Source organism: Pseudobacillus sp. 179-B 2D1 NHS, from assembly GCF_045370945.1.
In the GTDB taxonomy this organism is placed as follows: Bacteria; Bacillota; Bacilli; order Bacillales; family Domibacillaceae; genus Pseudobacillus.
Map to the genome: position 1 here is coordinate 57,672 of NZ_JBIQDP010000006.1, position 115,343 is coordinate 173,014.

The window sequence follows — 115,343 nt, forward strand, 5'->3', positions numbered from 1 at the left end:
ATAACATAATCGATTTCATCCGGATCACAGTTCGTATCAACGATACCAACGATTGGAATATTCAATTTACGAGCTTCCGCCACAGCAATACGCTCTTTACGAGGATCGATGATGAAAAGGGCATCAGGAAGGTCTTTCATATCTCTAATTCCACCAAGGAATTTCACTAAACGTTCATGCTCTTTTTTCAATTGTACAACTTCTTTTTTAGGAAGTACGTCAAATGTGCCGTCCTCTTCCATTTTCTCGATGTTTTTTAAGCGTTGTACACGTTTTTGGATAGTTGAGAAGTTTGTTAATGTACCACCTAACCAGCGTTGGTTTACATAGTACATTCCTGAACGTTCTGCTTCTTCTTTTACAGATTCTTGAGCTTGTTTTTTCGTTCCAACGAAAAGAACTTTTCCGCCGTTTTCAGCTAATTCTCTAACGAATTTATAAGCTTCTTCAACTTTTCTTACTGTTTTTTGAAGGTCGATAATATAGATTCCATTACGCTCCTGGAAAATATATTTTTTCATTTTTGGGTTCCAACGGCGTGTTTGGTGACCGAAGTGAACACCAGCTTCAAGCAATTGCTTCATTGAAATAACTGACATGTTTTAGTTCCTCCTAATGGTTTTAATTTTTCCTCCGCTCTCATCATTTTCGATCAGAAACTGTCCTAAAAGACAGCACCATCTGAGCAAATCAGGGAGCGTGTGTAATAACACCGTTAGTAACTATACCATAGCCAGGCAATGCAATCAACTATTTTTACCGGTCTTAGCAAATTTCAATGCTAATTCTACTTCCGTCTTTCCTTTATTTAATTTTTTAGCGATCTCTCCTATGCTAAGTCCCTGCTCATTCAATGAGAAAATATCCTCTGATGCCTTCTGCTCGTCCGGCAACGCGATATTTTCTTTTATTTGTTCTTTTCCATCTTCATTTGGTGTTTTATTTGTTACATTATATACCTGAGCAGCCCGCACCCGTTGCATAGAAGGAGCAGAGATAGTTAGCGAATCCGCCTGTATGTTGTCCGCAGAAGTCTGTTCGCTGGCAGCTTTTGGCGGAGAAGGTGTTCTTATTGAAAAAGTATCTTCCGCTGTAGGATGAGATGAAAACTCTTTAATAAACCTCTCATTCTCTTCTTTCATTTCCAGCAAGTAAGCAGCCATCATTTCTTCCATATCCGCCACTAGCTTCTCCTGTTGTCTCTTTACTTCATACAGACGATTTTGTCTTGTAAACAATAAAATAATTGCCAATAGAGCAACAGCATTAAGTATAAATGAAATAAAAATAAATAGAGTAGCCATTAGATCTCCTTAAAGATGAAACTTTTTCTTAATGTACCGATCCGTTGATTTTTACAAGCTGATTTTTCAGCTTAAACAATGCTTTTGAATGAATTTGGGAGATTCTTGAAGTCGAAAGATTCATTACCTCACCGATCTCAGTTAAAGTCAGCTCTTCATGATAGAATAAGCTGAGCACGAGCTGTTCTTTCTCAGACAGCTTAGAAACTTCCTCCGTCAACTCCTGAATCAGCTCACCCTTCACAAGAACATCTTCCGGCAGATCTGCCTTCTCGTCTTTTAATACAAATCTCTTTCCTTCCGAATCTTCATTATCATGTACTTGTTCGTCCATCGATAGGACATTGGAAAATAAATGCTCCGTCATCGTCTGATGAACTTCTTCTTCCGAAATGTCAAGTTGTTCTGCAACTTCCGCTGCGGTGATTTTTCGAAGGTATTTTTGTTCCAATTCCTCAATCTTTGCTTCAATCTTTTTTGCCCTTTCTCTCGTTCCTCTCGGGAGCCAGTCTTCCTTTCGAAGCCCATCCAAAATCGCTCCACGAATGCGAAAAGAAGCATACGTATCAAACTTTAAATCGCGGGTTGGATCAAATTTTTTCAACGCATCGTACAAACCCATCAATCCAAGACTTTTAATATCTTCTTTATTGACGCTTTTCGGCAAGCTTGCTGATATCCGTTGAGAATGAAAGGATACAAGTGGCATGTACTTTTCTACAAGCAGATTGCCTGCCTCTGGATCCTCTGACTCTTTCCAGGCAGCCCACAACTTTTGTTCATCATATCTGTTCTGTTTGGCCATATTTGACGTTTCTCCTCCTCGGATTGACCTCTCAGAGAAGTTTTTCTGAAAAAAACGGTCAGGCTAATTTATTCTTTATCTTCCACATTTTATTAGAAAATACCGCCAAAACGCAAATAAATTTTCAAAATACGACAAAGGGAAAATATGTATATTATTCCATCACTCTAACAATAACCCATTTACTTTCTCTATAATCTTCTATTTACACTTCTCTACTCTGTTCTCTTTAAGCGTTTTATCTTTTAAAAATTGTTTGATGCTTCAACGGTAAACTTCGTTACATAACGAAAGGGACACTTGTATGTCCCCTTTATATTATGTGATTGCCTTTATTAACTGTTCTTATATGAAGATCGCAAGTATGCGGATCAAATTCTATTGTACGGCCGCTGTTTCCACCTGTGTCTTCCGCTATGAGCGGTATATGATGGGCCTCTAGTACTTGCTTCACAGCTGCAACATTCCTAGGTCCAATTTTGAATGAGCTGTTTTGCGAACTAAATTGAAACATTTGAGCGCCACCAGCAATCTTTGCTTTCAATCTGTAGACTTGTGCGCCTTCAGCTTTTAATAGAGCGACCAATTCATTGATGCCTGTATCTGCATATTTAGCTTTATTCATATGGCCATTTTTGGCAAGCGATGAGTCTGGCAGCATAACATGTACCATCCCAGCGACAGATGTCCGGTCATCATAAATCACCACTCCAACGCAAGATCCTAGCCCCGATGTGCGAATGGCATTTGGTGGACGAACAATATTTAAATCAGCAATCCCTACTTTTACGATTTGTCCAATACTACTCATTTAACCCGACTCCAAGGGCCTCAAAAATTGGACCAAACGATAAAGGATCAGGAAGCAGAAAGAAATGCCCTTTCATTTCGTCTGTATATCCTGCCTGGACTTCCTTTAATATTGTTTCAATAACAATCGCATAATCCCCATATTGAGAAGACTCGACCAATCCATAGCTAATAATAGCGCCAAACATATCTATGGCCAGTTCTGGAACGGAAGGATAAATCTGTAAGCGAGTAAAGTCCCCAAGGGCTGATAAGTAAGAGCCTGATAAAATGTTTCCAAGTTCCTGCATGGCAGAGAGACCGATACTTTTCTCTCCCGCTTCCTTAAAAGAAAAAGCTCTGTCCCCGGTCATATTGCTAATAAAGCTTTCCGCTTGCCTTAAGGAAAGAACAAAGAACATATTCCCTGTAACTTCTCCTTCAATCCTAAGACTCACACTCACTACTTCCTCTTCTGCACCGCCCGCCATCTCCATCATATCGTTAAATGAAACGATACGGGCACTAGGCACTTTCATATCAATTTGTTTGTTCAGTAAAGTAGAAAGAGCAGTAGCTGCATGTCCGGCACCAATATTGCCGAATTCTTTTAAAATATCTAAATGGGTCGTATTAATCTTTTCGATATAATTCATGGCCATATGCCCCTATTATTTAAAAACTCTTTCTAAATTTAATAAGATAAGCAGTCTCTTTTCTAGTTTAGCCACGCCTGTAATATATTCCGCTTCTACGGCACCGACGATGTCTGGTTGAGGTTCAATGATGCTTTTTGGAATATCAAGAACATCATTGGCGCTATCTACAACTAAACCGACTTCAATATCATCAGACGCCGCAATAATAATTCTGGTCTGCTCATCGTACTCTTTTTCCGGCAGACTAAAGCGATTACGCAGATCAATAATTGGAGTAACCACTCCCCTTAGATTGATCACACCTTTAATAAAAGAAACCGTTCCCGGCACACGCGTTATGTGAATCAACTTTTCAATCCCCTGAACTTGGTGAACAGGAAATGCATATTCTTTATCCATTAATTGGAAAGCAATCACTTTAATCATTGACGGAGCTGTGATTTCACTCATAGGTTTTCCCTCCTTTTCCCCTCTGCCTATTATTTGATCAGGGCATTGCAGTCTACAATCAAAGCTACTTGACCATCTCCGAGAATGGTAGCACCTGAGATAGCAAACACATTTGATAAATAATTGCCAAGTGATTTTAACACAACTTCTTGCTGACCGATGAAGGAGTCTACGACTAATCCTGCCATTTTATCCCCTTTGCGCACGATTACAATGGAATAAAACTCATCTTCCTTGCTTTCTCTTGGCACTTCGAATATTTTTTCGAGGAAGACAAGCGGGACAATCTTCCCGCGGAAATCAATGACTTGTTGTGTATGAGCATTTAAGACATCTTCTTTTTTCACGATGGCTGTCTCAATAATAGATGATAAAGGAATAGCATATTTTTCTTTTTCCACTTCCACTAACATGACCGAAATAATTGATAGCGTTAATGGCAATTGAATAAGAAATACTGAGCCCGCTCCCTCGGTTGCCTCAATACTGATGGAACCTCCGAGAGATTCAATCGTTGTTTTTACTACATCCAAGCCGACCCCGCGGCCAGAAATATCAGATATCGTATCAGCAGTAGAAAATCCTGAAGCTAAGATCAGCTCATAAATTTGATTATCTGTCATAGAGGCTACTTGTTCTTCTGTTACTATGCCTTTTGACAGTGCCTTATTAAGTACTTTTTCCTTATTAATGCCTGCTCCATCATCTTCAATTTCGATAAACACGTGATTTCCGCTATGATAAGCTTTTAGCTTAACAGTTCCCTCTTCAGGTTTCCCCTTGGCTCTGCGTTCTTCAGGTGTTTCCACTCCATGGTCAAGTGCATTACGAATCAAATGAACGAGCGGGTCGCCGATCTCATCGATTACTGTCCGATCCAGCTCCGTTTCAGCACCGATGATCTCTAAGTTGATTTTTTTATTTAAGTCACGGGCTAACTGACGTACCATTCTTGGAAAGCGATTAAATACGGTCTCTACCGGCACCATCCGCATATTAAGAATAATAGTTTGCAGGTCCCCCGAGATTCTTGCCATTCTTTCAACGGTTTCATTCAGCTCAGGATTATTTAGTTCACCTGAGATTTGCTCTAGTCTTCCCCGGTCAATAACGAGCTCTTCAAAAAGATTCATTAAAATATCAAGCCGTTCAATATTGACGCGAATGGTTTTATTAGATACAGATTGTTGCTTATTACTAGATTTCGGCTCCTCTTTCTTTTCTGTTTTTTCCTGAGGAGGAGCTGGTGAATCTGGTACAACTGCAGCTGCTACTTCTTTTGTCGCTTCTTCAATTTCTGTTGATGGTACAATAAATTCCGAAACGGTTACGCGCTCAACCTCTGATACCTTTTTCACCTTACTTTCGATATCATCAGAAGACTCTTGAGTAATAAGAGTAACTACAAAGCGTTCATCAAACTGTTCTGCTTCCAGTTCTTCCGTAGAAGGAGTTGACTTAATCACTTCTCCGCACTTTTCTAATACTTCAAATACCATAAATACACGCGCTGCTTTCAATACGCAGTCGCTGCGTAATTCAATGGCTATCTCGAAGCAAGTAAAACCTTGCTCTTTTGACTGTTGAATGACCGTGTATTCAAATTCATCATACTTGATAGTTGAAGAAGGACTGACAGAAGGAGAAGCCTCTATTTGTACAGAAGAAGCTGTTTCACTCACCATTTCGCCATTTTCAATTTTCAACAGCTTATCAACAATATCGGATACATCCCGCTTCCCTGCACCGCCGGCCGCAATGTCTTGGACCATTGCTTCCAGATCATCAATCGAAGCGAAGACCACGTCCAAAATATCAGCTGTAACTTTCAGTTTATGATTGCGGATGGCATCAAGGACATTTTCCATTTTATGTGTTAAATTAGCCAGATCTTCATATCCCATCGTAGCAGACATTCCTTTTAATGTATGGGCAGACCGGAAAATCTCATTGACAATTGCAAGATCCTCGGGATTTTTTTCCAGCTCTAACAAGTTTTCATTGATTGCCTGCAAATGCTCTTTGCTTTCATCAATAAAAACTTCTAAATATTGATTCACTTCCATCAGCCGCTCACCCTTTCTATCCTATATACTCTAAAATTTTTTCAGCGATATGTTCTACAGAAACCGTGCAATCGATTAGACGAGTGGCAATAGCGGCTCGTGGCATTCCGAATACTACACACGACTCCTCAGACTCTGCAATGGCCTGTACATTCCCTGTTTCTTTTAATTTGATTAGTCCATTTGCCCCATCTGCTCCCATTCCAGTCATAATCACTGCTACTTTATCAAAGCCCGTTGCTTCACTGACAGATTCAAACATGACATCCACCGCCGGACGGTGTCCGTTAACTGGAGGCGATTGATCAAGATCTATGGCGAGCAGCGCCCCATTTTCTTTTATCTTTAAATGATAGCTTCCCGGGCAAATATAAGCGGTTCCCTTTTGAAGAGTTTCCCCATCCTCAGCTTCTTTGACATGGATGGCAGATAAAGAATCTAATCTTTGAGCCAGTGATTTTGTAAATCCTGGCGGCATATGCTGGACAATAAGTACTGGTGCCTTCAAATCTTTTGGTAGTTTCGTCAGCACTTTTTGAAGAGCTCTCGGCCCCCCTGTTGAAGTGCCAATAACAACAATGCTCTGGCTATTTTTCGGCTTTCTTGTATTCCTACTGCTAACCCTTACTTCTCTCTTCCCCGGTGGTTGTTCTACTCTTGCCGGTTTGGGAGGAGCCGCTTGAGCAGTGGGAATCATAGGCCGCAGATTAGCTTTACTGGCAGCGAGTACTTTTTCTATTAGTTCATCTTTAATTTTATGGAGGTCAAGTGAAATGGTTCCCGAAGGCTTTCTGACAAAATCAACTGCGCCTTTTTCCATTGCTTGAAATGTCGTTTCTGCGCCAGCCCCTGTTAAACTGGATAACATAACAATTGGAGTGGGCATATGTTCCATAATGTATCCGAGGGCATCAAGCCCATCCATTTCGGGCATTTCTACATCCATCGTAATAACGGCCGGCTTAAACTGTTTAATCTTCTCGATAGCGTCTTTGCCATTGCGGGCGGTCGCTACAACTTCTAGTTCCGGATGTGAAGACAAAAACTCGGTAACTAGTTTTCTCATAAATGCAGAGTCATCAACCACAACGACTTTTTTTTCTCTCATTACTAGTGCCTGCCTTTCACAAAGAAGTGACGAAGCTTGAATATAAAGCTGTCTGATTCTGAATGATCTGGTGAATACCCATATCCCTCTTTATACAGTCTTACGGCTTCTCGTAACGCCCGGGATATCTTTGCATTTGGATAAGCAATCAAAAATGGAGTCTGAGCGCTCACAGCTTTTTTCACAGCTGTGCTCTCCTGCAATACCCCAAGCTCAAAACTTGATTTACCTAAAAACTTGCGGACAGCTTGCTGGAGCCGCTTTATAGCTTCCTGTCCTTCTCTCTCTGAATCGGCCCGATTACACAAAAGATAAAAGGCGTTTTCTCCACCTTGAAAGTGAATATATTTCATCATGGAATACGCATCTGTTATAGAGGTTGGCTCGGGAGTGGTTACAACAATAATATCGTCTACTGACATGAGAATATTAAGTGTCTCCTTTGTCGCTCCCGCCCCCATATCAAACAATAAATAATCATATTGATGCTGAAGCTCCTCTATATCATCCAACCACCGGCTCAGATGGCTGCTGTTCCATTCTATTAATTGGTTCAGCCCCGAACCGCCTAGAATGTAGGAAACACCTTCCTTATCTCTATACACTAAGTCAGCGAGCGAGAGATTTTTCTCAAAAAAATCAGCAATAGAGTGCTCTGCCGTCTGCCCTGTTAACACATGAATGTTCCCCATACCGATATCCATATCAAATATTAGCACTTTTTTCCCATTTTGGGTTAGATTAATAGCAAAATTTAATGAAATATTTGATTTTCCAACCCCGCCTTTTCCACTCACTACAGCGAGAGTTTTTGCTTGTTTCCCCGCAAGGCGATTCAGCCTTTTCCGCAGTGACGCTGCTTGGTCATTATTTGTCATAGATGATCACCCAAAATAATATCAGCCATTTCCTTCGAATCAGGTTGAATTAGATCATCTGGTACATTTTGCCCATTCGCTAAAAAAGCCACTCCCTTATTATATTGGCACATCATATTTACAATCGTTCCTCGGCTCGTTGTTTCATCCATCTTTGTGAAAATAAACTGGTGAACCGGGACAGTTGAAAATTGATCAATTACCGCATGGATGTCCCGCTCTTTAGCAGTAAGGGACAGCACTAAATAATTTTTCATCTTTTCAAAAGGAACCATTGCTTTCAATTCATTCACAAACTGTTCCTCCAAGTAATTGCGCCCGGCTGTGTCGATATAAACGACATCGTAATCTTTAAATCGTTCAATTGCCCGCTTCATATCAGCCGGCTTATAGGCCACTTCTACCGGTACCTTCAGTAAATCTGCATATGTTTTCAACTGCTCAATTGCTGCAATTCTATACGTATCAGTAGTAATAAAAGCGGTCTTAAGATTTTTCTCCAATACACTTTCAGCAGCCATTTTTGCCAGGGTAGTTGTCTTGCCTACTCCAGTTGGTCCAATAACATTAATAAACTTTTTGGAGAGCAGTAGCTGGTCCGCTTGCAATGGTTCGATTTTCTCTATCAACCATCCTCTGCTCCATTGGTCAGCCATTTCCTCATTGACTTGTCCCTTTTCCTCTTTCCACTTCTCTAAGAGAAACTGCTTTAATTCTTTAATTAAATCATCTGCCACCTCTTGCTTCTTTAACTTTATAATAGGCAGCTTTAACTCCTCAGGGTAAGTGTCGAGCGATAGCTGATCCACCTTTGAAAATTGCTTGACTATCTCCTTTAATTCATTTAGTTCCTTTTTTAAAGACTCCTCACTGTTTTTCTCTACCGACAATGAAGGAGAGGGCCGACTTTGACGGGAATTAGAGAGGTCCAGTTCTTTTGGACGGACTGCTTCGTGCATCGGGTTTGGGTCAATGGCCGCTACCACTTCAATTAGCTTTTTTTTAAATAAACCTAAAAAACCCCCGGTATATACTGTTTTTGATTGCAAAATGACAGCTTGCTCTCCAAGCTCCGCACGAATCTTTTTCATTGCTTCCGGCATAGATGCAGCTGTATACTTTTTTACTTTCAATCTAGATTCACCACCCCTACACTTTGAACTTCGACGCTAGGCTCGAGTTCATTGTAAGATAAAATTGGCAGCTGTGGAAAATACCTCTCAGCAAGCTGCCTAATATACATCCGGATGGCAGGTGAGCATAGAATAATCGGCGCCTGCTGCATAAAAGAAACTTGTTCCACCTGAGCAGCCATCGCTTCCAAGATGCGCTGTGAATCCATCGGATCAAGTGACAAAAAGTTTCCATGCTCTGTCTGCTGCACGCTGTCCGCTACCCGTTTTTCAACTTGGCCTGACAGCGTAATAACTCGTAAAGGTTCTCCCGCCTCAGCGTATTGGCCGGTAATTTGTCTTGCTAATGACTGACGAACATACTCTGTCAGCAAATCCGTATCGGAGGTCATCTTGCCAAAGTCAGCTAGTGTTTCAAAAATAACCGGCAAATTTCTTATAGAAATATTTTCTTTCAATAACTTGGCCAACACTTTTTGAACTTCTCCCACTGTCAAAGGATTTGGAGTGACTTCCTCTACTAAAATTGGATAAGTCTCTTTCAAATGATCAATAAGCTGCTGTGTTTCCTGACGGCCAAGCAGCTCATGAGCGTTCGTTTTAATTACCTCTGTTAAATGAGTTGAAACAACACTCGGAGGATCAACAACCGTATACCCTAAAATTTCAGCCTGCTCTTTCATTTCCTCCGTAATCCATTTCGCTGGCAATCCAAAAGACGGTTCAATTGTGTCAATCCCCTCAATTGTATCGTCGTCTTCTCCCGGACTCATGGCAAGATAATGATCGAGCAGCAATTCGCCAGAAGCCATAACGCTTCCTTTTATTTTAATTCGGTATTCATTCGGCTGAAGCTGAATATTGTCTCGAATACGGACAACTGGAATGACAAGGCCAAGCTCAATAGCAAGCTGACGACGGATCATGACGACCCGATCTAGTAAATCTCCTCCCTGACTTGCGTCCGCCAGCGGAATCAGGCCATAGCCAAACTCAAATTCAATCGGATCAATATTTAATAAATTCACGACACTTTCCGGCTTTTTCAATTCCTCCGTCTCCATTTCTTCTTCTGCCTCGAACATGTCGATCTCTTCTTTTTCCGGTGTACGCCCAAGCATATAACCACCCAAAGCCAGCGCTCCAGCAATCGGTATGGTTAGTACATCGTTAATCGGGGTAGCAATACCGAGCAAAAAGATGGTCCCGCCTGCCACATAAAGCATCATCGGAAAAGCCAGAAGCTGAGACATGATATCTTCTCCCAGATTGCCTGTGGAAGCTGCACGGGTTACAACAATCCCCGTTGCAGTCGAAATCAAAAGAGCGGGAACCTGAGAGACAATTCCATCGCCGACTGTGAGCAAAGAATAACGAGCAGCTGCTTCAGCCGCTGGAAGGCCTTGCTGAACCACACCGACGATCATCCCAAAAATCAGATTGATGATAACGATAATAATACCGGCAATGGCATCTCCTTTGACAAACTTAGTCGCCCCGTCCATTGCTCCGTAAAAGTCTGATTCACGGCTTACCTTTTCCCGCCGCTCTCTCGCTTCCTGTTCAGAGATCATCCCGGCATTCAAATCGGCGTCAATACTCATTTGTTTTCCTGGCATCGCATCAAGCGTAAAACGAGCAGCTACTTCAGACACACGCTCCGACCCCTTGGTAATAACAATAAACTGAATAATAATTAAAATAAGGAAAACAACCATCCCGACAACGATATTCCCACCGACAACAAACGTTCCAAACGTCTCAACTACGCCGCCTGCCTCACCTTTACTTAAGATCGAACGCGTCGTCGAAACATTTAGCCCGAGCCGAAATAGCGTTAATAATAGGAGTAAGGATGGAAATACAGAGAACTCCAGTGCTTCTCTCATGTTCATTGAAATTAGCAGAACCAAAAGCGCGAGAGAAATATTTATAATAATTAACACACTCAGCAGCCACGACGGCAGCGGAATGATTAGCATAGCCACTATTAGAATTACACTTAACAATACGGAGACGTCTCTTGCTTTCATTTCTCTCTCTCCTAACAACAAACTTACAATTTATTTTTTATCCGGTATACATAAGCTAAAATTTCAGCTACCGCTTTAAAGAACTCTTCCGGAATTGGCTGGCCAACTTCTGCCTGATCATAAAGCGCTCTTGCCAGCGGCCGGTTTTCAACTAATTCAATTTCATTCTCACCAGCAATATATTTAATCTTCTGGGCAAGGTAATCCACTCCCTTTGCTACAACCACAGGAGCATCCGCCTGCTTTTCATCATATTTTAGAGCGATAGCATAATGGGTCGGGTTTGTAATGACCACATCGGCCTGCGGTACTTCTTGCATCATCCGGCTCATCGCCATTTCCCGCTGGCGCTGCTTAATTTTTGATTTGATGAGTGGATCGCCCTCTATATTTTTATATTCATCTTTGATATCTTGCTTCGACATGCGAATACTCTTTTCAAAATCATATTTCTGATATAAAAAATCGAGCAGGGCTAGAAAAAGAAGGGCGGCAGAAGCAGCTGCTCCCATTTGTAGCGTCAGCATTCCGATTGTCCTTAATGCATCGGCAATTGACTTAAAGGAAAGCTTCAATACCTCTTCAATATTGGACCAAAGAATAAAAAAGGTAACGGCTCCGACAAATGAAATTTTCAACATGGACTTTAGTAGTTCCACGAGCGCCCTAACAGCAAAAATTCGTTTAAACCCTTTGATCGGGTCCAATTTTTCTAACTTAGGCTTCAAAGGCTCTCCCGTCAGTAAAAAGCCCACTTGCAAATAATTCGCTGCCACTCCTGCCAGAAGAGCCACCAGCATAACCGGCCCAAGTATATAGATGAGCTGTTGCATAATCTCAAGAACAATTACTTTCAAGTTAGCTTCGGTGACCGGCATGATCAAATAATACTGCAGTGAATGTTGAAATAAATGAAGAATTTCTTTCCCTATAAAGGAAGCTCCTACAAACAGAAAACCAAACAATGATAACAGGCTGACGGCTGTAGTTACATCCTGGCTTTTCGCAACTTGGCCTTTTTTACGAGAGTCCTGCTTTTTTTTCGGCGTAGCTTTTTCGGTTTTTTCTCCGGCAAAAAATTGGAGGTCCAACTGCAAATGTTCCAATTTATGCCCCTCCTAATAATGTCATTACGTCACGCATTGTATAAATCATAAGTTCAAACAGCTTTTGGAGTACTGTAAACATCATTCCAATGACCACCGTCATAACGATAAATGCTGCACCGATTTTAATTGGAAAACCGACTACAAAGATATTAAGCTGCGGAACAGTCCTTGCTACGATCCCTAAAGCCACATCCACTAAGAATAAGGTAGCAACGACCGGCATAGCCATTTGAAAAGCAACCAAAAACATAGAACTAAAAGCCCGGCTCATATATCCAGCGAGGCTCCCATTGCCAAAATGCAGTGAAAGCTGGTCTAAAGGGACATACTGATAGCTGTAAAAGATACCATCCAATATTAGATGATGGCCATTCAGTGACAACAGTAATAGCAGCGCAAACATGTAAAGGTATTGTCCCATTAGCGGACTCTGCGCCCCAGTTTGCGGATCGATGACATTAGCGATAGCAAAACCCATCTGAAAGTCGATTAGCCCTCCGGCAATTTGTATAGCGGCTATCATCATATAAGCAGATAACCCCAAAAGGAGACCGACAAGCGCTTCTTTTAAAATTAATAAGAAGTAGCGGCCATCGATTTCAAGAGGACTCACATCTATCGTGTAGTACATTGTCCAGGAAAGCATAACGGCGAGCCCAATCCGATGCATCGCCGGTATGGACCTGTGGGAAAGTAACGGCACTGTTATAAAAAAAGTAGAAACGCGGACGATAATTAATAATAAGACAGAAAAATCAGGCACTATTTCTTCCATTCAATCAACCTACAAATCTTGTTAAATTCGCAAATATATCAATTGTATAAGAAAGCATTTTACTCAGCATCCACGGTCCAAAGAAAATCAACCCGACGAGGACAGCAACAATCTTCGGAATGAAGGCGAGTGTCTGCTCTTGAATTTGCGTCGTTGCCTGAAAAATACTGACTGCAAGACCAACGACAAGAGCGATCAAAAGAAGGGGACCACACACAATGATTGTCGTGTAAACACCCTTTTCAGCTAGAGAGATCACCATTTCAGAATTCATTTATTCCACCTACTTAAAAGCTTTTCAGCAAAGATTCAATGACTAAATACCAGCCATCTACAAGAACGAACAGCAAGATTTTAAAAGGAAGAGATATCATAACTGGCGGAAGCATCATCATCCCCATTGACATTAAAATACTGGCTACCACCATATCAATAACGAGAAAAGGAATAAAAATCATAAAGCCAATTTGAAACGCTGTTTTGATTTCACTTAAAGCGAACGCCGGAACGAGCGAAGTTAGCGGAATGTCTTCAACCGTTTTTGGACGCTCAGCCCCTGAGTAATTTAAAAACAGCTCTAAGTCTTTCTGCCTCGTATGTTCACTCATAAAATCTTTTAACGGGACGCTTGCCTTGTCATATGCCTGCTCAAGATTAATTTCTTCATTAAATAATGGCGTGAGGGCTTCATCATTTATTTGTTGAAATACAGGCGCCATAATAAAGAAAGTTAAGAATAAAGCAAGCCCGATTAAAACTTGTGTCGGCGGCATTTGCTGAGTCGCGAGTGCGGATCTTACGAAGGACAACACGATAATGATGCGTGTAAAACAAGTCATTAAAATCAAAATGCTCGGCGCGAGCGATAACACAGTGAGCAGCAGGAAAAGCTTTACTGAAGTAGATACATTATCAGGAGAACTATTGTTAAAAAACTCCATAAACTCATTCATCTTGACTCTTCTCCCTGTTGTTCATTTTGGAGATGACTTGCTTGCGCGATTGTTTCATCTCACTTAATTTACTCTCAAACATTTGTTTAAAAGGATCCTGCTTCTCGCTTTTTGATGGTTCTTTCCCCTTCCACTTACCGATCATTTTTGTCATGATATCCTGAGGCTGAAGCAGCTGGTCCATCTGATTATCATAATGATCAATAAAACGGGCGAGTTCCTCTTCATCATCGATTTCTTTAAGCAATTCAATATTTTCACCGACTCCAAGAATGAGAATCCGGTCGCCAACTTTCACCATCTGAACTGAGCGGTTTCCCCCGAGCGGAGTACCTCCTAAATGATGAATTAACTTGGTCTGCTGGTAAGAGCGGCTTTTTTGATTGATGAAGCGAAGCAAAAAATAAATAAGAGCCAAAACAAAAATAAGTGCTCCGATCATTTTTAGAAAGTCCCAAATCGTTACACCGACTGTTTTTTCTGCTTCTAGCTGTTGAGTTTGGCTGCCCTGCTTTTCCTCCTTCGTTTTTCCTGTTTCTTGCCCACATTTCTTAGGGCTTTCTAAACAGTCTTTCACATTATTGTCAAATGGCTCTGCTTGCGCAACAGAAACATTGCCTGCAAACAGAGCCATACTGAAGAGGATGAAAGCGAAAGGCTTAAAAAGTTGTTTAATCAACTGACGCACCTTCTTAAGCTTATGCTAATGTTTTGGAAATTGCCTCGATGACACGATCCGGCTGGAATGGCTTTACGATAAAGTCTTTTGCGCCTGCCTGAATCGCATCGATAACCATTGACTGCTGTCCCATCGCAGAACACATAATAATTCTGGCATTTGGATCATCAGCCTTAATTTCTTTTAATGCGGAAATGCCATCTTTCTCGGGCATGGTAATGTCCATTGTTACTAAATCAGGCTTCAGTTCTTTATATTTTTCAACAGCCTGTGCTCCATCGGATGCTTCTCCAACTACTTCAAAGCCATTTTTAGTTAGAATGTCTTTAATCATCATGCGCATAAATGCCGCATCATCTACAACTAAAATACGATTTCCCATTGTCACTAACCCCCAGAATAAATTAATTTAAATTTTTCAAACGGTCGCTCTGACTTAAAATATCTGTAATCCGAACGCCGAAATTTTCTTCAATTACGACTACTTCACCTTTAGCTATTAAGCGGCTGTTAACGAGAATATCGACAGGTTCCCCTGCCAATTTATCCAATTCAATAATAGAGCCGGCAGACAAATCCAGGATATCTTTTACCGATCGGTTTGTTCGACCCAACTCCACAGTAACTTGCAATGGGATATCTAACAGCATATTTAAATTACGTGCTTCATGCTCTTGAAGTGAAGCCGGTTCAAATGAAGTGAATGAAGCAGGTTGAACGTTGACAGGCGGCTGTTGAACAGTAGTATTCGGCGCTTGTCTATTTGATTGAACGGCTTGTTGTCTGTCTTGGGATGGAACAGGCGCACTGTAAGCCGTTGTCTGTTCAGCTTTTTCTGCTGTTTGAATGGGCTCAGGCTGAACAGGAGGTGCTTCAACAGTCGCAGTTGCCGCAGTTTCATCAGAAGGATTCATTAATTCATGAACAAGGTCTTTAGCAAACTCTAATGGAACAAGCTGCATGATATTAGAATCAATGAGATCACCAATAGTTAAGCGAAAAGAAATGCGCACAAGCAGCTCTTGCTGTTTCAACGCCTCTTCTCCTTTTCCCAAATTAAGATCCATTAAAGCAATAGCAGGTGGAGAAATATCTACACGCTTATTGAAAATGGTCGACATGGACGTGGCAGCCGATCCCATCATTTGGTTCATCGCTTCCTGCACCGCGCTCAATTGAATTTCGCCTAAGTTTTCGTCAGGGTTTCTTCCATCTCCTCCCAGCATTAGGTCAGCAATAATTGCCGCATCTGTCTGCTTAATGACAAGGAGGTTGGTCGCTCCTTTGAACCCTTCTGTGTATTCCACTTCAATCGCTACATAAGGATGCGGAAACTCATCTTTTAAGTTTTGACGATCAATTACGCTAACTGTTGGAGTCGTAATTTCCACCTTTTGATTTAATAAGCTAGAAAGCGCTGTAGCCGAACTTCCAAATGAGATGTTACCGATTTCGCCGAGGGTATCCTGCTCAAAAGAGTCTACATACACTTCTGTATCTGCCGCAGCCGGTTCTGTTATTTCTTCGCTTTCTTCATTTACATCTGCTGTGCCTTTTAACAAGGCGTCTATTTCCTCTTGAGAAAGCATGCCATCACCCATGATCCTCATCTCCCCTCTTGAAATCGTCAAGAATTTGAATTGCCATTTTTTTCTTTACTTTTCCAGCTTGTGCGGTGAATTTCGGAATGCCGCTAACTTTTACGAGCAAAGGCTCATCAATGCGCTTTTCCAACTCGATCACGTCTCCGACAGAAAGAGCCAAAAAGTCCTCTATCGTAATGCTTGTTCCGCCAAGCTCAGACACAACTGGAACCTCTGCTTTTTTAATTCGTTTTTGTAAGTTTTCAAACTCGCCTGGTTGTCTTTCCTTTTTATCTGGATTCTGCATCCAGTAATGAACAGAAAGTTTTGGGATAACCGGCTCCAGAACAACGTGAGGAATACAAATATTTATCATCCCTGTTGTTTCGCCAATTGTTGTATCTAATGATATCACAACTACTGTTTCATTCGGAGACACCATCTGCAAAAATTGAGGATTTACCTCAAAATTTGTCATAAGCGGATCGATGTCCGCCACATTTGACCAAGCCTCGCGGTAATTCTCAAATGCTCGTTCAAATACGCTAGACATAATTTTCGTTTCTATTTCTGTCAATCCCTCGACATTATTCACGCTTGCCCCGCGACCGCCGAGCAGCCTGTCCAAAACTGCATATGCAATATTAGGGTTTACCTCCATCAGCACGTGACCGTCGAGCGGCGGTACTTCAAATACATTTAACACCGTCATATTTGGGATCGAGCGAATAAATTCTTCATAAGGAATTTGATCCGTTGATGCGACTGAAATCTGTACGAATGTCCGCAGTTGAGCCGAAAAAAAAGTTGTTAAAATACGAGCAAAGTTATCGTGCATCCGTGTTAAACTACGAATCTGATCTTTTGAAAAACGAAGAGCCCTTTTAAAGTCATAAACTTTGACTCTCTTTTCCTGTTCTTCTTTCTTCAGTTCATCAGCGTCCATCTCTCCGGTAGAAAGAGCGGACAGCAGGGCATCAATTTCATTTTGCGATAAAACCTCTCCCGCCATGAAGTCACCTCCGTTAAATAAATTGTCGTGTATTACTGGATAATATAAGAGGTGATGTAAACGTCAAGCACTTTTCCATCCTGCATAATTTCATTAAACTGATCTTTCAGCCGATTTGTCAATTGTTCCTTGCCTTTTTTTCCTTTTAAATCCTGGGATTTCATTTCAGAAAGCTGCTCGATAATAATGTTCTTCGCTTGGAAATCGCGTTTAGTCATTTCCTCTTTCGCTTCCTTGCTATCTGTCTGGATTTTAAAAGAAATACGAATATAATCATCTGAGGCAAGATTCGTCGTCATCTCTGGAATATCTACAGTTGATTCAATAACTTCATCAATGCTTGGCGCTTCGGCCTTGCCTTCTTTAGAAGACTTTAAAATAATAACAATGGCTGCTGTGCCGATCAACAAAATAACCGTCAGCATTACAATCATGACTGTTAGCAGCTTATTATTGCCCTTTCCAGCCTTTGCTTCAGTCTCCATCTTTCATCTCTCCCTGTTCCATTTTCCCCAATATGTGCACCCGGCGATAAAACTCCTCCATCCGCTTCCTAACTTCGTCCTCCGACTCGCGTACAAGATACTTTTTCCCATTTGAAAGAGTAATAGTTGTATCTGGAAAACTCTCAATTGTTTCAATATAAAGGGCATTTAGCGAAAAAGACTTGCCATTTAATCTCGTTACACTGATCAATAGATTTTCAGGGCTGAAGCGGCAGCTCCAACCCTGACACCTCCTTCATTTACAAATGAGTTATTACCGCTTCAAGTTCACAAGTTCCTGAAGAATTTCATCCGACGTTGTAATAATACGAGTATTTGCCTGGAACCCGCGCTGAGCGACGATCATTTCTGTGAACTCTTCGGAAAGGTCGACGTTGGACATTTCTAATGTTCCGGGGACAATTGTGCCGGCTCCTCCCTGCCCTGCATAGTTATAAATTGGTTCTCCTGAATTAGCTGTTTCTACAAATGAATTAGAACCACTTTTTTGCAATCCGTCTGGATTTGTGAATTTAGCTAATGGTACCCATCCCTCTTTAAAAATATTTCCTGAAGAATCAACATAACTGATGAGGCCGTCACTTCCTATACCGAAACTTTTTGCAGTTGGTGGAATAGTTATAGGGATAAAAAGAATAGCTTTAAACGGATCATTAGGATCTGGAATAGCCTTTACTAAAAAGTCCCCTTCACTATTTACTACTTCCCCATTTTTATCAAGATAAAAATTACCGTTTCTAGTATATCTCTGGTTAACTATTTTTCCACTGCTGTCCTTGTTACCTGTCATAAAGAAACCATCACCTGAAATAGCAAGATCTAATACTCTTCCGGTTGTTTGCAAACTTCCTTGCGTATGAATGGTATCTATAGTTGATAATTGTGATCCTAAGCCTATTTGTTTTGGATTAGCACCACCTATAGAAGCTCCTGGCGCGCTGGCACCTGCTATTTGTTGATTTACCATATCTTTAAATGTTGTTCTTCCTTTTTTAAAACCAAATGTATTAACATTCGCTATATTATTCCCAATTACATCCAGCTTGGTTTGGAAGTTTTTCATCCCGCTAATTCCCGCATACATCGACCGAAGCATCGTCTTCCCCCTCTGTTAAACAAGTTGCCAACTATTATCGTTTTAAATTGACAAGCTCTTGCAAAATTTCATCAGAGGTAGTAATGATGCGTGTATTTGCCTGGAACCCGCGCTGAGCGACGATCATTTCTGTGAACTCTTCAGAGAGATCAACGTTGGACATCTCTAGCGTTCCCGATACAAGTTTACCTGCTCCTCCTGAACCTGGAGCAGAATTTGTTGCCGCTCCAGAGTTGTTAGAAACCCGGTACAAGTTACTTCCTACTTTTTCTAAACCATCAGGGTTTGGGAATTTTGCTAACTGTATGGCTCCGCCAGTTGCATTCCCCCCTACAACTGAAATACTTCCATCTGCCCCGATACTGAAGCTTTCAGCAGTAGAAGGTATATTTATATTGCCTCCCGCTCCTTGTAAATAGTATCCGTCACTGTTCACTACATTTCCTGTTGCATCGAGGTAAAAGTTTCCTGACCGAGTATATACTGTGTCATTTCCCTTTTTGAGAACAAAAAACCCATCTCCAGAAATACCAAGATCTAATGGTCTTGCAGTAGTTTGCAAGCTTCCTTGTGTATGAATCGTATCAATTGAGCTAATTTGAGAACCTAAACCCACCTGTTTAGGATTTGTTCCGCCTAGCCCACCAGCGGCTGCACTGGCCCCTGAAATCTGCTGACTTACCATATCCTTAAAGGTAACGCGGCCTTTTTTAAAGCCAAATGTATTAACGTTGGCAATATTGTTGCCAATAACGTCTAATTTATTTTGAAAACCTTTCATTCCGCTAATTCCTGAGTACATTGAACGTAACATGAATTATTTTCCCCTTTCGAAAGGATCTACTTAATAAGACCCCATTCGTTATTTACTATGGACTGACCATCCTTTTGCTTCCTCATTATTATCGGCTCATAGGTCCGTATGATTAGGTCTTTTTTGTGAAATTTATCAATTTTAAAGAAAAAGTTATTCCTTACTTTTCGATTTTTGTAAGAGCTGATGGGCTGACTTTCTCGCCGTTATCAAGCTGGAGCCAGATCGCCCCATCCTTCATCGATACAGACTGCACTGTCGCCGTTTGATCAACTCCGTCTTTATTCCAGGTGACTTTGTGCCCAATTAAATGGCTAGCATCAACGAGCGAATGGCTGCTGCCAGAGGCCCCTCCGCCTTTCACTTCTGAAATATTGGCAGGCTCAAGAATGGTTCCGTCTGCCATTAAAAATTGAACGCCATTGCCCTTATACTGGATTGAAACGATAGTTCCAGTTCCCGTTTTCACTTCCGGTTCAGCTTCTGGATCTGTACTTTCCACAAGTTTATGCCAAGTAACCTCTTTACCGACAAAGGAGTTATAGCTGATCATTTGTGAAGCCTGCTGCATTTGCAGAAACTGGTCAAAAGAAGTAGCCATATTTGTCATTTGCTCCAATGAAGAGAATGTCGCCATTTGTGCAATAAAATCCTTATCTTCCATTGGGCTAAGCGGGTCCTGGTTTTGCAGCTGCGTCATTAAGATCTTTAAAAATTCATCTTTTCCAAGAGAGCTGTTTCCTGTTTTCGGCTGCTGCCTATTATTTTCCAAATACAAACTTGGATCAATTTTAGCCATAGATATTTAAACCTCCATATTCAGTAATAAGTCTTGAAAGTTCTCCGTTGGCTCGTCATCCGTTTCCGCTGGCTCTCGGTCCTGTTGCTGCGGCTGGCGGGACTGCTGCTGTTGTTGTTGGCGGTCAAATTTCTGCGGTTCTGCCTGGCTGAATGTCAGCTCGATTTTATCGACATTGATATTTTGCTGATTAAACGCGTGCTTTAAGCTGCTTACATGCTGCTCAAATAAGTCCTTCACCGTAGACGTCGAGGAGAGAATTTTAGCTGTCATTACACCGTTTTGCTGCAGCAATTCAATTCGCAGACTGCCAAGCTGTTCTGGATATAACCTGATCAGCAGCTTTGTTCCATTCGGCATCTTTGCTAAATTTGAATTCCCAAGAATTTGTGAAAACTTCTCCATAAATTGTTCCATATTCATCGGCCGCGGATTGGTTTGAACACTCATAGAAAATGTTTCTGTTCGGCCAAGGGGATGGAAAAACGGCTGAATGTGGTTGACTCCTTCTTTTCCTGATAACAGAAGTGGCGCTTTTTGCGCTCCTTCTCCGTCCACTAACTCAGTTGCTGTTCCTTGCTGGAGAGCACTAGTTTGATTGGCGGAGATTAATTTTGTATTTGTCGATGGGGAATATAAAAAGTTTTGAAATGCTTTTTTCAAAATGGCGGTCCGATTGTCTGTCTGCGGCGACAGCAGTTTGTCTAACTTGCCGACGATCTCTTTCATAAAATCTCTCATTGCCTCCTGCGAAGACAGAGCTTTTAAATTGCCATCGGCTTGTTCGCTCATCAACTGCCAAAGCTTTCCTGTCTGTAGAACCGCTTGTACAGTCTTTTCGTCAAGTTTTATCCATTCCTTTGCAGGAACGGCTGCTAATAATTCAATCACTTGCAATAAAGCAGCTATCCCCTCGTCTCCAGTTAGTCGGTCTAATGTTTCTTCCTGCAACTGATTCTCATCCGGGTCCGTGAATGCTTCTATAAATTCACCTGTTTTTTCCGTGCCAGCCAAAGCAGTGAGCTGTTCAGTTAAATCTTTGATGCTTTTCTGCAGCTGCTCCGTGCTCATTCCCAAAAAGGCAGCAAGCTCTTCAAAGGAAGGCTGCTTTCCATCTCCCATCCATTCCTTAACGATCGCTTTAACAGCTTCCGGTATATTTAGCAGCTCTTCTACGCTGACTGCTCCGGCCAGTTGCTTTTCCTCAGCCAGTCTCGTTTGTGACGGATGAACAGCCGCTTCCTGAACAGCAGCACTGTCTTGCTGGCCGGTAAGGATTGATTTAAAATCCCCTGTTGAAGCGGCCTGCTCACTTGCAGATGCCTTCTGTATATTCTTTTGTGCTGAGAGCGCGTTTACCAATTGCATCATGATTCTAGCCATCCCCCTGCTTGTATAATCAATCACCGGCTATCCTTACTGAGAAGTACCGGAAAGTAGTTTCGTATATTTAGCAGCTGTTTCCGGAGGAAGTTTTTCCAAAATATCAGCTTGCTTTTCCGTGCTCATTTCTGCCAGAATTTTTACCGCTTCCCTATCTGACAAGTTCACTAAAATATTAGCAATGTTTTTTGGTGCCATTGTTTCATATGTGTTAATTAATTTATTATCTTGTTTGTCAGTAGTAACAGCTGACTCTTCTTCTTTCTTTAACTTCTCTAGTTCGATCTTCAGACGGTCCTTTTCTGTCAATAACTCTTCCACTTTCTTATCGGATGCTTTTAGCTTTTTCTCAAGCTGTTCGATCTTTGCTTCTTTGTTTTTTATCTCCGCTTGCAAAGAAACGACTTTCTCTTTATCTGTTTGGCCGCCTTTATCATCTGCTCCACCGTCTATCATGTTTGAAATGAGAGGAACGTGCTCCCCTACCTCTTTTACTTTTTCAAATACATTCACCCCGGCAACTGTCATAACGATGAGTGCGACAGTAATTGCGAATAGCAATGGAATCACAAGAACAAAAAGAATCCATTGAAATACGCCATATCCTTTTTCTTCTTCTATTTCCACGAATTCTTTTTTCTTTTTCTTTGCCAAGACTCTCACCTATTTTCCACGGTTCATGAATTGAATGGTTGAAATTTCATCCATTTGTTTATTTTCCTCTTCCAGCAAACTTTCTTTAAATTTCTCAAAATCTTTTTCTTTTATCTTTTCATACTTTTTAACTTCTATATTTTTTTCCTGCAACTGCTGCTCATGCCATTGCATTTTATTACGGGCATTAATAACTACTCGCTGCTGGTATTCAATCGTTTGCTCAAGGTTAGAAACGAATAGCTGGTAGTGCTGAATTTCATGAATGGAGAAACCGCTAACCATCTTTGCTTCTTGAAAATCAATTAAGCTCTCTTTCTTTTTTAATAAAGAATATAATTTTTCAGCTGCTGCCTCGAACTGCTTTAGCGATTCATTATAAAGAGTTTGTGTCTCTTCTTTTTCCCGTTCTCTTAACTGCAATATCTTTTGAAATTTATAGTTATATGCCATGCTTAATATTCTCCCTTCTCAGCTAACTGAATAAGAGACGCTACGCTTTCTTCCAAGGAAACTTTTTCATCTGTTCGCTGCTTTAAATAAGAGATAATTTTAGGGTAATATTCAATGGCACGATCAATTTCAACGGATGAGCCTTTTTTGTAAGCACCAATATTAATAAGATCTTCTGAATTTAAGTATGTGCTCATCATCTCTCTAATTTGAATGGCTGCCTGCTTGTGTTCCTCTGATGCGAGATGGCTCATCAAGCGGCTGACACTTTTTAAAACATTGATAGCAGGGTACTGTCCTTTATTAGCTAATGCACGATCAAGTACAATGTGGCCGTCCAGTATCCCTCTCACTGCATCAGCGATTGGTTCATTCATATCATCCCCGTCAACAAGCACTGTATAAAAAGCGGTGATACTCCCCAGTTCATTTGTTCCTGTGCGCTCTAGAAGCTTTGGCAAAATGGCAAATACAGAAGGAGTGTATCCCTTCGTTGCCGGTGGTTCTCCGACTGCCAAGCCGACTTCCCTCTGCGCCATGGCTACCCGCGTAACGGAATCCATCATCAGCATGACATTTAAACCTTTATCTCTGAAGTACTCAGCAATGGCCGTCGCTGTAAATGCTCCTTTAATTCTCATTAAAGCCGGCTGATCCGACGTGGCTGCTACGACAATCGATCGGGAGCGCCCTTCTGGACCGAGATCCCGTTCAATAAACTCTCTTACTTCTCTACCACGTTCACCAATTAAGGCAATAACATTTAGATCAGCTTTTGTATTGCGGGCGATCATTCCGAGGAGCGTACTTTTACCTACGCCGCTCCCCGCAAAAATTCCGATCCGTTGCCCTTTGCCAACTGTAAGCATGCTATCAATCGCTCGCACACCTACCTCTAGCCGGTCATTAATTGGCGGTCGGGTGAGTGGATTAGGTGGACTTTGTTCGGTACCGACAGAAGTGAGCGTTTTTGGAAGGGATGTTCCATCCATTGACTCTCCCATCGAATCAATTACTTTTCCAATAAGTGAAGGGCCGACCTTAATAGCCAGCGGATGACCTAAAGACTCGACAAGACTGCCAGGCGAAATGTCGCTTATGTCACTATAAGGCATAAGTACAACCATTTCATCTTTAAAACCAATCACTTCTGCTCGGATGGCCCGGCCACTCCCTGCTCCATCCGGGTAAATTACACATACATCGCCAATAGACGATTTGGGTCCTTGAGACTCGATCATTAAACCAACCACTCGTTTTATACGACCATATCGTTTATACGTATCAAGGCTGCTAATTTGCTGAGCAATCTGGGTTAATTTCACTTTTCCTCACCTTCAAGAAGTTCGAATAGCTGTTTTCTCAGCTGCTGGAGTTGACTGTCAAGGCCTACTTCAATTCGGCCCTGGCTCGTTTCAATATAACAGCCGTCTTCCTCCAATTTTTCGTTCGGATAGATGTAACAGAGCGTATCGATCGGAAACATGGCGTCTATTTCTTCTTTTTGACTAACAACTAATGAATAGTGCACCGGGTGAACATGTATCTGCAATTCCTTCTGTTCTGGCATATCCTTTAACGCTTGTTGAACCATTCCCAGAAAAGCTTGCTCATCCTCCTCGAGCTTTTGGCTAATAATTTTTTCAGCCGCTTTTACTGCAATATCTAACATGAGCTTTTCCGATCGCTGAACATTCATTTCATACTCTTTTTTTGAGCATTCAATCGTTTCCTTGGCTGTTTCAATCAGCTCCATGTAATCATCATAGCCTGCTTTGTGCCCTTGCTCCTGCCCTGCACGAAAGCCTTCTTCGTAAGCTTGCTCGGTTAGCGATTGTTTCTCTGTTTGCCACGATTGTTTTTCACTTTCAATTTCCTGCTGTACTTCCCGTCGGCGTTGTTCAGCCTGTTCAATAATCGTATAGGCGGCTTCTTCGGCTTCTCTTATTGCCCTTTCCTTCTCTTCTTTAAAATAAAGAGCTTGGTTAGGCAATTCTTCCTCATTATCCAAAGAATGCGACCGAGAATGAAACACTTTCACTTTAATTTCTTTATTGCCGTTACCTTCCGTTCGGTGAGATTTAATAATTCTAGACAATAATGTCATCTCCCCCACCGCGGGCGATAATAATTTCACCGGCTTCTTCCAATCTGCGAATTGTGCTTACAATCCGTGACTGCGCCTCTTCCACATCACGCAAACGCACAGGCCCCATAAACTCCATTTCTTCCTTGAAAGTTTCTACCATCCGTGTGGACATGTTTCGGAAAACCACTTCTTTTACTTCCTCGCTTGAAACTTTCAGTGACAATAGCAAGTCTTCATTTTCACAATCTCGAATGACCCGCTGAATCGAGCGGTTATCCAATGTAACGATATCTTCAAAGACGAACATCCGCTTCTTAATTTCTTCAGCGAGTTCGGGATCTTGAATTTCCAGAGAGTCAAGGATTGTCTTCTCTGTTGCCCGGTCTACCCCGTTCAATACTTCCACAACAGCTTCCACTCCGCCTGTTTGCGTGTAATCCTGGGTAACTGTAGCGCTTAATTTACGCTCGAGAATTGCCTCCACTTCATTAATAATCTCTGGAGAAGTGCTATCCATAATGGCAATTCTTCTTGCAATATCTGCCTGTACATCCTGAGGCAACTCGGAAAGAATCTGACCTGCCTGCTGTGGATCAAGATAAGAAAGAATTAAAGCGATCGTCTGCGGATGCTCATTTTGGATAAAATTTAGAATTTGACTGGCTTCTGCTCTGCGCGCAAAGTCAAAAGGTCTAACTTGTAAGGACGAAGTAAGCCTGTTAATAATATTTTGCGCTTGATCTTTGCCAAGCGCTTTTTCAAGCACCGTCTTGGCATAACCAATTCCGCCTTGGGCAATATAATCCTGGGCAAGAGCAATATTATGAAACTCCTCAAATACTTCCTCTTTTGCCTCTGTATCTACTTTTTTTACGCCTGATATTTCCAGTGTCAGTCGTTCGATCTCTTCTTCCGACAAATGCTTATATACAGAAGCTGATACATCCGGACCAAGGGAAATAAGAAGAATGGCCGCTTTTTGTTTCCCTGTTAACTTTTTCTCTCTAACAGCCATACTGAATTCCTCCTATTCAACACATTATCTTGTATATGCCATCGGTTTTTATTCTTCAGATAACCAAGACCGGAGGAGTTTGGCAAACTCTTCGGGTTTTTCTTTCGCCATTTTCTCCAATTGTTTTCTGCGGGCCGATCCTTCTGTTTCTATTTCGTTAATATCAGCAAGCGGCTCTTCTGGTTCTAACTCTTCTTCGAACTCTTCTTCCTCTTGACGGCGACCGCGCAAAATCAAGAATACTAGTACTCCGATAATGACAAGCAATACGGCTCCAACTACGTATACCCACCAAGGTATAGAGGATTGCTTTTCTTCAGTAAACGTCGCTTTTCCTTTAAATGGCTGAACAGAAACAGAAATCTTTCCTTCTAAATCCTGGTCAGTTAGCTCTTGATTATATCCTTTATCAATAGATGTCCGAACGATTGTACCAAGCATTTGTTGAATATCGTCCACTCGTTCTTGAGGCAAAGAATCTGGATTGTTAGCCTTTGGCGGCTCAACCATCACTTGAATCCCTAAATCTCGAATCTTATAAGGGCTTTCTTTAATTTTCTTGCGGATGCGATTTACTTCATTATTAATTGTTTCTTCGGAACGCTCATAGTCACCGGAACCGCCGGTCCCTCCCATATAGGTGGAACCTTGTGAATCGGCCGGATCTTCTCCTTGAGGAATACCACCAGCTGCCCCGTCGCCCGTAAAGGTTTCATTAATTCTTTGAGCGCTGATTTGGATACCAGCCATCTTTTCTTCATCTACAGGTGTAACGAGGTTTTCTTCTCTATTCTCCTGGGTAAAGTCAACATCGGCAGTAACGGATGCTACAACCTTGTCTTGACCCATCAGCGTGCCGAGCATACTTTGAACTTGTCGCTGAATATCCCGTTCAATTTTCTTTTTAATGTCCATCTGCTGAACCATCTCATTACCGTAGAGAGAGCCGCTATCCTGCTGGTCATAATACTCAAAATTCTGATTCATAATAACGATATTCTCTTCTGGCAAGTTGGGCACACTTTTCGAAACAAGATGGTAAAGTGATTTAATTTGCTTTTCATCAAATTGATAGCCAGACTCTGTTTTCAGCACAACAGACGCAGAGGCTTTTTCTTCATCGTCTTTCACAAATACCTCTTTTTGTGGAAGATTGATCATGACTTTAGCATCTTTTACACCTTCAATGCCTGTCATTAAATGAGCAAGCTCTGTTTGCATAGCATCCAGTTTTAAAATATTAAATTCATTGTCGGTCATACCGAAGCCAGCATTCTCACTAAAAAAGCCGTAATCAATGCTTCCCGATTTAGGCAGACCTTCTGCCGCTAAATCAACCTTCAATGAATCTACCGTTTCCTCAGGAACGAGTATACCGGTTCCTCCTTCAGTAATTTCATACTTGATTCCCCGGCCGTCCAAATTTTCTTTAATAGCTCCTATCTCCGTAGGAGCAAGCTCACTGTAAAGTGGTACCATCTTGTCTCTTGTCATAAATAAAACAAGAGCGCTAATGGCTATAACGAACAGCAGAAAAGCGCCTATGCCTATCCATCTTTGCCTTTTCGTACGGCTGTTCCAATATTCTCGTATTCTTGTTAATTGTTGGCGTATCGTTTCATTCATTACAATCCCCCGGTTAAGTTGCTTCTGATTCAAAGGGTGTTTCACTAGTTTGTCTTTTTACATTTACATTTGCATTCTCATAATTTCCTGATAAGCTTCTACAGCTTTGTTGCGCACTTCCATCGTTAATTGCATCGCTACGCTTGCTTTTTGTCCGGCAATCAACACTTGATGAAGATCTACATTCTCCCCGCGGATGAGCTTACTTGTCATATCATTAGATGTAGCATCCGCTTGACTCACTTGATTAAGCGACTCTTTTAAAAAGTCGGCAAAATTCTGTTGAGCTTTATAAGGGGTTACTTCAGGCTTCAATTCAGCTCTTTCAGCTTTTGAAAATGGTGTGACTGCTTGCACAGATTGAATAGCCATTTATTTATCTCCTTTATTTACCAATTTCTAAAGCTTTTGTCATCATAGACTTCGATGCGTTAAAGACTGTTACATTTGCCTCATAGGAGCGCGTGGCAGCCATTAAATCTACCATCTCCCGTAAAGGATCAACGTTAGGCATCTGCACATATCCTTCTTCATTCGCATCAGGATGCGTTGGATCATAAACCATTTTAAAAGGTGTCAAATCGTCTTCTACAATGTTGGTAACCTTGACTCCATCTCCCGCCCCACCGCTTTGACGGCCGATTGCTTGATTTAAATAGGAAGAAAAATCGCCTTGTCTAGGTTGAAGAACAACTGATTTACGGCGATACGGCTCCCATTTCCCGTCAACCTGACGGGCACGAGTAGAATCCATGTTAGCCATATTGGAAGAGATAACATCCATGCGCAAACGCTGGGCAGTCAAAGCTGATGAAGTCGTATTCATACTATGAAATATGGACACCTTTACCTTCCTCCTTTAATGACATTTGTTAAAGAATTAAACTTGCTGCTCATTCGATCGACAAGGGCATTATAATAAATCTGATTGGTCGCAAGGTCCGACATTTCCTTATCCGTGTCGACACTATTGCCATTTTGATTAAATGAGAGGTTGCGATTCGTCACAACCGCAGGGTGGCTTTGACTTGACTGAAAAGAAAAATGACGGGAATCTGTTCGGTAAGCATTCAATTCATTAGCTAGTGTTTCGTCAAATACTTTTTTAAAGCTGACATCTTTCGACTTATAGTTTGGTGTGTCTGCATTTGCAATATTATTAGCAATGACTTTTTGCTTCAGCGCAGAATAATCCAATCCTTTTTCAATGTTACTGAATGAATCTGAAAATATCTTCATTTATCACCACTCCGCTTGATGTGTTAGTAATATTTACTCGAATGAAAACGTTTTGAAACATTTTTTCCTATATTTGCTTTATTTTAAAAGGAAAGAACCTTTTGCCCTATTTGGATTTATTTTCAATCTCACGTTAGAAACTATAACATAATTCTTATTTAAATTTCACTTAAGTTTACAATTTCGCTAAAAAAATAATACATTTTTAACTAAATTGACAAACGTAGGCATTTTTACTTACTTAATAACACAACTAGAAATCACTACCACACATTTAATCACAATTTCCCAACCATAACAAATGACAAAATTCCTATTTTGGGAATAAACAACAAAAAAACCACCTGTCGAAAACAGGCGGTTTTTTACTTATAAAGAAATTAATTTGATTTTAATTTTTCTAATTCAATGAGGAATTTATCATTTAATACTTTAATGTATGTGCCTTTCATCCCTAAAGAACGAGACTCAATGACACCAGCACTCTCCAACTTTCGCAGCGCATTCACGATAACAGAGCGAGTAATGCCGACACGGTCAGCAATTTTTGAGGCGACAAGTAAGCCTTCTTTTCCGTCTAATTCTTCAAAGATATGTTCAATCGCTTCCAGCTCACTATAGGAAAGAGAGCTGATCGCCATTTGGACAACCGCTTTGCTTCTTGCTTCCTCTTCAATCTCTTCTGTCTTCTCACGTAAAATTTCCATGCCTACTACGGTTGCTCCGTACTCAGCTAAAATTAAATCTTCATCATGGAACTTCTCTTCTAAACGAGCCAACACTAGCGTACCAAGACGTTCACCTGCCCCTTTAATTGGAACAATCGTCGTATGACCATTTTTAAACAACTCTTTATTCTCAACCGGGAAAGCAGTATACTCGCTATCTACATCCAGGTTAGAAGAAGTCTCTTCTAAGTTAAACAAGTTTTTTGTGTACTCTTCAGGGAAACGTCGTTCAGCAAGCATTTGTTTCATCCGCTCGTTTTCGATTTGCTGATTCACCCCGAAGCCTAGTAACTTTCCTCGACGACTCACTACATATACATTCGCTTCAATTAATCCAGACAGGGACTCTGCCATTTCTTTGAAATTGACATGTTTGCCTGCTGCATCTTGCAACAACTTGTTAATCTTTCTTGTTTTCTCTAACAAATTCATAATAAAATCCTCCTACAATGACTAGTCTATCTGTTACCGGTCAATGCATTATTTTTTACTTTATTTTCTACTTCCCGTTCTACCCTTTTATCCATTGAGTTGAAACTCTATAGGATAAACTGACTCACATCTTTATCACGTGAAATAGCTTCCAACTTCTCATTTACATATTGCGGAGTAATCGTAATTTTCTCCATCGTGATATCAGGCGCTTCAAATGATAGGTCTTCCAATAGCTTTTCCAGGATGGTATGAAGGCGGCGAGCACCTATGTTATCAGTACTTTGATTGACTTCAAAGGCAATTTCTGCTATACGTTTTATAGCATCGTCAGAAAATTCAATTTCTATACCTTCCGTTTCTAATAAAGCTATATATTGTTTTATTAAAGCATTATCTGGTTCCACTAAAATGCGAACAAAATCTTCCACTGACAGTTTCCCAAGTTCTACGCGAATTGGAAAACGCCCTTGTAATTCCGGAATAAGATCGGATGGTTTCGACATATGAAAAGCGCCTGCTGCGATGAATAAAACATGATCGGTCTTTACCGAACCATATTTTGTTACAACCGTCGAACCTTCTACAATCGGTAAGATGTCACGTTGCACGCCTTCTCTCGACACGCTGGCCGATGAAGAAGCTGCACCTTTAGCTGCTATCTTATCAATTTCATCAATGAAGATAATACCTGTCTGCTCGGCCCGTCTGATCGCCTCTTGTGTAACATCATCCATATCAATTAGCTTTTGAGCTTCTTCATTGGTCAATACTTCTCGTGCTTCTTTAACCGATAACTTCCTTTTCTTCTTTTTCTTCGGCAAAAGCCCACCGAGTGCATCCTGCATGCTCATACCCATTTGTTCCATGCCCGACCCTTGAAACATATCAAACATGGAAGGCGGCTGCTCTTCCACTTCGATTGTAACGATCTCCTCTTCCATTTCGCCGCGCGCAAGCTGATCTGCAACCAACTTTCTTCGCTCTCGAATAGAAGACTCCTCATGAGAATCCTCCTGGCTCACCTGCTCTTGTCCACTGCCGCCAAATAACATTTCAAATGGATTCTTCATACTGGCTGCTTTCTTTCTTGTCGGAACAAGCAATTCTACGAGCCGCCGATTGGCTGCTTCTCTTGCCGGCTCTTGCACAGATTGGATTTTTTCTTCTTTGATGATTCTTACAGATGTTTCAGCTAAATCGCGCACCATAGATTCTACATCCCGGCCGACATAACCTACTTCTGTAAATTTCGTTGCCTCTACTTTAATAAAGGGTGCGCCCGAGAGTTTTGCGACACGACGGGCAATTTCCGTTTTCCCAACCCCTGTCGGACCGATCATCAATATATTTTTAGGAATGACTTCATCCCGAATTTGATCACTTAACAAACTGCGTCGGTAACGATTACGTAAAGCAACAGCTACTGCTTTTTTAGCATCTTTCTGACCGACAATATACTGGTCAAGCCGTTCTACAATTTGTCTCGGCGTCAACTGCAATGATTTCTTCTCCAAGCTCTTCACTCCTTTACTCAAGTTCTTCCAAAATAATCTGGTCATTCGTATAGACGCATATCTCTCCTGCGATTTCTAAAGCAGCTTTAGCAATTTCTCTCGCGGATAGATGATCGCCTGAATAAGTTTTTAAAGCGCGTCCTGCGGCTAAGGCGAAGTTGCCCCCCGATCCAATAGCTAAAATGCCATCATCCGGTTCAATGACTTCTCCTGTTCCGGAGATTAATAGAATATTCGAGCGGTCCATTACGATTAGCATGGCCTCTAAACGGCGCAGCACTTTATCAGAACGCCATTCTTTCGCAAGCTCGACTGCTGCACGCTGCAGATTTCCGTTATACTCTTCCAGCCTACTCTCAAACAACTCAAACAACGTGAAAGCATCAGCGACAGATCCAGCAAAGCCTGCAAGTACTTTTCCATTGAACAGCTTGCGCACTTTTCTGGCCGTGTGTTTCATGACAACAGCATTTCCAAATGTCACTTGCCCGTCTCCGGCCATTGCACACCCGCCTTTGTGCTGAACAGCAAAAATTGTAGTAGCATGAAACTGATCCATAAATTCTGATTCCTCCTTTACTTACGCACGGGGATGATGAGTTAAATACGTCTTTCTTAAATGTTCTTTTGTCACATGAGTGTATACTTGTGTAGAAGAAAGATGATCATGCCCAAGCAGTTCTTGAACCGTCCGCAAATCCGCCCCATTGTTCAGCAAGTGAGTAGCAAAGGTATGCCTCAGCATATGGGGATGAATTTTTCTTGTTAACGACGCTTTCTCAATCAGTGTGGTTAAAATGTGACGGACGCCTCTTGAAGTCAGCGGTTTGCCACGATGGTTAACAAACAAAAAAGAGTGGTTGTCTGTAGACTTCATTAAGAACTTTCTCGCTGTTGCTATGTATCGCTCGATTGCTTCATGGGCAAAAGTTCCGAAAGGCACATATCTCTCTTTATTCCCTTTTCCTTTAACAAGTAACACGGAAAAATCAAAATCAATATGCTTCATTTCAATTCCTGTACATTCACTCACACGGATACCCGTTGCATAGAGCAGCTCAAGTATTGCTTTATTACGGAGGTTCAAAGGCTCTTCCCCTTCGCACACAGCAAAAAGCTCTTCCATCTCTTCTTCATAAAAAAAGGAGGGGAGCTTATTTGCCCCTTTTGACTGCTGCACGAGCGCAAAAGGATTTTCCGTTATGACCTTTTCTCTGGATAAGAAGCGAAAAAAACTGCGCATGCTAGAAACTCTTCTAGCAATAGTAGAGCGGGACAGTTGTTTATCGTGCAGCGTTGTTAAATACAACCGTGCATCCAAGTATTCCACATCTTCTAAGTTCTTAATGCTTTGCTCAGTAATGAACTTAAAGAATTCTTCAATATCGTAGCGATAAAATTGTATCGTGTAATTTGAATAGTGTTTTTCGACTCGCAAGAACTCGATGAACGATTGTAAATACTTATTAAAAGGTTCAGACATTTAAACACCCCCATAGGGCTACTAAATAGTATCACAATCAAGCAGCCCTTGCAAGAAGTTTACAAACTTTTCACAAAAGTTTGAATTGTTTCTAATGCCCGCTGAGCATGGGCTTCGTATCTTTCCTTCTTGTTTCTTATTTTAACCGGAAGGTCAGGAAACAAACCAAAATTAGCATTCATTGGCTGAAAATTCTTTTCATTTGTTGAAGTAATATAATGAGCCATGCTACCAATCGCTGTTTCTGCCGGTACAGCCACAGGATCTTTTCCAAGGGCTAGACGCGCTGCATTGATCCCGGCAATCAAACCGCTTGCTGCGGATTCTACATATCCTTCCACACCCGTCATTTGGCCGGCAAAGAATAAATTACTCCGTTCCTTGAACTGATAAGTCGGCTGCAAAACTTTCGGCGAATTAATAAACGTATTACGGTGCATAACTCCATATCGGACAATCTCTGCCTTTTCCAGTCCAGGGATTAATTGCAGGACTTCTTTTTGAGGCCCCCATTTTAAATGCGTTTGAAAACCAACAATGTTATAGAGCGTCCCGGCGGCATCATCTTGACGCAGCTGCACAACCGCATGAGGTCTTTTTCCTGTGCGCGGATCTTCCAATCCGACTGGTTTCATCGGTCCAAACAGAAGCGTTTTCTTTCCGCGCTTTGCTAGAACTTCCACTGGCATGCAGCCTTCAAAGAAAATCTCTTTTTCAAATTCCTTAAGGGGAACGGTTTCCGCAGAGATCAGCGCTTCATAAAACCTGTCAAATTCTTCTTCTGTCATTGGACAGTTTAAATAAGCGGCTTCTCCTTTATCATAACGGGACTTTAAATAGGCTTTACTCATATCTATGCTGTCCTTCTCAATAATAGGAGCGGCAGCATCATAAAAGTATAAATAATCTTCTCCCGTTAGTTCCTTCAACTTTTGCGATAAGGCTTGGCTTGTTAACGGTCCGGTAGCAATGACAGTAATTCCCTCGGGGATGTCTGTCATCTCTTCATTAAAGACCGTAACGTTCGGATGATTTTTCACCCGTTCAGTCACTAGACCGGCAAATTCATGGCGGTCAACGGCAAGGGCTCCTCCTGCTGGAACAGAACAATGGTCTGCTGCAGAAATAATAACGGAATGCAAAGCTCTCATTTCTTCTTTCAACACGCCGACAGCATTGGTGAGTGCGTTAGCCCGCAATGAATTGCTGCAAACGAGCTCAGCGAATTTATCTGTATGATGAGCCGGTGTTTGTTTGACGGGCCGCATTTCATACAGATGTACTTTCACGCCCCGTTCAGCAATTTGAAAAGCTGCTTCGCTTCCGGCTAACCCTGCTCCGATCACATTCACGACTGGTTCCATTGTTTTTTTGCCTCCTGAATAAATAATGGTACGTACATCTATGTCCCTAAAGCATTGTACAACAGACGTTCCCATAAAAAAAGTATTATGTGCAAAAACAAGCAAAAAAGCGGGAAATTCCCGCTTTTATACCTGTGTTTCTTCCTTATAATCGCAGCCTGTACATTGAATTTGCACGCCTTTTTTCAGTTTCTTTTCAACAAGCATCTGTTCACATTTTGGACACTTTCGCTCAATTGGTTTATCCCATGATAAAAAGTCACATTCTGGAAAGCGATCGCACCCATAAAAAATACGGCGTTTTTTACTTTTTCTTTCTATTATATTTCCTTCCTTGCACTTCGGACATTTCACGCCGATTTCCTTTACAATCGCTTTTGTATTCCGGCAATCAGGAAAGTTGCTGCAAGCCATAAACTTTCCATAACGGCCCATTTTAAATACCATCGGATTGCCACAGTTTTCACAATCCTCGCCAGCAGGTTCATCCTTAATTTCAACTTTCTCCATTTCTTCTTCCGCTTTAACTAAGTGTTTTTCAAACCCCTGATAGAATTCATCGATTACCTCGACCCATTCTACTTGTCCGTCTTCTATATTATCTAAGTCTTTTTCCATCTTTGCTGTAAATTCAACATCAATAATATTTGAAAAGAATTCCATCATCAGCTCATGCACAATTTCGCCTAATTCTGTTGGTACAAAGCGCTTATTATCAAGAGCTACATAGCCGCGTTTTTGAATTGTGTCAAGCGTAGGAGCAAACGTGGACGGCCGACCAATCCCCAGCTCTTCCAGCGTTTTTACAAGCCGTGCTTCTGTATAGCGAGGCGGCGGTTGAGTAAAGTGCTGTTTCGGCTCTATGGTCTCGGAAATTACTTTGTTCCCTTTTTCCAAGTTAGGCAACTGTTTTTCTTTCTCTTCTTGCCCATCATCTGATCCTTCTATATACACTTTCATGAAACCTTGAAATTTCACTTTCGAACCGGTAGCCCGAAATGTCACCTCGCCGTTTACAAGGTCTGCGCTGACCGTATCTATCACCGCTGCTGACATTTGACTGGCAAGGAAACGTTCCCATATCAATTTGTATAGCCGTAACTGATCGCGCGACAAAAATTCTTTTAGCATCCCCGGTTCCTTGAATACACTTGTTGGACGTATAGCTTCATGCGCATCCTGGGCATTTGACGGTTTCTTTTCTTTCCTCGCTTTGGCTTCAGCTTCTTTTGTATATTCTTTGCCATGAATCGACTCGATAAATTCATGCGCCTCTTTTTGAGCAACCTCAGAGACTCTCGTTGAATCCGTTCTCATGTACGTAATTAACCCGACTGTTCCTTCTTTGCCCAAATCGATTCCTTCGTATAGCTGCTGAGCGAGCATCATCGTCTTCTTTGCTCGAAAGTTCAGCTTGCGGGCTGCTTCCTGCTGGAGAGAAGATGTTGTAAATGGCGGTGCAGGATTTCTTCTGCGTTCCTTTTTTGTCACACTGGCAATCTCGAAGCTGTTTCCTTTAATAGCTGAAAGAACCGCTTTTACTTCTTCTTCAGATTTCAAAGCCGTTTTCTTCCCGCCCTTTCCATAAAAGGAGGCTGAAAAAGAATCTGTTCCTTTTGAAAACTGGGCTTCAATTGTCCAATATTCTTCCGGTGTAAATTGAGTGATCTCTTTTTCACGATCGATAATCAGTCGCAAAGCGACTGATTGCACGCGCCCTGCGCTCAGCCCTTTTTTAACTTTCTTCCAAAGGAGCGGGCTAATATTGTAACCGACTAGACGGTCCAAAATACGGCGCGCTTGTTGGGCATCCACAAGATCCGTATTAATCGGCCTTGGATGCTTGAATGATTCCTTAATGGCATCTTTTGTAATTTCATTAAACACAACCCGGCAATCCGATGACGTATCAAGGTCAAGACTATGAGCCAAATGCCAGGCAATCGCTTCCCCTTCTCTGTCGGGGTCAGCCGCCAGATAGATTTTTTTCGCTTTTTTGGCGGCTGTCTTTAATTCTTTCAGCACGGGTCCCTTTCCACGGATGGTAATATATTTCGGTTCATAATTATTTTCTATATCAACACCCATTTGACTTTTAGGCAAATCGCGCACATGGCCCATAGATGCTTTTACTTTATATTTTTTCCCCAAGTAACGTTCAATTGTTTTCGCTTTTGCAGGGGACTCGACTATTACTAAGTACTCTGACATGCATAAACCTCCCCCTAGAGGTGAAAATAAATAGATGTAACACACATTATTAGCCGGTTTGATGACAATTGTCAATCAATTGCATTTTAATTATGTTTTTCTATTTGTTTTTCTCTATTCATTAAGTTATTTTTTTCATCATTAAAATCATTGATTCTTTTGCAAAATTTAATACAGTTTGCGAATAAAAGCAACCTTTTTTTATCAAAGACGGAAAAATTAATTGATTTTTCTTCCATATTTGTATCGATTTTTACATAATTTCCTCTAAAATATCTGCACTTGTCCGCACTATTTTGGCTCCCTCACTAATTAGCTCATTTGTTCCTTCAGACAACGGTTCATCAATCCTTCCCGGAACACAAAATACCTCTCTCCCCTGCTCTAAAGCACAGTAAGCGGTAATTAAAGAGCCGCTTTTCTTTCCCGCCTGTACTATAACAGAACCGAGAGATAAGCCACTAATGATTCGGTTTCTAGCAGGAAAATGCCACTTTCTAGGTGGGGTGTTTGGCGGGTATTCAGAAACAATCAGGCCGGATTTCATGATTTTTTGAGCTAAAGACAAATTCTCTCTCGGATATATATGATGAAATCCGCCAGCAATAACGGCGATCGTTCCCCCCTCTTCAGCCAAAGCTGCCTCGTGGGCAAAAGCGTCCACTCCTTTTGCCAGTCCGCTGACGATAATACAACCATATTCGACGAGTTCTGGCACCAACAGTTGTACAGCCTTCCGTCCATATTCATTGGCTGTTCGCGCGCCAACAATCGCTATTTTTCGCTCACACGTAAGCAAAGACACATCTCCTGCTGTATAGAGGATCCATGGAGGTTGCGGCAAGGTTTTTAGAAGGGGCGGATAGGAGGGACTATAAATGGGGATCGATTGAAACCCTTGAGCTTTGTACATTTTGAGTAGAGGGCGGTCCTTTTGATGCTTCAGCTGTTCGACAACAGCCGCAGAGCGGGAAGGTGAAATGGCAAGTATGCGGGAGAGATAGACAGGGGAATAGTTATATAAATTCTTCAGGTCATTTTCTTGCCTCAAAAGTGAATAAATGGCTTTCCAGCCGATGCCATGACAATGTTGCAAGTGGATGATTTTTTCCGTTAGCACGTCCAGTTTGACTGCCTCCTTTGTAAAGAAAAAGGCTGTCCGAAATGCCTTTTGCATTGCTTTCGGAGCAGCCTCTTCGTTGTTTATTTAACTAGATTAATGCGTTTTGCACTCTTCGTAAATGCCTTTTTCTTTGATCACTTCGATCAAAGTTTCACCCATAACGGATGGAGTTTCAGCTACTTTAATTCCGCATTCGTTCATTACGCGGATTTTTTCATCAGCTGTCCCTTTTCCGCCAGAAATGATGGCACCGGCATGGCCCATGCGTTTTCCTGGAGGTGCAGTACGGCCGCCGATGAAGCCGACAACAGGTTTTGTCATGTTTGCTTTTACCCATTGAGCTGCTTCTTCTTCAGCTGTTCCGCCGATTTCACCGATCATAATAACAGCTTTTGTTTCTGGATCTTCGTTAAACGCTTTTAATACGTCAATAAAGTCCGTACCGTTTACTGGGTCTCCACCAATACCAACAGCTGTTGATTGGCCGATGCCAGCTTGTGACAATTGGTGTACCGCTTCATAAGTTAATGTACCGGAGCGGGAAACAACACCGACATGGCCTTTAGTATGAATGTAACCAGGCATGATACCAATTTTACATTCATCAGGTGTAATAACACCCGGGCAGTTTGGCCCAACTAAGCGAGTTTTCTTGCCTTGCATATAGCGTTTTACTTTTACCATATCTAATACTGGGATATGTTCAGTAATACAGATAACAAGATCAAGCTCTGCATCTACTGCTTCTACGATTGCATCTGCAGCGAATGGAGCAGGAACATAAATAACAGAAGCGTTAGCACCTGTTGCTTTTACTGCATCACTAACAGTATTAAATACCGGTACGCCTTCTACCTCTGTTCCACCTTTACCCGGTGATGTACCACCAACGATTTTTGTACCGTATTCCAACATTTGTTTTGTATGGAAAAGAGCTGTTTTACCAGTGATACCTTGAACGATTACTTTTGTGTCTTTATTAACAAATACACTCATGCCTATACCTGCCTTTCTCTGGTCAACTCTGGGATTATTTGCTTACAAGCTCAACGATTTTTTGTGCGCCATCAGCCATAGACTCAGCCGCAACAATGTCAATATCAGACTCACTTAAGATTTTCTTACCTAAATCAACGTTTGTTCCTTCTAAACGAACAACAAGTGGCACAGATAAGCCGACTTGTTTCGCAGCTTCTACCACACCAGTTGCAATGATGTCACATTTCATAATTCCGCCGAAAATGTTAACGAAAATACCTTTAACATTTTTGTCGGAAAGAATAATTTTAAATGCTTCTGTAACTTTTTCAGCTGTCGCGCCGCCCCCAACATCAAGGAAGTTAGCCGGATCGCCGCCGTAATGCTTAATGATATCCATTGTTGCCATAGCGAGGCCTGCCCCATTAACCATACAGCCAATGTTGCCATCAAGAGAGATATAGCTTAAGTCATATTTAGAAGCTTCGATTTCTTTTGGATCTTCTTCTTCTAAATCGCGGTATTCCATAATATCTTTATGGCGGTACAATGCGTTAGAATCAAAGTTGATTTTCGCATCAAGCGCCATAACATTACCGTCACCTGTTACAACAAGCGGGTTAATCTCAGCAATAGAAGCGTCTTTCTCAATAAATACTGTATAAAGACCCATCATAAACTTCACTGCTTTGTTCACAAGTTCTGCCGGAATATTGATGTTGAAAGCGATACGGCGAGCTTGGTAAGGCATTAAGCCTGTTACTGGATCAATGTACTCCTTGAAAATCTTTTCTGGAGTAGCTGCCGCTACCTCTTCGATTTCTGTTCCGCCTTCTTCAGAAGCCATTAATACGACTTGAGACGTAGCGCGATCTAGAACAAGACCAACGTAATATTCTTTTTGAATATCGCAGCCTTCTTCAATCAATAAACGCTTGACTTCTTTTCCTTCTGGACCTGTTTGATGAGTGACAAGCGTTTTACCTAAAATTTCTTCAGCATATGTACGCACTTCATCAATATTTTTTGCAACTTTAACTCCGCCCGCTTTTCCGCGGCCGCCTGCGTGAATTTGCGCTTTTACGACACAAACGTCAGTGCCAAGTTGTTTTGCTGCTTCAACTGCTTCTTCAACGGAAAAAGCAACTTTACCGTTTGGAACGGCTACCCCGTAATTTCTGAGGATTTCTTTGCCTTGATACTCATGGATATTCATACTTCATCCTCCTATCAATCTCAAAAAAGTAGACTGCGTTTCCATTGTATATAAAGTCGGAATTTCTGTCTAGATATTGGACCTAATTTTGTTATTGTTCGGCTTTTTTATAGATTTTTGCGATTATTCCAACACTCGTAAGCGCTTTTTATGGAAAAAATGGATGTCCTTTCGCAGCCCCTTCTACACAATTACCCTACCCTCAAATGATAAACCTCATTCAAATTATTTTTTTAGCTGGTCAAGCCGGTAAATGAAGGCAAACACTTCCGCTACGGCTTGATAGAGTTCTTCGGGGATGGTTTCATTAATTTCTAACTTCCCCAACAGCTCGACCAGGCTTGGGTCTTCCTGGATAGGAATATTATGCTCTTTAGCTCTTTCAAGGATGTTTTCGGCCACTTTGCCCTTCCCTTTAGCAATTAACAGAGGGGACTGGTTCTTTTCAGCGCGGTAAGAGAGAGCGGCCGCCTGTTTTCTTTTTGTCTCTTTATTCATATGCGGATATCCACTCCCTCATAAGGCTGTGTTTCCATTACCTGAACAAGCGGAGGCAGCTCGCTTTTCCCGGACTGCTTGAACTGAATGCTCGATAACTGATACCCTTTTTCTTCTATCCCTGCCTTCAGTGAGGGAAGAAGAGCCGCTGCGGTTGACTTTAGACCAGGCGTTTCATTAAATATTTGCAATTGGATAATCCGATTTTGTACTTGCATATCTATTACCGTTTCTTTTATATGTTCGAGTTCTAAATAAAATAGTACTCGGCAATAATCGGAATCTAGTTGACCATCTTCCGTCTTTTTTCCTGACCATTGTAAAGTCAGCTCCGTATGAAAACCGAACAGATTAATCGGCACTTGCATAATCAGCTGCTGAATAGGCCCATTTTCAGCAGACAGCAGGGGCTGTACATTCATCCGTCCCAGCAATTGTTCTGCAGATTCTTTAATATGAACAGGCAGGTTTTCACTAAGAAGGCGCAACAGCTGGGGCTTTAGCATTTTCTCAAGCTCAGCCTCTTCAGGCAAACTTGTTCCGAGCATTCCTTCCAGGTCAATCCCTAACCATCGGAACGTATCCTTGATCAATGAATGGGCTTCCTTGGCAGATAAATGAAGCTGCATATCATTCTCTACCGCAAGTGCAATTTGTTGAAACAACAATTCCTTTCTGGATAGCGCTGCCAATGACGAAGAATGAATTTTTGCTGTTTCATTTTTTATAAGGCCAACAAACTCTTCTGCCTCTTTATTAAAGAGAGCAGCCAATTGGCGAATCGCTTCCGATGGCTCATTATGCTGGATACTTACTTTTGCAGCGGTTTTAAAAACAGCCGCTATTTGCTCATTGGTTAGGTCTGTAGTCTTTAGTCCCTCTATTAATGACTTAATTTCAGCTGTTAAAGGCCCTACAGCGCTCTTCCCCGCCGCTTTGGCATTGTTAATCAATGCTTGCTCTAATCGCTGCAGAGACTCCCTATCAGCTGGTTGCTGGATAAACTGGCTGACCGCCTGCTTTATGGAAGGCGGTTTATTTTCAAAGACCGCCTGGTTCGTTGCCCCAGGTGAGCTTGTTTCTCTTTTCCATTGGCGCATGATTTGAACGAGCGAATCATCGACGCTGTCTCCAGACTCTGAAATAACTCCCCATGATTTAACTAAATCAATAGCTGCTGACTTAGAGGCTGATAGCTTTTCAGGTGAAAACAGCTTTTCCATTATGGCGGCTGCAATTTTCTGGACAGTATGCTTCTCCAGAGGAGTCTGCCAGTCTTTTAACAATTTTATTAATGCATCGGCCGAGGTCGGTGGCTGATTCATCTGCTGAAGCTTTGCAGCCAGATCTTCTGTTAATTGACCAAGAGAAATTGAAGAGTAAGCTGTCATCAAAGGTTGGAAGATAGCTTTAGTTATTGGGAGAGAATGCTCGGTCATCATCTTGATTGCTTGCAACCCATCAGACAGCGGTCCCTTCGCCAGCCATTCTCCCGCCTTCATAATCAACTCTTTCGTCAGCGGCATCTTCTCTCTCATCACCATTTCGACAAATGCTTTATTCTCTTTTGTGATCGGTAAAGACAACTGCATGAGTAAATCCCTTGCCATTTTTGATAGACTTTCATTTTCTGACATTGGCGATGTAATCACTTGCAGGTGTATTCCTTCATTATTCGATGCTACTCGGAACCAATATCTTTCCCCTGATTGAAGCGGCACTTCCAGCTTTGCAACCATTGTAGTCGTTCCAGTCGATAGCTCAGCCATGCCATTCGGTAACATTTTTACTACTTTGGCGGGAAACATCTCCCCTTCTCGTAACTGAGCTGTTTTTTCCTTGCCGAGAAGACCTTGCGCGAGAGCAGCTTGCTGGATAATCATCTCTTTCCTTCCCCCCTTACTTTTTCTGCTGTTATTCTATTTCCTTTACTGGAGAAAAACTCCTTCGGTGAATCTCGCAGGGACCGCTTGAACTCAAACCTTCCAAATGCTCTGCTGTTCCATATCCCATATTTCTTTCAAAACCGTATTGTGGATAAACGAGAGCATAGTCACACATTAACCTGTCTCTGGTCACTTTTGCTACGATCGACGCTGCTGCAATCGATACACTTGTTGCATCCCCCTTAATAATAGATGTCTGAGGAATGGGAAGGCTTAGTGTCATTGCATCGATCAACAGATGCTCTGGGACCCGTGAAAGGCCTGCTACCGCTACTTTCATCGCTTTTTTTGTGGCTTCGTATATATTTATTTCATCAATTTCAGAAGCCTCAACAATCCCGATACCTACGTCTGCTTTTTCTATAAGTTCTTCATAGAAATAGTCTCTTTTCATTCTGCTGATTTTTTTAGAATCATTAATTCCTACTAGCTCAAGATCTTCTGGTAGCACAACTGCTGCTGCGACAACCGGCCCTGCGAGTGGTCCTCGTCCCACTTCATCGATTCCCGCAATATATGTTACTCCTTTCTCTATGAGTTGCTTTTCAAAAGTGAGCATTCTCTCATAGTTTAATCGTTCTTGCTCCCGTTGATTTTGTCGGCGGTACCATTGGGCAATTGCCTGCTGGACTCCTTTTCGAGAATCTTTCAGCCACTCCTGAAATTGCGGATGATTTTCTGTTTGAATATTTTTTAGTTCCTTTTTAATCTCACTTACTGACTGGACCATCATTAACTCCTTTTGTTTACTTTCTTGTTAACAGACATTTTTTGAATTTTGCACATGTTGTTTTTAGTAAAATATATGCGGAAACCTCATGCCACTGGCAGCCTTATTTATTTTAATCATGCTTTATTCATTTTTAAAAGGCTTAGTCAAAACTCCATCTCATTTCCCGCCTTCTTTTCTTTTATATCGACTTTGTTTAAACAAAATAAAGACCCTAAGAAAGGGCCTTTGCTTTTTGTTATTTCATTTGTGCTTCCGGAAAGTCAAACGTTAGCTTTCCAAGCTTTTCTCCACGGATATCACGGATAATAACTTCCGTTGTTTTATCATAATCGATTTCGTTGCGTGCTGCGTAACAGCCGCGCAGCGTGCCGATATTATTGAAAAGGTCCACTACGTCCTCCGGAATGTCCTCGAGCTGATAGCGCTCTTTAAGACGGTCTGGATAATGATCTTCCAAAAAGCGGAGAGCAAAAATTGCCACATCCTGCAAATTAAGGATGGTGTCTTTAATCGCTCCGGTCAAAGCCAGCTTAAAGCCGGTTTCTTCATCCTCAAATTTTGGCCAAAGAATGCCAGGGGTATCCAGAAGCTCCATTTCTTTCCCTGCCTTGATCCACTGCTGGGCTTTTGTGACACCAGGCATGTTACCAGTCTTAGCAATGTTCTTTTTAGCCAGCCGGTTGATTAATGTAGACTTCCCTACGTTCGGGATACCGACGATCATAGCCCGGATAGCCCTAGGCTTTATCCCTCTGGATTTCATTCGGTCGAATTTTTCCTTTAGGATCTCCTTGGCCGCTTTATTAATAGCCGCCAAGCCGTTCCCTGCATGAGAGTTAATCGCTAATGCGGGAATCCCCTCCTGTTTAAAGTAAGCAAGCCAGCGATTAGTAACCGCTGGATCCGCCATGTCGGCTTTGTTTAAAAGCACTAATCTCGGCTTTTGCTGGATGATTTCATCAATCATCGGGTTACGTGAAGAAATTGGCAGGCGAGCATCAACCAATTCAAAGATGATGTCCACTAATTTCAGTTTCTCTGTTACTTCCCTTCTCGCTTTAGCCATATGGCCGGGAAACCATTGAATTGTCATGGCTTCACCTCCGTTCTATTAAAATGATCCTGTTTAGTCTACTATGCGCATTTTGTTTAATGGCCAGAAAACAAGGCTCGTATCGCCTACCACTTCATCAATTTTAATTGTCCCGATGTGGCGGCTGTCCTTGCTGTATAACCGATTGTCTCCGAGCACGAAGATTTCACCCTTAGGGACTGTTTCTTTTCCCGTGATATCTTTTAGAGTAAAGTCAGGCGTAAGCGGACCAGGTTCCTGCGCCTTATACTTGTCCAGGTAAGGCTCTTTATAATATTTTCCGTTAATATATAATTTATCATTCTTATACTCAACCGTATCACCCGGAAGTCCGATCACACGTTTAATATAATCTTTGTGCTCCGGTGCATGAAACACTACAATATCGAAACGTTGAGGTTCCCCCATTTTATTGACGATCATCCAGTCGCCGTCATTCAGCGTCGGCATCATTGACTCTCCGTCTACAACGATAGGGGCAATGATAAAATATCGAATAATTGCTGCCAACCCGATTGCGATTAAAAAAGCTTTCGTCCACTCCCAGAATTCGTTTTTTTCCTTTGCCAAATTCGTCACCACCTAATTTATTATGTAATCATCATATCATCTTGGGCGTTATTGAGAAAAGAAAGGACTCTTTCATTTGAAAAAGGAGCTTGTTTCCAAGCTCCTCTCACAAAAATGCCTATTATTATCGAATTTCTTTAATACGAGCTGCTTTACCGCGAAGGTTACGCAAGTAGTACAATTTAGCACGACGAACTTTACCACGGCGAGTTACTTCGATTTTTTCGATCTTCGGTGTATGAAGCGGGAACGTACGTTCAACGCCTACGCCATAAGAGATTTTGCGAACAGTAAATGTTTCGCTTACTCCGCCACCGCGACGTTTGATTACAACCCCTTCAAAAACCTGGATACGTTCACGTGTGCCCTCAACGACCTTTACGTGTACGCGTACTGTATCTCCAGGACGGAAAGCCGGAAGATCTGTGCGAAGTTGTTCCTTAGTAAGTTCTTCAATCAATTTGTGCATATTATTCCTCTCCTTCTAACCGATGCTCAATACAACTTTTATTGAGTCGCAGCGGAACACCGTTATAATGGGCTTGGACTGTTGTCACAAACCACGAAAAAATTTTATCACATTTAAAATAACAAATCAAGAATCTCTTTCTTTTTCCCACTCTGTTAACCATATTTTCTGCTGTTCTGATAAAGGATAATTCGCTAGTAAGTCCCGGCGCCTTTCCCATGTCCGTCTTAAGGACTCTTTCTCTCTCCATTCCTCTATTAATCGGTGGTTCCCTGAAAGAAGAACGTCTGGCACTTTCAAGCCCCGAAATTCAGCTGGCCTCGTATAGTGAGGATGTTCAAGAAGCCCGGAGGAAAATGAATCGAGTATAGGAGATTCCTCATTGCCAAGCACATCCGGCAAGAGACGGACCACACTATCTGTAATAACCATAGCTGCTAGCTCACCGCCTGTTAAGACAAAGTCACCAATCGAGATTTCGTCTGTTACAAGCTGCTCACGAATCCGCTCATCATAGCCTTCATAATGGCCACAAATAAAAATAAGATGCTGCTCTGCAGCCAATTCTTCGGCCTTTTGCTGTGAGTAGCGCTCTCCTTGGGGACACATTAAAATCACCCGTGGACGAGAAGAGGGAGAGGATGCCTTTGCCTGCTCGACCGCATCAAAAACCGGTTGCGGCTTCAACACCATTCCCGCTCCGCCACCATATGGATAATCATCAACCGTTTTATGCTTTCCCTCGGCGAATTCCCGGAAATTAATCACATTGTACTCAACTTTTCCTTTTTCAGACGCTTTCTTCAATATGGAAGAGCGGAGAACTCCTTCGAACATTTCAGGAAAAAGAGAAAGAATATCAATTTTCATCATGACAATAACCCTTCCATCGGTTCAATAAAGATGAGCTTCTCTTTCACATCTACCTTTTTTACAATTTGCTCAATATACGGAATGTAAAAATCTTTGCCATTTTTCCCCTTAACTACCCACACATCATTAGCTCCCGGCGTTAAAATTTCGGTTACTTTACCAACTTCCTCCTCATCGACTGTTTTAACTAGACAACCGATGATTTCGTGGAAGTAGTATTCTCCTTCGTTTAACTCACCCTGCTGCGACTCTTTTATTTTTAAAAGCCCGCCTTTGAACGGCTCTACGGCATTTAATCCATCCACATCTTCAAATGTGAGTAAATCAAATGATTTGTGTTTACGATGCGATGAGACGATTAAAGGTTTTCCTTCCGTTTCACCGGGCATGAACAAATAAAGTGTGTTTCCTACTTTATATCGCTCATCAGGGAAATCCGTTCTCGAAATCACTCTTACTTCGCCACGAATTCCATGTGTATTCACAATTTTTCCCACGTTAAACCATTTCTCCATTGTTGGCTCACCTCTAACGAATCTCGACGACAATGCCATCTTTAATGACAATTGTCTTTTCTGTTTCTTCCCATCGATCTCCAATTTTTACATCGACTAGTGTCTGCATTTCTTTTTCTTTCAACTCACTGCCAAGAGGAAGCAGCTCCAGCTGGCTTTGTTGAAAATTAATATTTTCAATTTTTTGCTGACGCTGCTTCATCTCCTTCTGAAAAAAGGCTGTCGATTGCTGGCCGACACCTTTTTGCTGTCGTTCAGTTTTTTTTAACTCAAAGCGTAATTGCTCATATTCTTTTTCAAGCTGGCTTTTTTTATCCTGATAAGATGAAAGCAACGATTGTTTCAGCGTCTCTGTTAATACTTGCTTAACAATTACTGTCCGCAAAACTTGCATGCCTCCGCCTTCCTTTCTATGCCAGATATGCTTCCGCTTCGACGCACATGATGTGCTAGTGAGGGCGCTGCGACACGATGTCACGCCTTTAGCCGTCATTCCCTCTTTGTCTAGCTCCAGCGGCTAGCACGTACGCTAATTTCGCTCTCTGTCGAGGTCAAAGAACGACTCCTTATCGAACCCTCCAACCACCTATCGGGCTGATCAGGCCGCTTCCGCTTTACTTATTAAAAATTTATATGAAAAAAGGGAGGTTATCCCTCCCTATTCGGCTATTTCTACATACACTTTTTTCTGATGAGCAACGTTTGCCGCTGCCATTACAATGGTTCGAACCGCCTTAGCAATGCGGCCGTGCTTCCCGATGACTTTCCCAATATCCTCCGGATGAAGAGAAAGGCGGTAAGTAACCTTGCTTTCTTCTGCTTTCTCTTTCACATAGACTTGATCGGGATGGTCGACAAGTGGTTTAACAATTGCTAAGATTAACTCTTTCATTTCTCTTATTTGCTGATTTTAGCGTTGTGGAATTTTTCCATAATGCCTTGCTTAGAGAAAAGATTACGTACTGTATCAGATGGTTTCGCACCATTTTGAAGCCATTTTAGTGCAAGCTCTTCATCGATTTTTACTTCCGCTGGTTGAGAAATTGGATTGTATGTTCCAACTGTTTCGATTTGGCGTCCGTCACGTGGAGAACGAGAATCTGCTACTACAATACGATAGAATGGAGCTCTTTTAGAACCCATGCGTTTTAAACGAATTTTTACTGCCATTTTTAAAGCACCTCCGAATAGTTTTACACAAGATAGAATAATAACAAATAATAAGGTTGTTTGTAAAGGTTTTTTTCTTTACATTTTATTTTGTTGCTATAAAAAAGCGAATTTTGCTTTTCTTTGTCTAGCTGCAGCAGCCAGCTCGTACGCCGGTTTCAGCCTCTCTGTCAGAGACTCCTCGCCGAGCCCTCCAACCTCTTATCGGGCTAATCGGGCCGCTTTCGCTTCCCTTACATAAATGGAAACTTAAACGGCATTCCTTTTTTCTTGCCCTTTTGCTGCATGCCAGACATTTGCTTCATCATCTTTTTCATCTCTTCAAATTGCTTAAGAAGACGATTGACCTCTTGAATAGAGGTTCCGCTTCCTTTGGCAATACGCTTTTTTCGGCCTGAGCTAATAATTTCTGGATGCTGCTTTTCCTCATTCGTCATCGACTGAATAATAGCTTCAACGTGAGAAATTTGCTTTTCATCCACCTGAACATTGCTTAAACCTTTAATTTTATTAGCTCCGGGAAGCATTTTGATAATCTCATCCAATGGACCCATGGAACGGACTTGGCCAAGCTGTTCGAGAAAGTCATCAAATGTAAAGGACATTGTCCGCATTTTCTGCTCAAGCTCTTTTGCTTTTTCTTCATCCACGTTCGTTTGCGCCTTTTCAATCAGCGTCAATACATCGCCCATGCCCAAAATCCGGGAAGCCATTCGCTCCGGATGAAAAGGTTCAAGAGCATCGAGTTTTTCACCCATACCAGCAAACTTAATCGGCTTTTCAGTTACCGCACGAATAGATAAAGCTGCCCCTCCGCGCGTATCACCATCAAGCTTCGTTAAAATAACGCCCGTCACACCAAGCTGTTCATTGAAGCTTTCTGCAACATTCACCGCGTCTTGACCAGTCATTGCATCTACTACAAGGAAGATTTCGTCAGGATTAGTCAATTCTTTGATATCTTTTAGCTCACCCATTAAGTCTTCATCTACGTGTAGACGGCCAGCCGTATCAATCAAGACATAATCATGATGATCTGCTTTTGCTTTTTCAATCGCCTGCTTGGCAATTTCCACCGGGCTCACCTGGTCTCCTAAAGAAAAAACGGGCATATTTAGTTGTTTGCCGAGTGTTTCCAACTGCTTAATAGCTGCCGGACGGTAAATATCCGCCGCTACAAGCAGCGGCTTGCGGTTATAACGCTTCCGCAACAAATTAGCCAGCTTGCCAGTAGTCGTTGTTTTACCGGCCCCTTGAAGACCAACCATCATGATTACTGTTGGTGGCCGCTTTGCTACCGCAATTTGGCTTTGTTCGCCGCCCATCAGGTTGGTTAGTTCTTCTTTAACCACTTTAATGACCTGCTGACCAGGCGTTAAGCTTTTCATTACTTCCTGGCCGACAGAGCGTTCGCTAACTTTTTTAACAAAGCTTTTGACGACTTTGAAGTTAACATCCGCTTCAAGAAGGGCAAGACGCACTTCTCTCATCATTTCCTTGACATCCGCCTCTGTCACTTTCCCTTTGCCGCGGATTTTTTGCATTGTGCTTTGCAGTCGGTCGGCTAATCCTTCAAATGCCATGTTGCCGCCTCCTAATCTAATTTCTCGAGCGATTCAATAATAGACTGTCCGTCAGCCGAAACAAGTGATTTTAACTGTTTCAGCAAGCGGCTGCGCTCTTGAAATTTTTTAAATAGCAGTAGTTTGCTCTCATACTCTTCGAGCATTGCTTCCGTGCGTTTAATATTATCGTAAACCGCCTGGCGGCTCACTTCATACTCTTCCGCGATTTCACCAAGAGAGAAATCATCTAGGTAATAAAGGGACATATAACTGCGCTGCTTATCTGTTAACAAAGAATGATAGAAATCATACAAGAAATTCATTCTTGTTGTCTTTTCAAGCATGGACAGCCCCCCTTGTTAAGTTAAAAACCTTTACATAAAAATAGTCTACTCATTTTAAATAGCAATGTCAAGAAAATATCTTTACGTCTAAGAAAAGCAAAAGTAGCCTGATTAGCCCGGTAGGAAGCTGGAGATCCTGACGAGGAGTTGTTGCTTAGACTCCTTCGACAGAGAGGTCGAAACTCTACCGTACGGACTGGCCAATAGAAAAGCGCAAGACGCTGCTTCTATTTAAGTATATGGCCAGTTAATACAGACAACCGGCCAAGAAAGTGACACATTCGGCAAGTCAGTAAAGTAAGTGCTATTCTCTAACAGTAAGATAAACTCCGCCCTGCCGGAAGATTAAATCATTCTTCCTCTTCTTCTGTGTCTTCCTCTTTTTCTTCGAAGGCAGTAGAAAACAAGCCGTACACGTATTTTTCCGCATCAAATTGCTGGAGATCATCCATCTTTTCACCTAAACCGACAAATTTAACCGGAATTTCGAGTTCTTTGCGGATAGCGAGCACGATGCCCCCTTTAGCTGTTCCATCAAGCTTTGTAAGAACGATTCCGCTTACGTCTGTTGCTTCTTTAAAGGTTTTTGCCTGAACCATGGCATTTTGTCCCGTGGTCGCATCCAAGACAATCAATACTTCATGAGGGGCTCCGGGAACTTCTCGTTCAATGACTCGCTTTACTTTTTCCAATTCCTTCATTAAATTCACTTTATTTTGCAGTCGTCCTGCTGTGTCACACAACAAAATATCCGCTTTCCGTGATTTAGCCGCCCGAACAGCATCATACATCACCGCAGCCGGATCAGAGCCTTCCCCCTGCTTAATTACTTCCACGCCTGTTCGTTCTCCCCAGACCTCAAGCTGCTCAATCGCTCCGGCACGGAAAGTGTCTCCAGCGGCTAGCAACACGTTTTTGCCTTCTGATTTAAACTTATGAGCCATCTTACCGATTGTTGTTGTTTTCCCTACTCCGTTGACGCCAACAAAGAGAATGACTGTAAGGTCGTTTTCCTGTATATTCAATGCATTTGGTGCTTCTTCACCGTTCTGGTAAATATCGACGAGTTTTTCTGTGATAATATCACGTACTTCTGCCGGATCTTTCGTATTGCGCCGTTTTACTTCATGTTTCAATTGATCAATTAATTCCATAACTGTATCAAATCCCACATCGGCACCGATCAGAATCTCTTCCAACTCTTCGAAGAAATCCTCATCAATTTTGCGATAACGCGCCACGAGGTCGTTTACTTTGCTGGAAAAGTTATCACGTGTTTTCGTCAGGCCCGTTTTAAATTTTTCTGTTGCCTGGTCTGTGGAAGTTGTCAATTTTTCTTTTAATTTCTTAAAAAAGCTCATCCGCTTTCCTCCTATATTTAATATCCTAAACTGATATTTGATAAGCCAAATAGGATGAAGGAACAGCCTCCACTCTATTCGGCTCATAAATAATACACGAATTAAACAGGGGTTTCTGCTTTTTTATCCATTGTCACAGAAACCAATCGAGATACCCCTGACTCCTGCATAGTGATGCCATACAAAGCATCCGCTTCTTCCATTGTTCCCTTTCTATGAGTAATAACGATAAACTGTGTATCTTGGCTAAATTGCTTTAAGTACCGACTAAATCGAAAAACATTCGCTTCATCTAGAGCTGCCTCTACTTCATCAAGTACACAGAAAGGAACAGGACGTACTTTTAGAATGGCAAATAGAAGGGCAATAGCCGTAAGTGCTCGTTCCCCTCCCGATAAAAGACTGAGGCTCTGCAGTTTTTTCCCAGGCGGCTGCGCAACGATATCGACCCCCGTGCTAAGCAAATGGTCCGGATCTGTTAATCTCAATTCAGCTCTCCCACCGCCAAATAACGACTGAAAAACCGGAAGGAATTGTGTGCTCACCGATTGGAAGGTTTCCTTAAATCGCTTCGTCATCTCTTCATCCATTTCCTGTATAACTTGAGATAGTGTATCTTTGGCCTCTTGTAAATCAGCTCGCTGCTCTTCAAGGAAGGTGTACCGTTCAGATACCCGCTCATATTCTTCGATAGCTCCTAGATTTACGCTGCCTAATTCCTTGATAGACAGCTTGATCAAATGAAGTTTTTTACGCACCTCTTCGATCGGAAAAGGCAGTGGGTACTTCTCTTTTGCCGCTTCATATGTCAGGGCATATTCTTTATTTAACTGTTCCAGGCGGTTATCAAGCTCCACATCCAGGCGATTGATTTTCACTTCTTCATCCTGGACAGCTTCGCTCATTGCTTTATGAAGCCTTCTCGCTTCTTTAAGCTCCCTTTCCTCGCCCTCCAGCCGGCCTAGCTTATCCATACGTTCATTTCTACGCATAGTAATAAGCTTGCTTATTTCTTCTTTATCCTGCCGCTTTTTCCGGGCAGCCTCGTCCAATTCTTCTTCTCCCTGCCCGCTTGCTGACATTTCTGTTTTTAGCCAGTTCATATCTTCATGCCACTGTTTATGTTTTTGTTCAGAAGCAGCCAACTCAGCAAGCACTTGTTCAAGGCGTTCTTTTCTTGATGTCAACTGCTCTTGCTTGACGGCAAGCTTGGAATTAAGCTCGCTTATTGTTTGCATGATTGTTTCCTTCAGCGTGCTTTCATGAGCCTTTTGTTCTGTTAACTTCTTGATTTTTACATCGAGCTCCTCAATTTCCTGCTGACTGATGGCTAATTGTTTTTCCGCATTTTCTAAAAGCGCTTGAAGCCTTTGATGCTCCGTTTCGAACTCTTGCTTTTCTGAATCATAGATAGATAAGCGACTGTTAATGGTTTGGTAGGCAAATTGCCATTCAAGCTGTTCGTTTTTCCGCTCCTGCTCGTTGGCTCTTATTAGTTCTGTCTGCTCTCTCATCTCTTTAAGGAGAGCTTCTTTGGAGAGTATACTCTCTTTTAATTTTTTCACTTCACGTTCAGCAGCTATCGTCTTTTCTTCCATTGAAGCAAGTCTCACTTTCAAGGACTCGAGCTCGTTTTTTCGGCTAATCAATGAGTTTCCTTTTTGCTTCAAAGCGCCTCCAGTCATGGAACCGCCGGGGTTCACAATATCTCCATCAAGCGTTACAATCCGGTAACGATAATTCATGAGCTTAGCCAGCTCATTGGCTCCTTCTAAATGAGCAGCAACTACTGTATGACCAAGGAGATTGGTTATAGCTGGGCTGTATGCTTCTGGAAAGCTGATAAGGTTGGACGCTATGCCGATGAAACGATCGTCATTTTCCAGCTGAGCAGAAAGGGTGGCTGGGAATATTTTTTCCTTTATCGAAGTTAACGGCAAAAAGGTAGCCCGCCCAAATCGATGCTTCTTTAAATAACCAATGGCTTCACGGGCAGCCCGCTCGTCAGCCGTAATAATATGCTGCATGCTGCTGCCAAGAGCCACTTCCATGGCCGTTTCATATTTTTTAGGCACATCAATAATTTCAGCAACCGCTCCTTCAATCCCTGAAAGTTGTCGGTCTCTCGCTTTTAATATTTCCTTCACGCCTTGAAAAAAGCCAGAATAGTCCTCTTCCAAGGATTCAAGCATCTCTTTGCGCGATTTGGCATCCTGAAGAATTTGATAAGCTTGATAAAGACTAGATTCCTGCTTTTCATATTTCGATTTCATTGTTTCAAGAAGCTGTTGCTCTCGATGCAAAGCGTCTACATGGATAGCTGCACGCTCCTGCTCAGAAGCAAGTGCTTCATCAATAGCAGATTTTCTAGCCTCTATCTCCTGTCTTTCGGCAAGATATTTTTTATTTTCAGCATCGAGCCGCTCTTTTCTGTGCACCAATTGTTCGATCTGCTGTTTTACGTGCTGGCGTTCATTTTTAGCAGAGGCCTGCACGTTTAGACTCTCAATATAATCGGCTTTTAACGACTCAATTTCCTCTTCTAAGTTTTTGGAAAGCTGCTTCATTTCTTCTTGCTTAACTGCTAGCAGCTGCTTTAATTCAACTTCTTCTTTTTTATCTGCTTCCGTCTTTCTCCTTAAATCCTCTGCCTGCACAGAAAGCTGTTGGATCTTTTCTTTGATTTCCGCTAAGTTGTCAGCCAGCTGTCCCTCATTTTGGATCGCATTCTTTTTTCGTTCCTGCAACACTTGTTTACGGCCTTCCAGCTTTTCCAGTTCCTCGCTGGCAGCTAAAAGCACCGCCTGTAAATCATTCACTGACTCATCAAGGGCTGTAATTTGCGTTCGCAGTTCTTCTGCTTTTGCCTCTTTCTGTTGAAGGTTCGAAAAAAGCGCAGTTTCTTCTTGTGCATGCTCAGCATGGCTTGCTTTTAACTGTTCCCATTGAGTATGCAGTTCGCCAATTTCATAAACAATCACCGCAATATCATAGCTGGTCATTTCTTCTTTCTTGTCAAGATAATCTCTCGCAATCGATGCCTGCATGCGCAAAGGCTCTATTTGCCCTTCTAATTCATGGAGAATGTCTTGAACACGCAGAAGATTTTCTTGTGTTTCATCCAGTTTTTTCTCCGCTTTCTTTTTCCGGTTTTTATACTTTAACACCCCAGCTGCCTCTTCAAAAATTGCCCGGCGCTCCTCTGGTTTGCTATTCAATATTTCTTCTACCTTGCCTTGGCCGATGATAGAAAAAGCCTCCTTACCAAGACCCGAATCCATAAATAAATCAACGATGTCTTTGAGACGGCACGGCCTTTTATTAATAAAGTATTCACTGTCCCCGGAACGATAGACCCTTCTTGTTACATTGACCTCACTGTATTCAATCGGGAGTGTTTGTGCTTCGTTGTTTAAAGTTAGGGTTACTTCGGCAAAATTCAGCGGCTTGCGGCTATCGCTGCCAGCAAAAATGACATCTTCCATTTTACCGCCGCGCAAACTCTTTGCTGACTGCTCTCCAAGTACCCAGCGTATCCCATCCGTAATGTTGCTCTTCCCCGAACCATTCGGACCGACTACAGCTGTTACCCCATCAACAAATTCGACAGAAACGCGTTCAGCAAATGATTTAAACCCGGCAATTTCCAGTTTCTTCAGGAACATGTTCCTTTCCCCTGCCTTCTACTCTGTATGTTGTTTCAAAGCTGTCAAAGCCATCTGAGCAGCCAGCTGCTCGGCTTCTTTTTTCGATTTTCCTTGTCCACTTCCAAGCACTTCTCCATTTAATGAAACTTGAGAAACAAACTCTTTACTATGAGCCGGGCCTTTTTCCTGCAATATTTTATATTCAAGTAATCCCTTTGTCTGACGCTGCACAAGCTCTTGCAATTGGCTCTTATAATCCATCATATGAGAAAAAGCACCGGAATCAATTCTAGGAAAGATCATTTTTTCCAAGAAAAGGAGGACAGCATCCATCCCTTGATCTAAAAACAAAGCGCCCATAAACGCTTCAAATACATCTGCCAAAAGAGCCGGCCTCATCCGGCCTCCAGTCATTTCTTCGCCTTTTCCAAGAAGAACATATTTCCCGAAATTCAACTCGTTAGCGAAGGTGACAAGTGATGGCTCACAGACTACGGCAGCCCGCAATTTCGTTAAATCTCCCTCTGACATGAGCGGGTATTTTTTAAATAGGTAGTGAGAAACGGTTAACTCCAACACCGCATCCCCTAAAAATTCAAGTCGTTCATTGTCCTCATATGGCTTTTTCCGATGCTCATTCACATAGGATGAATGGGTAAAGGCATGCTTTAGTAAATTTTCGTCATGAAAATGAATGCCTAAATTTTCTTGCAGCTGATTAAATTGCTGTTCTCTTTTAGTTAAAGGCCTCTTGAAGTCTCTATGTGGTTTCTTCATTGGATTTCCTCCGGTAATTAAACTAATTTGCACCCACACACAGTGTAGTCGAAATTGAAAAAAATCGCAAAAGAAGAAAGCTCCGTTTCAAGAACGGAGCTTGTATTCTTCGAACGATTAATTTTTGCTGTTTATGTAATTCACAGCGTCGCCCACTGTTGCGATTTTTTCTGCATCATCGTCAGAGATTTCCATGTCGAACTCATCTTCTAATTCCATTACTAGTTCAACTACGTCTAAAGAATCTGCTCCAAGATCTTCTTTAAAAGAAGCTTCAAGGTTTACTTGGGATTCTTCTACTCCAAGACGATCTACAATGATTTTTGTTACACGCTCTAATACCTCTGCCATACTCATTCACCTCCCCTCAAGTCATTATAGACGATTTTTGGTAAAGATAAAATAAATTTTCTGCTTCATACAGGGCACAAACTTGCGTAGACCTCCAACCCTTTCTCGAAGTCCAACGAGCGCTTACCGCTTTTCTTGTCCAGCTTCGCCTTCTTCCCCCTCGAGGTCATAAGCCGATCTGGCTATGCGGCTGAAAGACGCCACTTCGCCATTTCGGCTTATGCTTATCGGAGCAGTACAGTCGGCCCCGCTTTTCTTGTTATCTAGCTCCAGGCGCTTGCGCGTACGCAGATTTCGCTCTCTCTGTCAGAGTTTAAAAAAGCAACTCCTCGTCAAGAGCTCCAATCCGCTATCGCGCAGGACGAGCGCCTTCTGCTTTTCTTGTTATCTAGCTTCAGCGGCCAGCCCGTACGGCGGTTTCGGTCTCTCTATCGGAGTCTGAAGAACGACTCCTTGTCGGGCCCTCCAACCTCCTATCGGGCTGATCGGGCCGCTTCCGCTTTTCTTATTACATCACCATGCCGCCGTCGATGTGAATGGTTTGGCCGGTAATATATTTAGCGTCTTCTGATGCAAGGAAAAGAGCCGCTTTTGCAATATCAGCAGGCTCACCAAACTGAGCGAGCGGTATTTGTCTAAGCATAGCTTCTTTTGCTTCTTCTGGCAGGGCGTCTGTCATATCGGTTGTAATAAAGCCCGGAGCCAAAGCATTAACTGTAATACCGCGGGAAGCTAGCTCTTTTGCTGTAGTCTTCGTTAAGCCGATAACACCCGCTTTAGCGGCAACATAGTTCGCTTGTCCAGGATTTCCACTCACCCCAACAATGGAGGCGATGTTAATAATACGGCCACTCCGCTGCTTCATCATTGGACGAGTAACTGCCTTTGTGCAAAGAAATACACCTTTTAAATTTGTATCAATGACATCATCCCATTCTTGCTCTTTCATGCGCATTAACAGATTATCACGGGTGATGCCTGCGTTATTAACAAGGATATCAATTTTTCCGAATGCTTCTGTCGTCTGCTTTACCATTTCTGCTACAGAGTCATTGTCAGCAACGTTGCATTGTACCGCCAAAGCTTTGCGGCCAAGCGCTTGAATTTCCTGAACAACCTCGTTTGCTTTTGCCTCACTTCCGGAATAATTAACAGCAACATCCGCCCCCGCACGGGCCAATTCAAGAGCAATCTCACGCCCGATTCCACGCGATGCACCCGTTACTAAAGCGGCTTTTCCTTCTAGTTTCATTGTGCTGCCTCCTTTAATGCTTTTACTGCTTCCTGAATAGATGCTCCATCCTGCACAGCATACGTAGTCACTTTCCGATTTACTTTCTTAATAAGACCTGACAAAACTTTCCCCGGGCCTATTTCAATAAATGTGTCGACTCCCGCCTCAATCAGCGTTTCTACACTGTCTTCCCAAAGAACTGGAGAGTACAGTTGCTGGAGTAATTTAGCGCGAATATCTTCGGCCTTCGTAACAGCCTTTGCGTCAACATTGGCAATCAGCGGCGTGTCACAGTCTTTTATTTCTACTTCGTCGAGCACTTGCCCAAGCTGCTCCGTAGCCGGTTTCATTAATGAAGAATGGAAGGGGCCGCTTACATTTAACGGAATGACCCGTTTTGCGCCTTTCTCCTTCGCCAACTCGCCGGCTTTTGCTACTCCATTTTTCGTTCCTGAAATAACAATTTGTCCTGGACAGTTTAAATTAGCCAGGCCTACGGTTTCGCCGGATGCTGTTACCTCTTCCGTTACCTCCTGCAAAAGGCTCCGATCCATTCCGAGAACGGCAGCCATTGTTCCTTCGCCAGCTGGTACAGCTTGCTCCATGAATTGTCCTCGTTTATGAACAGCATAGACAGCATCCTCAAATGTCAGTGCATTCGCAGCAGTAAGCGCTGTATACTCTCCTAAACTGTGACCGGCCACAAAGTCGGGTGTAATGCCTTCTTTTTCAAAGATTTTTAGTGCCGCCATGCTTGCTGTTAAAATCGCCGGCTGGGCGTTCATGGTTAGTGTCAGCTTTTCTTCCGGTCCGTCAAACATAAGCTCACTTAATGAAAAGCCTAATTTATGATCTGCTGATTCAAACAATTCCCGGATTTCCTGATGCTCCTCCGCCAAGGCTTTTCCCATACCGACTGCTTGTGATCCCTGCCCTGGAAATACAAATGCAATTTTCCCCATCTTCCATTCCTCCTTACTTTTCTGTTGATGACACAATCCCAGCCGCTCCTGCGATCTTGGAAGGGACATCAGCTTCCGCCATCATATAGGCTTGCTTTAACGCATTATAAAAGGCATTGGCATTTGATGAGCCATGCGCTTTGATAACAGGCGCTTTTAAACCGAATAACCCTGCTCCTCCATATTCGGTGTAATCCATTTTATCTTTTAAACTATAAAGTTCATTTTTAAGCAAACCAGCGCCCAACTTTGCTTTTAAAGAAGAAGTCAAGGCTGACTTTAGCATTGAAAAGACTGATAAAGCTGTACCTTCAATTGTTTTTAACACCATATTGCCAGTAAACCCATCCGTCACTACGACGTCTGCCACCCCATTTAATAAATCGCGGGATTCTACATTGCCGACAAAATGAATACTTTTTTGTCCGCTGAGCAGCCCAAATGCTTCTTTCGTTAAGTCATTTCCTTTTTTCTCTTCTGTGCCAATATTCAAGAGGCCAACACGAGGGTTTTCTATTCCTCTTACTTTTTCCGCATAAATTGAACCCATAATTGCATATTGAAGCAAATGTTCAGGTTTAGCATCGACGTTAGCTCCAAGATCAAGCATAACAAATCCTTTGCCATCAACAGTCGGCAGCGTCGGAGCGAGAGCCGGGCGCTGAATTCCATCCAGGCGGCCAACAACGAATAAACCAGCGGCCATTAAAGCACCTGTATTCCCAGCTGATACACAGGCAGCTGCCTCTCCGTCAGCTACCGCCTGTGCCATCATAACCATGGAGGCATTTTTCTTGCGGCGAACCGCACGCACCGGCTCATCTGTTCCAAGAATCACTTCATCAGTATGTATAACTTTCGCCCGGTTAGTTGTCTCCAACAATGGCTGGATCAGCTTTTCATCCCCATAAATAAGCAGTTCCAACCCAGGCATTTCTGCTAAAGCTTTATTCGCACCTAAAATAATTTCTTTTGGGGCATGATCGCCGCCCATTGCATCTATTGCTATTTTCATTGTCCTTCATCCTCTGCTGTTGTATTGGAACGGTACATAGTAAAGTCTCCTTGAAAAACAAGCTCTTGTCCGACATAGCTGTTCACTTCAACGATCGTCCGCTCATTCGCTGCTTTAATATCGATAACCTTCGCTTTTGCCACCACTCGTTCTCCTTCATGAACCGATCTTTTAAACCGGATATTCGCTTTGGCAGTTAAAGCAAGCTCGTCATTAATAACAGCGACCGCAAGAGAATTCGCTTGCGCAAATAAATGATGGCCACGGGCAATTCCATTTCTTGCAAATACGTGTTCCCTCTTGACATCAAAAATAGAAATCGCACTCTTATCCAGTTCAATATCAATAATGTCACCAATCACTTCTTCAATCGGCAGCGACCGGACTTCATTAGTCAGTTTCTTTTCTGCTACATGCTTAATTCTTTCACGAAGCTCGGGAATTGCCAGTTCCATTCTATCCAATCGAATCGTCTGCACGCTTACTTGAAATTGTTCGGCTAATTCTTCGTCCGTCACAAATGGATTATCTGCAATTGTTTCCTGAAGCTGAATTTGTCTCTCTTTTTTTGTACGTCTCATCGTTTCACACCATCCGATATTAGGACTAGGTACTAACAGTAGTATAAAAGCAAAAAAAAGAGAATGCAAGGAAAAACTTGCATTCTTCAAATGACAACTCAAACGAATTTAAGCCTTTTCTACTGATTGAGACAACGGTCTGCTAACAACGTCTTGGCTTTAATCTAATTTCTCGCCTGAGAGGGCACCAGATTCCTCTAGGTGGCGGCGAAGTGCCACATATTCATCTTCTCTCCAGAAAGCCTCTGATTCAATCAATTGTTTGGCATCTTCCCTGGCTACTTCAAGCGCCCGGTAATCATGAACCATATCAGCTACTTTGAATTCTGGCAGGCCGCTTTGCTTTTTCCCAAAAAAGTCGCCCGGCCCCCTTAACTCCAAATCTTTCTCACTTAAGACGAAACCATCATTTGTTTCGGTCATGATCTTCATGCGCTCTTGGCCAATTTCTGTCTTTGGATTAGCAAGCAAAATACAGTACGACTGCTCACTTCCCCGCCCGACACGGCCGCGCAGCTGGTGAAGCTGGGAAAGACCAAATCGTTCCGCGTCGTAAATGACCATCATAGTCGCATTCGGTACATTCACACCGACTTCAACCACCGTAGTAGACACTAACACCTCGACCTGCTGTTCTGTAAAAGCTTTCATCACGCCTTCTTTCTCTTCTGATGGAAGCCGGCCATGCATTAAACCTACCCGGTAACGGCCATCAAAGTACTGAACAAGCTGAGCGTGAACATCCAGCACATTTTGTAAGTCAAGTTTTTCAGACTCTTCGATTAACGGACAGATCACATAAGCTTGCCGCCCCTTGACCAATTCCTTCTCCATGAAACCGAGGACACGGTCAAGCATTTCTTCTCTTGCCCAGTATGTTTCAATTTCTTTTCTTCCCGCCGGCATTTCATCGATGATGGAAACATCCATCTCTCCAAACACCGTGATCGCTAACGTACGCGGAATAGGTGTAGCCGTCATAAAAAGAACATCCGGACTCTCTCCTTTTTCCCGAAGAACCCGCCGTTGATTAACGCCAAACCGATGCTGTTCATCAGTAATCACAAGACCAAGCCGATAAAAACTAACTTCTTCCTGAATGAGCGCATGCGTACCAACTATAATATCTATTTCTCCAGATTCCAAGCGTGCAAGCAATTCTTTGCGACGCTTCCCTTTGACGGAGCTCGTCAACAAAGCTACATTTACGCCCACCGGTTCAAACAGCTGGCTTAGTGATTCAGCATGCTGCTCAGCAAGAATTTCCGTCGGCACCATTAATGCTCCTTGAAACCCTGCTGTAACACTGGCATAAAGACACACAGCTGCTACCGCTGTTTTTCCGCTGCCGACATCCCCCTGCAAGAGCCTGTTCATTCGGTACGGAGATTTCATATCAGCACAAATATCGTTCACTACTCTTTTTTGAGCATTTGTCATAGTAAACGGCAAAGAGTCGATAAAACGTTTAAGCTTGTGAATGTCATAAGCTTGCGAAATGCCTGCCGAGTGTTCTCTCTCAAATTTACGCAAAGCCTGCATCTTCAACTGGAAATACAGAAACTCTTCAAAAACAAAACGCCGTCTCGCCTGCTTCATTTCTCCTTCAGAAGCTGGAAAATGGAGAGATCGAAGTGCATCCCGGCGGCTTATTAATTTATACTGAAGAAGCGTTCTTGTCGGTAGGGTTTCTTCCAGGTATTCACCATACTGCGATAGAGCAAGTCCTACATATTTGCGAAATAGCTTTTGCGAGAGCGCCCCCCTCAATGGATAAACTGCTTCAAAGTCTCCCTGCCGGTTATGCGGTCCCGCTTCAAATTGCTGTCCGGTAATCGTTTGTCTATGTTTATCCCATTTCCCTGTAATCGTTACCGTATCATTTATGTCAATCTTGCTTTTTAAGTACGGCTGATTGAAAAAAATCACATTTACTAAATATCGACCAACGAGCACTTTAAAAGTTAAGCGTGACTTTTTCTTTGAATAAAACATAACAGAAGGCTGGCTATGAACTTTCCCCTCTACTGTTACTCGCTCCTCATGTCCGACATCAGCCAAGTCTTTAAGGCGGTAATCCTCATAGCGGGACGGAAAATATTCAATCAAATCTTTTATCTTTTCAATGCCAAGCTCATTTAATGTTAATGCCGTTTCTTTTCCGATCCCCTTCAGGACATCTACCGGCTGCAAGAGAGGGGATGAATCAATCCCGGGATTGGAGTGGTACACCATAAATTTTCGCCTCCAATTTTCGCCCGGTAGGTGTGGCCGCCAAACCACCACCGGCTGTTTCCCTCAAGGCAGAAGGCATCGTTTGACCAATCTTATACATAGCATCAATCACTTCATCACAAGGAATTCGGCTCGTTACACCCGCAAGAGCCATATCTGCTGCTACGATAGCATTGGCTGCTCCCATGGCATTTCTTTTTACACATGGCACTTCCACAAGCCCCGCCACAGGATCACAAACTAATCCGAGCATATTTTTCAGCGTAATAGCCATAGCTTCCGCACATTGTGCTGGTGTGCCGCCAGCCATTTCTGTAATGGCTGCCGCTGCCATGCCAGATGCAGAGCCTACCTCAGCCTGGCAACCACCTGCTGCACCAGAAATGGATGCATTGTTGGCAACAATGTAACCAAATGCACCAGCTGTAAATAAAAAGCGGATTTTGTCCTCCCGGGAAGGCTTAAGCTTCTCCTGTATGGCAAACAATGTGCCTGGCACAACGCCTGCACTGCCCGCAGTCGGTGTTGCACAAATTGTTCCCATCGCTGCATTTACTTCATTCGTGGCTACCGCTTTACTGACGGCATCGAGCAAGAGCGGACCTGACAATGTATTCCCTTTTTGAATATATTGCTGCAAAAGCACTGCATCTCCTCCGGTCAATCCTGAGAGAGAACGCACTCCTTTTAAACCGCGTTCTACCGCTTGCTCCATTACATCTAAGTTTTTTTCCATTAACCCCATAATTTCTTCACGGGATTTTCCTGACAGTTCACTTTCCTGTTCAATCATAATATCAGAAATCTTTTTTTGTTTGTCTTCAGCTAATTTTACAAGCTCTGCTGCATTTTTAAACAAACCGACCACTCCTCTTCTTAGCTGGATTTAAAGACCGATTAGTCAGCCACTCTTGCTACTTGCGTAATATGAGGCAAACGCCGGATTTGATCAAGAACTTCTTCACTAACTGTCTGATCTACTTCGATTGTCATTAAAGCCATCTCTCCGACCCCTTTGCGGGAAACCTGCATATGACCAATGTTAATATCATGCTTTGCCAACTCATTAGAAACCGTTGCAATAACTCCGGATCGGTCATCATGGACAACGAGAATAGCAGGATGGTGCCCTGTTAACTTTAATTCAAAGCCATTTAATTCAGTAATTTCGATTTTTCCGCCCCCAATGGAAATCCCAACAAGCTCCATTTCTGATCGGTCGTCCCCGATGCGAACTTTTGCCGTGTTTGGATGAGCCGGAATGCTTTGCTCTTTCACAAACTGTATATCTATTTTCCGTTCCTTAGCAATGTCCAGCGCATGTTTAATACGCTCATCAAATGTATCAAAGTCAAGGAGCCCTCCGACAATGGCTACATCCGTCGCATGCCCTTTAAATGTTTCAGCAAATGATCCATAAAAAGAAATAACCGCCCACTGCGGTTCTCTTCCAAATAAACTTCTGGCCACTCGGCCGATTCTTGCCGCTCCTGCTGTATGGGAGCTTGAAGGGCCAATCATAATTGGTCCAATAATGTCAAATACACTTTTATACTTCACCCTGCCGCCTCCTTTAATACTGATTGTTTATAAGACAGCCGCCCAGCCTTAATTTATATGTTCTTCCATTTTGCTCTCGTAAAAATCAAAACAAGGTTATAAGCCGTTTTAACCGTAGCTTATCTTCTCTATTTTACTATGATTCCGCTAAAAATGCACATAAAGAAGAAGGAAGGGATGAGCCCTTCCTTCTGGTTATTCTACTGCAAAGATGAAAGAATAGAGCGGCTGTTTGCCTTCATGAACCTCTACTTCCACTTCTTCAAAATTCTCCTCAATAAAGTCCACTACTTCCTCAACCTCTGTTTTAGAAGCATCTTCTCCGTAAATAACGGTGATAATTTCTGTCTCTTCATCAATCATTGTCTGAAGCAGCTCTTTTGATGCGGCCACTTTATTTTTATCGGTTAGCAAAATCTTTCCGTCAGCAATTCCCATGAAATCATCTTTAGCAATTTCAACACCATCGATATTCGTGTCGCGAACAGCGAAAGTGATTTGCCCAGTCTTTACATGGGCAAGAGCGGCTGTCATAGCTGATTGGTTATCCTCAAGGCTTGCTTCAGAGTTATAAGCAAGCAAAGCCGACATCCCTTGCGGAACAGTCTTTGAAGGGATAACAACCGCCTCCATCTCCACTACTTCAGCGGCCTGCTCAGCAGCCATAATGATATTTTTGTTGTTCGGTAGAATGATGACCTTATTAGCATTAACCTCTTCAATCGCCTTTACAATATCTTCTGTACTCGGGTTCATCGTTTGGCCGCCTTCAATTACTACAGAAGCGCCAATGCTTTCAAACAACTGAGCGATGCCCTCACCCATACAGACAGTGACAATACCGATCTCCTGCTTTTCCTTTTGTGCAACAGCAGGTCCTTTAGCTGGAGCATCCACAATATTGCTATGCTGCTGACGCATGTTTTCAATTTTCATATTGATTAGACTGCCGTAACGCTGACCGTAAGTTAATACATTCCCCGGCTGTTCAGAATGGATATGCACCTTGGCTAATTCCTCATCTGCTATTACAAGCAAGGAATCCCCATACTCACTTAAATCCGCCCGGAATTTCTCTTCAGAAAATGGATGATTCTTCAACTTATCTTCTTCAAAACGAACCATAAATTCTGTACAATAACCAAATTCAATGGCTGACGTATCCATAAAACTTTGGACATTTTTATGATGGGCGGCATTAACAAGCTCGTCCATACTCGGAGCAATGCCCACGGCCTCAGAAAGCTTCTCTCCTTTTAATTCTGCAAGGAAGCCCTCATATACGAGCAACAGCCCTTGTCCTCCACTATCAACTACGCCAACCTCTCTAAGCACAGGCAAATAATCCGGTGTCCGAGCTAAAGAAGCTCTTGCTTCTTTTACAAGCTCCTCCATAACCGTAATAATATCTGTTTGTTTTTTAGCAGAAGCAACCGCCTTTTTTGCCGCATCCTTCGCAACGGTTAAGATGGTTCCTTCCACCGGTTTCATCACCGCCTTGTAGGCAGTTTCCACTCCCGCCTCGAAAGCTTGAGCCAACTCTTTACTCGTCACTTCCTGCTGCTGTTCTACCGCCTTAGAAAACCCGCGGAACAACTGGGACAAAATGACACCTGAATTTCCACGCGCTCCCATAAGCAGCCCTTTAGATAAGGCTGCTGCTGTTTTACCAAAATGATCACTCACGTTCTGCTGAACTTCCTTTGCTCCAGAAGTCATGGACAAATTCATATTTGTCCCCGTATCTCCGTCAGGAACAGGAAACACGTTCAGCGCATCGACCATATCGGCATGGGCTGACAAATGAGCGGCTCCCGCTTGAACCATGTCGGTAAACCGCTTTCCATCCAATGAAGTAATAGACACAAATCTTTCCTCCTCACACACTATGGGTTCGTTACTCGAACCCCTTGCACAAAAATGTTCACTGCGTCAACAGATAGACCAACAGTCTGATCAAGCGTATATTTCACTTTCGATTGCACGTTATTGGCTACTTCCGATATTTTTGTTCCATAGCTGACAATGATGTACATATCGATAAATACCTGGTCTTCTTCCTGACGTACTACAACGCCGCGGGCAAAATTTTCCCGTCGCAGGATTTCGGTAAGTCCATCTTTTATTTGTTTTTTCGATGCCATGCCGACAATGCCATAACAATCAATGGCTGCTCCACCGGCAATCATAGCGATCACATCATTTGAAATATCAATTTGTCCGTATTTTGTTCTAAGCTCAATGGCCACAAGGACCCCCCCTTAAAATTGGTTGTAAGCTACAGACATTTTACTATACTTGCTCTTGTTTTAAAAGAAACACTTACCCGCATTATATCATTTCAAATGGGGGAGGAGGATGTCAAGGTTTTTTTCTTGAAAGACTTTACAAGAACAGTTGCAATTGAAAAGGTTGTATGGTAAATTATTAAAGTATCTTTCAGAATATCATGAAGTATTGAAACCAGCTTTTCAGCTTCAATGGTGAGGAGTGAATAATATGCCAAAAAAATGTGTTGTAACAGGCCGTAAAGCTCGTTCCGGCAACACTCGTTCCCACGCTATGAACGCCAATAAGCGTACTTGGGGGGCCAACCTGCAAAAAGTTCGCATTTTAGTAGATGGCAAACCTAAACGTGTTTGGGTTTCTGCAAGAGCGTTAAAATCCGGAAAAGTAGAGCGCGTATAATAATTTTCCAAACGGAAAAAAACCGGCTGGTTACCAGCCGGTTTTTTCTATTGAGAAACTATAAGCCACCTCATGATGGACACTCATAGGCAAAATTTGTGTATGCGCTTGCGCCTGCAGTTACACAGGCGCCCCGCTTTGCTTGTATCTATCTATCTTCTGTTATGGCCTGCCTTTATTTTTTCAGTGTTCCAAGCATTGCTCGGACGAGCCCGCCAAGAAATTTAGGCAGTTTAATGGTATAAAATTTCATGATTGCCACCCCTCCAATTTAAAGCTGCTCAATCATCAGAACTTCTTACCACCATTAATATGCCATTGGTGAAGGAAAAAGTACCACTTTCGCCTATCAATTCGTTACTTACATATAATGTAGACCCTAATTGGACAGTATGATTTGTAAGCGGGTATTTAAATCCCTCAAGCGTAAATCCTTTCACTTCTTTAGTAATAGGAAAAAAAGAGAAATACTTATAAGATGAATCCTTCCTGACTTTCCTTTTCATCGGCCCATGGCAAACCGATAATCGATTCGAGCGGTCAATGATCTCCACTTCTATATGACGGAAATTCATTTGATTGCTTGTAAGCAAGCTGATTGTGCCAAAGAAATGATCGATTCTGCCCCCTGTTGCACCTAAAATGGTTAGCTGCTTAGGCTGTAGTGAAATCGACCACCTTAAAGCAAGCTCAAGGTCTGTCTCATCTTTTTCAGCCGGGAATGTATGTATAGTTTTTACTTCTTGTTGGATGAACTGCCATTCTTCTTCAGAAACTGAGTCAAAGTCCCCGAATGCGGCTTGGGGTTTAATCCCTCGATTCAGCAAATACACGGTTCCCCGGTCCACGCCTATCCAGTATGTATCTGTCTCATGAAAGCCCCTTAAATCAGGCAATTCTTTTTCTGGCCCTCCAGCGACTAATATAATTTGCAATCCCCTGTCACCTCCTAGATAAAGACTTGTTTCTAGAAATAAATGGAGCCGTTTCGCACGGCTCCATTCTCCTCCTGTTCACATGGTTGTCGATAACTTAATATCTGCGATTGCCTGCTTTCGATCATCTTTATTATATATGGCTGAACCAGCCACTAATACATCTGCCCCTGCATCTGTACATAGCTTGGCCGTTTCGGTGTTGACGCCGCCATCGATTTCTATTAAGACGTCAAGCCCTTTAGCTGTAATCATTTGTTTCACTTCCCGGATCTTAGGCACAACCGAATGAATAAAAGACTGGCCCCCAAATCCGGGATTCACTGTCATCAAAAGAACAAGATCAATATCTTCTATAATATACTCTAACACGGAGGCAGGCGTTGCCGGATTTAAAACAACTCCAGGCTTCACTCCAAATGAACGGATCAATTGGATTGTTCTATGCAAATGCGGACAAGCTTCAGCATGCACAGTAATATAATCGGCACCCGCTTTGGCGAACGCTTCGATGTAGAGGTCCGGATTTTCAATCATCAAATGAACATCTAAAGGAAGCTTTGTAACAGGACGTGCAGCTTCAACAATGAGCGGTCCGATTGTAATGTTTGGAACAAAGTGTCCGTCCATAACGTCTACGTGAATCCAATCAGCACCGCCAGCTTCTACTTCTTGAATTTCTTCCCCTAGCTTAGCGAAATTAGCTGATAAAATCGATGGGGCAATCTTTACCATATTAATACCTCGGCTTTCTTTCTTTAATTTCATCCATGAACTGTAAATAATGCTCGTATCGGTAAGCCGGAATGTCTTTAGCATCAACCGCCGCTTTAACGGCACATTTCGGTTCGTTAATATGCAGGCAGCCTCTAAATTTGCATTCATGGCTTCTTTCCATCATTTCAGGAAAATATTGAGGCAGCTCTTCTGCTTCCACTTCTGTTAATTCAAGAGAACTGAAGCCTGGAGTATCAGCAACGAGGCCATTTTCCACATTAATTAGCTCGACATGCCGCGTTGTATGTTTCCCCCGGCCGAGAGAATCTGAAATGTCGTCTGTTTTTAACTCCAGTTCAGGTTTAAGTGCATTTAACAAGGAGGACTTGCCGACACCGGATTGCCCGGCAAATACCGATGTTTTTCCTTGCAAATGCTCTTTTAATATTTCAAGATTAGCTAAATTTTCTGAAGAGGTCAGAATTACTTCGTATCCGAATGAGCGATAATTAGCTGCATACTGTTTAATAGCCGCTTCTCCTTCTGCGTCCAAAAGATCTATTTTTGTGATGCAAATAAGCGGCTCTATCTGCTTTGATTCAATTAAAACGAGAAAGCGGTCAAGCAACGCTGTGCTAAAATCCGGTCGGGCAGCAGAAAAAACTAGAATAGCCTGATCGACGTTCGCAATCGGCGGTCTGATGAGTTCATTTTTTCTTTCTTCAATTGCTAAAATGTAACCCTCCAAGTCATTCTCTACCTGGAATTCAACAAAATCACCAACAAGCGGAGACACTTTTCGCTTTCGAAAAACGCCCCTGCCCCGACACTGGAAGGTCTGGCCGTTAGTTGAGACATAATAAAACCCGCTCAGTGCTTTCACTATTTTTCCTTCAGGCATCCCATTCCTCCTATTTAAGAGATTTGTTTTTAGTTCATCGTTACTCTATGTTCCTTTCTCTTCTTCATTCTCAGAATCGCTAGTTGTTTCTGCTTGAACCTCTTCGCCATCCTCTGGATACGGAACTGTTTCGTCAATAATTACTCTTTTATCTCGGATCACTTTATAACCTGCTTTACTGCCCTTTGTTAAAACAAACTCCAAGGTTTTCTTTAAATCTTCTTGGATCGTCAACACTTCAAACGGCTCGGTCATGCTGTGATTCATGTCTTCTATATAGATTTGCACTTCCTGAGGTGCTCCCTCTTCATCTGGTTCATAAGGGATGGTAATCTCTTTTGTTACAGTCTTCGGCGGAATTTCCTTTTTGCCTTTGGAGATGGTCACCTGTACTTTATCTCCTTTATTAAGTTCTGTGCCACTGCTTGGATATTGAGAGATTACCAAACCTTTTGATACAGAATCTGAATAATTCTCCCGCGCAACCTCAATGTTTAATCCAGTTGATTCCGCATAATCTTTTAAACTTTTTTCATTGTAATCAGTTAAATCAATCAGCGGAATTTTTTCCGGACCCGTGCTCACGGTCAATGTTACAGTTGTGTCCTCAGGGATCACTTTATTTTCCGGCTCAGGATCTTGATCAATGATGGTTCCTGCTTCGCTATCATCATGTGTGGTCTTTTGTTCCACGCTCTTGAAACCTGCTTTTTCAAGCTCTTCTTTTGCATCATCAAAAGACTTGCCACTGTAATCCGCCACAGCAATGGCCTCTTTTCCTGAACTAATATAAATGTTCACCGTGTCGCCTTCTTGCATTGTTCGTCCAGCTGCCGGATCGGTTTTGATGACGATCCCCTCAGGTACTTGATCGCTAAATTGTTTTTTCGTTTCTCCAACTTTAAAGCCGTCAGTCACAAGCTTGGACACCGCTTCATCAAGCTGCTTGCCACTAACGTCAGGGATCTTTACCTCTTTCGGTCCTAACAAGGATGGAAGGAGTGTAATGGCTCCAATGGCTAAAGCAATTAATAAAATGGAGACAAGCACAAAAATCGGCCATCGTTTTCGCTTTTTCTTTTTCTTCTCTTTCTCCGGCTGCTGTGTATCCTCCAGCTGGTCAACAGGATGCACAACTGTCGTATCCGATCCTTCAGAGAGTTCACTATCCTTGATGACAGGGATCGCTTTTGTTTTTTCATCGTCCTCTTGAATGGAAAACCTTTCTTCTTGTGCTCTTTCTGGATCAAGAGCAGTCGACAAATCCTGCTCCATTTCTTCAAGGCTTGAATATCGGTGAAATGGATCCTTAGCGGTAGCCTTTAAGACAATGTTCTCCACGCTTTGCGGGATATCTGGATTCCACCTTTTCACAGACGGTGTTTCAGCCTGCAAGTGCTTAAGAGCAATAGATACAGCGGACTCACCGGAAAACGGCAGCTGCCCCGTCAGCAATTCAAACATGACAATACCTAAAGCATAAATATCAGATTTCTTTGTAGCCATTCCGCCTCTTGCCTGTTCAGGAGAAATATAATGAACAGATCCAAGAACGGCATTCGTTTGTGTGATAGAAGTGGCGCTTAACGCCATGGCAATACCAAAGTCAGTAATTTTCACATTACCTTCCTGGTCCATTAATATATTGTGCGGCTTGATATCCCGATGAATGATTGAATTATGATGAGCAAAAGCAATGGCCGATGCCAGTTGTTTCATAATGTCGATCGTTTTTTCAACAGGAATAGGGGAGTATTGCTGAATGTACTGTTTCAGCGTCATCCCATCGACATATTCCATCACAATGTAATTGATGCCTTCTTCTTCTCCCACATCATAAATATTCACAATATTAGGATGAACAAGGCTTGTGGCAGACTGCGCTTCTCTTTGAAAACGTCTGATAAACTCTTCTTCATTCACAAAATCAAGACGCAGAACTTTCAGGGCGACTTCTCTTTCTAAAATCATGTCCTGTGCCAAATAAACATTGGCCATTCCCCCGCCGCCAATCATTTTAATGATTTTATAGCGGCCACCCAGTCGCTTTCCAATTAACATTCTGCCCTCACCCGCTTTCGAGGCCAGCAGAATGTTCGAGAATAATAAGCGTAATATTGTCTTCCCCGCCATTTTCATTTGCCATTCGGATGAGAGACTCGGCTTTTTCCTCAATGGAAAGTTTGGTTTCTAAAATCCGCTGCATTTCTTGCTGTGCCAATTTGTTGGATAAGCCGTCTGAACATAGGAGGAGCGAATCTCCTTGTTCAAACATCACTGTGTAATAATCAGCTATTATTCCCCGTTCTGTTCCTAGTGCACGGGTTAATACATTTTTTCGAGGATGATTCTCTGCATCTTCCTTCGTAATCTCCCCTGACTTTACAAGCTCGTTTACAAGAGAATGATCTTCTGTTACTTGCACAAGGCCGCTCTCACTAAATAAGTACCCTCGGCTATCTCCGATATTGGCAATCGTACAAAAGCTGGCTGTGCATATAGCTGCTACAAGCGTGGTTCCCATTCCGCTGCACTCAGGGAAGTCTTTAGAATGCTCTAATACTTTTTTATTGCTTTGCAGGATAGCTGCTTTCAACCAACTTTCTGCCTGGCTGGCTGTTCGAATTTCTTCCATTTCTATCCACAGTGACTTCATCGTCTCAATAGCGAGGCGACTGGCAATATCACCGGCATTGTGACCGCCCATGCCATCAGCAACGATAGCCAGGCGATCACCAGCCACATTTACAAATACTCCGCCGTTGTCTTCATTATGAGGACGAATCCGGCCTTTATCTGTCCGAAAAACAGAGTCCATAAGGGCTCACCTCGTTTCTTCTGACCGTTCTTTCGCACGCAGCTGTCCACAGGCCGCATCAATATCATGACCTTGCTCACGTCGAATCGTTACATTTACACCATGGTCTTTGAGCGTCTTTTCAAATTCAAAAATTTTCTTCCTCGGCGTACGTACGTAGTTGCGCTCCGGCACATAGTTAACCGGAATCAAATTTACATGGCACTTTAAGTCTTTAATCAATTCAGCTAGCTCAATCGCATGTTCAACGGAATCATTCTCTCCACCGAATAATCCATATTCAAAACTGACTCGGCGACCTGTTTTGTTAATATAGTAACGAACAGCCTCCATTAAGTCCGGCAGCTTATAGGCTTTGTTAATCGGCATGAGCTTCGTACGCAGCTCATTATTGGGAGCATGAAGTGAAATAGCAAAATTAATCTGCATCTCTTCGTCTGCAAATTTGTAGATTTTCGGCACAATTCCACTTGTTGATACCGTAATATGCCGGGCGCCAATATTTAAACTCTTTTCATGATTAACAATTTTAAGGAAAGCCATCATTTGATCATAGTTATCAAATGGTTCCCCAATCCCCATAATGACAATCGAACTAACCCGCTCTTCTTTCTCATCAAGTGCCTGTTGTACTTTTACGACTTGAGCTACGATTTCTCCTGCTTCCAGATGACGCTTTAAACCGCCAAGTGTCGAAGCACAAAATGTGCAGCCGATGCGGCAGCCGACTTGCGTCGTTACGCAGACAGAGTTTCCATAGTCATGACGCATCAAAACCGTTTCAATCGAATACCCATCATGAAGCTCAAATAAGAATTTAATTGTTCCATCAGAAGACTCTTGCTGGATAAGCGTTTTTAATGTAGTGATTGCAAAATGAGCAGCAAGCTTTTCCCGAAGCTGCTTTGACAAGTTGGACATTCCCTCATAGGATGTCACCCGCTTTTTGTAAAGCCAGTCGAAAATTTGTTCTGCCCGAAACGGCTTCTCTCCTTGCTCTTTCAGCCAGTCTTTTAAATCCTGCAATTGCAGTGAATAAATGGATGGCAGCTGCTGCTTGTCCCCTGCTTTTTCTTTTGATGTTGTTGCTTGCTCCATTACTGCACCTTCTTTCGTAATTTACTGATAAAGAAGCCATCCCCGCCGAAGTCCTGCGGCAGAACTTGAAGCAGATAATCGTCTGTCAATGCCTGAACAACGGGCGGCAAATCTGTCAGTGCTGTCGGTTCAAAATCAGTGTGGGTTTCTATAAATTTTTTAACTGTCCCTTCATTCTCTTCTTTATCTGCCGTGCAAGTGCTATAAACAAGCACGCCCCCTTTTTTCAGAAGGGGAGCTACAGCATCTAAGATGTCCAGCTGAATGTTTTGCAGGACAGAAAGGTCTTTCTCTTCCTTGGTATACTTAATATCCGGCTTTCTTCGCAAGACACCGAGCCCTGAGCAAGGAGCGTCTACTAAGATGCGATCAAAGCTCTCTTCTTCAAAGATCTCTCCTGCTTTGCGGCTGTCCCATGCTTTCGCCTCAATGTTGATTAATCCTAATCGAGCGGCATTTTGTTTGATCAGCTTAATTTTATGCTCATGTAAATCAAGCGCTACAACAGAACCACTATTGTTTAACTTCTCTGCGATATGTGTTGTTTTACCGCCTGGAGCTGCACAAGCGTCCAAAATGGTTTCATTATGTTCGGCTCCAAGGGCATAACCGACAATCATAGAGCTCTCATCCTGAATCGTTGCCATCCCGCTTTCAAATACGGATGAGCGAGCGGCATTCCCCTTTAAAATGCGGATGGCTTCCGGCAAGACCTCGCTCGGTTCCGCTTCAAATCCTTCCGCCTTCAGCCTATGCAAAACTTCCTCCCGGCTGGCTTTTGTTGTATTGACGCGAATCGTCTGCATAGGAGCAGTTAAGTTAATAGCACACATTTCCTTTGTTTTCTCCATGCCAAATTGCGCAAGCCACCGTTTCACAAGCCAAAGAGGATGGCTCGTTTCAATGGAAATTCGTTTTGCTTCATCCTTTATTTCTGAAAAACTGCGCAAGCCATTTCTCTGTACAGAACGTAAAATACCATTCACAAGGCCAGAAATTCCTTTATGTCCTTTTTTCTTAGCAATTTCAACTGCTTCATGAATGACTGCTCGTTCCGGAACTTTATCAAGATACACCATTTGATAAAGGGAAAGACGAAGCAGCTGCTGGACCCATGGCTCTAACTTTTTCTTAATGAAAGGAGCTAGGAAAAAATCTAACGTCAGCTTCCTTTGGATCGTTCCATACGTAATCTCAGTTAATAGGCCCGCGTCTCTGCCCGTTAACTCATATTTTTCAATAGCTGAATGGAGCAGTAAATTACTATAGGACTGGTTCTTCTCTACTGATTCAAGTAAGTCAAGGGCAATTTCACGCACTCGCTTCTTATTTTGCTTCATTCACTATTCCCCTAACGTTTTGCCGATGGCTAAGCCAGAGCCGGCTCCTCTTAAATATTGTTCAGCAGACATGCGTTTTTTGCCAGAAGGCTGCACATCTGTAATCTTTATAGCTGTATGGTTTCCTGTAGCTGCAACAAAGCCATCTGTTGTTAATTCAATGATTGTTCCAGGCTTCGCTTCTACGGTTGTTCTCACTTTTTCTCCCCACCAAACTTTCATCACCTGGCCGTCAAGGGTCGTATAGGCAACAGGCCATGGATGCAAGCCACGTATATGGTTATAAATCTCTTCTCCTGTTTTGGACCAATCAATCTGTTCCTGCTCCCTTTTAATATTGGAAGCAAAGGTAGCTTGTGATTCATCCTGTGGACGCGGAGAGACTTCATCTGCGATAAGCTTTGGCAAAGTCTCTGCTAACAACTTGGAGCCAACTTTACTTAATTTATCATGGAGACTGCCGACATGATCTGTCTCTTCTATTATAACCTCCGCTTGACTGATGATATCCCCTGCATCTAATCTTTCCGCCATATACATAATTGTAATGCCCGTTTTGTCTTTGCCTTGCAAAATGGCATAATGAATAGGAGCACCGCCGCGCAATTCCGGCAGCAAAGAGGCATGGACATTAATGCAGCCAAATTTAGGAGCTGCAAGCAACTCATTCGGCAGAATCTGACCATAAGCTGCTGTGACAATCACATCTGGCTGCAAATCAATAATTTGCTGCAGTTCCTCTGAATTTCTTAATTTTTCAGGCTGCAAAACCAGAAGATCATGTTTTAGCGCTTCTACTTTTACTGGGGGCGGCGTTAGCGTCCGCTTTCTTCCAACCGGACGATCCGGCTGTGTAACCACTGCCTGAATAGAGTAACCTTCTTCAATCAATGTTCTTAAGACCGGGACAGAGAAGTCGGGTGTCCCCATAAAAACGACCTTGGTCATGACATCTCCTCCACTTCTAATTCTTCCTCTGATATATACCGCTCTACTTTTGACGTAAATAAGACGCCCTGCAGATGATCAATTTCATGCTGAATAGCCCGCGCCAAAAATCCTTCTGCCTTCAGTGTAAAAAAACGTCCCTTTACATCCTGGGCTTTTACTTTCACTGAAGAAGGGCGTGTGACATGTCCGTACAGCCCCGGGAAACTCAAACATCCTTCAACGTCGGTGTCACTCCCCTTTACTTCTTCAATTACAGGATTTACAAGCGTAATCAGGCCATGCTCATCTTCAATATCAACAATGGCAAGCTGCATGTCCTTTCCAATTTGAGGAGCTGCAAGTCCAACTCCATCCGCTTTAATCATCGTTTCGTGCATGTCTTTTACAAGCTTTTTTAACTTCTTATCAAATTGTGTAACCGGCTCGCATTTTTTTTCGAGAATAGCATCCGGATAATATACAATGGGTAATTGTGCCAAAATAATCCTCCCTAGTTGTCGATAAATCAAGCAACTCTTTATTTTACATCATAATAAATGGATTCACATCTACAGCAACTTGTAAGTTCTTATCTTTTTGTTGCTTTGTATAATGTTCCATCACTGTTTTTAAAACTTCGTTTAACTTTGGTTCCCGTTTGTATTTTATCAAACATTGATAACGATATCTATCATTGATCCGGGCGATTGGTGAAGCAACAGGGCCAAGAATGATCGCTTCATTTGATAATCGAGCTTGAATATATTGGGTAATTTTCTCTGTTACACCCGACGCCGTCATGATGTCCTCGTGGCTGACGGTGACGAGCGCCAAGTAATAAAATGGCGGATAGTTCCCTAACTTTCTCATGATCATTTCTTCTTTATAAAATTGGTCATAGTCTTGCTTTCCAGCGAGCTGAATACTGTAATGTTCCGGCGTATACGTCTGAATAACCACTTCGCCCTGAAGCTGGTGTCTTCCAGCCCGGCCGCTAACCTGAGTAAGCAGCTGAAACGTTTTCTCAGCAGAACGAAAATCCGGAATATGAAGCATCGTATCTGCGCTCAATACTCCAACCAACGTAATATTAGGAAAATCAAGTCCTTTAGCAATCATTTGTGTACCGAGCAAAATATCGGCTTTTCCTTCTGCAAATTGTTGCAGCAGTTTTTCATGCGCTCCTTTTCGGCTCGTCGTATCGACATCCATACGCACCACTCTTGCATGCGGCAGCAGCTTGCCAAGTTCATCTTCTACCTTTTGCGTACCAGTGCCAAAATAACGAATGTGTTCACTTTCACATTCTGGACATCTAGAAGGAACAGGCTCTTCAAAGCCGCAATAGTGGCATTTCATTCGATGACTATGCCGATGATACGTTAAGGAAATATCACAATGCGGACAGCCTGCCACATAACCGCAGTCTCGGCACATAATAAAGGAAGAATGCCCCCGCCGATTTAGGAAAAGAACCGTTTGTTCTCCCTTTTCAAGCCTGTCTGTCAGCTTGTCGAATAGCGTACGTGAAAACATCGATCGATTGCCACCGCGTAACTCTTCGCGCATATCAACAATTTCTACATCTGGAAGCTGTTGATTATTCATCCTCTTTGGAAGGGTTAAGAGGTGGTATACACCTTTTTGCGCTCTAGCAAAGCTTTCTAAAGAAGGCGTCGCACTGCCCAAGATAACAGGGCACTGATAAAACTCCGCTCTTTTTATCGCTGTTTCCCTTGCATGATAACGAGGATTTTCTTCTTGTTTATAGCTTGTTTCATGCTCTTCATCAATGATAATAATACCAAGGTTTTCAAAGGGAGCGAAGACAGCAGAACGAGCACCAACGACTACCTTTACTTCTTTACGCTGAATTTTCCGCCACTCATCATATTTCTCACCGGTCGATAAACCGCTGTGCAAAACGGCAACATCATCCCCAAAACGACCTTTAAAACGGTGAACCATCTGTGGGGTTAGCGAGATTTCTGGAACAAGCACAATCGCCTCTTTTCCTTTCTCCAACACACGCTGAATCGATTGAAGGTAAATTTCCGTCTTTCCACTGCCGGTTACCCCATAAAGAAGAAAAGTTTCATGACGAATATCCTCTATCGAGTCAAGAATAGGAGCGATAGCTTTTTGCTGTTGATGAGTAAGTGGAAGCGGCTCTGTTTGCTCAAATTGTCTATTTTCGTAAGGGTCACGGTAAACTTCCTGATAGTGTTCAATGATCAAACCTTTTTCAATTAAGCTTTTCAAGGTGCTATTCGAGGTATCTGTTTGTTCCATCACTTCTTTTGCTGTAAGCAAAGGCTGTTCAGTTGCTGATAAGTAATGTAAAACATCCTTTTGTTTGCGGGCATTGACTGGAAGAGCCTCTAAACGGTCAGCTAGCTCCTTCTCCTCTAGAGCAAGCCTGATCATCCGAATACTCTTTTTCTTTTCTCTGCTTTTCACTTTATAAACCAGTTCTGCCCGGTTCGCTTTTACTTCCTGACGCAAGGAATTGAGCAGTCCTGCTTTTGCTGCTGCTTCCCAAGTCATTTCACCGTGCTGGTTAAATAAGCGCGCAAGCTCCTCATTCATCGGCTGCTCTACTTCTCTTATGTGAAAAACTTTTTCATACTTTGCTTTCATCGCAGCTGGAAGCATCGCCTGATAAGCAGATATCTTAAAGCAGAGCGTTGTTTCTGTAAGCCAATCGGCAAGCTGGAGAAGTTCTTCATTTAATACCGGCAGTAAATCCATCGGCTCAATAATAGCCTTCATTTTTTTGACATTGGATTTGCTCTTGAGTGCGGTGACAAACCCTTGAATTTTTCGTGGACCAAATGGAACGATGACTCTCATTCCCGGCTGGATTAACCCTTCCCATTTTTCTGGAATTGTATAATCGAACTCTTTATCTGTCTGCATCGCCGCTACATCTACGATGACGCTAGCTACTTGCATGCATGTTCACCCTTTTTTAAATCGACTGCTGCCTCTAACAAGATTTCTCGCGCTGCTGCTTTCTTCGTCATTAAGTCAAAATCTTTTTGAGTGCCGTCTTTTTTAAAAATTGAAATGATATTTGTTTCAGCACCAAATCCTGCTCCATCAAGTTTAACATTGTTAGCCACAATCATGTCTGCTTGCTTCGTTTTCAGCTTCTTACGCGCGTATTCTTCAATATTAGTTGTTTCAGCAGCAAAGCCAATAAGCATTTGATGTGTTTTTTCTTGTCCCAGTGTTTTTAAAATATCTCTTGTGCGTTCCATTTCAATGGTTAAATCGCCTTCTTGCTTTTTCAATTTTTCTCTATGAACTAGCTTTGGCCGGTAATCTGCCACGGCTGCCGTTTTAATGACAATATCACTATTAGCAAATCTTTCCATAACGGCTTCATACATCTCTTCGGCACTTTGGACATATTTTATTTCCACTCCCACCGGCGGAGTGATTGAAACGGGTCCCGATATTAAATATACATCCGCCCCCATATCACGTGCCGCTTCCGCCAAGGCATATCCCATTTTTCCAGTCGAGCGATTCGTCAAAAAACGGACTGGATCAATGATTTCCCGCGTTGGGCCAGCAGTGATCATCACTTTTTTATTTTTTAAAGGCTGCTCTTCTTTCTGGCGAAAAAATTTCTCCATGAGATCGACGATTTTTTCAGGTTCTTCTAAACGTCCCTTACCAACGTAGCCACAGGCAAGAAAACCTTCCCCCGGCTCAACAAACTGCCAGCCGAAATCAGCTAGCGTTGCAAGGTTTTTCTTCACCGCTGGATGCTCATACATATGAACATTCATAGCTGGAGCCACCCAAACAGGGGCTGTTGAAGCAAGTAAAGTAGTGGAAATCATATCATCAGCAATTCCATTGGCAAGCTTCCCTATCATATTGGCCGTAGCAGGGGCTACAAGAATTAAATCCGCCCAGTCCGCCAAATCGATATGCGCAATGACTTCTGGATGTTTTTCATCAAATGTGTTTGTATATACCTCATTGCGCGACAGTGCCTGAAAAGTGAGCGGGGTGACAAATTCACAGGCAGAGGCAGTCATAATTACTTTTACCTCTGCACCGGCCTGTACCATTTTACTCGTTAATGCGGCTGCCTTATAAACAGCAATTCCTCCAGTTACACACAGCAGAATCTTCTTTTCACTTAACACAATGAACCCTCCAATTCTTTGTTCAAACAAAGCGGCCAGCTACTGCAAGCTGATTGACAGACTCTTGTCCTCCGTGATGATCCCCTCAGCCTACTCTGTTTCTCATCAGGTTCCGTTCTTTAAAAGACAAGGGCTTTTCATTTAGGCCAACATTGTTTAAAACAGCTTTTGTCTACTTTATAAGCGCATATACGGCTATTTCAGTTATATGAGTATTGACTTTCTTCACTTACATCTCTTTTCATGTAAAAAAATAACAACCTTCCAAAGGTTGTTATTCCTGAAGCCGTTTTACACTTCATCATCGTAAATTTGATCTTGATCTTTTTCTTTCATTTTTAGTTTATCGGCATAGATCTCTTCAAGCGCGCGACCGACATATTTGTGAGAAACGTAAGAATCGAGCATTTGCGTAGAATCATTTTCCTGAAGGCTGCGGGCACGTTTCGCCGCAATGCTGACTAAAGAATATTTAGAATCAATTTTTGTTAACAGATTATCAATAGACGGATATAACATCTCAATCACTCTCCAACATTTTTTTATAGCGATGCTGCACACGTTCCCGACGGCAATGCTCAGCCACGATAATAGCCTGTATACGGCTGCACGCTTTTTCAACTTCATCATTTTCCACGACGTAATCATATAGATTCATCATTTCAATTTCTTTTCGGGCTTTTTCCATTCGGCCTTTAATTACTTCATCGCTTTCCGTTCCACGTGTCAGGATTCGGCTATGAAGTTCTGACAAGCTCGGCGGTGCCAGAAAAATAAATAGTCCTTCCGGGAATTTTTCCCGTACTTGGCGAGCCCCCTGCACTTCAATCTCCAGAAAAATATCACGGCCATCATCAAGCGTTTCCCGTACATAATCAACAGGAGTGCCATAATAATTGCCGACGAATTCTGCATATTCGAGCAGCTTGCCTTCAGCAATTAACTGTTCAAACTCTTCCCTGGACTTGAAAAAATAATCGACGCCGTCCACTTCTCCTTTACGCGGAGCACGCGTGGTCATTGAAATAGAATATTCAAACTTCACATCCGGCTGCGAGAAAATTTCTTTTCTTACCGTTCCTTTTCCCACTCCGGAAGGTCCTGATAAAACAATCAGTAAACCTTTTTCTTTCATGCCTTTCCCTGCCCTTCTTCAGTTACTTCTTCTTTGGAGAGAATTCGCTGGGCAACTGTTTCCGGCTGGACAGCAGATAAAATGACATGGTCGCTGTCCATCACGAGCACCGCTCTTGTTCTTCTTCCATAAGTAGCGTCAATCAGCGTGCCTGCTTCTCTTGCCTCCTGCACAAAGCGCTTGATCGGTGCCGACTCCGGACTGACAATAGAGATGATCCGATTCGCAGATACAATATTGCCAAATCCGATATTAATTAATCGAATGGACATAAAGTTCCTCCAATATAACAGCCTTTAATAAAGCAAGCTTTGTTTTATTCGATATTTTGCACTTGTTCTCTCATTTTTTCAAGACTTGTCTTTAACTCAACAACACCTGAACTAATCATAGAATCATTCGCTTTCGAACCAATCGTATTCACTTCGCGGTTCATTTCCTGAATCATAAAATCCAATTTGCGGCCAACAGATCCTTCCTGTTCAAGGGCCTGACGAAATTGCTGGATATGACTTTCAAGACGGATGCATTCCTCATGTATATCCGATTTATCGGCAAATACCGCCACCTCTGTTGCCAGCCGGTCCGGATCGAATGCACCCGATACTATTTCCTTCATTCGGCGCTCAAGCCGCTGACTGTATGCTTCAATGACTATCGGCGCTCTCTTTTTGATCTGAAACAGTCTTTGTTCCAAATCCGCTAACAAAAGAAGAAGATCCTTCTTTAATTCCTCTCCCTCCACACGGCGCATTTCATACAGCCGTGCTGCTGCAGAAGCAACCGTTTCTAAAACAAGACTTTCCAATGCTGAGTTTTCTTCTTCGCTTTCCTCGATTGTAATAAAATCCGAGCGCTGCAGCAAATCTTTCAAATCTGGCTTTCCTGATAACCCATGCTTTTCGGTTATTTGTTCCATCAAGCTGACAAACTCCCCCATCAGCTGCCAATCGACCTGCAGTGTTCGATGAACGAGACCTCCTCCTTCAATGGTAACAAATAGCTCAACCCGGCCTCTTTGTATGTATTTTGATAGCTCTTTCTTTATTTTATCTTCAATTTTTATTAATTGTCTCGGCATTCTTATTTGAAACTCGCTAAACCGATGATTGACCGACTTCATCTCTACAATCACCGCACAATCGGCTGATTTTATTTTGCTTCTGCCAAATCCTGTCATGCTCGTTACCATCAGCCACTCACATCCTGTCGACATAATAAAAAGGCAATAGAGTTTACTCTACTACCTTTCATATTGTACCATATTCTATTTTCTTTTTCTTGCAAAAAATGATCCTGCAAGTAAAAATGTCGGGATAGCTCCAATTCCAAAGACGAGCAGCCATTCTCTTGGTGCGAGAGCAACTGTATGGAAAATTGTCTGAAGCTGAGGTATATAAATAACGGCAACCATCAGCAAGAAGGAAGAGATAACCGCTGCGATCAAATACATATTGCCAAATGGATTGCGCGCCAGTACCGATTTTTCACTTCGGCAATCAAATACGTGGATCAATTGAGCCGTTACGAGTGTAGCAAACGCCACCGTCTGAGCATAAACCAAATTGTGAGAGTGCTGCTGATAGGCGATAATAAAAGCAACAAGTGTCGCTGCACCGATTAAAAATCCACGGGAAACAATTTTCCATGCAAGCCCTCTCGCAAACACACCTTCTTTCGGGTGCCTAGGCGGTCTTTTCATCACATCTTCCTCTGCCTTATCAAGGCCAAGAGCCAGTGCTGGCAGGCCGTCTGTTACTAAGTTTACCCATAAAATTTGAATCGGAACGAGCGGCAGAGGCATACCTAAAATCATCGCAAATAGCATCACTAAAATTTCACCGACATTAGATGCCAGCAAGTACCGGATAAACTTGCGGATATTTTCATAGATGTTTCGGCCTTCTTCTACAGCGGCTTTAATAGTAGCAAAATGATCATTTGCTAAAACTAATGAGGAAGCTTCTTTGGCGACATCAGTGCCCGTTATCCCCATGGCTATCCCGATGTCAGCCGCCTTAATCGCCGGAGCATCGTTCACCCCATCTCCAGTCATGGCTACAATGTGCCCTTTCTTTTGCAAAGCTTTAACAATTTTTAGCTTATCCTCCGGAGAAACTCGTGCATACACAGCTGTATGTTCCGCTGCTTTTTCCATTTCTTCCTCCGTCATCTCACTGAGCGCCTGTCCGTCTAGAATATCTGATTGACGATCGGCAAGCCCTAAGTCGCCGGCAATGGCTGCTGCCGTTTCTTTATGATCCCCGGTAATCATAATAGTCCGGATGCCGGCCTGTCTACATTCTGTGATTGCCTGCTTAACCTCTGGTCGCGGTGGATCAATCATCCCCTGCATTCCGATAAATGTCATGCCGGACTCAGCTTGTGCGGCATCATTAATTGTGTCTGTCGCACGCAGCGGCTTATAAGCAACAGCGATAACCCGCAGAGCTCTGCCTGCAAGGGTTTGCAACATTTCTTCCGTTTTCTTTCTATATAATTTGGAGAAGACCTGTCTCTTTTCTTCCCATAAGATATAATCACTCTTTCCCATTAGAACGTCCGGCGCTCCCTTTGTAACCGTAAAACGCTGGCCCTGTGCATCCTTAATTATTACGGTCATCATTTTTCTTTTCGAATCAAAGGGAAACTCCTGCTCCACTGTAAAAGTCTTTGCAAGCTGTTCGCGACTCAATCCAGCTTTGAATGCTGCTGTTAGAAGCGCTCCTTCTGTCGGATCTCCCTGAACCACATATTCTTTCTCTTTCTTTTTTAATTCCGCGTGGTTGCATAACAGTCCAAATGTGAGCAGCTGATACAGACTCTTCTCTGCTGAGGGAGTGATTTCTGTCGTTTCTTCAAAAAATTTCCCCTTTGGTTCATAGCCTTTCCCGCTAATCATCCAATGTTTTCCGCCACCCCATGCGTCAGTAACCGTCATTTGATTTTGAGTCATGGTACCGGTTTTATCTGAACAAATGACAGTTGTACATCCAAGTGTTTCTACAGCAGCTAGCTGTCGGACAATCGCTTTTTGCCTAATCATGCGCTGAACACCAAGTGACAATGCAACGGTAACGATAGCCGGCAGCCCTTCCGGTATAGCGGCAACAGCAAGGGACACACCTGTCAATAGCATCGTATAGAGTTCATGCCCTTGAACAATACCAATCCCCACCACAAGAACAGTTAAAAACAAGGCAGCAGCGATTAGTATTTTTCCAAGCTGCTCCAATCGGCGTTGCAATGGTGTTTCTGATCGTTCGGCTGATTGTAGCATAGACGCGATATTTCCCATCGCTGTTTTCATGCCCGTCGCTGTCACTATACCAATCCCGCTTCCACGTGTAACGAGCGTACCCATGAATGCCATATTTTTCATATCAGCAAGAGCCGGATTTTCTCCTTTCAGCGGAGAGGCATGCTTTTCAACAGGAACAGATTCTCCGGTCATAGCAGATTCTTCAATTTCCAGATTAGTCGCTTCAAGCAGCCTGATATCTGCCCCAATCCGATCTCCAGCGGAAAATTTCAATACATCCCCCACAACAATATCGGCAGACTGTATTTTTTTCCATTCTCCATCACGCAAAGAGAGCGACTGCGGAGCGGACAATTCTTTTAATGCCTGCAAGGACTTCTCTGCTCTTCTTTCCTGCAGGAATCCAAGTACACCATTAATAATAATAATGGCAAAGATTGCAGCGGAGTCAATATACTCTCCCATTAAAGCGGAGATGACAGTCGCTGCAATGAGCACAAGAACCATAAAATCCTTAAACTGACGAATAAAAACCAGCCAGGCTGAAGGTAGCTTTCCCTCAGTCAGCTCATTGCTGCCATATTGGTTTTTTCGCCTTTCGGCTTCTTCTGTTGTTAACCCGCGCTGAATGCTTGTCTGAAGCTTCGTCTCTACTTCCTCTTGTCTCAGCTCGTGAAAATTCATCTCCTCACTCCTTTAATGGACAAACTTGTCCTTCTCATAGCATGATTATTCAGTCGCAGGTCAAAACATGTTATCATTTAGTTAAGTTTTAACTAAAGTTAAGGAAAAGGAAGACAGCCTATGTCATTTGACGGTTTATTTACAAGAGCGATTACAAAAGAATTATCTGAGAGTCTTCAGGGGGGACGAGTGAACAAAATTCACCAGCCCTATAAAAATGAAATTATTTTAATCATCCGGGCAAAAGGTAAAAATCATAAACTTTTACTTTCCGCCCATCCCTCCTATGCAAGGGTACAGCTAACCGTAGAAAGTTATGAGAACCCAAAAGAGCCTCCTCTTTTTTGTATGATGATGCGCAAGCATTTAGAAGGGGCTGTGTTAGAAGCTATTGAACAGGTGGAGCTCGACCGGCTCGTTATTTTTCACTTCAGAGGAAAAAACGAAATCGGCGATATTGCCTATAAACAGCTGTTTGTTGAGATTATGGGACGCCACAGCAATATTGTTCTCGTTGATCAGCAAAAAGGAACAATCATAGACAGCATCAAGCACATATCAGCGGCAGTGAACAGCTATCGGACCGTGCTGCCAGGCTATGATTACGTTTATCCTCCTGCACAAAATAAGATGAATCCCCTTACTTGTGACAGAGAAGATATTCTTCGACAGCTGGATTTTAATAGCGGCCGTCTCGACCGCCAGCTCGTTTCCGCATTTTCCGGGCTTTCTCCGCTAATCGCTAAGGAAATTGTCTACCAAAGCGGCCTGGCAAACCGAGAAACACTGCCTCATACGTTCATGGAAGAAATGAGGCCGATAAGGGAACATCACTATACCCCGACGCTTATTGAACATGACCAAAAATCTGCTTTTTATTTTAAAGATCTGCAGCATTTGCCAGGCGAGCGAAAAGTGTTTCAATCATTAAGCGAATTGCTGGATCGCTTCTACGTTGGGAAAGCAGACCGCGATCGGGTAAAACAGCAGGCGAATGATATTGAACGCTTGTTAAAAAATGAAAAAGAAAAAAATGAAACCAAGCTGCTCAAACTCGCACACACGTTAGAAGAAGCTGAACATGCTGATCGCTTTCAGTTATACGGGGAATTGTTAACCGCTCATTTATATGCAGTTGAAAAAGGAATGAAGGAAATAGAAGTCGTAAACTACTATGATGAAAGCGGCGGCAAAATTACCATTCCTTTGGATCCACAGAAAACACCATCAGAAAATGCGCAAAAGTTATTTTCAAAATACCAAAAAGCCAAAAACGCCATCTTAGCTGTAACTGATCAGATTGAGAGCACGAAAGAAGAAATTACTTATATTGATCACCTCCTGCAACAGATTGAATCTGCTTCACCGAAAGACATTGAGGAAATTCGTGAAGAATTAATAGATGAAGGCTATATGAAAGCAAAATCATCTAAGAAAAAGAAACCTGTAACTAGCAAGCCTGAACTGGAAACCTATGAAGCAAGTGACGGCACTCTTATTTTTGTTGGTAAAAACAATAAGCAAAATGATTATTTAACGAATAAATTTGCTCGACGGGATGAAATTTGGCTTCATACGAAAGATATTCCAGGATCTCATGTGGTCATTCGCAGCGAAGATCCGCCAGAAAGTACGATCTTAGAAGCTGCCAACCTTGCAGCCTATTTCAGCAAAGCAAAATCATCCAGTTCGGTCCCAGTCGATTTCACGAAAGTGCGGCATGTAAAAAAACCGAGTGGAGCCAAGCCAGGGTTCGTCATTTATGACAATCAGCAAACGGTGTATGTCACACCTAATGAAGATCTCGTAATAAAAATGAAGAAATCATAATAAAGGGCGGCTCGAAAAATTAGTATGCAACTAACTTTTCGGGCCGCCCCTTTTATCTTCTTATTTCCAGTTAGCAGGATTCTTTTGCCACTCGCGAAGTGTTTCCAGCTCGCTTTCTTTGACATACTCTTTTTCAACTGCTACTTCAATTAAGGTAGAATAGCTGCTTAGACTATGAGCGGTCACGTTCGCTGCTTCCAGCTTGTCTTTTCCTGCTTGCAGCTCATATGTAAAGATTGCTACGACGCCGAGCACTTCACATCCCGCTTCACGAAGAGCTTCCACTGCTGTAATGGCACTTCCACCTGTAGAGATTAAATCTTCAACGACGACTACTTTTGTTCCCGGTTCTGCTTTGCCTTCAATTTGGTTTCCTTTGCCGTGTCCTTTCGCTTTTGAACGGACATAGCACATGGGCAAGTCCATGAGGTCGCTGACCCAAGCAGCATGCGGAATACCTGCTGTCGCAGTGCCAGCAATCAGCTGCGCTTCCGGATAATGTTCCTCAATTAACGAAACGAGCCCTTTAGCGATCGTTTTTCTTGTTTCTGGATAAGACAATGTCAAGCGATTATCACAATAGATTGGTGATTTGATTCCGGAAGACCACGTAAATGGCTCGCTTGGTTGTAAAAAGACCGCTTGAATATCTAATAACTTTTCTGCAATTTCTTTATTTAACATTCGTCATCTCTCCCCACTGCTGCTTTACTTTTTGATAAGCTTTAAGCGGCTCAGTCGCCTTCGTAATGGAACGTCCTACCACAATCATTGAAGAACCAAGCACTCTCGCGCCTGCTGGGTCAGCAATTCTTTGCTGGTCGTTCGCTTCATCTTCCTTCAGCCGTATCCCCGGTGTCACTCGTAAGAATTCCGCTCCGCATACTTCACCGATACGCGCTGCTTCATGGACTGAACAGACGACACCATCACAGCCAGCTGCCTTCGTCAGCTTGGCATAATGAAGCACCGATTCTTCCAAAGAAACCGGTATAAGCTGTTCACTATGCATTTGTTTTTCGGAAGTGGAGGTTAACTGGGTAACTGCTAAAAGCAACGGCCTGTTCCCTGCTGCTCCTTGCTCTAATCCTTCCCTGGCAGCTGCCATCATTTTCTCTCCGCCTGCTGCATGCACATTGATCATATCGACGCCGAGGTTGGCAAGCCCCTTCATTGCTTGTTGTACGGTATTAGGGATATCGTGAAGTTTTAAATCTAAGAAAATTCGATGATTCATCTTTTTTAGCTTCTCAATAATAGCAGGGCCATTTTGCAAGTAAAGCTCCATTCCCACTTTTACATACAATGATTCTTTAGGGAAAAGCTGCAAAAAATGTTCTGTATCTTCCCATGTCGGAAAATCAAGAGCAATAATAGGTTCTTTTTCCATCTTCAGCCCAGCTCCTTCCTGTTAATTCGCTTATATGATCAATCTGATTCACACTCAAATACTCATCCAATTCCTTAATGAGCTCAGGACAAATGTATGGATTGGAAAAATTCGCTGTGCCAATCGCAACGGCATCGGCACCAGCCAGATAAAATTCAATAATATCTTCTACCGTAGAGATACCGCCCATACCAATGATCGGCAGGTTCGTCTGCTGGCTTACTTCGTAAATCATCCGGATCGCAACTGGCTTGATAGCTGGTCCTGATAAGCCGCCTGTCCGATTAGCGAGTATCGGCTTGCCTGTTTTTAAATCAATGCGCATGCCGAGCAGCGTGTTAATCATCGTTAAGCCATCGGCTCCGCCGTCTTCTACAGCTTTCGCCATTTCTACGATATTTGATACATTTGGAGACAGTTTCACATAAACTGGAACTTCAGATACTTCCTTGACTTTCTTCGTCAAATGTTTTGCTGTTTCTGGCACTGTTCCAAAAGCGATTCCACCTGTTTTTACATTTGGACAAGAGATGTTTAGCTCTAGCGCCTGAACATGGGGAGAGCTTGAAATCGTACGGGCTACTTCTACATAATCTTCTACTTGGGAACCAGCTACATTGGCAATGATCGGCACATTATGTTGCGCTAACCAAGGCAGTTCTCTTTCCATTACTTTTTCTAGCCCTGGGTTTTGCAAACCAATGGCATTTAGCATTCCTGCCGGTGTTTCCGCTACACGCGGAGTCGGATTGCCAAAGCGCGGTTCTTCAGTTGTTGCTTTAATCATGATGGCCCCCAGAACATCCAGGTCATAAAGTTGGCTAAATTCACGACCAAAACCGAAGCAGCCCGATGCAGGCATGATAGGATTTTTTAATGTTAAACCAGGCAGTTTCGTTTCTAATCTACTCATAAAGCCACCTCTCCCATTGGAAATACAGGTCCATCACTGCAGACTTTGCGGTATTCCGTGCCAGTTGGGTCATTTTGTGTATGGCACACACAGGCAAAGCAAGCGCCGATGCCGCAGCCCATCCGTTCCTCTAATGAAATAAATCCTTTTTTCGTTAATTGCAGCTCCTCGAGTGCTCTCAACATGACAACTGGACCGCAGGAGTACAAGATATCCCCTTGTAAATTAAACTCACGGATCGCATCTGTTACAAATCCTTTTGTACCGAGTGAACCATCAACAGTCGCGACATATGTTTCGCCTAGTTCAGCAAATCTATCTTCATAAAAAGCAACATCTGCTGATTGAAAACCTAGCACATGAATTGTCTTTACACCTTTTTCGTTTAACCGTTGAGATAATTCATACAGCGGTGGCACTCCGATGCCGCCTCCGACTAAAATAGCCGTTTCTCCTGCTTGTGCTTCATTCACTGGGAAACCATGGCCAAGCGGGCCAAGTACATCAACTTGATCCCCTGGCTTTTTTTCAGCAAGCAGTTTTGTCCCTTCGCCCTCTGCCCGGTAAATCATTGTAAAGCGTGAGTTCACCTGATCGATATTTGCAATACTGATAGGCCGGCGAAGCAGCGGCATCGTTTGTCCGCTTACTTTAAGATGAACGAACCGGCCAGGTTCGTTCATCTCTTGTACGAGCTCACCTTGAAGAGTGAGCTCATATATATTTTTAGCAATGTTTTGTTGCGAAACAACCGTCATCCATTCTTTTTTAATCATATAAACACCGCCTCAGACTTTTTTGAAGTCTCGGCCTTCGGCATAGATTCCGCAGAGAAAATCATTGATTCTAACACACGCAGAATGGCTTCTGCTGTATCCAAGGACGTTAGACATGGAATGCCGTTTTCTACTGTTTCGCGGCGAATACGGAATCCATCACGCGCAGGCTGTTTGCCTCTTGTTAATGTGTTAATAACAAATTGGGCTTCACCAGAGCGGATGGTGTCAAGAATGTCGGGTCCTTTTGCGCCAATTTTAGCCACTGTTTCTGCAGGCACTCCAGCTTCTTTAAGATATTGCGCCGTGCCGTGCGTAGCCAGTAGTTTGTAGCCGATATTATAGAAGCGTTTTGCTAAGTCTAGTGCTTCTTCTTTGTCTTTATCTGCTACTGTCATTAAGACGGTGCCTTTTGTAGGAATCTTAATGCCAGCTGCCACAAGCCCCTTATACAAAGCTTTTTCAACTGTTGTGTCTTTCCCCATTACTTCACCTGTTGATTTCATCTCAGGTCCAAGTGTAGTATCTACACGGCGCAATTTAGCGAATGAGAACACCGGCACTTTCACGAACACGCCTTTCTCTTCTTTTACAAGGCCTGTTTCATACCCCTGGCTTTGCAGGGAGTGTCCAAGGATCGCTTTCGTCGCAATGTTCGCCATTGGGATGTTCGTAATTTTGCTAAGGAAAGGAACCGTACGGCTTGAACGTGGATTGACTTCCAGCACGAATACTTCTCCTCTAGAAACCACATATTGGATGTTTAATAAACCGACAATATTCAAGCCTTTCGCCAATCGGATCGTATAATCCACAATCGTTTCTTTTTGTTCTTTTGTCAATTGCTGCGGCGGATATACTGCAATCGAGTCACCAGAGTGAACACCAGCCCGCTCGATATGTTCCATAATGCCTGGGATCACAACATCTGTACCATCAGAAATGGCATCTACTTCAATTTCTTTTCCAGTTAAGTAGCGGTCGATGAGTACTGGATGATCTGGATTGACTTTCACGGCATTTTTCATGTAGTGAAGCAGCTCAGCTTCTTTATACACAATCTCCATAGCCCGGCCGCCGAGTACATAAGACGGACGAACGAGAACCGGATAACCAATCTCTTCAGCAATTTTTACAGCGGCTTCTACAGAGAAAGCTGTTTTTCCAAGCGGCTGTGGAATGTCTAAGGATTGAAGTGTTTGTTCGAATTTATCACGGTTCTCTGCTCGATCCAGGTCCTCAACCGTTGTGCCTAGAACTTTCACTCCGTGTTCTATCAATTTTTCTGCTAGATTAATCGCTGTTTGGCCGCCAAATTGAACAACAACGCCCTCTGGCTGTTCTAAATCAATGATATGCATAACATCTTCAATCGTAAGCGGTTCAAAGTACAGCTTGTCAGATATACTAAAGTCTGTTGATACGGTTTCTGGGTTGTTATTGATAATGATCGCTTCATATCCAGCTTCTTTAATCGCCCAGACAGAGTGAACCGTTGCATAGTCAAACTCAACCCCCTGACCGATACGGATCGGTCCAGAACCAAGTACAACTACCTTTTTGCGGTCCGTTACGATGGACTCGTTTTCTTCTTCATACGTTCCATAATAATATGGCGTTGCAGATTCAAACTCAGCCGCACATGTATCTACCATCTTATACACTGGGATAATTTGATTTTCTTTGCGCCAGTCATATACTTCTTTTTCTCTGACGCCCCAAAGCGCAGCAATAGTAGAGTCAGCAAAGCCCATTTCTTTAGCTGTTTGTGCTGTTTCTGCATCAAATCGGTTCGCTGCTACTTCTTTCTCAAACTCGACAATATTTGAGAATTTCTTTAAGAAGAATAGATCGATTTGGCACCACTCATGAATCGCTTCAATGGTTACACCGCGGCGCAGCGCTTCACCAATATAGAAGAGTCTTTCGTCTCCTGCTTTTCTAATACGCTTTTCAATCAACGCATCGCTTGCTTCCTTCGCATCTTCAAGCTCCAAATGATACACACCGCTCTCAAGAGAACGAACAGCTTTCAGAATAGATTCCTCAAGCGTGCGGCCGATGGCCATCACTTCCCCTGTTGCTTTCATCTGCGTGCCAAGTGTACGGTTCGCAGACTCAAATTTATCAAACGGCCATCTTGGAATTTTTGAAACAATATAATCAAGGGCTGGCTCGAAGCAAGCGTATGTTTTTCCTGTTACCGGGTTTTTCATTTCATCTAACGTTAAGCCGACAGCAATTTTTGCAGCAAGCTTGGCAATTGGATAGCCTGTCGCTTTTGAAGCGAGGGCAGATGAACGGCTGACGCGCGGATTGACCTCAATGATGTAATATTGGAAGCTGTACGGATCAAGCGCAAGCTGCACATTACATCCGCCTTCAATACCAAGCGCACGAATGATTTTCAAGGAGGAATTCCGCAACATTTGATACTCACGGTCGCTTAGCGTCTGGCTTGGCGCCACAACAATGGAATCGCCTGTATGAACTCCCACCGGATCAATATTTTCCATGTTACAAACGACGATTGCATTGTCATTGGAGTCACGCATCACTTCATACTCAATTTCTTTAAAACCAGCAATGCTTTTCTCTAATAAACACTGTGTTACAGGGCTGTACTTAAGTCCGCTCGTTACCGTCTCAATCAGCTCTTCTTCGTTCGTACAGATTCCGCCGCCTGTACCGCCAAGCGTATAAGCCGGACGCACAATAACCGGATAGCCAATTTGTTCAACAAACGTATAGGCTTCTTCCAACGTATGGATAATTTCACTCTCCGGTACCGGCTCATTCAATTCATTCATGAGCTGTCGGAATAGATCACGGTCTTCTGCCTGCTCAATCGCTGACAATTCTGTTCCAAGCACTTTCACGCCGTACTCTTCTAAAACACCTGCTTTGGCAAGTTCTACAGCCATATTTAAGCCTGTTTGCCCACCGAGTGTTGGTAAGATCGCATCCGGGCGCTCTTTTTGAATAATCCGACTAACAAACTCTAATGTGATCGGTTCGATATAAACAGCATCAGCGATTTCAGTATCTGTCATGATCGTCGCTGGATTCGAGTTAACAAGGATTACACGGTAACCTTCTTCTTTTAAAGCCAAACAGGCTTGTGTTCCAGCATAATCAAACTCCGCAGCTTGGCCAATCACAATCGGACCTGATCCTATTACTAGTATACTTTCAATATCTGTACGTTTAGGCATGTTGAAGCTCCTTCCCAGCATGTTCTTTCATCATGTTGATAAAGCGGTCAAATAAGTGGTTGTCATCCTCTGGTCCTGGCGATGCTTCCGGATGATATTGAACCGTGAAGGCCGGATATGTTTTATGAGCAAGACCTTCAACTGTTCCGTCGTTTAACGCAATGTGAGTGACTTCTAATTCTGTATTGGCAATCGTCTCCTCATCTACTGCGTAGCTGTGGTTTTGAGAGGTAAGAGCTGTTTTTCCTGTAGCTAGATCTTTCACCGGATGATTGGAACCGCGATGCCCGAATTTCAATTTGAACGTATCTGCACCAGATGCAAGAGCAAACAGCTGATGGCCAAGACAGATGCCGAAGATCGGTGTTTTCCCAATCAGCTTTCTTACTGTTTCAATGGCGTGTGGTACATCTTTCGGATCTCCAGGTCCGTTGGACAGCATAATCCCATCAGGATTCAATTGCAGGATTTCCTCAGCTGTTGTATCGTGCGGAACGACGATCACATCGCAATCACGGTTGTTTAATTCGCGCAAGATGCCGTGCTTCATACCGAAATCCATAAGAACCACGCGGTAGCCACGTCCCGGATTCGGATAAGCGGATTTCGTAGACACCTGATCCACTTGATCTGTAGGCAAGACAGCTGCCCGCAGGCGATGAATCACGTCCTCTGCTTTTTCTTCCATGGAAACGATAGCGCCTTTTAATGTTCCGTACTGACGAATAATTCTTGTTAATTTCCTTGTATCTACTCCGGAGATAGCTGGGATTTGTTTCATTTTTAAATACTCATCAAGTGACATTTCGCTGCGAAAATTTGATGGAAAATCAGCTGCTTCCTTAACGATTAATGCTTTTACAGCAGGGTTGATTGTTTCAAAATCATCGCGATTAATCCCGTAGTTTCCGACTAAAGGATACGTAAAAGTAACAATTTGGCCACAGTAGGACGGATCAGATAATATTTCCTGATAGCCAGTCATTCCTGTTGTAAAGACCACTTCTCCAATGATATCTTTGTCACTGCCAAATCCCTTGCCAGCAAAGACTGTCCCATCTTCTAAAATCAGCTGTTTTTTCATGCCTGCACCTTTCCTTCCTGCCATACGAGTTTACCTTCTGAGATGGTGGCTGTTGGCCAGCCGTTGCATTTCCAACCCGCAAATGGGGTGTTTTTTCCTTTTGAGTAAAACTTTTCTGGATTAATTTCTTTTTCAGCCTGTAAATCAATTAGGGCAATATCAGCAACTGCTCCTTCTTCAAGCTTGCCATAAGGCAGTCCGAAAGCTTGTGCTGGTTTAATCGTCATCCAATCTACCAATTGTTTTAGCGTGATCAACCCTTTTTGTACCAGATGCGTGTATAGAAGTGGAAACGCCGTTTCCAATCCAACGATGCCAAATGGAGCGGTCTGCATGCCAGCTGCTTTTTCCTCAGCTGTATGCGGAGCATGATCAGTCGCAATGAAATCAATCGTTCCATCTAACAATCCTTCGATTAAGGCTTGCTGATCTTTTTTGCCACGTAACGGTGGATTCATTTTAAAGTTTGTATCCATTCCTGGAATGTCTTCATCACAAAGCAGCAAATGATGCGGTGTTACTTCGGCTGTTACGCGAATGCCTGCTCTTTTTGCATCTTTTACTGTTCTAACAGACCCCTCGGTACTAATATGACAAACATGATAGTGACATCCTGCCGCTTCAGCGATCAGTACATCCCGTGCAATATGTACAGATTCACAGATTGAAGGAATACCAGGAATATCATTTTCCGCTGCAAATTCGCCGGCATGAACCGCTCCTCCATAAATGAGCGAATTATCTTCACAATGAGCGACAACTGCTGCATCAATCGCTGCGGCCTTTTTCATAGCTTCGTACATCATCCCAGCCTGCTGTACACCGACCCCGTCATCTGTGAAAGCGAATGCTCCTGTTTCTTTTAAACTTGCAAAATCTGTCAACTCTTTTCCTGCTTCTCTAATCGTAATAGAAGCATATGGAAGCACCCGAACATGTGCTGTTTCTTCAATACGGTTATTTAAGTTAGTTAGGTTTTCAACTGTATCTGGCACAGGACGCGTATTCGGCATAGCTGCAATCGTAGTAAAGCCGCCTGCTGCCGCTGCCATAGTGCCTGTTTTAATTGTTTCTTTGTGTTCACCGCCCGGCTCGCGCAAATGAACATGCAGATCAATTAGGCCCGGTATAATAAGCTGTCCCTCTGCGTCCAGGATATTTTCTCCGTTCGCCGTCAAGTTCTCTCCTATCTCCGCGATCTTCGTTTCTTCTATCCGTATATCCTGTTTTTTCAGTTCCCCGTTCTCAGCAAGAATATTGCCATTTTTGATTAGCCAGTTCATTTGATAATCTCCCTTCCAGCACTTGTTTTAAAACAGCCATTCTGATGAATACACCGTTCTCCATTTGTTTGAAAATACGTGATCTGTCGCATTCTACGAGGCTATCTGCAATCTCGACATCTCGATTGACGGGAGCCGGATGCATGATGATACTTCCTGCCTTCATGCGTTTTTCTCTTTCTAGAGTTAAACCATACAAGTTATGGTATTCTTCTTTTGTCATAGCTGCTTTACCGCCATGGCGTTCATGTTGAATTCTGAGAAGCATTAAAACGTCGACTTCCTCGACAAGGCGGTCCAAGTCCATGTAGTCGCCAGCCGTTAAATAATCCTCAGCGAACCACTCAGGTGGGCCAGAGAAACGCACATCCGCACCAAGCTTACGGAGAGCTTCCGCATTTGAACGAGCTACTCGGCTGTGGCGAATATCGCCGACGATTCCTACTTTTACCCCCTCAAATCGTCCAAACTCCTGCTGAATGGTGAATAAATCAAGCAGGCACTGTGTAGGATGCTGTCCGCAGCCGTCCCCTGCGTTAATCACAGGAATATTCACTTTATTGACAAGCTGCTCGTAATATCGATCTTCTTCATGGCGGATGACGACCGCATTGACGCCGATCGACTCAAGCGTGCGTACAGTGTCATATAGTGTTTCTCCTTTTAAAACACTGGAACTACCTGCTTCAAATGGGATGACATCAAGGCCTAATTTTCTCTCAGCTACTTCAAAACTCGTCTTCGTACGCGTGCTTGCCTCGAAAAACAAGTTAGCTACAAATGTTTGTTGACCAGCATGCCAGATCTCACCTTGAGAAAATTTTTCTGCTTGCATTAATATTAACAGAATTTCATCTTTATTCATATCCTTAATTGAAACTAAATTTTGCATCATTGTTTTTCCGCCTCCATTTTTCATAAAAAAAACACCCATTTTCAAGGGTGTTTAGCATTTAGACAATGTTTTGGCGGCAACGCCATGCACACGATTGTCCTACACCCTTAAATGCCTCTCTGGACATTTTTAAAAGGTTCCTATGAAGTTATGCATGTTTATTGTATATTTTATACACTTCAACGCTAGCTTCCTCTTTGACTGTCTCTCTGGACAGCGATTAAAGAGCATTGATTTTATTCATGAATAGTTACTTGGTCTGTTCCGTCGACTTCTTCAAGTTCAACGACAATTCGTTCACTGCTAGCTGAAGGAATATTTTTACCGATATAATCTGCCCGGATCGGCAGCTCGCGATGGCCACGGTCAACTAGTACAGCCATTTGGATATGGGACGGACGTCCAACATCCATAAGGGCATCCATGGCAGCCCGAACTGTTCTGCCCGTGTAAAGCACATCATCAACCAGAATAACCACCTTATCTGTTACACTTACAGGGATATCAGAGCCTTTTACTTCAGGATCATTATTATCTGTCTTGATGGACAGATCATCTCTGTACAAACTGATATCAAGATCACCTACTGGTATGTCTTGGCCCTCTATTTGTTTAATGCGTTCTGCCAGCCTTTGAGCTAAATAAATCCCTCTTGTCTTGATCCCGATTAACACACAATTGGCAATGCCTTTATTTTTCTCCAATATTTCATGGGCAATTCGTGTCAGTGCCCGTCGTATGGCCTGTTCATCCATAACTGTCGCTTTTTCCATTCCATCACCTCATGACGTTGATCATAAAAAAATCCTCCCGCCGCGTAGACGAGAGGATAGATGTGTGTAAATATGCGAGGAAGACATAGCTTCTCCCTGCATATGATCCGTCACCTTCCCAGCCTCACGGGACTGTTTTTAAAGGTCTTATTCAACTGTTCTAAGCTTACTGCTTCTTTTAGTGATTGTCAATTGTTTTGGGACAATAATTTCAAAAGCCGCTGAAATTCTTCGGGAAGCGGTGCCTCAAACTCCATATATTCACCCGTGCGCGGATGAACAAAACCGAGCACACCTGCGTGCAGTGCCTGGCCATCGATATTAAGCGTCTTCTTCGGTCCATATTTAGGATCACCAGCAAGCGGGTAGCCAATATATTTCATATGCACCCTGATTTGATGAGTACGGCCTGTCTCAAGCACACATTCAACGAACGTAAAGTCTTTGAACCGCTCCAGCACATGGAAATGCGTAACAGCATGCTTGCCACCGTTAACGACGGCCATGCTTTGCCTGTCCTTTGTGTCACGGCCAATTGGCGCATCAATTGTCCCATGGTCATGAGGTATAACTCCATGAACAATGGCTTGATATTTTCGAGTGACCGACTTATCTACAAGCTGCTGAACAAGCTTTTCGTGTGCCATATCATTTTTGGCGACCATCAATAAACCGGATGTATCTTTATCAATCCGATGAACAATTCCCGGACGCATAACACCATTAATTCCCGACAGATCCTTACAATGAGCCATCAACCCGTTAACAAGCGTACCCGACAAATGCCCAGGAGCCGGGTGGACGACCATTCCACGCGGTTTATTGACAACTAATACATCCTCATCTTCATAGTAAACGTCCAGATTTAAATCCTCAGCTTCAATATCGAGCGGCTCAGGGTCAGGGATTTCAATGAGCAATTCATCTCCCGTCAAACATTTGTAATTTGATTTGACAGGTTTGCCGTTTACTTTTATTAATCCTGCTTTAATCCAGTCCTGCACCTGGGTACGTGACCACTCTTCATTAATGCCCGCGGCTACTTTGTCTATCCTTACATTCTCTTCCTCTTCACGGACAATATATTCTATGCTATCCATTCAACTTCCTCTTTTCTTTCTTGTCCTCAATAAATACGGCGATGAGCAGCAAAATCACACCGATTGTCAGCGCTGCGTCAGCAATATTAAATATTGGGAAATCATAGTTGAAAATATACGTGTTCACAAAATCAACAACTTCTTTACGGAATACACGATCAATAAAATTTCCAATCGCTCCTCCAAGCAAAAAAGCCAGAGCACTCTTCATGAGCGGTTTGTTTTTTGCCTCTGTCTGCATATAATAAACAATTCCTGCCACCACAGCAACCGTAATGACATAGAACAGCCAAAACTGCCCTTCCAACATCCCCCAGGCAGCTCCCCGGTTACGATGGGAAGTAATATAAAAGAAATTTTTAATAATTTCTACGCTTTCACCGATTTCCATACCCTTTACAACCAACCACTTTGTCCACTGATCAAGCAAAATTACTAGCAATGCTAATAAATAGTACAAGGAAACTCCTCCATTCTTGCCCATCTTTTTCGATCCATTAAAAAAGCTGCCCTGCAAGCAACAGGCGTTTCCGATAATTACCCGTAAGGCATAATTTATCAGAACCGACACTTGCAGGACAACCTCCCATTTAAGCCGATATTACCGACTTTCCTTTATCCATCTTACTTTACTTCTGAATAATGCTCTGAAACAACTTCCGCACACCGTGGACAGAGTGTCGGATGCTTCGAATCCTCTCCTACTTCAGTAGAAACGATCCAGCAGCGCTCACACGTTTCTCCTTCTGCTTTTTCAACCACAACCGCTACATGATCAAAATGAAGGGCATTTTCAGGGGCTTCGGCTTTTGTTCCTTCCCGTTCAAAACCAGAAACGATTAACAGTTGTTTCACATCTTCCTGGATAGAGTCAAGCAGGGCACCTGCTTCATTATCCGTATAAACGGTGACTTTCGCCGTTAATGATTTTCCAATCACTTTTTCATTTCGTGCTGCTTCAAGTGCTTTTAAAATATCATCGCGCAGATTCATAAACTTAGTCCATTTATCTGTTAGTTCTGCTGCGCCGGTTAATTCTTTCCACTCAGGCATATCTGTCAGCTGGACGCTTTCTTCCGATACTCCTGGTACATGTGCCCAAACTTCATCAGCCGTATGCGATAGAATTGGCGATAAAAGCTTCGTTAAGGCAAGCAATGTTTCATAAAGAACCGTTTGAATCGCACGACGATCTTTATGGCTTTCCGGTTCAATATATAAAATATCTTTAGCAAAATCAAGATAGAACGCACTCAAGTCGACTGTGCAGAAATTATTAACCGCATGATAAATGGCCGCAAACTCATAGTTTTCATAATGATGATGAATTTCTTTAATTAGACCATTCAGTTTTACGAGCATGAATTGATCCACTTCTCGTAGATTTTCGTACGTGACTGTGTCACGAGCTGGTTCAAAATCAGCCAAGTTACCAAGCAAGAAACGGAATGTATTACGGATCTTCCGGTAAACTTCTGCTACTTGCTTCAAAATCGCATCGGATACACGAACGTCTGCCTGAAAATCCACTGATGCTACCCACAAGCGTAAAATATCAGCTCCGAGCTGCTTCATTACTTTGGAAGGGACAACAACATTTCCTAGTGACTTACTCATTTTGCGGCCTTCACCATCAAGCGCAAAACCATGGCTGAGCACCCCTTTGTAAGGAGCCTTGCCAGTAACAGCTACCGCTGTTGTTAATGATGAGTTAAACCAGCCGCGATATTGGTCTGATCCTTCAAGATAGAGATCAGCCGGACGCTGCAAATCTTCGCGCTCTTCAAGTACAGCCTGATGAGAAGAGCCTGAATCAAACCACACATCCATAATATCCGTTTCTTTTGTGAACTGGCCGTTCGGGCTGCCTGGATGCGTAAAGCCTTCTGGAAGCAAGTCCTTTGCTTCTCTTTCAAACCAAACATTTGAACCATGCTCGCGGAACAATTCAGATACATGAGCAATTGTTTCGTCTGTGATAATTGGCTCGTTATTTTCAGCATAGAAAACCGGGATCGGCACTCCCCATGCACGCTGACGAGAAATACACCAGTCTCCGCGGTCACGCACCATATTGAATAGGCGTGTTTCTCCCCATGCAGGTACCCACTTTGTTTCTTTTACTGCTTTAAGAAGTTCGTCGCGGAATTTGTCAATCGATGCAAACCACTGTGCTGTGGCTCGGAAAATAACCGGTTTTTTCGTCCGCCAATCATGTGGATAAGAATGCGTAAAGAACTCTAGTTTTAAAAGAGCACCGGCCTCTTCTAGTTTTTCGGTAATCGGTTTGTTTGCCTCGTCGTAGAATAGACCAGCAAAGCCTGTTGCTTCTTCTGTCATAACCCCACGATCATTAACCGGGCAAAGAACGTCCAGCCCATATTTTTTACCGATGATAAAGTCATCTTCCCCATGGCCTGGTGCTGTATGTACACAGCCTGTTCCCGCATCTGTCGTTACGTGTTCTCCAAGCATCACGAGAGAATCCCTTCCGTATAGTGGATGCTTCGCTACGATATATTCTAGCTCTGCTCCTTTTACTGTTTTCGCTACTTGATAGGATTCCCAACCTACTTTAGAAGCTACTTCTTCCACTAAATCTTCCACTACGACGTATCGTTCTCCGTCCGCTTCGATCACTGCATACGTTAACTCAGGATGAACGGAAATTCCGAGGTTGGCAGGAATCGTCCACGGTGTTGTCGTCCAAATAACAATTTTTGTACCTTCCTCCAACACGCCTTTTCCGTCTTTCACATCGAAAGCAACATAAATAGATGGAGAACGCTTATCTTTATATTCAATTTCAGCTTCAGCAAGAGCAGACTCACTGGATGGAGACCAATATACAGGTCGCAATCCTTTATAAATATATCCTTTCTTCGCCATCTCACCGAATACTTTAATTTGCTGTGCTTCATATTCTGGCTTTAACGTAATATAAGGGTTGTCCCAGTCTCCGCGTACGCCTAAATGCTTAAATTGTTCTTTCTGGTTAGCTATTTGTTCATAGGCATACTCTTCACATAGCTTACGGAATTCCGCGATTGTCATTTCTTTCCGTTTTACCCCTTTGTTTGTCAGCGCCTGCTCAATCGGCAGTCCATGCGTATCCCAACCAGGCACATATGGTGCCTGAAAGCCGCTCATTGATTTATAACGGACAATAAAGTCCTTCAAAATCTTATTAAGCGCATGTCCCATATGAATATCACCATTCGCATATGGAGGGCCATCATGCAGGATAAACATCGGCCGCCCTTTCGTCCGCTCTTGAACCTTTTTATAAATATCCATTTCTTCCCATTTTTTCTGCATATCCGGTTCACGCTTTGGCAAATTGCCGCGCATTGGGAATTCTGTCTTTGGCATTAATAACGTATCTTTATACTCCATTCATAGCTCCTCCTTTTTTTACAGCTGTGGCTTTAAACAAAAAAACCTTCTCATCCCTAAAAAAGGGACGAGAAGGTTTCCCGCGGTGCCACCCTGCTTAACACAAAAATGTGTTCACTCAAGCATTCGTATCGTGAATGACTCGCTCTTCCCTACTTGATCCGTCGTTCGAAAAGAGCGCTCCAGGGTGATTTTCCATTTTTCGCTTATATCAGGCTCACACCGTTCCCCGACTCGCTTAAAAAATTGAAAAATGTACTCTCCCTATCATCGCATGTATGTTATTCGCTTTTCTAATGTTTCAATTATAAAAATTGTCTAGCGGTTCGTCAAGCTTACAATTTTTCTTCACTTAGTTTCTCAAGTTCATCATTATCTACTTCAAACTCCATTAGTGCATCCCAATCATCATTATTAAGCAAATCAAGCTGCGCTTCCATTAACATCTTGAAGCGTGTGCGAAACACCTTCGATTGTTTTTTCAGCTCTTCGATTTCGATAGCAATCTTTCTCGCTTTTGCCAGCGACTCATTTACAATGCGGTCTGCATTCTTTTCCGCTTCCCGAATAAGAAGCTTGGCTTCTTTGTGAGCATTTCTTTTAACTTCCTCTGCTGTTTCCTGGGCAATAACAATAGATTTATTTAGTGTTTCCTCGATATTCGAAAAATATCCAAGTCTTTCGCTTTGGCTATTAAGCTGCTCTTCTAGCTCTTTTTTTTCTCGGATAATTAATTCGTAATCTTTAATAATTTGATTCAAAAAATTATTTACTTCATCTTCATCATATCCGCGAAACCCTCTGCTGAACTCCTTATTATGTATATCTAACGGCGTTAAAGGCATAAGCCCACCTCCATTGCAAATCTCTCATTCACATTTTTTTGTCCACTGCTTAATATTATAAAGGTTTTTCAACAGTTTGTGGTAAAATTCCTCTAATTTTGAGAATTTATTTTACCATTCCGAGTATAATTCGCCACTTTTCTTTCTTTGTTTTTCCTTCAATGGCTAACAGCTTGGCTCGCCCTGCTCCTCTGACAGAAAATACATCTCCTTCTGTACATTCAAAAGCCGGATTCTCTTGCTGCTTCCAATTTACTTTTACAAGTCCTCCTCTGATAGCAAGTTGTATTTTGTGTCTTGACTGCTTTGTAAAAGCGGATAAAATTGCATCGAGACGCAACGAACTAACAGTCGTGCTCATTTCCTTCCAGCTCTCCTCTTGCACCACAGCTTCCTCATAGCTTCTTCTATCCAGTGCAATAGCTGTTTTTCCAACCTGGCTAAAATTCAGCTCAATATAATGGCTGACTTCTTCTGCAGCTAAAAATTGAATCCTTCTTCCATCAGTTAGGATATCGCCAAACTTCCCACGGCGCAACCCAAGTCCCATTAAACTGCCAAGCACTTGAGGATGGGTAATAGAGACAAATTTATCAGGATATTTAATTTCATATAGAACAACATCAAAGTCCTTCTCTTGGGGGGTAAAATAGCCGGGACAAATATAAGCTCTTTTCCTCTCCGATTGATCCGTTCCTCCGAAGAAGAAAGCAGCCGTGTCATCATGCCCTCCAACAATCGACTGAACGATTTCCTGTTCTCTCGGATCAAGGAAGTCTGTCAGCTTTGGCGCGTACATTTCAGCCGCTTCTCTCTTCCATTCAAGCACCTGGTCAATAAATTCTCTTTCCTCCGGGCGGAAATGCTGATAAATGGATGACATAGTCTGCTCTCCTTCCATAATAAATAAAAAGCAAAAAAGGAAGCCATCGCTTCCCCTTGCAATCCAATCAAGTTATCAAATTACCCAAATGGCAAGCTGATGCAATCCTCTCACTGCCAGGTTTAACACTAAGAAAGCAACAAGTGGCGAAATATCAATCATGCCAAGCGGGGGAACAATCTTCCGAAAAGGTTCTAAATACGGCTCGCAAATTCTGGCAAGGAAGCGTCCAATGGATGTTTCGCGGGCATTCGGAAACCAAGACATTAAAATATAGATAATAAGAGCCCATGAATAGAGCTCAATCAGTCTAACGAGCAAATCGACTACGATTAACATATTGCTTATGACCACCCCGTATTATTAGTATCGTCTTCTGTTATAAACTGTGTAATGTTGCCATCCACCTCCACATTATCCGGCGTACAAAGGAAGATTTTCTGGCCAAGCTGTTGAATGTCTCCACCGACTGCATAAACCGTTCCGCTTAAAAAGTCAATGATCCGCTTTGCCTGATCATGCTGGATGCGCTGCAAATTAACGATGACAGCCCGTCTGCTTTTCAAATGATCGGCAATTTCTTGTGCTTCCGCAAATACCCGCGGCTCACTGAGAATCACTTTGGAGGACTTTTGCACACTTTGCAGGCTTACTACATTTTTCTTTGCGGATTTTGGGCTCTTTGCTGTTCTTTCCTCTTCATCAGACTCAGTTTCTTCCACTAGCTGATAGTCATCCTCATCTAACAGAAAGAAAGCTTTAAACTTCGATTTGATTCCCATTACTCCACCTCCTGGGCTTATTCACCAACAAGTGCCGTTCCAATTCTCACCATTGTTGCGCCTTCTTCGATGGCAATTTGATAATCATTGCTCATTCCCATTGATAGCTCCGTGCATGGGGCATAAGGCAGCTGCTTATTTTGAATTTCCTCCTGAAGCTGTTTTAACTGTTTGAAGCAAGTTCTCAGCACCTTCTCATCATCTGTTAACGGCGCCATCGTCATTAGTCCGCACAGGACAATTTTCTCGTAATTGGCAAGCTGTTCTACAAATGTAATTACTTCTGCAGGCGACAATCCATGCTTTGACTCTTCTCCTGATACATTCACCTGAATGAAACAATTAATCGGCTTTTCCGCCCGTTTATTAATTTCCTTAGCTAGCGAAAGACGATCGAGTGAATGTATGTATGACACTTTATCAATGATATTTTTAACTTTTCTGGACTGCAAGCTGCCAATGAAGTGCCATATAGGCTCTCCTTTTAACTTGTCCCACTTTTCCAGCAACCCTTCATCACGGTTTTCACCGAGATGAACGAGTCCGGCCTCGAGTGCTTCCTGCGCTCTCTCCACCGATACATACTTAGTTACAGCAATCACTTTTACTTCATCTGTTTGTCTGCCCACTCTTTCGCAGGCTTCTTGAATTCGCAGCTGTACACCCTGCAACTTTTCTGCTACTTTCACGTTGAAACTCCTTCCTTCCATCCAATGAACCCTAGCATTCTTCCTGTTTTTCCTTTATCGCGGCGATGCGAAAAAAACTCTGCACCACAGCTTGTACATTGCATCGTTGATCGAATATTTTCCGGAGGAACTCCAGCTTTCATTAAAATCAGCTTATTCAGCTCTTGTAATGAAAGATAGAACTGTCCCGCTTCCCCAGCGACCGGTGAAAACGGCAGAGGATAACAATCGTCCAGCCACTGGCGCGCCTTATCGATCACCCTGCTGTCCACTTTATAGCAACTCTGGCAAATCGACGGACCGATCACCGCTTCTATCTCCCCCGGCTTAATTCCATCTCTCTTCCACTGTTCTACCATGCTGGCTCCAATGCCAAGCACGGTTCCTTTCCAGCCCGCATGAGCCGTTCCCACTCTTTTATGCTTTCTAGATAAAAAGTAAAGAGGGACACAGTCAGCAAAAACAAGCGTTAACAGGATGCCCTTTTCCTCCGTGTAAAAACCATCTGTATCCGAAAAGCCTGACTCATAATCGAGGGCACCTTTTCCGCTGTCTGCTCCGGTTACGCAAGCAATACGGTTTCCATGTGTCTGGCAGGCGCCAATCCATGACTCTGCTGATAAACCTAGAAGCCGGCCAACCTTCACTCGGTTGGCTCTTACATCTTCCGGGCGGTCATTCACATGAAAACCGGTATTCAAACTGGCAAAATCCCCGGTGCTCACGCCGCCTGCTTTGGTAGAAAAACCTGCGACGAGGCCGGGTACTGCCTCGTGCCAATCTTTAATTATATAAAAGCTGTCATGCGCAGAAACAAAGGGTTCCGTCATTTTTCTACTCCCGAGCATTTTCTTTTAGTGTAACATAATCAAACAGGAAACGTCACTGAAAAACAAATTATTCCTCTCTTGATCCGCCCTCTGCAGATAATGAGTTCCCAGAATAACGGACAAGAATAACATCTTCTCCAATCTTAACAATCTGTGACCAAGGAATAACAATTTCTTCTTCTTTTCCAAAAAGCCCAAATATTTTTCCGGAACTACTAATGACAATAGAGTCGATCGTTCCCGCTGTTAAATTCAAATGAATATCAGAAATGTTTCCAAGTTTCTTGCCGTTGGCTACATTGACAATATCTTTCAGCTGAAAATCAGATATTCTTCCCAATGCCTTGCCCCCTTTAATGCTTAGTTGCCGATATATTACTATATGCAGAAACAAAAAAATAAGACTCTTAGGCGGCCGCCCTGGAAGAGTCTTATTTCAACTTTTAATTAATATTTTTATTCATTTGTTTAATAGCTGCTTTTTCAAGCCTGGATACTTGAGCTTGCGAAATACCAATTTCTTCAGCAACTTCCATTTGTGTCTTTCCTTGAAAAAATCGTTTACGGATAATCATTTTCTCTCGATCATTCAGCCTTTTCAATCCTTCTTTTAAAGCGATCTCCTCGATCCATTGCGTATCTTTATGACTATCATCACTTAATTGATCCATAACAAAAATCGGATCACCGCCATCATTATAAATTGGCTCAAATAAAGAAACCGGATCTTGAATCGCATCGAGGGCGAATACAATTTCTTCCTTCGGTACATCAAGCTCCCTGCTGATCTCTTCAGCCGTCGGCTCCTTTGATGTTTCAGCAATCAACCTCTCCCTCACCTGCAGGGCTTTATAGGCAATATCCCGCAGCGAACGAGAAACTCTGATTGGATTGTTGTCACGCAAATATCGCCGAATTTCGCCGATAATCATAGGCACAGCATATGTAGAAAAACGGACATTATGGCTTAAGTCAAAATTATCAATCGATTTCATTAGTCCAATACAGCCGACTTGAAATAAGTCATCTACATATTCACCGCGATTATTAAACCGTTGAATTACGCTTAACACGAGCCGCAAATTTCCATTTACAAGCTTTTCCCGTGCACTCAGTTCTCCTCCCTGAAGACGACGGAATAAATCTCGCATCTCTTCATTTTTTAACACGGGAAGCTTCGAAGTATCCACACCGCATATCTCCACTTTATTACGCGCCATTATGAAATTTCCCTCCTCGCAGGAACTGCTGTACAACCAACAGTATCTCCCCACAAAAAGAAAACTATGCATAAAAGAAATGCGGAAGACGCTCGTTCTGCGCGATAGCGGATTGGGGCTCTCGACGAGGAGTTGCTTTCCAAACTCCGACTGAGAGAGCGAAATCCGTGTACGCGCAAGCGCCTGCAGCTGGACAAAGAAAAGCAGAAGCGGCTCAGTCAGAAGCAGGAGGAGCACTACACTAAATAAATAACGATGTTGATTCGTAAACAAACTCTAACTTTAAAGAGCCCCTGTTCCAGCTTATAAGTATAATTTGAAATATGCACACAGTTACTTTCGTTCATAAATAATAAAAATTCCCCATTTTGTCTGCTTTCTGTTAGGCGCTTAGCCATTCATTTGCAAATGGGGAATACGAGTCAGTCAAACCATTTTATTAAATTCTTTTTGCAGCCGCTGAATAATTCTTTTTTCTAGTCTGGAAATATAAGATTGCGAAATTCCTAATAAATCCGCCACATCTTTCTGTGTTTTTTCCTCTTCTCCTTTTAGGCCGAAGCGCAGCTCCATGATTTGTTTTTCTCTATCAGACAGATGTTCCATCGCTTTAAATAAAAGACTTCTGTCTACTCCTGCTTCAATGTCTCTTGTGATGATATCGTCATCTGTGCCAAGAACATCCGAAAGCAACAATTCATTCCCATCCCAGTCGACATTCAACGGTTCATCGAATGATACCTCTGAACGAATTTTATTGTTGCGACGCAAGTACATTAAAATTTCATTTTCAATACATCTGGATGCATACGTGGCTAGTTTAATTTTCTTTTCCGGGTTAAACGTATTCACCGCTTTAATTAAACCAATCGTGCCGATACTAATTAAGTCTTCAATATTGATGCCCGTGTTTTCGAACTTTCTTGCAATGTAGACAACAAGCCGCAGGTTTCTTTCAATCAGCAGCGCTCTGGCTGCCTGATCGCCTTTCGGCAACTTGATAAGCAGTTTTTCCTCTTCGTCCCGTGATAAAGGTGGGGGAAGCGCCTCACTTCCGCCAATATAATAAATTTCATCCGTTTTCAGCTTCAATTTAATAAGCAGCTTGTACCAATAATAAGTGATTTTTAATCGCAAACTCCTCATAAAGCAACCTCCTCATTAATAAGAATAAATATCGCAAGTTATGATACTTCTTCATAAGACAAAGACAAGGCCATTTTGGGGTGCAGAATACATGAAAACTGATTGTCAGATGATAAACTCATAGATGTAAAAGAAACAAGCGCTTTTGACACGACTGCTTTTTTCTGACCATTGCTAATCTCTACATAATCGGGTTTAAAAGCTGGTAGTAGCTGATGGGCCTTTCCGACAGACTTAGCTGGAATTAATCTCATTTTATCAAGCCATTCTCCTGGCAAATATTCATCCTGGAAAAGCAAAATTTCTGGCTGATCTGCGGCTTTAATCACTTCTTTAGGCAACTGTTCCTCTAAACCAGTAATAGAAACCAACATAACAGGCGCTTTAGAAAGAGGGTCGTGTAATTGGTTCCCTGTATCAACAAGTCCCTTTAAAAGAAATTCTGCGCCGTTAATCATGATCTTTACATCAAGCAGTTGATCATGCTGAAGTTTTGCTGTCTCGAAATCGTCTGCCCGGCTCCTGGCAAAATAGAAAGCAATTGGCAAACCGAACATGACAAATACCCAGCTGATAGGGTCTCCAAATCCCTTTAATCCCGCCAGAAAAAATTCCGACTCCATCTGCATATCAAATTGAATAAAATAATGGGCCCCCAACAGCATGCCCCCGGTTAAAAATGTAGAGAAATAAAAAGCCATTAAATTAACAAAAAAGTATTTCCATCGCCGATAGCCAAATACGGCTAACACCATCGCTACTGATAAAGAGAGTTTTGCAAATGGGTGTCCTGCAATTCCTGCAAAGGGTGTAACCATCAACAAAATACTAATGGAACCGATCCCTCCTCCAATTAGGAGGCGATACCATTTTACAGATCTTTTCAGAAAGATAGCCGTCATCCACAATAACAAGCTGTCCGCAAGTAGATTCAATAGCCATAGCGCGTCTAAATATAAAACCACACGTACCCTATCCTCCTTTTAGGTTCACTTGCATTTAATAAGAGTATTTATTAAAAGTATATCGGGCAATAAAAAAGAAGTGTGTCACAATATAGAAGGGAAATGAAACAATTTTTAAAGGAAAATTCCGGTTTTTGTCAGATTAGAGAGAGGAAAGAATTGCGCTTTAAGAACAGATGTTCTATAATAAAAAAAGATAAAGGCTGTCCCAATGGAACAGCCTTTATCTTTGTCGCTTACCTGTTTATTAGCGGCGTCTATTTCTATTTCTAAGGAATGTCGGTATGTCTAAGGTCTCTTCAGCTGGCTGAGACGGCTGTCTTGATGGCATCTCTTGTTGTGGAGGTGCCTCTTCTTGTCTCAGTTCGCGCTTCGGTGGAGAAACAGGTGCTTGAACAGACTGCTTCATTTGGCCAAAACCAGCTCGTGGCTGCTTCGGCTGCTGTAAATCCGACTCTTTAAAGCCAGTCGCAATAACAGTTACAACAATTTCGTCTTTTAAATTTTCATTAATCACGGAACCGAAAATCATATTTACTTCCTGGTCTGAAGCAGAAGCGACAATATCAGCGGCTTCCTGTACTTCATAAAGGCTTAAATTCGTTCCACCTGTGATATTCATGATTACACCTTGCGCTCCATCGATAGATGTCTCAAGCAATGGGCTCGAAATCGCCTTTTTCGCGGCTTCCGCTGCACGGTTTTCGCCGGAAGCAATCCCGATTCCCATAAGGGCGGATCCTTTATTGGACATAATTGTTTTTACATCGGCAAAATCCAGGTTAATTAAACCAGGAGTAGCGATCAAATCCGATATCCCTTGAACCCCTTGGCGTAAAACATTATCCGCTTCTCGGAATGCTTCAAGCATTGGTGTGCTTTTGTCAACGATCTCTAGCAATCGGTCGTTCGGAATAACAATTAACGTATCGACCGATGCTTTCATTGCTTCAATACCACTAGCTGCTTGTGTGGCCCGTTTGCGTCCTTCAAATGTAAACGGACGGGTCACAACGCCAACCGTTAACGCACCAAGATCTTTAGAAATCTGGGCAATAACCGGAGCGGCCCCCGTACCTGTTCCACCGCCCATTCCGGCTGTAACAAATACCATATCGGCTCCACGCAACGCTTCCTCAATTTGTTCTTTGCTTTCTTCTGCTGCTTTCTTTCCTACTTCCGGATTTGCACCTGCACCTAGTCCACGTGTAAGCTTTGAACCGATCTGCATTTTCACTTCAGCTTTTGATAGATTAAGTGCTTGGGCATCGGTATTAACCGCAATAAATTCAACCCCTTGCACCCCGTGTTCAATCATACGGTTAACAGCATTGTTTCCGCCGCCGCCTACGCCAATAACTTTTATAGTCGCTAATGAATCTAAATTAGTATCAAACTCCAACATGACAAATCCTCCTAATTCGTCGTTATTTCTCTACGATGACTTATTCTTCGAAAAAGTATCCGAAAAACTTCTTTACTCTTGAAGTCAGCTTCTGTTCCGGCTGCTTCTCGGGCTTTGCTTTTTTAGGCGGCAAAGGTTCTTCATGCCGCGATTCAGGCACCATAATTGGTTCTTGGACAGCATTAACTTTTCTTCCTTGCAATTTAGCGTTTTTATAAGCATATTTGATTAAGCCAACCGATGCCGTATATTGCGGCTCCCTTACTCCAATATAATCAGGAATCGCCATGCGAACGCGGTTTTGGAAAACATCTTGAGCTAAATCCAGTATTCCTGGTAGAGCGGATGTTCCGCCCGTTAAAACAAATCCACCAGGCACATCCTGTACCCCCTGATGTCTTAACTCGTCAAGAATCATCTCAAATATTTCTTCTAACCTCGCTTCGATAATATCGGAGATCTCCAATTGACTAAATTGCTGATGCTGATCACTGCCAATAATAGGAACACTAAACACTTCTTCTTCAGAGGCCATGTCATAAAAAGCATGCCCATGCTTTAATTTAATTTGCTCTGCATCTTCAGTAGTCGTCCGTAATCCAATAGATAAATCTTTTGTAATATGGTCGCCGCCAATTGGAAAGACGGCTGTTGCCCTTATATTCCCTTGACTGAATGCGGCTACAGTAGTAGAACCTCCTCCAATGTCAATAAGAACAGTTCCTAAATTTTGCTCATCTTTCGATAAAGCAACTTCTCCCGCTGCCAGCGGTTGAAAAACAATGTCCATTATTTCAAGACCAGCACGCTCTACACAACGTAATGTATTATGTAAAAAGGTCTTAGAGCCTGTAACAATGATTCCTTCCATTTCCAGCCGGACGCCAATCATACCGCGCGGATCAGTAATTTCATCTAAACCATCCACGATAAATTGCTTTGGGATCACATTGATAATCTCCCGGTCTGGAGGAATAGACATTACCTGTGACGCATCAATGACTCTGGCTACATCGACATCAGTAATTTCTCGGTTTTCACTAGAGACAGCCACTACCCCACTGCATGGCTGTAGAAGAGCATGATTGCCGGCGATGCCGACAACCACCTGTTTAATTTCTATCCCTACCATTCTTTCTGCCTGTTCAATTGCTTTTTTTATTGAATGAACGGTTTCATCAATGTCTACGACTGAACCCTTTCGAATTCCTTTCGATTTTACGTTCCCGACACCGATAATATTTAACGATTCATTTACCATCTCACCAATTATTACCTTTATAGCGGACGTACCGATGTCAAGACTTACTAATACTTCATTGCTGTTCATTCTGTGGCACCTCCCTTGGCTCTGAAAAACTCATTGTCCGAACAACAATTTTTTCTCTTTTGGTCGAATTATTTATATAATAGAAAACATTCGTCATTTTCAACATAATTCCCTTTTAAAATTTAATATTTTTTGTTATTTTGCTTTTTTCATAGATTAATTGGAAAACTGTTAAAGATAAAAAATATCTAAAGTGTTACAGAACCGCTATCTACAAGTCTACACCAAGTTGCGACCCTAGAAAAGCCAATTTTACTGAAAGAAAGCGATTGTTTCCTTCTAAATAAAGGGGTTTCAAACATTTTTTACCATTAACTAATTGACCTTTTAAATTCGAGATAGTTACAATTACTGTTGAGGGGTTGGTTCTTCAGCCTTTTTTCCTTTTTCTGAGTCATAGGCTTTAAAGTATGAGCCCACTTCCAAATCAATAATCCCTTTGACGTTGGGATCAAGCTGGCTGACAATCGCAGGGTAATAAACCATCTTGTCAGAAAAGGTTTTAAGGGTAGCTGAAACCTCAAATCCATCGTTCATGAATAGTTGAATATGAAGAGAGTCCGTTTTTTTAGGCGCATAGTAAATTTCTGAGATGGAATTTACTATTTCACTCGGCAACTGTTCCAATGATCTCATCAGCCGACTCAATTCTTTGCCCGACTTGAAATCATACAGAACTGGTAATTGTTCAGGTGTGCCGTCTGCTGCGTCTCTGAGTATTGTTCCATTGTTCAACACTGGGAATAGTTTTTTCCCTTTTGCCAGATAAGCGAGCTTTTGTTGTTCTTTCACAGAGATTTTTAATTTGTTAGGAAAAACAATTGACACATCGGCCTGATGAATTTTCGGATCACTTTCAAGTTTTTTCTCTGATCGGTTCATTCCTACTTTCCAGATGCTGTCTCCTTCTTTAATGCCGCTTTGGGCAATGATGTCAGCATTTGAGGACAGCTCGTTTCCTTCTACTTTAATAGATGAAACTTTGCTGAGTGGCGACTGAAGGTAACCAACAGCCAATACGATCAGGAAAAACAAGGAAATAATGAAGATGAGCCGCCGGTTTGTTTTTCTTTTTCTCAACTTTTTCAGCTTTGGAATTCTCTCTTCAATGGAGACGATTTTTCCTTTTTCCATATCCTTTCCTCCAGGTTCACCGATCTGTCCGATTAAATAATAAGTAGAAGAGCGGCTAAACATCTATGCCGCATCCCCCTATTACACTTATTGTAATGCAGAGAGAAAGAGGATAAAAGAAAAAACCACTCTTTTATTTACTTCCTATTAATTCTGCGTTTAGAAATTGTTCATTTGTTATTTATTGGCTAGCTCAAGCATGACTGCAAACAACCGCTCTGATGCGTCTTTAATGCCTAAATGAGCCGCAGCTTCCTTCATTCGATGCCATTCATCTTCATTTAACAAAACATGATCAAGATTTTTTAGCAGCGAGTCAGAAGTCAGCTCTTTTTCTCCAAGCATGATAGCAGCCCCATGGTCTGTCAGTGAACGGGCGTTTTTCTCCTGGTGATTATTTGTCACGTACGGACTCGGTATGAGTATGCTGGGAACACCAAGAGCGGTTAGTTCAGCTAAGGTGGTAGCTCCGGCTCTTGAAACAACAAGGTCGCATTCAACGAGTACCTCAGGCATGTTATGAATAAATGGGACGACGACTACATTTTCAGGCTTGCCTGCAGCTTCCGCTTCTTTTTGAACTTGCTCAAAATGGACCTCACCTGTTATATAGAGAACTTGATAGGGCCTGTCAGCGAATTGGGCAAGCGACTCCACAACGGCTTCATTAATCGGACGCGCGCCCCTGCTGCCTCCGAAAATGAGCACAGTTTTCTCTTTCTCAGATAAACCCAAGTTTTTTAAAGCATTAGACCGCTTGGCGTTGGCGACTTCTGAAGCGCGCGGATTTCCGGTTAGCACCACTTTGTTTTCAGGAAAAAAGCTGCCTGCCTCCTCAAAACAGATAGCTACCTTATCTACATATTTGCTCAAAAACTTATTCGTCAGCCCAGGTACGCTATTTTGCTCGTGAATAACAGTCGGAATGCCGAGCTTGGCAGCAGCATAGACGACAGGCCCGCATACGTATCCACCCGTACCAATCACAGCATCAGGCTTAAATTCTTTTATCATTCTTTTACATTCTTTTACACCTTTTAGAAAGCGCATTACTGTTTTTACATTCTCCATGGAAAGGCTGCGTTTAAATCCCGTTATCTCAATGGAGCGAAACGGAATATCTTCTCTCGTGACGAGTTTAGATTCCAAACCCTTTTCCGTACCGATATACAAAAATGAAGTTTCAGGATATTTTTCTTTTATTGTCCTTATAAGGGCGAGAGCTGGATAAATATGTCCACCAGTTCCTCCGCCGCTGACCACTATTTTCATTTTCTTTTCACCTCAAATTAATCACTGCACGTCTTGTTTCTATAAGTGTATGTATAGTTAAATCAAAAGGTTTCTTGCCTTCTCTCCATAAAAGCAGAGATAGGTCGCTGTCCTTTATCATACTACAATCACCCATTATATAAATATAACTTTGCTTATTTGAAAAGGAAACAAAAAAAATGTAGCAATTCTCACCTAATTGTTACATTTCTGACTCAAGCAATAATCTTATTCTTGTCGATTTCACTTAATGCAATCTCATATTAAATCAATAGATAGCGAGAATCAAATGATATCAGGTTAAAATCAAGGTTTTTCAAAAAAAAAAGAAACCTGAATAATCAGGTTTCAAGCTGTCGTAGGGATAATATATCTTAAAAAATTAGCAGCTGATCTGACAGAAGGCGCTTTTAACGTTTGGCGTAGCGGCTGATGTTAAGTAAAATACCAAACGCTGCGAGCATGAGCGTTAAAGACGACCCTCCATAGCTCAAGAAAGGGAGAGTAATACCAGTGACAGGCATCAAGCCGGTGACTACACCGATATTAATGATGACTTGTATGGCCAGCATCGAAATAATCCCCGCTGCAAGGAAGCTACCAAATAAATCAGGGGCATTAAGAGCAATCCTGATGCCCCGCCAAAAGAGCAATGAGAAGAGCAAGAGGATGAAAATCCCTCCGATAAAACCAAGCTCCTCTGCTAATATCGCAAAAATAAAATCAGTTTGCGGCTCGGGCAAATAATAATATTTCTGACGGCTTCCACCGATCCCAAGACCAAACAGTCCTCCAGGTCCAATGGCATAAAGCGATTGAATAATTTGAAACCCACTTCCTAACGGATCCGACCACGGATCCAGAAAGGAGGTAATCCGCTTGATTCGGTAAGGCGCTGACAACACCAACGCTGCAAAACCAGCAATTCCAGCGAACCCCATAAGAGCAAAGTGGAAAATCCGAGCACCGGATAAAAAAATCATCACAAGACACGTTCCTATCATGACCGTTCCTGTTCCGAGATCCGGCTGCAGCATAATTAATCCAAAAGCAGTAAAGGCCAGTCCAAGCGCCGGCAGCAGTCCTTTTCTAAAATAAATCATATACTTTTGGTTTTCAGATAAATACCCAGCTAAGAAGATAATCATCGCCAGCTTCATAAATTCGGAAGGCTGAATAGAAAATGCCCCTGCTCCGATCCAGCTTTGAGAGCCGTTCCTTACCATCCCAACCCCCGGTATTAACACAAGGATCAGCAGAACAAAACAGACAATCAATGCTGATTTTGAAAAGCGGCGCCATGTCCAATACTCCACGTTCATAATGGTAATCATGGCAACAAATCCAACAACCGCGAATAAAAGTTGCCTTTTAGCAAAAAAGAACGCGTCATGAAATTTGTATTCAGCCCATATTTCGCTTGCACTGTACACCATGGTGATTCCAATAGTGAGCAGAACTGAAATCAAAATTAGCAGGACGTAATCAGGAGCAAATTTTTTTACCGGCAATGGCATACACCTCTAATTCAAGAATCCAGAGCATGCCCCGACAATTTGCTTAAGAAGACAAGCTCTTTATTTCAATGTATGCACAGCTTCGATAAATATATCTCCACGCTGCTCAAAAGTTTTATATTGATCCCAGCTCGCACAAGCCGGTGACAATAAAATGATGTCTCCTTCCGCGGAAGACTCATAGGCCGCTTGCACAGCTTGCTGCATATTTTCCGTTTTTACCACTTTCTCTACCCCAGCCCTTTCGGCTGTTTCCGAAAGCTTTCCTGCTGTTTCACCAAACGTAATTAATGCCTTTACATTCTTCATATACGGAATTAAATCATCGAATCCATTCCCTCTGTCCAATCCGCCTGCCAGTAACACGATCGGCTGGTCAAATGCGGCCAACGCGCTTTTGGTAGCAAGCGTATTGGTTGCTTTTGAATCGTTATA

The 115,343-nt window shown here is 42.6% G+C and carries 116 protein-coding genes and 1 other annotated feature (2 of these 117 cut by a window edge); of the genes, 2 read left to right on the plus strand and 114 right to left on the minus strand.

What is annotated here, in order from left to right; genetic code table 11:
• The 69 genes from rpsB to ACH0BF_RS08310 all read right to left on the minus strand — a co-directional run.
• Positions 1 to 599, minus strand: the 5' portion of a protein-coding gene (gene rpsB / locus ACH0BF_RS07970) for a 30S ribosomal protein S2 (protein ID WP_406909243.1). It extends 142 nt beyond the left edge of the window; the window shows 599 of its 741 coding nt (coding positions 1-599); its start codon is at positions 597 to 599; the stop codon falls past the left edge of the window.
• Positions 600 to 746: 147 nt separating this feature from the next.
• Entirely contained in the window at positions 747 to 1,304 is a 558-nt protein-coding gene (locus ACH0BF_RS07975; RefSeq protein WP_340854664.1) for a hypothetical protein, read from the minus strand.
• 28 nt (positions 1,305 to 1,332) lie between these two features.
• Positions 1,333 to 2,109, minus strand: a complete 777-nt coding sequence (locus tag ACH0BF_RS07980; RefSeq protein ID WP_120037282.1) for a FliA/WhiG family RNA polymerase sigma factor — start codon at positions 2,107 to 2,109, stop codon at positions 1,333 to 1,335.
• Between the two features lie 313 nt (positions 2,110 to 2,422).
• A complete protein-coding gene (locus ACH0BF_RS07985) occupies positions 2,423 to 2,920 on the minus strand; it encodes a chemotaxis protein CheD (protein WP_120037280.1) in 498 nt (165 codons plus the stop codon).
• Entirely contained in the window at positions 2,913 to 3,554 is a 642-nt protein-coding gene (locus ACH0BF_RS07990) for a chemotaxis protein CheC (protein ID WP_120037278.1), read from the minus strand. Before ACH0BF_RS07990 ends, ACH0BF_RS07985 begins: the two co-directional genes overlap by 8 nt.
• A gap of 15 nt (positions 3,555 to 3,569) precedes the next feature.
• Entirely contained in the window at positions 3,570 to 4,007 is a 438-nt protein-coding gene (locus ACH0BF_RS07995) for a chemotaxis protein CheW (protein ID WP_120037276.1), read from the minus strand.
• A 29-nt stretch (positions 4,008 to 4,036) separates the two neighbouring features.
• Positions 4,037 to 6,073 (minus strand): chemotaxis protein CheA, encoded by a 2,037-nt coding sequence (locus ACH0BF_RS08000; protein ID WP_120037274.1) that lies wholly within the window; start codon positions 6,071 to 6,073, stop codon positions 4,037 to 4,039.
• A gap of 16 nt (positions 6,074 to 6,089) precedes the next feature.
• On the minus strand, positions 6,090 to 7,181 hold the full coding sequence (locus ACH0BF_RS08005; RefSeq protein WP_340854667.1) for a protein-glutamate methylesterase/protein-glutamine glutaminase: 1,092 nt from the start codon (positions 7,179 to 7,181) through the stop codon (positions 6,090 to 6,092).
• 2 nt (positions 7,182 to 7,183) lie between these two features.
• On the minus strand, positions 7,184 to 8,059 hold the full coding sequence (locus tag ACH0BF_RS08010) for a MinD/ParA family protein (protein WP_120037272.1): 876 nt from the start codon (positions 8,057 to 8,059) through the stop codon (positions 7,184 to 7,186).
• A complete protein-coding gene (gene flhF / locus ACH0BF_RS08015; protein ID WP_340854669.1) occupies positions 8,056 to 9,192 on the minus strand; it encodes a flagellar biosynthesis GTPase FlhF in 1,137 nt (378 codons plus the stop codon). The genes ACH0BF_RS08010 and flhF overlap by 4 nt, the downstream gene beginning before the upstream one ends.
• A complete protein-coding gene (gene flhA / locus ACH0BF_RS08020) occupies positions 9,189 to 11,225 on the minus strand; it encodes a flagellar biosynthesis protein FlhA (RefSeq protein WP_340854671.1) in 2,037 nt (678 codons plus the stop codon). Before flhA ends, flhF begins: the two co-directional genes overlap by 4 nt.
• Positions 11,226 to 11,248: 23 nt before the next feature.
• Positions 11,249 to 12,331, minus strand: a complete 1,083-nt coding sequence (gene flhB / locus ACH0BF_RS08025) for a flagellar biosynthesis protein FlhB (protein WP_120037265.1) — start codon at positions 12,329 to 12,331, stop codon at positions 11,249 to 11,251.
• A gap of 1 nt (position 12,332) precedes the next feature.
• Positions 12,333 to 13,109, minus strand: coding sequence for a flagellar biosynthetic protein FliR (fliR, locus tag ACH0BF_RS08030; RefSeq protein ID WP_120037263.1), 777 nt, complete (start codon positions 13,107 to 13,109; stop codon positions 12,333 to 12,335).
• A 4-nt stretch (positions 13,110 to 13,113) separates the two neighbouring features.
• A complete protein-coding gene (gene fliQ / locus ACH0BF_RS08035) occupies positions 13,114 to 13,383 on the minus strand; it encodes a flagellar biosynthesis protein FliQ (RefSeq protein ID WP_120037261.1) in 270 nt (89 codons plus the stop codon).
• Positions 13,384 to 13,396: 13 nt separating this feature from the next.
• Positions 13,397 to 14,062, minus strand: coding sequence for a flagellar type III secretion system pore protein FliP (gene fliP, locus ACH0BF_RS08040; RefSeq protein WP_120037260.1), 666 nt, complete (start codon positions 14,060 to 14,062; stop codon positions 13,397 to 13,399).
• Positions 14,055 to 14,741, minus strand: coding sequence for a flagellar biosynthetic protein FliO (locus tag ACH0BF_RS08045; RefSeq protein WP_120037258.1), 687 nt, complete (start codon positions 14,739 to 14,741; stop codon positions 14,055 to 14,057). The genes fliP and ACH0BF_RS08045 overlap by 8 nt, the downstream gene beginning before the upstream one ends.
• 19 nt (positions 14,742 to 14,760) lie before the next feature.
• Positions 14,761 to 15,123, minus strand: a complete 363-nt coding sequence (locus ACH0BF_RS08050; RefSeq protein ID WP_041099994.1) for a response regulator — start codon at positions 15,121 to 15,123, stop codon at positions 14,761 to 14,763.
• Positions 15,124 to 15,145: 22 nt separating this feature from the next.
• Positions 15,146 to 16,342, minus strand: a complete 1,197-nt coding sequence (fliY, locus tag ACH0BF_RS08055) for a flagellar motor switch phosphatase FliY (RefSeq protein WP_340854678.1) — start codon at positions 16,340 to 16,342, stop codon at positions 15,146 to 15,148.
• On the minus strand, positions 16,335 to 17,336 hold the full coding sequence (fliM, locus tag ACH0BF_RS08060; RefSeq protein ID WP_120037255.1) for a flagellar motor switch protein FliM: 1,002 nt from the start codon (positions 17,334 to 17,336) through the stop codon (positions 16,335 to 16,337). Before fliM ends, fliY begins: the two co-directional genes overlap by 8 nt.
• Before the next feature lie 32 nt (positions 17,337 to 17,368).
• The gene (gene fliL, locus ACH0BF_RS08065) at positions 17,369 to 17,821 is read right to left on the minus strand and encodes a flagellar basal body-associated protein FliL (protein WP_120037253.1); all 453 of its coding nucleotides are present in this window, start codon (positions 17,819 to 17,821) and stop codon (positions 17,369 to 17,371) included.
• A complete protein-coding gene (locus ACH0BF_RS08070) occupies positions 17,811 to 18,032 on the minus strand; it encodes a flagellar FlbD family protein (RefSeq protein WP_340854681.1) in 222 nt (73 codons plus the stop codon). The genes fliL and ACH0BF_RS08070 overlap by 11 nt, the downstream gene beginning before the upstream one ends.
• A 63-nt stretch (positions 18,033 to 18,095) precedes the next feature.
• Positions 18,096 to 18,938 (minus strand): flagellar basal body rod protein FlgG, encoded by an 843-nt coding sequence (gene flgG, locus ACH0BF_RS08075; protein WP_340854683.1) that lies wholly within the window; start codon positions 18,936 to 18,938, stop codon positions 18,096 to 18,098.
• A 34-nt stretch (positions 18,939 to 18,972) separates the two neighbouring features.
• Complete coding sequence (gene flgG / locus ACH0BF_RS08080; RefSeq protein ID WP_120037248.1) at positions 18,973 to 19,752, minus strand: flagellar basal body rod protein FlgG; 780 nt, start codon at positions 19,750 to 19,752, stop codon at positions 18,973 to 18,975.
• A 160-nt stretch (positions 19,753 to 19,912) separates the two neighbouring features.
• Positions 19,913 to 20,551: a flagellar hook assembly protein FlgD gene (gene flgD, locus ACH0BF_RS08085; protein ID WP_120037246.1), complete on the minus strand. Its 639-nt coding sequence runs from the start codon at positions 20,549 to 20,551 to the stop codon at positions 19,913 to 19,915.
• 6 nt (positions 20,552 to 20,557) lie between these two features.
• Positions 20,558 to 21,922 (minus strand): flagellar hook-length control protein FliK, encoded by a 1,365-nt coding sequence (locus tag ACH0BF_RS08090; protein ID WP_406909248.1) that lies wholly within the window; start codon positions 21,920 to 21,922, stop codon positions 20,558 to 20,560.
• A gap of 45 nt (positions 21,923 to 21,967) precedes the next feature.
• Entirely contained in the window at positions 21,968 to 22,588 is a 621-nt protein-coding gene (locus ACH0BF_RS08095; RefSeq protein WP_340854688.1) for a MotE family protein, read from the minus strand.
• A gap of 9 nt (positions 22,589 to 22,597) precedes the next feature.
• Complete coding sequence (gene fliJ / locus ACH0BF_RS08100; protein WP_120037239.1) at positions 22,598 to 23,041, minus strand: flagellar export protein FliJ; 444 nt, start codon at positions 23,039 to 23,041, stop codon at positions 22,598 to 22,600.
• Between the two features lie 2 nt (positions 23,042 to 23,043).
• Positions 23,044 to 24,366 (minus strand): flagellar protein export ATPase FliI, encoded by a 1,323-nt coding sequence (gene fliI, locus ACH0BF_RS08105; protein WP_406909250.1) that lies wholly within the window; start codon positions 24,364 to 24,366, stop codon positions 23,044 to 23,046.
• Entirely contained in the window at positions 24,363 to 25,139 is a 777-nt protein-coding gene (fliH, locus tag ACH0BF_RS08110) for a flagellar assembly protein FliH (protein ID WP_340854690.1), read from the minus strand. The genes fliI and fliH overlap by 4 nt, the downstream gene beginning before the upstream one ends.
• Positions 25,132 to 26,145 (minus strand): flagellar motor switch protein FliG, encoded by a 1,014-nt coding sequence (gene fliG / locus ACH0BF_RS08115; RefSeq protein WP_120037233.1) that lies wholly within the window; start codon positions 26,143 to 26,145, stop codon positions 25,132 to 25,134. The genes fliH and fliG overlap by 8 nt, the downstream gene beginning before the upstream one ends.
• A gap of 48 nt (positions 26,146 to 26,193) precedes the next feature.
• Complete coding sequence (gene fliF, locus ACH0BF_RS08120) at positions 26,194 to 27,771, minus strand: flagellar basal-body MS-ring/collar protein FliF (RefSeq protein WP_340854691.1); 1,578 nt, start codon at positions 27,769 to 27,771, stop codon at positions 26,194 to 26,196.
• 63 nt (positions 27,772 to 27,834) lie between these two features.
• Positions 27,835 to 28,143 carry a flagellar hook-basal body complex protein FliE gene (gene fliE, locus ACH0BF_RS08125; protein ID WP_120037229.1) on the minus strand — a complete coding sequence of 103 codons (309 nt, stop codon included), beginning with the start codon at positions 28,141 to 28,143 and terminating at the stop codon, positions 27,835 to 27,837.
• A 13-nt stretch (positions 28,144 to 28,156) separates the two neighbouring features.
• Positions 28,157 to 28,615: a flagellar basal body rod protein FlgC gene (gene flgC / locus ACH0BF_RS08130; protein WP_406909251.1), complete on the minus strand. Its 459-nt coding sequence runs from the start codon at positions 28,613 to 28,615 to the stop codon at positions 28,157 to 28,159.
• Positions 28,616 to 28,617: 2 nt separating this feature from the next.
• Positions 28,618 to 29,010, minus strand: a complete 393-nt coding sequence (gene flgB / locus ACH0BF_RS08135) for a flagellar basal body rod protein FlgB (protein ID WP_120037225.1) — start codon at positions 29,008 to 29,010, stop codon at positions 28,618 to 28,620.
• Between the two features lie 380 nt (positions 29,011 to 29,390).
• Positions 29,391 to 30,170, minus strand: coding sequence for a GTP-sensing pleiotropic transcriptional regulator CodY (codY, locus tag ACH0BF_RS08140; protein WP_120037223.1), 780 nt, complete (start codon positions 30,168 to 30,170; stop codon positions 29,391 to 29,393).
• A gap of 107 nt (positions 30,171 to 30,277) precedes the next feature.
• Positions 30,278 to 31,687, minus strand: coding sequence for an ATP-dependent protease ATPase subunit HslU (gene hslU / locus ACH0BF_RS08145; protein WP_120037222.1), 1,410 nt, complete (start codon positions 31,685 to 31,687; stop codon positions 30,278 to 30,280).
• 13 nt (positions 31,688 to 31,700) lie between these two features.
• Positions 31,701 to 32,246, minus strand: a complete 546-nt coding sequence (gene hslV, locus ACH0BF_RS08150; RefSeq protein ID WP_120037220.1) for an ATP-dependent protease subunit HslV — start codon at positions 32,244 to 32,246, stop codon at positions 31,701 to 31,703.
• Between the two features lie 21 nt (positions 32,247 to 32,267).
• Positions 32,268 to 33,170: a tyrosine recombinase XerC gene (gene xerC, locus ACH0BF_RS08155; RefSeq protein ID WP_120037218.1), complete on the minus strand. Its 903-nt coding sequence runs from the start codon at positions 33,168 to 33,170 to the stop codon at positions 32,268 to 32,270.
• Positions 33,171 to 33,229: 59 nt separating this feature from the next.
• Entirely contained in the window at positions 33,230 to 34,534 is a 1,305-nt protein-coding gene (gene trmFO, locus ACH0BF_RS08160; RefSeq protein ID WP_120037216.1) for an FADH(2)-oxidizing methylenetetrahydrofolate--tRNA-(uracil(54)-C(5))-methyltransferase TrmFO, read from the minus strand.
• Between the two features lie 126 nt (positions 34,535 to 34,660).
• Positions 34,661 to 36,745, minus strand: a complete 2,085-nt coding sequence (gene topA / locus ACH0BF_RS08165) for a type I DNA topoisomerase (RefSeq protein WP_120037214.1) — start codon at positions 36,743 to 36,745, stop codon at positions 34,661 to 34,663.
• 253 nt (positions 36,746 to 36,998) lie between these two features.
• The gene (gene dprA / locus ACH0BF_RS08170; RefSeq protein ID WP_340854700.1) at positions 36,999 to 37,922 is read right to left on the minus strand and encodes a DNA-processing protein DprA; all 924 of its coding nucleotides are present in this window, start codon (positions 37,920 to 37,922) and stop codon (positions 36,999 to 37,001) included.
• Positions 37,923 to 37,961: 39 nt separating this feature from the next.
• Positions 37,962 to 38,864: a succinate--CoA ligase subunit alpha gene (gene sucD, locus ACH0BF_RS08175; protein ID WP_120037210.1), complete on the minus strand. Its 903-nt coding sequence runs from the start codon at positions 38,862 to 38,864 to the stop codon at positions 37,962 to 37,964.
• A gap of 34 nt (positions 38,865 to 38,898) precedes the next feature.
• Positions 38,899 to 40,062: an ADP-forming succinate--CoA ligase subunit beta gene (gene sucC / locus ACH0BF_RS08180; RefSeq protein WP_120037208.1), complete on the minus strand. Its 1,164-nt coding sequence runs from the start codon at positions 40,060 to 40,062 to the stop codon at positions 38,899 to 38,901.
• 225 nt (positions 40,063 to 40,287) lie between these two features.
• On the minus strand, positions 40,288 to 40,560 hold the full coding sequence (locus ACH0BF_RS08185; protein WP_340854702.1) for an EscU/YscU/HrcU family type III secretion system export apparatus switch protein: 273 nt from the start codon (positions 40,558 to 40,560) through the stop codon (positions 40,288 to 40,290).
• The gene (locus tag ACH0BF_RS08190) at positions 40,557 to 42,443 is read right to left on the minus strand and encodes a hypothetical protein (RefSeq protein ID WP_406909257.1); all 1,887 of its coding nucleotides are present in this window, start codon (positions 42,441 to 42,443) and stop codon (positions 40,557 to 40,559) included. The genes ACH0BF_RS08185 and ACH0BF_RS08190 overlap by 4 nt, the downstream gene beginning before the upstream one ends.
• A 31-nt stretch (positions 42,444 to 42,474) precedes the next feature.
• Complete coding sequence (locus ACH0BF_RS08195) at positions 42,475 to 43,239, minus strand: ribonuclease HII (RefSeq protein WP_340854705.1); 765 nt, start codon at positions 43,237 to 43,239, stop codon at positions 42,475 to 42,477.
• Between the two features lie 235 nt (positions 43,240 to 43,474).
• Positions 43,475 to 44,332: a ribosome biogenesis GTPase YlqF gene (ylqF, locus tag ACH0BF_RS08200; protein ID WP_120037200.1), complete on the minus strand. Its 858-nt coding sequence runs from the start codon at positions 44,330 to 44,332 to the stop codon at positions 43,475 to 43,477.
• A gap of 33 nt (positions 44,333 to 44,365) precedes the next feature.
• Positions 44,366 to 44,902: a signal peptidase I gene (gene lepB / locus ACH0BF_RS08205; protein ID WP_340854707.1), complete on the minus strand. Its 537-nt coding sequence runs from the start codon at positions 44,900 to 44,902 to the stop codon at positions 44,366 to 44,368.
• Positions 44,903 to 45,026: 124 nt separating this feature from the next.
• Positions 45,027 to 45,371, minus strand: coding sequence for a 50S ribosomal protein L19 (gene rplS, locus ACH0BF_RS08210; protein ID WP_340854708.1), 345 nt, complete (start codon positions 45,369 to 45,371; stop codon positions 45,027 to 45,029).
• A gap of 126 nt (positions 45,372 to 45,497) precedes the next feature.
• On the minus strand, positions 45,498 to 46,241 hold the full coding sequence (trmD, locus tag ACH0BF_RS08215) for a tRNA (guanosine(37)-N1)-methyltransferase TrmD (protein ID WP_340856443.1): 744 nt from the start codon (positions 46,239 to 46,241) through the stop codon (positions 45,498 to 45,500).
• The gene (rimM, locus tag ACH0BF_RS08220; RefSeq protein ID WP_340854709.1) at positions 46,241 to 46,759 is read right to left on the minus strand and encodes a ribosome maturation factor RimM; all 519 of its coding nucleotides are present in this window, start codon (positions 46,757 to 46,759) and stop codon (positions 46,241 to 46,243) included. The genes trmD and rimM overlap by 1 nt, the downstream gene beginning before the upstream one ends.
• A gap of 13 nt (positions 46,760 to 46,772) precedes the next feature.
• Positions 46,773 to 47,153, minus strand: a complete 381-nt coding sequence (locus tag ACH0BF_RS08225; protein WP_340854710.1) for a YlqD family protein — start codon at positions 47,151 to 47,153, stop codon at positions 46,773 to 46,775.
• Between the two features lie 264 nt (positions 47,154 to 47,417).
• Positions 47,418 to 47,651 (minus strand): KH domain-containing protein, encoded by a 234-nt coding sequence (locus tag ACH0BF_RS08230; RefSeq protein ID WP_406909261.1) that lies wholly within the window; start codon positions 47,649 to 47,651, stop codon positions 47,418 to 47,420.
• A gap of 5 nt (positions 47,652 to 47,656) precedes the next feature.
• Positions 47,657 to 47,929 (minus strand): 30S ribosomal protein S16, encoded by a 273-nt coding sequence (rpsP, locus tag ACH0BF_RS08235; protein WP_120037188.1) that lies wholly within the window; start codon positions 47,927 to 47,929, stop codon positions 47,657 to 47,659.
• Between the two features lie 233 nt (positions 47,930 to 48,162).
• A complete protein-coding gene (ffh, locus tag ACH0BF_RS08240) occupies positions 48,163 to 49,512 on the minus strand; it encodes a signal recognition particle protein (RefSeq protein ID WP_120037187.1) in 1,350 nt (449 codons plus the stop codon).
• 11 nt (positions 49,513 to 49,523) lie between these two features.
• Complete coding sequence (locus ACH0BF_RS08245; protein WP_120037185.1) at positions 49,524 to 49,838, minus strand: putative DNA-binding protein; 315 nt, start codon at positions 49,836 to 49,838, stop codon at positions 49,524 to 49,526.
• Positions 49,839 to 50,188: 350 nt separating this feature from the next.
• The gene (gene ftsY / locus ACH0BF_RS08250) at positions 50,189 to 51,199 is read right to left on the minus strand and encodes a signal recognition particle-docking protein FtsY (protein WP_120037183.1); all 1,011 of its coding nucleotides are present in this window, start codon (positions 51,197 to 51,199) and stop codon (positions 50,189 to 50,191) included.
• 101 nt (positions 51,200 to 51,300) lie between these two features.
• On the minus strand, positions 51,301 to 54,864 hold the full coding sequence (smc, locus tag ACH0BF_RS08255; protein ID WP_340854716.1) for a chromosome segregation protein SMC: 3,564 nt from the start codon (positions 54,862 to 54,864) through the stop codon (positions 51,301 to 51,303).
• 18 nt (positions 54,865 to 54,882) lie between these two features.
• Positions 54,883 to 55,623: a ribonuclease III gene (gene rnc, locus ACH0BF_RS08260; protein ID WP_120037179.1), complete on the minus strand. Its 741-nt coding sequence runs from the start codon at positions 55,621 to 55,623 to the stop codon at positions 54,883 to 54,885.
• 117 nt (positions 55,624 to 55,740) lie between these two features.
• Positions 55,741 to 55,974: an acyl carrier protein gene (acpP, locus tag ACH0BF_RS08265; protein ID WP_120037177.1), complete on the minus strand. Its 234-nt coding sequence runs from the start codon at positions 55,972 to 55,974 to the stop codon at positions 55,741 to 55,743.
• Between the two features lie 508 nt (positions 55,975 to 56,482).
• Positions 56,483 to 57,226 (minus strand): 3-oxoacyl-[acyl-carrier-protein] reductase, encoded by a 744-nt coding sequence (gene fabG / locus ACH0BF_RS08270; protein ID WP_340854720.1) that lies wholly within the window; start codon positions 57,224 to 57,226, stop codon positions 56,483 to 56,485.
• On the minus strand, positions 57,223 to 58,170 hold the full coding sequence (gene fabD, locus ACH0BF_RS08275; protein WP_406909264.1) for an ACP S-malonyltransferase: 948 nt from the start codon (positions 58,168 to 58,170) through the stop codon (positions 57,223 to 57,225). Before fabD ends, fabG begins: the two co-directional genes overlap by 4 nt.
• A gap of 13 nt (positions 58,171 to 58,183) precedes the next feature.
• Positions 58,184 to 59,185, minus strand: a complete 1,002-nt coding sequence (plsX, locus tag ACH0BF_RS08280; protein ID WP_120037169.1) for a phosphate acyltransferase PlsX — start codon at positions 59,183 to 59,185, stop codon at positions 58,184 to 58,186.
• Positions 59,182 to 59,766: a transcription factor FapR gene (fapR, locus tag ACH0BF_RS08285; protein ID WP_340854722.1), complete on the minus strand. Its 585-nt coding sequence runs from the start codon at positions 59,764 to 59,766 to the stop codon at positions 59,182 to 59,184. Before fapR ends, plsX begins: the two co-directional genes overlap by 4 nt.
• Before the next feature lie 159 nt (positions 59,767 to 59,925).
• Positions 59,926 to 62,001, minus strand: coding sequence for an ATP-dependent DNA helicase RecG (gene recG, locus ACH0BF_RS08290; RefSeq protein ID WP_340854724.1), 2,076 nt, complete (start codon positions 61,999 to 62,001; stop codon positions 59,926 to 59,928).
• Positions 61,973 to 62,860 carry an L-serine ammonia-lyase, iron-sulfur-dependent, subunit alpha gene (gene sdaAA, locus ACH0BF_RS08295; RefSeq protein WP_340854726.1) on the minus strand — a complete coding sequence of 296 codons (888 nt, stop codon included), beginning with the start codon at positions 62,858 to 62,860 and terminating at the stop codon, positions 61,973 to 61,975. The genes recG and sdaAA overlap by 29 nt, the downstream gene beginning before the upstream one ends.
• 38 nt (positions 62,861 to 62,898) lie before the next feature.
• A complete protein-coding gene (gene sdaAB, locus ACH0BF_RS08300) occupies positions 62,899 to 63,561 on the minus strand; it encodes an L-serine ammonia-lyase, iron-sulfur-dependent subunit beta (protein ID WP_120037161.1) in 663 nt (220 codons plus the stop codon).
• A 195-nt stretch (positions 63,562 to 63,756) separates the two neighbouring features.
• Positions 63,757 to 65,427 carry a DAK2 domain-containing protein gene (locus ACH0BF_RS08305; RefSeq protein ID WP_340854728.1) on the minus strand — a complete coding sequence of 557 codons (1,671 nt, stop codon included), beginning with the start codon at positions 65,425 to 65,427 and terminating at the stop codon, positions 63,757 to 63,759.
• Between the two features lie 20 nt (positions 65,428 to 65,447).
• The gene (locus ACH0BF_RS08310) at positions 65,448 to 65,810 is read right to left on the minus strand and encodes an Asp23/Gls24 family envelope stress response protein (RefSeq protein WP_120037157.1); all 363 of its coding nucleotides are present in this window, start codon (positions 65,808 to 65,810) and stop codon (positions 65,448 to 65,450) included.
• A gap of 250 nt (positions 65,811 to 66,060) precedes the next feature.
• Here ACH0BF_RS08310 and rpmB point away from each other — a divergent pair, with 250 nt between their 5' ends.
• Positions 66,061 to 66,249, plus strand: a complete 189-nt coding sequence (gene rpmB / locus ACH0BF_RS08315; protein WP_041099906.1) for a 50S ribosomal protein L28 — start codon at positions 66,061 to 66,063, stop codon at positions 66,247 to 66,249.
• A 175-nt stretch (positions 66,250 to 66,424) separates the two neighbouring features.
• On the opposite strand, the gene spoVM is transcribed toward rpmB, so the two are convergent.
• The 17 genes from spoVM to ACH0BF_RS08400 form a co-directional block, all read right to left on the minus strand.
• Positions 66,425 to 66,502 carry a stage V sporulation protein SpoVM gene (gene spoVM / locus ACH0BF_RS08320; protein ID WP_099098601.1) on the minus strand — a complete coding sequence of 26 codons (78 nt, stop codon included), beginning with the start codon at positions 66,500 to 66,502 and terminating at the stop codon, positions 66,425 to 66,427.
• Positions 66,503 to 66,530: 28 nt separating this feature from the next.
• Positions 66,531 to 67,184, minus strand: coding sequence for a thiamine diphosphokinase (locus tag ACH0BF_RS08325; protein WP_340854734.1), 654 nt, complete (start codon positions 67,182 to 67,184; stop codon positions 66,531 to 66,533).
• Positions 67,185 to 67,262: 78 nt separating this feature from the next.
• Complete coding sequence (gene rpe, locus ACH0BF_RS08330) at positions 67,263 to 67,919, minus strand: ribulose-phosphate 3-epimerase (RefSeq protein WP_120038181.1); 657 nt, start codon at positions 67,917 to 67,919, stop codon at positions 67,263 to 67,265.
• A gap of 1 nt (position 67,920) precedes the next feature.
• Positions 67,921 to 68,802, minus strand: a complete 882-nt coding sequence (gene rsgA, locus ACH0BF_RS08335; RefSeq protein ID WP_120037153.1) for a ribosome small subunit-dependent GTPase A — start codon at positions 68,800 to 68,802, stop codon at positions 67,921 to 67,923.
• Between the two features lie 45 nt (positions 68,803 to 68,847).
• A complete protein-coding gene (gene pknB / locus ACH0BF_RS08340; RefSeq protein ID WP_406909265.1) occupies positions 68,848 to 70,863 on the minus strand; it encodes a Stk1 family PASTA domain-containing Ser/Thr kinase in 2,016 nt (671 codons plus the stop codon).
• 7 nt (positions 70,864 to 70,870) lie between these two features.
• Positions 70,871 to 71,620: a Stp1/IreP family PP2C-type Ser/Thr phosphatase gene (locus tag ACH0BF_RS08345; RefSeq protein WP_120037150.1), complete on the minus strand. Its 750-nt coding sequence runs from the start codon at positions 71,618 to 71,620 to the stop codon at positions 70,871 to 70,873.
• 6 nt (positions 71,621 to 71,626) lie between these two features.
• Positions 71,627 to 72,718: a dual-specificity RNA methyltransferase RlmN gene (gene rlmN / locus ACH0BF_RS08350; RefSeq protein WP_120037148.1), complete on the minus strand. Its 1,092-nt coding sequence runs from the start codon at positions 72,716 to 72,718 to the stop codon at positions 71,627 to 71,629.
• Positions 72,718 to 74,058: a 16S rRNA (cytosine(967)-C(5))-methyltransferase RsmB gene (gene rsmB, locus ACH0BF_RS08355; protein ID WP_120037146.1), complete on the minus strand. Its 1,341-nt coding sequence runs from the start codon at positions 74,056 to 74,058 to the stop codon at positions 72,718 to 72,720. The genes rlmN and rsmB overlap by 1 nt, the downstream gene beginning before the upstream one ends.
• Before the next feature lie 3 nt (positions 74,059 to 74,061).
• Positions 74,062 to 75,006 carry a methionyl-tRNA formyltransferase gene (gene fmt, locus ACH0BF_RS08360; protein ID WP_340854741.1) on the minus strand — a complete coding sequence of 315 codons (945 nt, stop codon included), beginning with the start codon at positions 75,004 to 75,006 and terminating at the stop codon, positions 74,062 to 74,064.
• Positions 75,003 to 75,488 (minus strand): peptide deformylase, encoded by a 486-nt coding sequence (gene def / locus ACH0BF_RS08365; protein ID WP_340854743.1) that lies wholly within the window; start codon positions 75,486 to 75,488, stop codon positions 75,003 to 75,005. Before def ends, fmt begins: the two co-directional genes overlap by 4 nt.
• Positions 75,489 to 75,531: 43 nt before the next feature.
• On the minus strand, positions 75,532 to 77,943 hold the full coding sequence (priA, locus tag ACH0BF_RS08370; protein WP_406909267.1) for a primosomal protein N': 2,412 nt from the start codon (positions 77,941 to 77,943) through the stop codon (positions 75,532 to 75,534).
• A complete protein-coding gene (gene coaBC / locus ACH0BF_RS08375; protein WP_406909268.1) occupies positions 77,934 to 79,154 on the minus strand; it encodes a bifunctional phosphopantothenoylcysteine decarboxylase/phosphopantothenate--cysteine ligase CoaBC in 1,221 nt (406 codons plus the stop codon). Before coaBC ends, priA begins: the two co-directional genes overlap by 10 nt.
• Positions 79,155 to 79,445: 291 nt before the next feature.
• Complete coding sequence (gene rpoZ / locus ACH0BF_RS08380; protein WP_120037138.1) at positions 79,446 to 79,673, minus strand: DNA-directed RNA polymerase subunit omega; 228 nt, start codon at positions 79,671 to 79,673, stop codon at positions 79,446 to 79,448.
• Between the two features lies 1 nt (position 79,674).
• Positions 79,675 to 80,289 (minus strand): guanylate kinase, encoded by a 615-nt coding sequence (gmk, locus tag ACH0BF_RS08385; RefSeq protein ID WP_120037136.1) that lies wholly within the window; start codon positions 80,287 to 80,289, stop codon positions 79,675 to 79,677.
• Positions 80,286 to 80,561 (minus strand): extracellular matrix/biofilm regulator RemA, encoded by a 276-nt coding sequence (gene remA / locus ACH0BF_RS08390; RefSeq protein WP_120037134.1) that lies wholly within the window; start codon positions 80,559 to 80,561, stop codon positions 80,286 to 80,288. The genes gmk and remA overlap by 4 nt, the downstream gene beginning before the upstream one ends.
• Positions 80,562 to 80,605: 44 nt before the next feature.
• Positions 80,606 to 81,481, minus strand: a complete 876-nt coding sequence (locus ACH0BF_RS08395) for a YicC/YloC family endoribonuclease (protein WP_120037132.1) — start codon at positions 81,479 to 81,481, stop codon at positions 80,606 to 80,608.
• 75 nt (positions 81,482 to 81,556) lie between these two features.
• Entirely contained in the window at positions 81,557 to 84,235 is a 2,679-nt protein-coding gene (locus ACH0BF_RS08400; protein WP_120037130.1) for a cation-translocating P-type ATPase, read from the minus strand.
• Between the two features lie 120 nt (positions 84,236 to 84,355).
• On the opposite strand from ACH0BF_RS08400, the gene ACH0BF_RS08405 reads away from it, so the two are divergent.
• Positions 84,356 to 86,065 (plus strand): Rqc2 family fibronectin-binding protein, encoded by a 1,710-nt coding sequence (locus tag ACH0BF_RS08405; protein WP_340854750.1) that lies wholly within the window; start codon positions 84,356 to 84,358, stop codon positions 86,063 to 86,065.
• A gap of 60 nt (positions 86,066 to 86,125) precedes the next feature.
• Here ACH0BF_RS08405 and pyrE read toward each other — a convergent pair whose 3' ends face one another.
• The 28 genes from pyrE to murD form a co-directional block, all read right to left on the minus strand.
• The gene (pyrE, locus tag ACH0BF_RS08410) at positions 86,126 to 86,749 is read right to left on the minus strand and encodes an orotate phosphoribosyltransferase (protein WP_120037128.1); all 624 of its coding nucleotides are present in this window, start codon (positions 86,747 to 86,749) and stop codon (positions 86,126 to 86,128) included.
• Entirely contained in the window at positions 86,739 to 87,455 is a 717-nt protein-coding gene (gene pyrF / locus ACH0BF_RS08415; protein ID WP_406909269.1) for an orotidine-5'-phosphate decarboxylase, read from the minus strand. Before pyrF ends, pyrE begins: the two co-directional genes overlap by 11 nt.
• A complete protein-coding gene (locus ACH0BF_RS08420; protein WP_340854754.1) occupies positions 87,427 to 88,368 on the minus strand; it encodes a dihydroorotate dehydrogenase in 942 nt (313 codons plus the stop codon). Before ACH0BF_RS08420 ends, pyrF begins: the two co-directional genes overlap by 29 nt.
• A complete protein-coding gene (locus tag ACH0BF_RS08425) occupies positions 88,365 to 89,144 on the minus strand; it encodes a dihydroorotate dehydrogenase electron transfer subunit (RefSeq protein WP_340854755.1) in 780 nt (259 codons plus the stop codon). Before ACH0BF_RS08425 ends, ACH0BF_RS08420 begins: the two co-directional genes overlap by 4 nt.
• Entirely contained in the window at positions 89,141 to 92,359 is a 3,219-nt protein-coding gene (gene carB / locus ACH0BF_RS08430; RefSeq protein ID WP_340854756.1) for a carbamoyl-phosphate synthase large subunit, read from the minus strand. Before carB ends, ACH0BF_RS08425 begins: the two co-directional genes overlap by 4 nt.
• Positions 92,352 to 93,443 carry a carbamoyl phosphate synthase small subunit gene (locus tag ACH0BF_RS08435; protein WP_340856446.1) on the minus strand — a complete coding sequence of 364 codons (1,092 nt, stop codon included), beginning with the start codon at positions 93,441 to 93,443 and terminating at the stop codon, positions 92,352 to 92,354. Before ACH0BF_RS08435 ends, carB begins: the two co-directional genes overlap by 8 nt.
• Entirely contained in the window at positions 93,440 to 94,726 is a 1,287-nt protein-coding gene (locus ACH0BF_RS08440) for a dihydroorotase (RefSeq protein ID WP_340854758.1), read from the minus strand. Before ACH0BF_RS08440 ends, ACH0BF_RS08435 begins: the two co-directional genes overlap by 4 nt.
• Entirely contained in the window at positions 94,689 to 95,618 is a 930-nt protein-coding gene (locus ACH0BF_RS08445) for an aspartate carbamoyltransferase catalytic subunit (protein ID WP_120038179.1), read from the minus strand. The genes ACH0BF_RS08440 and ACH0BF_RS08445 overlap by 38 nt, the downstream gene beginning before the upstream one ends.
• 239 nt (positions 95,619 to 95,857) lie before the next feature.
• Positions 95,858 to 96,394 carry a bifunctional pyr operon transcriptional regulator/uracil phosphoribosyltransferase PyrR gene (gene pyrR, locus ACH0BF_RS08450; protein WP_120037118.1) on the minus strand — a complete coding sequence of 179 codons (537 nt, stop codon included), beginning with the start codon at positions 96,392 to 96,394 and terminating at the stop codon, positions 95,858 to 95,860.
• A 188-nt stretch (positions 96,395 to 96,582) separates the two neighbouring features.
• Positions 96,583 to 97,494: an RluA family pseudouridine synthase gene (locus ACH0BF_RS08455; protein WP_340854760.1), complete on the minus strand. Its 912-nt coding sequence runs from the start codon at positions 97,492 to 97,494 to the stop codon at positions 96,583 to 96,585.
• Entirely contained in the window at positions 97,487 to 97,978 is a 492-nt protein-coding gene (gene lspA, locus ACH0BF_RS08460; RefSeq protein ID WP_120038175.1) for a signal peptidase II, read from the minus strand. Before lspA ends, ACH0BF_RS08455 begins: the two co-directional genes overlap by 8 nt.
• 140 nt (positions 97,979 to 98,118) lie before the next feature.
• Positions 98,119 to 100,890, minus strand: coding sequence for an isoleucine--tRNA ligase (gene ileS / locus ACH0BF_RS08465; RefSeq protein ID WP_340854761.1), 2,772 nt, complete (start codon positions 100,888 to 100,890; stop codon positions 98,119 to 98,121).
• A 60-nt stretch (positions 100,891 to 100,950) separates the two neighbouring features.
• Positions 100,951 to 101,170 (minus strand) — a binding site (T-box leader).
• 55 nt (positions 101,171 to 101,225) lie between these two features.
• The gene (locus tag ACH0BF_RS08470; RefSeq protein ID WP_120037112.1) at positions 101,226 to 101,735 is read right to left on the minus strand and encodes a DivIVA domain-containing protein; all 510 of its coding nucleotides are present in this window, start codon (positions 101,733 to 101,735) and stop codon (positions 101,226 to 101,228) included.
• 106 nt (positions 101,736 to 101,841) lie between these two features.
• A complete protein-coding gene (locus ACH0BF_RS08475) occupies positions 101,842 to 102,618 on the minus strand; it encodes a YlmH family RNA-binding protein (protein ID WP_340854764.1) in 777 nt (258 codons plus the stop codon).
• A 75-nt stretch (positions 102,619 to 102,693) separates the two neighbouring features.
• A complete protein-coding gene (locus tag ACH0BF_RS08480) occupies positions 102,694 to 102,957 on the minus strand; it encodes a YggT family protein (protein WP_340854765.1) in 264 nt (87 codons plus the stop codon).
• Between the two features lie 5 nt (positions 102,958 to 102,962).
• Positions 102,963 to 103,400, minus strand: a complete 438-nt coding sequence (locus ACH0BF_RS08485) for a cell division protein SepF (protein ID WP_120037110.1) — start codon at positions 103,398 to 103,400, stop codon at positions 102,963 to 102,965.
• 17 nt (positions 103,401 to 103,417) lie between these two features.
• Positions 103,418 to 104,089: a YggS family pyridoxal phosphate-dependent enzyme gene (locus ACH0BF_RS08490; RefSeq protein WP_340854766.1), complete on the minus strand. Its 672-nt coding sequence runs from the start codon at positions 104,087 to 104,089 to the stop codon at positions 103,418 to 103,420.
• Positions 104,086 to 104,919 carry a peptidoglycan editing factor PgeF gene (gene pgeF / locus ACH0BF_RS08495; protein ID WP_340854767.1) on the minus strand — a complete coding sequence of 278 codons (834 nt, stop codon included), beginning with the start codon at positions 104,917 to 104,919 and terminating at the stop codon, positions 104,086 to 104,088. The genes ACH0BF_RS08490 and pgeF overlap by 4 nt, the downstream gene beginning before the upstream one ends.
• Before the next feature lie 67 nt (positions 104,920 to 104,986).
• The gene (locus ACH0BF_RS08500) at positions 104,987 to 105,259 is read right to left on the minus strand and encodes a YlmC/YmxH family sporulation protein (RefSeq protein WP_120037104.1); all 273 of its coding nucleotides are present in this window, start codon (positions 105,257 to 105,259) and stop codon (positions 104,987 to 104,989) included.
• Between the two features lie 103 nt (positions 105,260 to 105,362).
• Entirely contained in the window at positions 105,363 to 106,139 is a 777-nt protein-coding gene (sigG, locus tag ACH0BF_RS08505; protein WP_041099837.1) for an RNA polymerase sporulation sigma factor SigG, read from the minus strand.
• Positions 106,140 to 106,565: 426 nt separating this feature from the next.
• Positions 106,566 to 107,285 carry an RNA polymerase sporulation sigma factor SigE gene (sigE, locus tag ACH0BF_RS08510; protein ID WP_041099835.1) on the minus strand — a complete coding sequence of 240 codons (720 nt, stop codon included), beginning with the start codon at positions 107,283 to 107,285 and terminating at the stop codon, positions 106,566 to 106,568.
• 38 nt (positions 107,286 to 107,323) lie between these two features.
• Entirely contained in the window at positions 107,324 to 108,250 is a 927-nt protein-coding gene (gene spoIIGA, locus ACH0BF_RS08515; protein ID WP_340854771.1) for a sigma-E processing peptidase SpoIIGA, read from the minus strand.
• 247 nt (positions 108,251 to 108,497) lie between these two features.
• Positions 108,498 to 109,655 carry a cell division protein FtsZ gene (gene ftsZ, locus ACH0BF_RS08520; protein ID WP_120037102.1) on the minus strand — a complete coding sequence of 386 codons (1,158 nt, stop codon included), beginning with the start codon at positions 109,653 to 109,655 and terminating at the stop codon, positions 108,498 to 108,500.
• A 40-nt stretch (positions 109,656 to 109,695) separates the two neighbouring features.
• Entirely contained in the window at positions 109,696 to 110,985 is a 1,290-nt protein-coding gene (ftsA, locus tag ACH0BF_RS08525; protein WP_120037100.1) for a cell division protein FtsA, read from the minus strand.
• Between the two features lie 348 nt (positions 110,986 to 111,333).
• Positions 111,334 to 112,182: a cell division protein FtsQ/DivIB gene (locus ACH0BF_RS08530; protein WP_340854773.1), complete on the minus strand. Its 849-nt coding sequence runs from the start codon at positions 112,180 to 112,182 to the stop codon at positions 111,334 to 111,336.
• A 114-nt stretch (positions 112,183 to 112,296) separates the two neighbouring features.
• Positions 112,297 to 113,391 carry an undecaprenyldiphospho-muramoylpentapeptide beta-N-acetylglucosaminyltransferase gene (gene murG / locus ACH0BF_RS08535; protein WP_340854774.1) on the minus strand — a complete coding sequence of 365 codons (1,095 nt, stop codon included), beginning with the start codon at positions 113,389 to 113,391 and terminating at the stop codon, positions 112,297 to 112,299.
• 410 nt (positions 113,392 to 113,801) lie between these two features.
• A complete protein-coding gene (spoVE, locus tag ACH0BF_RS08540) occupies positions 113,802 to 114,902 on the minus strand; it encodes a stage V sporulation protein E (RefSeq protein WP_340854775.1) in 1,101 nt (366 codons plus the stop codon).
• A 66-nt stretch (positions 114,903 to 114,968) separates the two neighbouring features.
• On the minus strand, positions 114,969 to 115,343 hold the 3' end of the coding sequence (gene murD / locus ACH0BF_RS08545) for a UDP-N-acetylmuramoyl-L-alanine--D-glutamate ligase (protein ID WP_340854777.1). The gene runs 978 nt beyond the window's last position; the window shows 375 of its 1,353 coding nt (coding positions 979-1,353); its start codon lies beyond the right edge, outside the window; it ends in the stop codon at positions 114,969 to 114,971.

Coding starts and splice junctions, on each gene's coding strand:
- sigG (WP_041099837.1), bottom strand. CDS start 106,139: ATGGCGCGTAATAAAGTGGAGATATGCGGTGTGGATACTTCGAAGCTT.
- fliY (WP_340854678.1), bottom strand. CDS start 16,342: ATGGGTGATGGCATGCTTTCTCAAGAGGAAATAGACGCCTTGTTAAAA.
- codY (WP_120037223.1), bottom strand. CDS start 30,170: ATGAATTTGTTAGAGAAAACAAGAAAGATTAACAAGTTGTTGCAAGAT.
- trmFO (WP_120037216.1), bottom strand. CDS start 34,534: ATGGAACCAGTCGTGAATGTGATCGGAGCAGGGTTAGCCGGAAGCGAA.
- ACH0BF_RS08010 (WP_120037272.1), bottom strand. CDS start 8,059: ATGACAAATAATGACCAAGCAGCGTCACTGCGGAAAAGGCTGAATCGC.
- fliF (WP_340854691.1), bottom strand. CDS start 27,771: ATGAATGAAACGATACGCCAACAATTAACAAGAATACGAGAATATTGG.
- rpoZ (WP_120037138.1), bottom strand. CDS start 79,673: ATGTTATATCCGTCTATTGATAATCTGTTAACAAAAATTGATTCTAAA.
- pyrR (WP_120037118.1), bottom strand. CDS start 96,394: ATGGAAAAAGCGACAGTTATGGATGAACAGGCCATACGACGGGCACTG.
- trmD (WP_340856443.1), bottom strand. CDS start 46,241: ATGAAAATTGATATTCTTTCTCTTTTTCCTGAAATGTTCGAAGGAGTT.
- plsX (WP_120037169.1), bottom strand. CDS start 59,185: ATGAAAATAGCAATAGATGCAATGGGCGGCGATCATGCCCCAAAAGAA.
- gmk (WP_120037136.1), bottom strand. CDS start 80,289: ATGAAAGAAAAAGGTTTACTGATTGTTTTATCAGGACCTTCCGGAGTG.
- fliP (WP_120037260.1), bottom strand. CDS start 14,062: ATGAATGAGTTTATGGAGTTTTTTAACAATAGTTCTCCTGATAATGTA.
- fliQ (WP_120037261.1), bottom strand. CDS start 13,383: ATGAATTCTGAAATGGTGATCTCTCTAGCTGAAAAGGGTGTTTACACG.
- ACH0BF_RS08185 (WP_340854702.1), bottom strand. CDS start 40,560: ATGAATAAAGAGACAAAAAGAAAACAGGCGGCCGCTCTCTCTTACCGC.
- rpmB (WP_041099906.1), top strand. CDS start 66,061: ATGCCAAAAAAATGTGTTGTAACAGGCCGTAAAGCTCGTTCCGGCAAC.
- pknB (WP_406909265.1), bottom strand. CDS start 70,863: ATGTTAATTGGAAAGCGACTGGGTGGCCGCTATAAAATCATTAAAATG.
- ACH0BF_RS08480 (WP_340854765.1), bottom strand. CDS start 102,957: ATGTTAATCGTAGTCGATTTGCTCGTTAGACTGATTGAGCTCTATTCA.
- fliJ (WP_120037239.1), bottom strand. CDS start 23,041: ATGGCATATAACTATAAATTTCAAAAGATATTGCAGTTAAGAGAACGG.
- ACH0BF_RS08000 (WP_120037274.1), bottom strand. CDS start 6,073: ATGGAAGTGAATCAATATTTAGAAGTTTTTATTGATGAAAGCAAAGAG.
- fliG (WP_120037233.1), bottom strand. CDS start 26,145: ATGGCTGTTAGAGAGAAAAAGTTAACAGGGAAACAAAAAGCGGCCATT.
- ftsY (WP_120037183.1), bottom strand. CDS start 51,199: ATGAGCTTTTTTAAGAAATTAAAAGAAAAATTGACAACTTCCACAGAC.
- acpP (WP_120037177.1), bottom strand. CDS start 55,974: ATGGCAGAGGTATTAGAGCGTGTAACAAAAATCATTGTAGATCGTCTT.
- ACH0BF_RS08440 (WP_340854758.1), bottom strand. CDS start 94,726: ATGAACTGGCTAATCAAAAATGGCAATATTCTTGCTGAGAACGGGGAA.
- fliE (WP_120037229.1), bottom strand. CDS start 28,143: ATGGCTATTCAATCTGTGCAAGCAGTCACACCATTTTCAAAAGCTGAA.
- ACH0BF_RS08485 (WP_120037110.1), bottom strand. CDS start 103,400: ATGGGAATCAAATCGAAGTTTAAAGCTTTCTTTCTGTTAGATGAGGAT.
- xerC (WP_120037218.1), bottom strand. CDS start 33,170: ATGTCTGAACCTTTTAATAAGTATTTACAATCGTTCATCGAGTTCTTG.
- carB (WP_340854756.1), bottom strand. CDS start 92,359: ATGCCTAAACGTACAGATATTGAAAGTATACTAGTAATAGGATCAGGT.
- ACH0BF_RS07990 (WP_120037278.1), bottom strand. CDS start 3,554: ATGAATTATATCGAAAAGATTAATACGACCCATTTAGATATTTTAAAA.
- pgeF (WP_340854767.1), bottom strand. CDS start 104,919: ATGACGGAACCCTTTGTTTCTGCGCATGACAGCTTTTATATAATTAAA.
- ACH0BF_RS08345 (WP_120037150.1), bottom strand. CDS start 71,620: ATGGACTCTGTTTTTCGGACAGATAAAGGCCGGATTCGTCCTCATAAT.
- ACH0BF_RS08395 (WP_120037132.1), bottom strand. CDS start 81,481: ATGGTAACGAGCATGACAGGATTTGGCAGAAGCAAAATAAAATCAGCC.
- sucC (WP_120037208.1), bottom strand. CDS start 40,062: ATGAATATCCATGAGTATCAAGGCAAAGAAATCCTCAGAAATTACGGG.
- fliM (WP_120037255.1), bottom strand. CDS start 17,336: ATGGCGGGAGAGGTTTTATCGCAAAATGAAATTGATGCCCTGCTGTCC.
- fabG (WP_340854720.1), bottom strand. CDS start 57,226: ATGAAACTAGAAGGAAAAGCCGCTTTAGTAACGGGTGCATCGCGTGGA.
- ACH0BF_RS08090 (WP_406909248.1), bottom strand. CDS start 21,922: ATGATGCAATTGGTAAACGCGCTCTCAGCACAAAAGAATATACAGAAG.
- flgG (WP_340854683.1), bottom strand. CDS start 18,938: ATGCTTCGGTCGATGTATGCGGGAATTAGCGGGATGAAAAACTTCCAA.
- rnc (WP_120037179.1), bottom strand. CDS start 55,623: ATGAAGAAACCACATAGAGACTTCAAGAGGCCTTTAACTAAAAGAGAA.
- ACH0BF_RS08405 (WP_340854750.1), top strand. CDS start 84,356: ATGTCATTTGACGGTTTATTTACAAGAGCGATTACAAAAGAATTATCT.
- hslV (WP_120037220.1), bottom strand. CDS start 32,246: ATGGATCAGTTTCATGCTACTACAATTTTTGCTGTTCAGCACAAAGGC.
- pyrF (WP_406909269.1), bottom strand. CDS start 87,455: ATGGAAAAAGAACCTATTATTGCTCTTGATTTTCCGACATGGGAAGAT.
- ylqF (WP_120037200.1), bottom strand. CDS start 44,332: ATGACAATTCAATGGTTTCCCGGCCATATGGCTAAAGCGAGAAGGGAA.
- ftsA (WP_120037100.1), bottom strand. CDS start 110,985: ATGAACAGCAATGAAGTATTAGTAAGTCTTGACATCGGTACGTCCGCT.
- ACH0BF_RS08245 (WP_120037185.1), bottom strand. CDS start 49,838: ATGCTTGAAAAGACAACAAGAATGAATTTCTTGTATGATTTCTATCAT.
- ACH0BF_RS07995 (WP_120037276.1), bottom strand. CDS start 4,007: ATGAGTGAAATCACAGCTCCGTCAATGATTAAAGTGATTGCTTTCCAA.
- ACH0BF_RS08225 (WP_340854710.1), bottom strand. CDS start 47,153: ATGCAAGTTTTGCGGACAGTAATTGTTAAGCAAGTATTAACAGAGACG.
- priA (WP_406909267.1), bottom strand. CDS start 77,943: ATGCAAGTAGCTAGCGTCATCGTAGATGTAGCGGCGATGCAGACAGAT.
- ACH0BF_RS07975 (WP_340854664.1), bottom strand. CDS start 1,304: ATGGCTACTCTATTTATTTTTATTTCATTTATACTTAATGCTGTTGCT.
- rsgA (WP_120037153.1), bottom strand. CDS start 68,802: ATGCCTGAAGGAAAAATAGTGAAAGCACTGAGCGGGTTTTATTATGTC.
- sigE (WP_041099835.1), bottom strand. CDS start 107,285: ATGAGGAGTTTGCGATTAAAAATCACTTATTATTGGTACAAGCTGCTT.
- ACH0BF_RS08435 (WP_340856446.1), bottom strand. CDS start 93,443: ATGAAAAAACAGCTGATTTTAGAAGATGGGACAGTCTTTGCTGGCAAG.
- ACH0BF_RS08005 (WP_340854667.1), bottom strand. CDS start 7,181: ATGAGAGAAAAAAAAGTCGTTGTGGTTGATGACTCTGCATTTATGAGA.
- rpsP (WP_120037188.1), bottom strand. CDS start 47,929: ATGGCAGTAAAAATTCGTTTAAAACGCATGGGTTCTAAAAGAGCTCCA.
- ftsZ (WP_120037102.1), bottom strand. CDS start 109,655: ATGTTGGAGTTTGATACTAATTTAGATTCATTAGCGACTATAAAAGTT.
- ACH0BF_RS08445 (WP_120038179.1), bottom strand. CDS start 95,618: ATGCAAAATTTAGTTTCAATTAAGGATATGAATAAAGATGAAATTCTG.
- recG (WP_340854724.1), bottom strand. CDS start 62,001: ATGGTGTACCACTCCAATCCCGGGATTGATTCATCCCCTCTCTTGCAG.
- ACH0BF_RS08455 (WP_340854760.1), bottom strand. CDS start 97,494: ATGGATAGCATAGAATATATTGTCCGTGAAGAGGAAGAGAATGTAAGG.
- ACH0BF_RS07985 (WP_120037280.1), bottom strand. CDS start 2,920: ATGAGTAGTATTGGACAAATCGTAAAAGTAGGGATTGCTGATTTAAAT.
- smc (WP_340854716.1), bottom strand. CDS start 54,864: ATGTTCCTGAAGAAACTGGAAATTGCCGGGTTTAAATCATTTGCTGAA.
- ACH0BF_RS08425 (WP_340854755.1), bottom strand. CDS start 89,144: ATGATTAAAAAAGAATGGATGACGGTTGTTTCGCAACAAAACATTGCT.
- fabD (WP_406909264.1), bottom strand. CDS start 58,170: ATGGGGAAAATTGCATTTGTATTTCCAGGGCAGGGATCACAAGCAGTC.
- murG (WP_340854774.1), bottom strand. CDS start 113,391: ATGAAAATAGTGGTCAGCGGCGGAGGAACTGGTGGACATATTTATCCA.
- rlmN (WP_120037148.1), bottom strand. CDS start 72,718: ATGGAGCAAGCAACAACATCAAAAGAAAAAGCAGGGGACAAGCAGCAG.
- rsmB (WP_120037146.1), bottom strand. CDS start 74,058: ATGAAGCAAAATAAGAAGCGAGTGCGTGAAATTGCCCTTGACTTACTT.
- ileS (WP_340854761.1), bottom strand. CDS start 100,890: ATGGAGTATAAAGATACGTTATTAATGCCAAAGACAGAATTCCCAATG.
- ACH0BF_RS07980 (WP_120037282.1), bottom strand. CDS start 2,109: ATGGCCAAACAGAACAGATATGATGAACAAAAGTTGTGGGCTGCCTGG.
- flhA (WP_340854671.1), bottom strand. CDS start 11,225: ATGAAAGCAAGAGACGTCTCCGTATTGTTAAGTGTAATTCTAATAGTG.
- flgD (WP_120037246.1), bottom strand. CDS start 20,551: ATGGCTAAAATTGATCCAAGTTTGTATTTGGAAAATAATAGGCAGCAG.
- fliL (WP_120037253.1), bottom strand. CDS start 17,821: ATGGAGACTGAAGCAAAGGCTGGAAAGGGCAATAATAAGCTGCTAACA.
- ACH0BF_RS08530 (WP_340854773.1), bottom strand. CDS start 112,182: ATGTTTAGCCGCTCTTCTACTTATTATTTAATCGGACAGATCGGTGAA.
- topA (WP_120037214.1), bottom strand. CDS start 36,745: ATGTCAGAGTACTTAGTAATAGTCGAGTCCCCTGCAAAAGCGAAAACA.
- flgB (WP_120037225.1), bottom strand. CDS start 29,010: ATGAAGATATTTTCAGATTCATTCAGTAACATTGAAAAAGGATTGGAT.
- pyrE (WP_120037128.1), bottom strand. CDS start 86,749: ATGTTAAATAAAGAAATTGCAGAAAAGTTATTAGATATTCAAGCGGTC.
- fapR (WP_340854722.1), bottom strand. CDS start 59,766: ATGAGACGTACAAAAAAAGAGAGACAAATTCAGCTTCAGGAAACAATT.
- ACH0BF_RS08195 (WP_340854705.1), bottom strand. CDS start 43,239: ATGATGGTCCAGTCAGTAAGTGAGATTAAAAAGGAACTAAAAAATATT.
- rplS (WP_340854708.1), bottom strand. CDS start 45,371: ATGCACAAATTGATTGAAGAACTTACTAAGGAACAACTTCGCACAGAT.
- fmt (WP_340854741.1), bottom strand. CDS start 75,006: ATGACCAAGGTCGTTTTTATGGGGACACCCGACTTCTCTGTCCCGGTC.
- ACH0BF_RS08470 (WP_120037112.1), bottom strand. CDS start 101,735: ATGCCTTTAACGCCGTTAGATATACATAATAAGGAGTTCAGCAGAGGG.
- spoVM (WP_099098601.1), bottom strand. CDS start 66,502: ATGAAATTTTATACCATTAAACTGCCTAAATTTCTTGGCGGGCTCGTC.
- lspA (WP_120038175.1), bottom strand. CDS start 97,978: ATGGGCAAGAATGGAGGAGTTTCCTTGTACTATTTATTAGCATTGCTA.
- dprA (WP_340854700.1), bottom strand. CDS start 37,922: ATGCAAAAGGCATTTCGGACAGCCTTTTTCTTTACAAAGGAGGCAGTC.
- ACH0BF_RS08230 (WP_406909261.1), bottom strand. CDS start 47,651: ATGAAAGAGTTAATCTTAGCAATTGTTAAACCACTTGTCGACCATCCC.
- sucD (WP_120037210.1), bottom strand. CDS start 38,864: ATGAGTGTATTTGTTAATAAAGACACAAAAGTAATCGTTCAAGGTATC.
- ACH0BF_RS08400 (WP_120037130.1), bottom strand. CDS start 84,235: ATGAATTTTCACGAGCTGAGACAAGAGGAAGTAGAGACGAAGCTTCAG.
- fliR (WP_120037263.1), bottom strand. CDS start 13,109: ATGGAAGAAATAGTGCCTGATTTTTCTGTCTTATTATTAATTATCGTC.
- ACH0BF_RS08050 (WP_041099994.1), bottom strand. CDS start 15,123: ATGGGAAATCGTATTTTAGTTGTAGATGATGCGGCATTTATGCGCATG.
- rimM (WP_340854709.1), bottom strand. CDS start 46,759: ATGGAGAAATGGTTTAACGTGGGAAAAATTGTGAATACACATGGAATT.
- ACH0BF_RS08190 (WP_406909257.1), bottom strand. CDS start 42,443: ATGATTATCCAGCAAGCTGCTCTCGCGCAAGGTCTTCTCGGCAAGGAA.
- ACH0BF_RS08420 (WP_340854754.1), bottom strand. CDS start 88,368: ATGAGTAGATTAGAAACGAAACTGCCTGGTTTAACATTAAAAAATCCT.
- ffh (WP_120037187.1), bottom strand. CDS start 49,512: ATGGCATTTGAAGGATTAGCCGACCGACTGCAAAGCACAATGCAAAAA.
- flgG (WP_120037248.1), bottom strand. CDS start 19,752: ATGTTACGTTCAATGTACTCAGGAATTAGCGGAATGAAAGGTTTTCAA.
- rpe (WP_120038181.1), bottom strand. CDS start 67,919: ATGGTAAAGATTGCCCCATCGATTTTATCAGCTAATTTCGCTAAGCTA.
- ACH0BF_RS08475 (WP_340854764.1), bottom strand. CDS start 102,618: ATGTCATCCATTTATCAGCATTTCCGCCCGGAGGAAAGAGAATTTATT.
- remA (WP_120037134.1), bottom strand. CDS start 80,561: ATGTCCATTCGATTAATTAATATCGGATTTGGCAATATTGTATCTGCG.